This window comes from Lacihabitans sp. CS3-21, from assembly GCF_024343675.1.
Lineage (GTDB): Bacteria > Bacteroidota > Bacteroidia > Cytophagales > Spirosomataceae > Leadbetterella.
Genome location: NZ_RJUD01000097.1, coordinates 57,672 through 173,014 on the forward strand (window position 1 = coordinate 57,672; position 115,343 = coordinate 173,014).

At 36.7% G+C, this 115,343-nt stretch carries 89 protein-coding genes (2 of these 89 cut by a window edge); 43 read left to right on the forward strand and 46 right to left on the reverse strand.

Annotation, left to right across the window (positions count from 1 at the left end; translation table 11 throughout):
* On the forward strand, positions 1 to 441 hold the 3' portion of the coding sequence (locus EGI24_RS14845; RefSeq protein ID WP_255049255.1) for a DUF5694 domain-containing protein. 426 nt of this gene lie to the left of the window's left edge; 441 of the gene's 867 nt are visible here — the last part of the coding sequence; its start codon lies off the left edge, out of view; its stop codon occupies positions 439 to 441.
* Positions 442 to 522: 81 nt separating this feature from the next.
* Here the strand turns inward: EGI24_RS14845 and EGI24_RS14850 are convergent, their stop codons facing one another.
* Entirely contained in the window at positions 523 to 1,278 is a 756-nt protein-coding gene (locus EGI24_RS14850; protein WP_255049256.1) for an SDR family NAD(P)-dependent oxidoreductase, read from the reverse strand.
* 32 nt (positions 1,279 to 1,310) lie between these two features.
* Here EGI24_RS14850 and mtgA point away from each other — a divergent pair, with 32 nt between their 5' ends.
* Positions 1,311 to 2,081 carry a monofunctional biosynthetic peptidoglycan transglycosylase gene (gene mtgA, locus EGI24_RS14855; protein WP_255049257.1) on the forward strand — a complete coding sequence of 257 codons (771 nt, stop codon included), beginning with the start codon at positions 1,311 to 1,313 and terminating at the stop codon, positions 2,079 to 2,081.
* Here mtgA and EGI24_RS14860 read toward each other — a convergent pair.
* From EGI24_RS14860 to EGI24_RS14870, 3 genes are all read right to left on the reverse strand, one after another.
* Complete coding sequence (locus tag EGI24_RS14860) at positions 2,078 to 2,425, reverse strand: MmcQ/YjbR family DNA-binding protein (protein ID WP_255049258.1); 348 nt, start codon at positions 2,423 to 2,425, stop codon at positions 2,078 to 2,080. The two genes, mtgA and EGI24_RS14860, sit on opposite strands and share 4 nt — an antisense overlap.
* Before the next feature lie 49 nt (positions 2,426 to 2,474).
* Positions 2,475 to 2,981 carry a DUF4494 domain-containing protein gene (locus tag EGI24_RS14865; protein ID WP_255049259.1) on the reverse strand — a complete coding sequence of 169 codons (507 nt, stop codon included), beginning with the start codon at positions 2,979 to 2,981 and terminating at the stop codon, positions 2,475 to 2,477.
* 83 nt (positions 2,982 to 3,064) lie between these two features.
* Complete coding sequence (locus EGI24_RS14870) at positions 3,065 to 3,970, reverse strand: ROK family protein (protein ID WP_255049261.1); 906 nt, start codon at positions 3,968 to 3,970, stop codon at positions 3,065 to 3,067.
* A 203-nt stretch (positions 3,971 to 4,173) separates the two neighbouring features.
* On the opposite strand from EGI24_RS14870, the gene EGI24_RS14875 reads away from it, so the two are divergent.
* The 4 genes from EGI24_RS14875 to EGI24_RS14890 all read left to right on the forward strand — a co-directional run bounded on the left by EGI24_RS14875 (position 4,174) and on the right by EGI24_RS14890 (position 6,905).
* Complete coding sequence (locus EGI24_RS14875; protein WP_255049262.1) at positions 4,174 to 5,004, forward strand: ATP-binding cassette domain-containing protein; 831 nt, start codon at positions 4,174 to 4,176, stop codon at positions 5,002 to 5,004.
* A 359-nt stretch (positions 5,005 to 5,363) separates the two neighbouring features.
* A complete protein-coding gene (locus EGI24_RS14880; RefSeq protein WP_255049263.1) occupies positions 5,364 to 5,840 on the forward strand; it encodes a hypothetical protein in 477 nt (158 codons plus the stop codon).
* 5 nt (positions 5,841 to 5,845) lie between these two features.
* Positions 5,846 to 6,214 carry a GntR family transcriptional regulator gene (locus EGI24_RS14885; protein WP_255049264.1) on the forward strand — a complete coding sequence of 123 codons (369 nt, stop codon included), beginning with the start codon at positions 5,846 to 5,848 and terminating at the stop codon, positions 6,212 to 6,214.
* A 4-nt stretch (positions 6,215 to 6,218) separates the two neighbouring features.
* Positions 6,219 to 6,905 (forward strand): hypothetical protein, encoded by a 687-nt coding sequence (locus tag EGI24_RS14890; protein ID WP_255049265.1) that lies wholly within the window; start codon positions 6,219 to 6,221, stop codon positions 6,903 to 6,905.
* 3 nt (positions 6,906 to 6,908) lie between these two features.
* On the opposite strand, the gene EGI24_RS14895 is transcribed toward EGI24_RS14890, so the two are convergent.
* The 4 genes from EGI24_RS14895 to EGI24_RS14910 all read right to left on the reverse strand — a co-directional run bounded on the left by EGI24_RS14895 (position 6,909) and on the right by EGI24_RS14910 (position 10,548).
* Positions 6,909 to 8,021: a glycerate kinase gene (locus EGI24_RS14895; RefSeq protein ID WP_255049266.1), complete on the reverse strand. Its 1,113-nt coding sequence runs from the start codon at positions 8,019 to 8,021 to the stop codon at positions 6,909 to 6,911.
* Positions 8,021 to 8,767, reverse strand: a complete 747-nt coding sequence (locus tag EGI24_RS14900) for a LytTR family DNA-binding domain-containing protein (RefSeq protein WP_255049267.1) — start codon at positions 8,765 to 8,767, stop codon at positions 8,021 to 8,023. The genes EGI24_RS14895 and EGI24_RS14900 overlap by 1 nt, the downstream gene beginning before the upstream one ends.
* Positions 8,764 to 9,813, reverse strand: a complete 1,050-nt coding sequence (locus EGI24_RS14905; protein WP_255049268.1) for a sensor histidine kinase — start codon at positions 9,811 to 9,813, stop codon at positions 8,764 to 8,766. The genes EGI24_RS14900 and EGI24_RS14905 overlap by 4 nt, the downstream gene beginning before the upstream one ends.
* A gap of 114 nt (positions 9,814 to 9,927) precedes the next feature.
* Positions 9,928 to 10,548, reverse strand: coding sequence for a histidine phosphatase family protein (locus EGI24_RS14910; protein ID WP_255049269.1), 621 nt, complete (start codon positions 10,546 to 10,548; stop codon positions 9,928 to 9,930).
* A 52-nt stretch (positions 10,549 to 10,600) separates the two neighbouring features.
* Here EGI24_RS14910 and EGI24_RS14915 point away from each other — a divergent pair, with 52 nt between their 5' ends.
* The 3 genes from EGI24_RS14915 to EGI24_RS14925 are packed head-to-tail and all read left to right on the forward strand — an operon-like array spanning position 10,601 to position 12,840.
* On the forward strand, positions 10,601 to 11,014 hold the full coding sequence (locus EGI24_RS14915) for a hotdog fold thioesterase (protein WP_255049270.1): 414 nt from the start codon (positions 10,601 to 10,603) through the stop codon (positions 11,012 to 11,014).
* A 57-nt stretch (positions 11,015 to 11,071) separates the two neighbouring features.
* A complete protein-coding gene (locus EGI24_RS14920; RefSeq protein ID WP_255049271.1) occupies positions 11,072 to 11,875 on the forward strand; it encodes an outer membrane beta-barrel protein in 804 nt (267 codons plus the stop codon).
* A 53-nt stretch (positions 11,876 to 11,928) separates the two neighbouring features.
* Entirely contained in the window at positions 11,929 to 12,840 is a 912-nt protein-coding gene (locus tag EGI24_RS14925) for a patatin-like phospholipase family protein (protein ID WP_255049272.1), read from the forward strand.
* Here the strand turns inward: EGI24_RS14925 and EGI24_RS14930 are convergent.
* Positions 12,837 to 14,000: an MFS transporter gene (locus EGI24_RS14930; protein ID WP_255049273.1), complete on the reverse strand. Its 1,164-nt coding sequence runs from the start codon at positions 13,998 to 14,000 to the stop codon at positions 12,837 to 12,839. The genes EGI24_RS14925 and EGI24_RS14930 overlap by 4 nt on opposite strands.
* 128 nt (positions 14,001 to 14,128) lie before the next feature.
* Complete coding sequence (locus EGI24_RS14935) at positions 14,129 to 14,581, reverse strand: beta-carotene hydroxylase (RefSeq protein ID WP_255049274.1); 453 nt, start codon at positions 14,579 to 14,581, stop codon at positions 14,129 to 14,131.
* 90 nt (positions 14,582 to 14,671) lie between these two features.
* Here EGI24_RS14935 and pafA point away from each other — a divergent pair, with 90 nt between their 5' ends.
* Positions 14,672 to 16,276 carry an alkaline phosphatase PafA gene (gene pafA, locus EGI24_RS14940; protein WP_255049275.1) on the forward strand — a complete coding sequence of 535 codons (1,605 nt, stop codon included), beginning with the start codon at positions 14,672 to 14,674 and terminating at the stop codon, positions 16,274 to 16,276.
* Between the two features lie 77 nt (positions 16,277 to 16,353).
* Here the strand turns inward: pafA and EGI24_RS14945 are convergent, their stop codons facing one another.
* Positions 16,354 to 19,158 carry a pitrilysin family protein gene (locus EGI24_RS14945; RefSeq protein WP_255049276.1) on the reverse strand — a complete coding sequence of 935 codons (2,805 nt, stop codon included), beginning with the start codon at positions 19,156 to 19,158 and terminating at the stop codon, positions 16,354 to 16,356.
* Between the two features lie 303 nt (positions 19,159 to 19,461).
* Between EGI24_RS14945 and EGI24_RS14950 the strand changes: the two genes are divergently transcribed.
* The 3 genes from EGI24_RS14950 (at position 19,462) to EGI24_RS14960 (ending at position 22,992) form a co-directional block, all read left to right on the forward strand.
* Positions 19,462 to 20,217 carry a DUF4290 domain-containing protein gene (locus EGI24_RS14950; RefSeq protein WP_255049277.1) on the forward strand — a complete coding sequence of 252 codons (756 nt, stop codon included), beginning with the start codon at positions 19,462 to 19,464 and terminating at the stop codon, positions 20,215 to 20,217.
* 5 nt (positions 20,218 to 20,222) lie between these two features.
* The gene (murA, locus tag EGI24_RS14955) at positions 20,223 to 21,527 is read left to right on the forward strand and encodes a UDP-N-acetylglucosamine 1-carboxyvinyltransferase (protein WP_255049278.1); all 1,305 of its coding nucleotides are present in this window, start codon (positions 20,223 to 20,225) and stop codon (positions 21,525 to 21,527) included.
* A 169-nt stretch (positions 21,528 to 21,696) separates the two neighbouring features.
* Positions 21,697 to 22,992, forward strand: a complete 1,296-nt coding sequence (locus EGI24_RS14960) for a DEAD/DEAH box helicase (RefSeq protein ID WP_255049279.1) — start codon at positions 21,697 to 21,699, stop codon at positions 22,990 to 22,992.
* A 139-nt stretch (positions 22,993 to 23,131) separates the two neighbouring features.
* On the opposite strand, the gene EGI24_RS14965 is transcribed toward EGI24_RS14960, so the two are convergent.
* Positions 23,132 to 25,207: a tail fiber domain-containing protein gene (locus tag EGI24_RS14965; RefSeq protein WP_255049280.1), complete on the reverse strand. Its 2,076-nt coding sequence runs from the start codon at positions 25,205 to 25,207 to the stop codon at positions 23,132 to 23,134.
* A 307-nt stretch (positions 25,208 to 25,514) separates the two neighbouring features.
* On the opposite strand from EGI24_RS14965, the gene EGI24_RS14970 reads away from it, so the two are divergent.
* Both EGI24_RS14970 and EGI24_RS14975 read left to right on the forward strand, forming a co-directional pair.
* The gene (locus EGI24_RS14970; protein WP_255049281.1) at positions 25,515 to 27,296 is read left to right on the forward strand and encodes a 7TM-DISM domain-containing protein; all 1,782 of its coding nucleotides are present in this window, start codon (positions 25,515 to 25,517) and stop codon (positions 27,294 to 27,296) included.
* On the forward strand, positions 27,293 to 27,910 hold the full coding sequence (locus EGI24_RS14975; RefSeq protein WP_255049282.1) for a response regulator: 618 nt from the start codon (positions 27,293 to 27,295) through the stop codon (positions 27,908 to 27,910). Before EGI24_RS14970 ends, EGI24_RS14975 begins: the two co-directional genes overlap by 4 nt.
* A 58-nt stretch (positions 27,911 to 27,968) precedes the next feature.
* Here the strand turns inward: EGI24_RS14975 and lysS are convergent, their stop codons facing one another.
* Positions 27,969 to 29,684 carry a lysine--tRNA ligase gene (lysS, locus tag EGI24_RS14980; protein ID WP_255049283.1) on the reverse strand — a complete coding sequence of 572 codons (1,716 nt, stop codon included), beginning with the start codon at positions 29,682 to 29,684 and terminating at the stop codon, positions 27,969 to 27,971.
* Positions 29,685 to 29,881: 197 nt separating this feature from the next.
* Here lysS and EGI24_RS14985 point away from each other — a divergent pair, with 197 nt between their 5' ends.
* From EGI24_RS14985 to EGI24_RS15000, 4 genes are read left to right on the forward strand one after another with little or no spacing between them, the layout of a single operon-like run.
* Positions 29,882 to 32,527 (forward strand): carboxypeptidase-like regulatory domain-containing protein, encoded by a 2,646-nt coding sequence (locus EGI24_RS14985; RefSeq protein ID WP_255049284.1) that lies wholly within the window; start codon positions 29,882 to 29,884, stop codon positions 32,525 to 32,527.
* A gap of 41 nt (positions 32,528 to 32,568) precedes the next feature.
* A complete protein-coding gene (locus EGI24_RS14990) occupies positions 32,569 to 34,128 on the forward strand; it encodes a glycoside hydrolase family 10 protein (protein ID WP_255049285.1) in 1,560 nt (519 codons plus the stop codon).
* A 3-nt stretch (positions 34,129 to 34,131) separates the two neighbouring features.
* Complete coding sequence (locus EGI24_RS14995; RefSeq protein ID WP_255049286.1) at positions 34,132 to 34,662, forward strand: DinB family protein; 531 nt, start codon at positions 34,132 to 34,134, stop codon at positions 34,660 to 34,662.
* Positions 34,655 to 35,266, forward strand: a complete 612-nt coding sequence (locus EGI24_RS15000; RefSeq protein ID WP_255049287.1) for a hypothetical protein — start codon at positions 34,655 to 34,657, stop codon at positions 35,264 to 35,266. Before EGI24_RS14995 ends, EGI24_RS15000 begins: the two co-directional genes overlap by 8 nt.
* Positions 35,267 to 35,273: 7 nt before the next feature.
* Here the strand turns inward: EGI24_RS15000 and EGI24_RS15005 are convergent, their stop codons facing one another.
* Together EGI24_RS15005 and EGI24_RS15010 are read right to left on the reverse strand one after the other, a co-directional pair.
* Positions 35,274 to 37,919, reverse strand: coding sequence for an MGH1-like glycoside hydrolase domain-containing protein (locus EGI24_RS15005; RefSeq protein ID WP_255049288.1), 2,646 nt, complete (start codon positions 37,917 to 37,919; stop codon positions 35,274 to 35,276).
* A 102-nt stretch (positions 37,920 to 38,021) separates the two neighbouring features.
* Complete coding sequence (locus tag EGI24_RS15010; protein WP_255049289.1) at positions 38,022 to 38,789, reverse strand: biotin--[acetyl-CoA-carboxylase] ligase; 768 nt, start codon at positions 38,787 to 38,789, stop codon at positions 38,022 to 38,024.
* Between the two features lie 93 nt (positions 38,790 to 38,882).
* Here EGI24_RS15010 and rsfS point away from each other — a divergent pair, with 93 nt between their 5' ends.
* From rsfS to EGI24_RS15025, 3 genes are all read left to right on the forward strand, one after another.
* Positions 38,883 to 39,275: a ribosome silencing factor gene (gene rsfS, locus EGI24_RS15015; RefSeq protein WP_255036839.1), complete on the forward strand. Its 393-nt coding sequence runs from the start codon at positions 38,883 to 38,885 to the stop codon at positions 39,273 to 39,275.
* 29 nt (positions 39,276 to 39,304) lie between these two features.
* A complete protein-coding gene (gene ftsH, locus EGI24_RS15020) occupies positions 39,305 to 41,341 on the forward strand; it encodes an ATP-dependent zinc metalloprotease FtsH (protein WP_255049291.1) in 2,037 nt (678 codons plus the stop codon).
* Positions 41,342 to 41,556: 215 nt separating this feature from the next.
* Positions 41,557 to 43,839: a hypothetical protein gene (locus EGI24_RS15025; protein WP_255049292.1), complete on the forward strand. Its 2,283-nt coding sequence runs from the start codon at positions 41,557 to 41,559 to the stop codon at positions 43,837 to 43,839.
* A 127-nt stretch (positions 43,840 to 43,966) separates the two neighbouring features.
* Here the strand turns inward: EGI24_RS15025 and ggt are convergent, their stop codons facing one another.
* Positions 43,967 to 45,742: a gamma-glutamyltransferase gene (gene ggt / locus EGI24_RS15030; protein ID WP_255049293.1), complete on the reverse strand. Its 1,776-nt coding sequence runs from the start codon at positions 45,740 to 45,742 to the stop codon at positions 43,967 to 43,969.
* A 152-nt stretch (positions 45,743 to 45,894) separates the two neighbouring features.
* Here ggt and EGI24_RS15035 point away from each other — a divergent pair, with 152 nt between their 5' ends.
* Together EGI24_RS15035 and EGI24_RS15040 are read left to right on the forward strand one after the other, a co-directional pair.
* On the forward strand, positions 45,895 to 47,136 hold the full coding sequence (locus tag EGI24_RS15035) for an ABC transporter permease (RefSeq protein ID WP_255049294.1): 1,242 nt from the start codon (positions 45,895 to 45,897) through the stop codon (positions 47,134 to 47,136).
* Between the two features lie 111 nt (positions 47,137 to 47,247).
* The gene (locus EGI24_RS15040; protein WP_255049295.1) at positions 47,248 to 48,063 is read left to right on the forward strand and encodes a universal stress protein; all 816 of its coding nucleotides are present in this window, start codon (positions 47,248 to 47,250) and stop codon (positions 48,061 to 48,063) included.
* Positions 48,064 to 48,139: 76 nt separating this feature from the next.
* Here EGI24_RS15040 and argS read toward each other — a convergent pair whose 3' ends face one another.
* On the reverse strand, positions 48,140 to 49,915 hold the full coding sequence (argS, locus tag EGI24_RS15045) for an arginine--tRNA ligase (RefSeq protein ID WP_255049296.1): 1,776 nt from the start codon (positions 49,913 to 49,915) through the stop codon (positions 48,140 to 48,142).
* 100 nt (positions 49,916 to 50,015) lie between these two features.
* On the opposite strand from argS, the gene EGI24_RS15050 reads away from it, so the two are divergent.
* Together EGI24_RS15050 and EGI24_RS15055 are read left to right on the forward strand one after the other, a co-directional pair.
* Complete coding sequence (locus EGI24_RS15050) at positions 50,016 to 50,900, forward strand: YicC/YloC family endoribonuclease (RefSeq protein WP_255049297.1); 885 nt, start codon at positions 50,016 to 50,018, stop codon at positions 50,898 to 50,900.
* Between the two features lie 3 nt (positions 50,901 to 50,903).
* On the forward strand, positions 50,904 to 51,482 hold the full coding sequence (locus EGI24_RS15055; RefSeq protein ID WP_255049298.1) for a DUF4126 domain-containing protein: 579 nt from the start codon (positions 50,904 to 50,906) through the stop codon (positions 51,480 to 51,482).
* Here EGI24_RS15055 and EGI24_RS15060 read toward each other — a convergent pair.
* The gene (locus EGI24_RS15060) at positions 51,469 to 51,930 is read right to left on the reverse strand and encodes an Lrp/AsnC family transcriptional regulator (RefSeq protein WP_255049299.1); all 462 of its coding nucleotides are present in this window, start codon (positions 51,928 to 51,930) and stop codon (positions 51,469 to 51,471) included. The two genes, EGI24_RS15055 and EGI24_RS15060, sit on opposite strands and share 14 nt — an antisense overlap.
* 234 nt (positions 51,931 to 52,164) lie before the next feature.
* Between EGI24_RS15060 and EGI24_RS15065 the strand changes: the two genes are divergently transcribed.
* The 3 genes from EGI24_RS15065 to EGI24_RS15075 all read left to right on the forward strand — a co-directional run bounded on the left by EGI24_RS15065 (position 52,165) and on the right by EGI24_RS15075 (position 56,539).
* Positions 52,165 to 53,433, forward strand: a complete 1,269-nt coding sequence (locus EGI24_RS15065) for a helix-turn-helix domain-containing protein (protein WP_255049300.1) — start codon at positions 52,165 to 52,167, stop codon at positions 53,431 to 53,433.
* A 95-nt stretch (positions 53,434 to 53,528) separates the two neighbouring features.
* Positions 53,529 to 54,806 carry a tail fiber domain-containing protein gene (locus tag EGI24_RS15070; RefSeq protein WP_255049301.1) on the forward strand — a complete coding sequence of 426 codons (1,278 nt, stop codon included), beginning with the start codon at positions 53,529 to 53,531 and terminating at the stop codon, positions 54,804 to 54,806.
* A gap of 2 nt (positions 54,807 to 54,808) precedes the next feature.
* Positions 54,809 to 56,539 carry a T9SS type A sorting domain-containing protein gene (locus EGI24_RS15075; protein ID WP_255049302.1) on the forward strand — a complete coding sequence of 577 codons (1,731 nt, stop codon included), beginning with the start codon at positions 54,809 to 54,811 and terminating at the stop codon, positions 56,537 to 56,539.
* 367 nt (positions 56,540 to 56,906) lie between these two features.
* On the opposite strand, the gene bla is transcribed toward EGI24_RS15075, so the two are convergent.
* The 13 genes from bla to EGI24_RS15145 all read right to left on the reverse strand — a co-directional run bounded on the left by bla (position 56,907) and on the right by EGI24_RS15145 (position 72,204).
* Positions 56,907 to 57,635 (reverse strand): subclass B1 metallo-beta-lactamase, encoded by a 729-nt coding sequence (gene bla, locus EGI24_RS15080; RefSeq protein WP_255049303.1) that lies wholly within the window; start codon positions 57,633 to 57,635, stop codon positions 56,907 to 56,909.
* Positions 57,636 to 58,436: a pyrroline-5-carboxylate reductase gene (gene proC / locus EGI24_RS15085; RefSeq protein WP_255049304.1), complete on the reverse strand. Its 801-nt coding sequence runs from the start codon at positions 58,434 to 58,436 to the stop codon at positions 57,636 to 57,638.
* A gap of 68 nt (positions 58,437 to 58,504) precedes the next feature.
* On the reverse strand, positions 58,505 to 59,656 hold the full coding sequence (locus EGI24_RS21920) for a TlpA disulfide reductase family protein (RefSeq protein WP_310586095.1): 1,152 nt from the start codon (positions 59,654 to 59,656) through the stop codon (positions 58,505 to 58,507).
* A gap of 57 nt (positions 59,657 to 59,713) precedes the next feature.
* A complete protein-coding gene (gene gatB / locus EGI24_RS15100) occupies positions 59,714 to 61,156 on the reverse strand; it encodes an Asp-tRNA(Asn)/Glu-tRNA(Gln) amidotransferase subunit GatB (RefSeq protein WP_255049305.1) in 1,443 nt (480 codons plus the stop codon).
* A gap of 129 nt (positions 61,157 to 61,285) precedes the next feature.
* On the reverse strand, positions 61,286 to 63,829 hold the full coding sequence (locus EGI24_RS15105) for a TonB-dependent receptor (RefSeq protein WP_255049306.1): 2,544 nt from the start codon (positions 63,827 to 63,829) through the stop codon (positions 61,286 to 61,288).
* 107 nt (positions 63,830 to 63,936) lie between these two features.
* Positions 63,937 to 64,830, reverse strand: coding sequence for a gliding motility protein GldN (gldN, locus tag EGI24_RS15110; protein ID WP_255049307.1), 894 nt, complete (start codon positions 64,828 to 64,830; stop codon positions 63,937 to 63,939).
* Between the two features lie 19 nt (positions 64,831 to 64,849).
* On the reverse strand, positions 64,850 to 66,448 hold the full coding sequence (gldM, locus tag EGI24_RS15115) for a gliding motility protein GldM (protein WP_255049308.1): 1,599 nt from the start codon (positions 66,446 to 66,448) through the stop codon (positions 64,850 to 64,852).
* Between the two features lie 60 nt (positions 66,449 to 66,508).
* Positions 66,509 to 67,321 carry a gliding motility protein GldL gene (gldL, locus tag EGI24_RS15120; protein ID WP_255049309.1) on the reverse strand — a complete coding sequence of 271 codons (813 nt, stop codon included), beginning with the start codon at positions 67,319 to 67,321 and terminating at the stop codon, positions 66,509 to 66,511.
* Between the two features lie 49 nt (positions 67,322 to 67,370).
* Positions 67,371 to 68,459 carry an SUMF1/EgtB/PvdO family nonheme iron enzyme gene (locus EGI24_RS15125; RefSeq protein ID WP_255049310.1) on the reverse strand — a complete coding sequence of 363 codons (1,089 nt, stop codon included), beginning with the start codon at positions 68,457 to 68,459 and terminating at the stop codon, positions 67,371 to 67,373.
* A 215-nt stretch (positions 68,460 to 68,674) separates the two neighbouring features.
* Positions 68,675 to 69,625: a type IX secretion system membrane protein PorP/SprF gene (locus EGI24_RS15130; RefSeq protein WP_255049311.1), complete on the reverse strand. Its 951-nt coding sequence runs from the start codon at positions 69,623 to 69,625 to the stop codon at positions 68,675 to 68,677.
* Between the two features lie 78 nt (positions 69,626 to 69,703).
* Positions 69,704 to 70,489 (reverse strand): uroporphyrinogen-III synthase, encoded by a 786-nt coding sequence (locus EGI24_RS15135; protein WP_255049312.1) that lies wholly within the window; start codon positions 70,487 to 70,489, stop codon positions 69,704 to 69,706.
* A 64-nt stretch (positions 70,490 to 70,553) separates the two neighbouring features.
* Positions 70,554 to 71,714 (reverse strand): DUF4271 domain-containing protein, encoded by a 1,161-nt coding sequence (locus EGI24_RS15140; protein ID WP_255049313.1) that lies wholly within the window; start codon positions 71,712 to 71,714, stop codon positions 70,554 to 70,556.
* A gap of 40 nt (positions 71,715 to 71,754) precedes the next feature.
* Positions 71,755 to 72,204, reverse strand: coding sequence for a methylglyoxal synthase (locus tag EGI24_RS15145; RefSeq protein ID WP_255049314.1), 450 nt, complete (start codon positions 72,202 to 72,204; stop codon positions 71,755 to 71,757).
* 122 nt (positions 72,205 to 72,326) lie between these two features.
* Between EGI24_RS15145 and EGI24_RS15150 the strand changes: the two genes are divergently transcribed.
* Entirely contained in the window at positions 72,327 to 73,784 is a 1,458-nt protein-coding gene (locus EGI24_RS15150) for a magnesium chelatase (RefSeq protein ID WP_255049315.1), read from the forward strand.
* Between the two features lie 49 nt (positions 73,785 to 73,833).
* Here EGI24_RS15150 and EGI24_RS15155 read toward each other — a convergent pair whose 3' ends face one another.
* Positions 73,834 to 75,969: a gliding motility-associated C-terminal domain-containing protein gene (locus EGI24_RS15155; protein WP_255049316.1), complete on the reverse strand. Its 2,136-nt coding sequence runs from the start codon at positions 75,967 to 75,969 to the stop codon at positions 73,834 to 73,836.
* Positions 75,970 to 76,380: 411 nt separating this feature from the next.
* On the opposite strand from EGI24_RS15155, the gene EGI24_RS15160 reads away from it, so the two are divergent.
* From EGI24_RS15160 to EGI24_RS15210, 11 genes are all read left to right on the forward strand, one after another.
* Positions 76,381 to 78,045 (forward strand): lamin tail domain-containing protein, encoded by a 1,665-nt coding sequence (locus EGI24_RS15160; protein ID WP_255049317.1) that lies wholly within the window; start codon positions 76,381 to 76,383, stop codon positions 78,043 to 78,045.
* A 369-nt stretch (positions 78,046 to 78,414) separates the two neighbouring features.
* Positions 78,415 to 81,657 (forward strand): TonB-dependent receptor, encoded by a 3,243-nt coding sequence (locus tag EGI24_RS15165; RefSeq protein ID WP_255049319.1) that lies wholly within the window; start codon positions 78,415 to 78,417, stop codon positions 81,655 to 81,657.
* Positions 81,658 to 81,687: 30 nt separating this feature from the next.
* Positions 81,688 to 83,436 (forward strand): RagB/SusD family nutrient uptake outer membrane protein, encoded by a 1,749-nt coding sequence (locus tag EGI24_RS15170; protein ID WP_255049320.1) that lies wholly within the window; start codon positions 81,688 to 81,690, stop codon positions 83,434 to 83,436.
* An 88-nt stretch (positions 83,437 to 83,524) separates the two neighbouring features.
* The gene (locus EGI24_RS15175; RefSeq protein ID WP_255049321.1) at positions 83,525 to 87,013 is read left to right on the forward strand and encodes a VCBS repeat-containing protein; all 3,489 of its coding nucleotides are present in this window, start codon (positions 83,525 to 83,527) and stop codon (positions 87,011 to 87,013) included.
* A 2-nt stretch (positions 87,014 to 87,015) separates the two neighbouring features.
* Complete coding sequence (locus EGI24_RS15180) at positions 87,016 to 88,488, forward strand: VCBS repeat-containing protein (protein WP_255049322.1); 1,473 nt, start codon at positions 87,016 to 87,018, stop codon at positions 88,486 to 88,488.
* A gap of 23 nt (positions 88,489 to 88,511) precedes the next feature.
* Positions 88,512 to 90,854, forward strand: a complete 2,343-nt coding sequence (locus tag EGI24_RS15185; RefSeq protein WP_255049323.1) for a prolyl oligopeptidase family serine peptidase — start codon at positions 88,512 to 88,514, stop codon at positions 90,852 to 90,854.
* A gap of 58 nt (positions 90,855 to 90,912) precedes the next feature.
* Positions 90,913 to 92,469, forward strand: a complete 1,557-nt coding sequence (locus EGI24_RS15190; protein ID WP_255049324.1) for a putative maltokinase — start codon at positions 90,913 to 90,915, stop codon at positions 92,467 to 92,469.
* Entirely contained in the window at positions 92,466 to 93,293 is an 828-nt protein-coding gene (locus tag EGI24_RS15195; RefSeq protein ID WP_255049325.1) for a hypothetical protein, read from the forward strand. Before EGI24_RS15190 ends, EGI24_RS15195 begins: the two co-directional genes overlap by 4 nt.
* 78 nt (positions 93,294 to 93,371) lie before the next feature.
* The gene (locus EGI24_RS15200; RefSeq protein ID WP_255049326.1) at positions 93,372 to 94,055 is read left to right on the forward strand and encodes a response regulator transcription factor; all 684 of its coding nucleotides are present in this window, start codon (positions 93,372 to 93,374) and stop codon (positions 94,053 to 94,055) included.
* A gap of 57 nt (positions 94,056 to 94,112) precedes the next feature.
* The gene (locus EGI24_RS15205) at positions 94,113 to 95,159 is read left to right on the forward strand and encodes a cell wall metabolism sensor histidine kinase WalK (protein ID WP_255049327.1); all 1,047 of its coding nucleotides are present in this window, start codon (positions 94,113 to 94,115) and stop codon (positions 95,157 to 95,159) included.
* Between the two features lie 27 nt (positions 95,160 to 95,186).
* Positions 95,187 to 95,939: an RluA family pseudouridine synthase gene (locus tag EGI24_RS15210; RefSeq protein WP_255049328.1), complete on the forward strand. Its 753-nt coding sequence runs from the start codon at positions 95,187 to 95,189 to the stop codon at positions 95,937 to 95,939.
* Between the two features lie 2 nt (positions 95,940 to 95,941).
* Here EGI24_RS15210 and EGI24_RS15215 read toward each other — a convergent pair whose 3' ends face one another.
* The 9 genes from EGI24_RS15215 to glyA form a co-directional block, all read right to left on the reverse strand.
* Complete coding sequence (locus EGI24_RS15215) at positions 95,942 to 97,321, reverse strand: alkaline phosphatase family protein (RefSeq protein ID WP_255049329.1); 1,380 nt, start codon at positions 97,319 to 97,321, stop codon at positions 95,942 to 95,944.
* A gap of 85 nt (positions 97,322 to 97,406) precedes the next feature.
* Positions 97,407 to 98,606, reverse strand: coding sequence for a metabolite traffic protein EboE (gene eboE, locus EGI24_RS15220; protein ID WP_255049330.1), 1,200 nt, complete (start codon positions 98,604 to 98,606; stop codon positions 97,407 to 97,409).
* Positions 98,607 to 98,672: 66 nt separating this feature from the next.
* Positions 98,673 to 99,821 carry a 3-dehydroquinate synthase gene (locus tag EGI24_RS15225; RefSeq protein WP_255049331.1) on the reverse strand — a complete coding sequence of 383 codons (1,149 nt, stop codon included), beginning with the start codon at positions 99,819 to 99,821 and terminating at the stop codon, positions 98,673 to 98,675.
* Positions 99,822 to 99,862: 41 nt separating this feature from the next.
* Entirely contained in the window at positions 99,863 to 100,744 is an 882-nt protein-coding gene (gene eboC / locus EGI24_RS15230) for a UbiA-like protein EboC (protein ID WP_255049332.1), read from the reverse strand.
* A 7-nt stretch (positions 100,745 to 100,751) separates the two neighbouring features.
* On the reverse strand, positions 100,752 to 101,771 hold the full coding sequence (locus tag EGI24_RS15235) for a TatD family hydrolase (protein WP_255049333.1): 1,020 nt from the start codon (positions 101,769 to 101,771) through the stop codon (positions 100,752 to 100,754).
* A gap of 22 nt (positions 101,772 to 101,793) precedes the next feature.
* Positions 101,794 to 102,606 carry an EboA domain-containing protein gene (locus EGI24_RS15240; protein ID WP_255049334.1) on the reverse strand — a complete coding sequence of 271 codons (813 nt, stop codon included), beginning with the start codon at positions 102,604 to 102,606 and terminating at the stop codon, positions 101,794 to 101,796.
* A gap of 239 nt (positions 102,607 to 102,845) precedes the next feature.
* Positions 102,846 to 103,952 carry an AI-2E family transporter gene (locus EGI24_RS15245; RefSeq protein ID WP_255049335.1) on the reverse strand — a complete coding sequence of 369 codons (1,107 nt, stop codon included), beginning with the start codon at positions 103,950 to 103,952 and terminating at the stop codon, positions 102,846 to 102,848.
* On the reverse strand, positions 103,949 to 104,821 hold the full coding sequence (tatC, locus tag EGI24_RS15250) for a twin-arginine translocase subunit TatC (RefSeq protein WP_255049336.1): 873 nt from the start codon (positions 104,819 to 104,821) through the stop codon (positions 103,949 to 103,951). The genes EGI24_RS15245 and tatC overlap by 4 nt, the downstream gene beginning before the upstream one ends.
* A 101-nt stretch (positions 104,822 to 104,922) precedes the next feature.
* A complete protein-coding gene (gene glyA, locus EGI24_RS15255) occupies positions 104,923 to 106,215 on the reverse strand; it encodes a serine hydroxymethyltransferase (protein ID WP_255049337.1) in 1,293 nt (430 codons plus the stop codon).
* Between the two features lie 423 nt (positions 106,216 to 106,638).
* Here glyA and EGI24_RS15260 point away from each other — a divergent pair, with 423 nt between their 5' ends.
* On the forward strand, positions 106,639 to 107,310 hold the full coding sequence (locus EGI24_RS15260) for a DUF6962 family protein (RefSeq protein ID WP_255049338.1): 672 nt from the start codon (positions 106,639 to 106,641) through the stop codon (positions 107,308 to 107,310).
* On the opposite strand, the gene EGI24_RS15265 is transcribed toward EGI24_RS15260, so the two are convergent.
* The 4 genes from EGI24_RS15265 to EGI24_RS15280 form a co-directional block, all read right to left on the reverse strand.
* Complete coding sequence (locus tag EGI24_RS15265) at positions 107,300 to 108,205, reverse strand: TIGR01777 family oxidoreductase (RefSeq protein WP_255049339.1); 906 nt, start codon at positions 108,203 to 108,205, stop codon at positions 107,300 to 107,302. The genes EGI24_RS15260 and EGI24_RS15265 overlap by 11 nt on opposite strands.
* Before the next feature lie 128 nt (positions 108,206 to 108,333).
* Entirely contained in the window at positions 108,334 to 110,622 is a 2,289-nt protein-coding gene (locus EGI24_RS15270; protein WP_255049341.1) for a family 20 glycosylhydrolase, read from the reverse strand.
* 106 nt (positions 110,623 to 110,728) lie between these two features.
* Positions 110,729 to 111,940 (reverse strand): bifunctional 3,4-dihydroxy-2-butanone-4-phosphate synthase/GTP cyclohydrolase II, encoded by a 1,212-nt coding sequence (locus EGI24_RS15275; RefSeq protein ID WP_255049343.1) that lies wholly within the window; start codon positions 111,938 to 111,940, stop codon positions 110,729 to 110,731.
* Positions 111,941 to 111,995: 55 nt separating this feature from the next.
* The gene (locus tag EGI24_RS15280; RefSeq protein WP_255049345.1) at positions 111,996 to 112,865 is read right to left on the reverse strand and encodes a hydroxypyruvate isomerase family protein; all 870 of its coding nucleotides are present in this window, start codon (positions 112,863 to 112,865) and stop codon (positions 111,996 to 111,998) included.
* A gap of 126 nt (positions 112,866 to 112,991) precedes the next feature.
* Here EGI24_RS15280 and EGI24_RS15285 point away from each other — a divergent pair, with 126 nt between their 5' ends.
* Positions 112,992 to 113,543, forward strand: a complete 552-nt coding sequence (locus tag EGI24_RS15285) for an RNA methyltransferase (protein WP_255049346.1) — start codon at positions 112,992 to 112,994, stop codon at positions 113,541 to 113,543.
* Here EGI24_RS15285 and EGI24_RS15290 read toward each other — a convergent pair.
* A protein-coding gene (locus EGI24_RS15290; protein ID WP_255049347.1) for a sialate O-acetylesterase crosses the window boundary here: on the reverse strand, positions 113,501 to 115,343 show its 3' portion. Its footprint extends 500 nt past the window's final position; the window shows 1,843 of its 2,343 coding nt (coding positions 501-2,343); its start codon lies beyond the right edge, outside the window; the stop codon is at positions 113,501 to 113,503. The genes EGI24_RS15285 and EGI24_RS15290 overlap by 43 nt on opposite strands.

The window sequence follows — 115,343 nt, forward strand, 5'->3', positions numbered from 1 at the left end:
AAAACTGGTTTAGATACGATATACACCGTTTATTCAAATATGCTCCAAAATCGAAAACCAGAAATTGGTCGGTTTTTTCAAGAAAATCCATTGGCAGATAAAGAGTTTAAAAGCTATTTGAAGAAAAACGACGAATGGAGCAAGTTGAGTTTAGAAAAACATCTTTTGGCCATGAACGAAGCTTCTTCTATTAATTCTCTCCATTATTTGAATATAACTGCTTGGATGGATCAAAATCCGAATGGAATTGGAGCAGAACTGACAGCAAAAGAGTATTTAAGAAATGCCAAAATTCTTCAGAATGTCTTACATAAATTGAATCCATACGACAAACGGGTGTTAATCATCATTGGTGCTGCACATGTAAAACCCCTAAAAGATATGATTGAGGCACATCCCTTACTTGAATTCGTACCAATTCAGCAAATTTTAAAAGATTAGCCTAGTGCTACTTTCGATTTCAGTTCGTTTTCTTTTTTAGAAATAAAGCATTCGAAGTATGTTTTGCTATTTGTTTTTTGCTTAATGAATATAGCTTCCCGCATTGAAGTCAATTGTACTTCCAGTAGCATGATCCATTAGTCCTGCGGCTATAAGCACTACAATTGGGGATATATGCTCTGGTAGCGTTAGCTCTTTTATGGCGGCATCTTTCAAGATACTTTCCTCCCCATTTGTTTGAATATAATCTTCTGCCATCGGCGTTTTGGTGAATCCAGGGGCCAATATAAAAGACTTAATGTTGTATTGACCAAACGATCGAGCCACCGTTCTACCCAATGAAACTATGGCACCCTTCGAGGCTGCGTAAGCCAAGTGCTCTTCGGTTTCACCTCTAAAAGCCGCCCTGGAGGCGATATATACCATTCTGCCAGCTTTGTTGGCTTTGAAATGTTGCAGCCCTAAATGTGTCAATAAGCCCACAGAATGGAGGTTAGTGTTCATGGTTTTGTGCCATATACTCATCCATTCGTCCGGATTAGAATCAATACTGTGGTTTTCAAAAATCCCAACATTATTTACAATCATATCAATTTTGAGATAAGCCGAAAGAACGGCTTCAAAAAAAAGTTTGGTTTGGTTTTCATTGCTTAAATCGGCTTTGAAAATTCTCGAGGCATTTCCATCTTTTAGAAGTTTTTCTGCTCCTTTTTGATGGGTATTATAGTGAATAGCAACCGTTGCCCCAGCATCAATCAAGGCTCTTGCGATTTCAAATCCGATACCGCTTGAGGCACCCGTTACAATTATTTTTTTATCTCTTAAATCTATTTGCATATTTTTGTAAAAACTAATGGATTAAATTACCAATGGCTGGAAAAAACACGTATCGAAAACCAAAACCAAAATCTTCTCCAAAAATAACCAAAAAGGCTTCAGTTTTTTCTTATGCAAAAAAACTCTTTTACAAAATAGTATTTTATTTTTTGATTATTTCTGTCGGGAGTGTGGTAGTATTCAAGTTTATTCCAATTCCTTTTACTTTGACTATGATGGATCAAAAACTAGAATCACTTTTGGATGGGGATGATTCAGAGATTCATTACGCATGGAGATCTTATAATAATGTTTCGAGAGAAATGCATTTGGCGGTTATTGCTGCCGAAGATCAGCTTTTTCCTGACCATTTTGGGTTTGATTTTAAACATATGCAGATTGCTTACAAAAATAATCTGAGAGGGAAAAAAGTTAGAGGAGCAAGCACCATTAGCCAACAAGTAGCAAAAAACGTGTTTCTTTGGCAATCTAGAAGCTATATTAGAAAAGCTTTGGAGGTGTATTTTACTTTTTTGATTGAAATAATTTGGGGCAAACAACGCATATTGGAAGTGTATGTCAATGTAGCTGAAATGGGAAAAAATACATTTGGAGCTGAAGCGGCTGCACAAAAATATTTTGGTATATCTGCCAAAAATTTAACACGTGAGCAAGCGGCTAAACTTGCTGCGGTGTTGCCAAGTCCAAGAAAATGGTCTGTTACAAAACCTGGCCCTTATGTGAGTAGGAGAGTGCCTAAAATCACCCGACAAATGAGGGCTTTGGGTGGAACGGCTTATATCAAAGACTTGAGGAGATTTTAAAACTCTTCGAAATTAACTTTGTCTTTGAGGTTTTTAGGAGCAATGTTGAGATAAGCAACTTTAAGTAATTCCAAGACAATTTCTTCGCTCAGAACTTCATACTTTAAGTGCGTCCATCCCATTTTTCCCCATTTATTCGGCACTGAAAATATGGCATCTGGATTTATTTTACAAAACATTTCCTGTTCCTCTGGCGAAAATTTTAGCGTAGCCCAATTTTCCTTTTCATTTAGCGTGGCGAATATTTTCTTTTTTACTCTAAAAGAGGTTTTCTCGAAGTGTGGCTCAACGCTGACTTCGGGTAATGAAATAGCTAATGCGTTAAATTCTAATAAACTAGGCATTTTTATTCAGAAAAAAACTCCAAGCATTTAACTTGGAGTTTGAAATTTGTTATTCTTCGCTCAAGCCCGCCATAACCTCACTCAAGGGCTTAAGATTTGCTGGAATTGATTTTTCCTCAGTCTCCTCAGCTATTTCTTCATAAGGAATTACATCCAATATTTTGGTGACACTTATGTCAGAAATAATATAATCCTGCACAGAACCGAGTTTTTCGACCATCAAACCATACACTTCTTTGATGTCTTGGGCGTTGAGCAAAAACACAAAAGGTACTTTTTTTTCTTTTTGCGATTTTTCGTCAAAAACGATGTATTGGGCACGAGCTTTCCACCAGAGTTCTTGGTTATTTTCTATAAAAAACACCTCATTAAACTTCATTTTGGTTAATCCGACCAACTGAAACTCTTGCAGTTCTTCCGCACAATATGCATAAGCTCTAGCTTCTGCATCGGTGTAAGAAACCGCATCAAAAAGATAAACTTGGGTGATAGGTTTGGTCCCACCTTTTTCGTCTTGTTGTATAAATTTTATTTTTGCTTGATACCAAGTAGCCATTTTTCTATTTTTAAATAATTATTTTTTGCCCTAAAATTTAACTAATATTCCAGAACCAGTTACCAATAACCAGTTACCAATTACTAATTCCTCACCAATTCTGCAGCACCAAAAACCCCAGCACTATCGCCAAGCAATGGTTTTAGGAATACAGTTTCTACTTTTCTGTTATTGAAAATATAGTTTTCTATTTGTTTTACGCCTTCAGTGTAAAGCAAGTCAATGTTACTAACGCCACCTCCAAGAACTATCACATCTGGGTCCAGAACATTGATTATAGAACTAATGGCTCTTGCAAAAGAAGTCATCAAGTGATCTATGGTTGCTGTAGCGTGCGGGTCGGTATGATCTAGGTGTTTCTGGTAAATTTCCTTCAACCTAAGTTTTTGACCAGAAAGACCTTCGTAATATCTCTCTAAGGCAGGGCCAGCAAATACTTTTTCATTGCAGCCGCTTTTGCCGCAATAACAGGCTTCGCCGTCTACATCCAACACAATATGACCCCATTCACCACCAATTCCATGTTTCCCTCCTATAACTTTGCCATTTACAACCACACCACCACCAACACCAGTACCCATAATTACCCCAAAAACCACTTCAGCATCGAGGTCTTTGGCTGCACCCATGGTAGCCTCTGCCAATGCAAAACAGTTGGCATCATTGGCCATTTCTATTCTGATTTTCAGTAAATCCTCCAAGTCCTTTTTCATCGGCTGGCCATTCATACAAACTGTATTGCAGTTTTTCATGGTTTGTAAACCTGGATCCAAGGTCCCTGGTGTACTAAATCCAATGGCATTTGGCGTAAGGCCAGTTTCTTCTTTTACAAGATTTATCAAAAGGCCAATTTGAGAAATAATATGTTTGTAGCCTTTATCCGCTTCAGTATCAATTCGTTTTCTAATTAAGATTTCACCAGATTCTGCATTTATTACGATACATTCGATTTTGGTTCCACCTAAGTCAACACCCCAAAGGTATTTCATATATATTCTGTTGTAAAATTTTAGCTAAATAAGCAGATTTTGGGGAGATTAGAAAGAAAATTTTAATTGAAAAGCGTATTGAACTTTGGGGAATTTATTCATTTTGCATATTTAATATTTTTTTTTAGAAAATATTTTAAAAGTTTCTTGCAAAAGAAAAAAAAACATTTCACATTTGTAGTGTACTATTTAACTAATACACTATGATTTCAATTCACAATCTTTCATTTGGTTATAAAAAGAACAAACCTATTTTTGAAAATCTAAATCTCCATTTAGAGTCCGGAAGTATTTATGGTTTATTAGGCAAAAATGGTGCAGGAAAGTCAACATTGCTTTATAACATGATGGGTTTGGTTTTTCCAGATTCGGGCAGTATTGATATTTTGGGATATGAACCCAAAAGCCGAAAACCCAGCTTTTTGTCAGAAGTATTTTTTGTTCCTGATGAGTTTACCTTACCAGCTATTTCTGTCCAAAAGTATCTACAACTTTACACGCCTTTTTATCCCAATTTTAGCGAAACTGATTTTTACAACTATTTGATTGAGTTCGAAATTTCGGAGGAGGCAAAGCTCAACGGAATGTCTCATGGTGAACAGAAAAAGATGTTAATTGCTTTTGGTTTAGCTACAAATTCAAGGTTAATGTTAATGGATGAACCTACCAACGGCTTGGATATCCCTTCAAAAAGTAAGTTTAGAAAACTGGTAGCTTCCTATATTTCAGATGAGAAACTGGTAATTATTTCTACCCATCAAGTGAGAGACTTAGATAATCTGATAGATCAGGTGATCATTTTGAAAGACAACGAGGTAATTCTGAAGTCGAGCATAGAAGAAATTAGTCGGAAATTATCGTTTGGTGTTTTTGAGAATAAATCCTCAGATGTACTTTTTGGAGAAGAAACGATAGGTGGTAAACTGGGTGTAGTGAAAAATAAAACCAATGATGAAAGCAAGGTGAATATCGAACATTTGTTTGGTGCGGCTATGAACGAACCCAAAGTAATCAAAGAAATATTTAATAAATAATTATAAATCAATGTATTATGAATGATATTTTTAGTTTTAAGAGGTTTTGGTTTTTTGCCAAAAAAGAGATTTTTGAGAAGAGATTGCTTTTAATGGGTTTTTTATGTGTAACGAATATTATTTTTCTTTTAACTTACTCATCGGGATCTGAAAATTCAGAACCCATACAATATCAACATATTTGTATATTCTTAGGAATTATACTTTCTCCATCAATTTTAGTTAGTTTTTTACTTGGTAGTTTTTCGAAAAAAAATAGCTCTATCCAGTTTTTGACTCTTCCGGTTTCATTTTTTGAGAGATGGTTAGTAATACTTTTTATTACTTTCGTAATTTATATACCCACGGTTTTATTTTCTTTGTATTTTATTGATTTCTACTTTGTTTCTCATTTTAGAGAATTAGCATTAGAAAAAAAACAGATACCCTTACAAGTCATAGCTTCACGATTTGAATACATCGGATTTGTAATGAATCCAGCAAATAATATGTTTAAAGGTTATTTATTGGCATTAATTGTACTTACTGGTTTTTTCACTTTAGGGGCTTTACATTTCAAAAATCTGTCCTTTTACAAAACTGCATTAACTGTTTTTCTGTTGTTTGTTGTTGTTATTTTCTACAGAAATATTGTATCAAAGTTTATTATTGGCGAAAATATCAATACCAATATCAATGATTTTGCTAATGCAATTGTCATTTTGAAAGATAATAATAGAATTTTTATTGCATCCTCTGAAGGTGTTGCATTTGCAATAAACAATTTCTTTAAGATTATCTTGCCAGTTTGTCTTTGGCTGATTGCTCTAGTTGGATTTAAAGAAAAAGAAATTTAACTCCTATGAATTTTAAGGATAAACAAGCGATTTATTTGCAAATAGCAGGTTATGTTTTGGAGCAAATTCTGCTTGGTGAAATACCCATTGGAAGCAAGATGCCCTCAATAAGAGATCTGGCTGTTCAAATAGAAGTAAACCCAAATACTGTTCAAAGAACGTACGATTTTTTACAACAAAAAGAGATAATTTCTACTAAAAGAGGTATCGGATATTTTGTAAATGATGATGCTCGTGAAAAAATAATTGAGTTTAAAAAAGAGCAGTTTATCTCCGACGAATTACCTAACGTTTTCAGGAGTCTACATCTTCTGGATATTGATTTTGATGAATTGAAAAAAAGATATTTAACATACATTGAAAATAATTTTTGAAAAGATGAAATTAAGCACAAAACTTCTGTTGTTTCTATTGTTGACATTTATGGTTTTGGTAGTAATCAATGCGTTTTCGCTCAAAAGGAAATGGCAGAAAATAGATAAAACTAATCCATTTTTGAATTATGAAAAGTTATCAGAGCGGACATTTAAATTTTTGAAGGTCAATGCTGCTAATGGTGTAACTGGAAGAGTAAATATTTTGAACATGAAGAAACCCCAATTGTTTGTTTCACATAATTGGGCTGATATGGTGACTTTTAAGTTTAAGGATGACACACTTTTTGTTGATTTTCTAAAAGATTCAGAAGGTAAAACCTTTACTTACGATAAGTTTGAGAAGTTGGTGATAATTACCTGTCCGAATGTCCATAGTATTGAAACTAATAATGTTTCAGTGGAGATAGATAGTTTAGGGCAGGACCAAATAAAGCTTTTAGGAAAAGGCTATGGTTCCTATGAGTTCAGGAAAATGAAAATAAGAGATTTTGAAATAGCATTAAGTGGCAATTCATCTTGTAACTTTTATGTGCCAGAAGTTCAAAAAATAGCTTTTTTAAAGGCTAAATTATCAGATAAGTCCAATTTAAATATTCGAGCTATTCTTCCTGGAAAAATATTATTGGAAAATGGCCTTGAAACAGGCTTAGAAATGAATGGGGCAACCTTAAAGCTTCTTGGAAAATAATTTCTAAAGTGTGTTTTTGATAAGGATTCCAATCTCTTTCCCTGTTTCAAAAAGTAATTCCGCAGCATTTGCCTTTGCGAAATCCAAAGACATTTCAGGCGTTTTGATTTGAAAGGTTTTTATGATGTTTGGTTTATCAGTTAAGTCTGTTTCAACCGTTCCACCTATTAAAATCACTTTTCTCCGATTTGAGTTTTCAAGGAGTTTCGATATAAGTTTGCCATTCCAAGTTTGTGAATCAATTCTGCCTTCGCCAGAAATAATAATATCTGATTGGTCTATTTTGGTCTCTAAATCACATATTTTGAAGATTTCTTCTGCGGCTGAAACTACTTTTGCTCCAAGAAATGCATAGGCTCCACCAGCCAATCCACCAGCAGCTCCGCTTCCTGCAACAGTTTGCAAATCAATGTTTTTGGTTAGTTTCAGAACCGAATTTAGGTTTTGTAGTCCTTTGTCCAAAAAGTCTATTTGTTCAGGATTCGCACCTTTTTGTTTGGCATAAATATATGCCGCACCATTTTCTCCGAAAAAGGGATTGGTGACATCTGTGGCCACGATAAATTCGGTTTTTGAGAGGTCAAATACACTTTGGTAGGCTATGGTATGAATTTCATTCAAGCCCTCACCATTTGGGTTCAATGTATTTTCATTTGTATCCAAGAATATATAGCCCAAAGCAGCCGCCATGCCTATTCCACCATCATTGGTAGCAGAGCCGCCGACAAAAAGTATAACTTTTTTCGCTTGTCTTTTCAAGGCATGGGCTATCAATTCGCCTGTTCCTAAAGTGGTAGTTTTTAAAGGATTTCGCTCTTTATCAGTGACAAGTTCGAGCCCAGAGATTTGAGCCATTTCTACAAAAGCAGTTTTGGTTTTTTCATCCCAAAGATATTGGCTTTCTATTTTTCTAAAAAGGGGATCAGAAGCCATGCACTGAACATACTCCAAATCTCCTTTGATGGCCTCCAAAGTTCCTTCACCACCATCTGCCAAAGGCAAAAGTGTGATTTCAGCCGTCGGAAAAGTGTTTTTTATCCCTTTGGCTAGGCTTTCAGCTACTTTTTGGGCTGAAAGCGAATCTTTAAATGAATCTGGGGCAATGAGAATCCGCATTATAAACTCATTAAATCCTTGAACTTTATGGCTTGGCGACGAGATATTTCAATTTTTTCTAGTGGCGTACTTTTCTCGCCTCCTTTGAGTGTAACCAATAATCCTCCTGAAAACCAAGGCTCTATTTTTTCTACCCATTGTAAGTTGATGATGTGTTTGCGGTTGGCTCTAAAGAAGCTTTTAGGGTCAAGTTTTTCTTCCAAACTATTCAAAGACTTCAAAATCATTGGTTTTTGGTCTTCAAAGTGTAGCCTAACGTAATTTCCCATAGACTCAAAAAGTCTAACTTTCCCAAGTTTTACAAACCAACATTTCTCGCCGTCTTTTACGAAGACTTGGTCGTTTTCTGTTAGATATTGAACGTTAGGATCGGATGAAAGTTTCTCTGAACGCTTAATTTCGGCCTCAACTTTTGCGATGGCTTCAGCTAGTCGGCTGCTGTCAATGGGTTTCATTAGGTAGTCTAAAGCATTGTACTCGAATGCCTTAAGGGCATATTCGTCGTATGCCGTAGTAAAAATAACTTCTGGAACTCTGTCCTCAATGATTTCTAAAAGTTCAAATCCATTCTTGCCGGGCATCTGAATGTCTAGGAATAGCAAATCTGGTTGATGTTCATCAATGAGTTCAATGGCTTCATCGGCATTGGCTGCTTCGGCCACAACATTGATTTTTGGAAATTCTTCCAAAAGTCTCTTCAGTTCATTCCTTGCAAGTCTTTCGTCGTCGATAATGATGGTTTTCATATACTTAGAGGTATTTTTATGACAGCGGTAACTGTCTGGTGATCTTCTTGATAAATTTCGAAAGAGGCGTTTTTGCCGTACAACAATTGTAAACGTTTCTCGGTATTTTTAAGCCCGAATCCGCCATCAATATTTGCGTTTTCGGTATTTTTTAGAACGCCTGTATTCCTGATTTTGATTACTAAATTATTAAAAACTTTGCTAGTGTTGATTTCTACATAACCCCATCTTGCTGCTTTTTGCACGCCATGTTTTATCGCATTTTCTACTAAAGTTTGCAACATCATCGGTGGCACCTGGATATTGAGTGTATTCACGTCTACATCCCACATGATTTGTAAACGTTCCTCGTATCGTACTTTCTCGAGTTCCAGGTAGTCTTCAATGGTTTTCAGTTCTTCTTTGAGCGAAATAGTGGTTTTTCTGTCAGCCACCAGTGCACTCCGTAATATATTCGACAACTGTGTAATGCCCTTCTGCGACTTGGTGGGATCTTCCAATACCAAAGCCCTGATACTATTCAAGGCATTAAACATAAAATGCGGATTTATTTGTGCTCTTAATATTTTTGCTTCGGTGGCTTCTATGGAAGTTTGGAGTTTTATGCGTTCAATGGCATCAATGCGGCGTTCGTTGGTGTAGGCATAAAAAATATACACCAAAACCCAAATCAAAATCGGTTTGCTGAGATTGACCAAATATACAATATCTCTTAGCAACCAGTTGGATTTGGAGGTGTCTATAATGTCTTCATCTAAACTGATGTTGATGGCATAAAACAAAAACGTAATCAGCAAAATGCCAATAAAACTTCTGATAATAAGCTGAGGAATAGAGAGTTTTATCCAGTTGTATTTTTTGAAAACTACCCTAAATAAATGGGTGAGCGAAATGCCCACCAGAATGTTTATGATAGAATTAAAAACGAGGTTTTCGAGTTCTTCGTAGTTGAAATTCCAAAACAAAAAATAGTTGATGAAGTCGGAAAGGGTGTATAAAGTCCATCCCGAAATTTGAAAAAGCCAATACGACTGCTTAAAATTCATTCGTCAAATATTTTCTCAAAACTACAAATTATGAAAATTTAAATTGAATCTTCTTTACTGTCGGGGATTTTTATTGCCGAAAGGCGGAAATATGGTTTTATGTTTTTTTTGAAATTATTCCAAATGACTCACATCGTTTCTTGAAAGTATCTCAAAAGCATCCTTGGCATAGCAATATTCTAGTTTATACAAACAGGTATTTTGATGCGGAAAAGTATCCATGTCAGAAATCGGTAGATTGGAAATATGCGATAACAACACCCGCATGGCTCGTCCGTGCATGGCTACTAGGATGAGTTTTTCTTCAGAATTTTCAATGATTTTCTTAAGTCCAACTTTCAATCTATCAGCCACTTCTACAGGACTTTCTCCACCTGTTGGTTTTAGATTTATATTTCCTTCGCTCCAACTTTTGGTTAGATGGGCGTAATACGCATTGTCTTCCGTAGTAGGTTCTTGGCCTTCTTTTTCGCCCCAACTGATTTCGTTAAGTTCAGGTAAAATATCATGGGGAATTCCTTTTTTTATAAATTTTTCGACTGTTTGATGGGTGCGAACTAGGGCTGAGGTATATACTTTTTGGAATTGAATATCACCATATTTGGTATGAAATGCCTCTGCTTGATTTCTGCCTGTTTCATTCAGATCAGCATCAATGCCGCTTCCTTGCACTATTCCTCTTTTGTTATAATCCGTTTCTCCGTGTCTTATTAAATAGATTTCTTTTTTTGACATAAGTATAATTCCCCTCTTTTTAGATATTTTTGACAAATTTACATAGAATACCATGTTTAATAAAAATTTTGATTTAGAAAGCCTCAATGCTTTTGGTAAAAACACACTTCCAGGACTTATTGGAATTGAATTTACAGAGCTTGGCGACGATTTTATAATTGCCCGCATGCCAGTAGATAGTCGTACACATCAGCCATTTGGGATTTTGCATGGCGGTGCTTCTGTTGTTTTGGCTGAAACTATTGGAAGTATTGCATCCATGTTATGTTTAGAAAACCCCGAACTACAAAAGGCCGTAGGTTTAGAAATCAATGCGAATCACCTGAGAGCAGTAAAAACTGGTTGGGTTTATGGCAAAGTGACACCCATTCATGTGGGGGCAAAAACCCACGTGTGGGATATAAAGATTACCAACGAAGAAAATAAACCTGTTTGTATTTGCAGATTAACTACCATGATAATCTAGTATAAACCTATCCTTTGGCTCAGTTTTTGCTGTGATTTCTCCGTAATTTCACCCAATATGCATAAATTATTTCTTGTTTTTTTTGTTTTCATAAGCTCGTTTGGAATGGCTCAAATAACTAAGCCAGACACGGCAAATATGCCCATTGATACCAGTTTGAAGGTTAAACCCATCGTTTTTGACACCATGAGTTATTCTGAAGAATATCGACGTGACAAATGGAGGTTTTCTTGGGGAGCTAGAATAGGCGGGAGCCGAGGGAAATATACCATCAATGAGAATACCATTGATCAAGTTGGTCCAAGCGGTCTTCCTGTGTTAGATCAAAACGGCAAAATCGTCAAGAATCAGTTTGTTAATAATAAACTTTTTGGGACGGGTTACAGCGGTGGAGTTTTTGCAAGATTTGTTAGAGGTTCATTTTTTATTCAACCTGAATTGATGTATTCGTCCAAAGCAGGCAAATTTGATTTGCTAAAAAACGATGGGAGTTTATACAAGCGTGTGAACGGTTCATTCTCATCTTTGGATATGCCACTTTTGATTGGAATTCGATCTAATAAATCTCGTGTGTTTTTTGGACCAACTGTTAATTTTGCCTACAAACTCAATAATGAAATGAAAGGTGCTCTTTCAGAATTTATTGCCGAAGAAAAACTCAACCACCAGTTTTTTAATAGGCCTATCATGAATTTTAATGTGGGTTTAGGTTTCGAGTTTGGGTCGTTTTTCTTTGATGTACGTTACGAAAAAAGTATAAAATCTTACTCTTTGCAGAATATTGGGCCAAGTAATTCGCCTAAATTATTTAATCTAAAAGCTGACGGATTTCATGTTAGTATAGGTTTTATTCATAAATAATTCCGAATTTTTACTGTTTCTGTTCTATTTTTGGTAAAAATATATAATTTCACATGAAAGCATTGGTTTTGGGTGGAGGCTCATTGAAAGGTGCATGGCAGGTTGGGGCAATTCAAGCAGTTTTAGAAACTGGCTTTAAGCCAGACATGATTTATGGCATTTCTGCTGGGGCACTCAATGCCGCATTTATGGTGAACGAAGCCGGACTTCAATTCAAGGCCAATCAAGAAATCAATTGGGATTTGGTAAATAAAAAGCTGCTACAGTTTTGGTTAGAAAACATCACCCAACCATCTGATATTGGTATATTAAAATCAAAATGGACGCTTGGAATTGATACTTTAATGAGCAGATTTGATGGGCTTTTAGATACCAATCCACTTCATGAAAAACTCAAAAAATATTTAGACTTAACGGTTTTACGAAGAAGCCCGATTGCTTTGAAAGTTGGTGCAGTGAATATTCATACGGGCGAAATGCACTATGCAGATCCACTTGAGCAGCATTTTTTAGATTTTCTTAGGGCAAGCAGTTCATTGCCCATCATTATGCCGGGTATTCAGATTGGCAACGACAACAAAGAAGTGTATTTGGATGGCGGAATAAGAGAGGTGGTGCCTTTGAAAAAAGCGATTGCTGACGGAGCCACAGAGATTTATGCCATAGCCACACATCCAAAAAAGCGAGAAATGGAGCCTATTAATTACCGAAGTTTATTGACTTTGATTGAACGAATAAAGGATATTTCCGTAAATCAACTTGAAAACAATGACTTGGAATGGGCAGAGCATTATAACCAAAACTTGGTGTCGTTGGCAGGCTTTAGTTTCAATAAAAAAATAAAACTCACGGTCATTAGGCCAGATGTTTCTGTAAATATCAAACTTACGGATTTCGACATAGAAGTAATTAAAGCCATCATAAAAGAGGGTTATGAAAAGGCATATACGGTTTTGAATGCTTAGAATAGCTTAACCCTCTTACTTTGAATCACCCAAACAATGCCCAACGTAGCAATAAACCCAAAGGCAATAGAAAGAGTAGTGGCTTTTGAGATAAAACCTATTAAAACGGGACCAAATAGAAATCCTCCCATGGCAAATGTGTTCATGATGGCCAAACCCGATCCTTTGGCCATGTTTGGGACTCTCGACGCACTGGCGTAAAGTATGGGTGCTCCGCATGAAACTCCCGCTCCAACAAGTGCAAAACTTATTATTGCTGAAAAAGTATAGGGTAGTGTTACCACAACCAATATGCCTATTATACTCAATATTCCACCGTAGAAAAGAATTTTGTTGGCTCCGAATCTCGGTATTATTTTGTCACCAATTAATCTTCCCAAAGCCATAAAAAGGGAGTAACCAGCCATGCCCCAGCCCTCAAAATAAGTGGATGTTTTCACTACGTCTCTCATGAAAACTGCTGACCAGTCGGCCATGGTTCCTTCCGTGATGTTGACGCACAAACCGATGACGATCATCAATAAAAAACTTCCTTTGGGAAACGAAAATTTCGATTTTTCAATAATTGTCTCGTGTATTTCTTCTTTGATCAGGAAAATATTCTTTTGGGCAAAAAGCAGTACTAAAAACAATAATGCACACACAATACTCATGTAAATGCCTGGTAATAAGCCCATGCCGCCAAACAAGCTAGAGCAAATAGACCCAAACATCAGTCCCAGGCTAAACATGCCGTGGCACGTACTCATTATTTTTATATCGAAGTGGTGTTCAATGGCCCCTACACAAGTATTCATGCCCACGTTGGTGATAGAAATGCCGCAACCACACAGAAATAAGAAAAAAGATTGGAAATAAACCGTTGGTGCGTTTAACAAAAGACTAAAAGCCAACAACATAAAGCCAATGCCATAAACAGAGGTTTTTTGCATGCCGATTTTCCTCACCAAAGTGGCCGCAACAGGATTCATGGTTAAGGCACCAAATGGCAGACTGAGCAAAAGCAACCCGAGCTGGGCATCGTCAAGGTCAAACTTGGTTTTTACAAAAGGAATAAAAGTGGCCCAATTGCCAAATAGAAGTCCGACAGAAATAAAAATTAGACCAATGGAAAAACTCTGCTTGTTACCAAAAAAATCTTTGGTGATATGAGAAAACATAAACTGCTTTGAAGGTTCAAGATGCAATTTAACTATTTACACAACCGCTTTTTAAAATTCGTCTCAAAGAAGTCTAAACCAAGGATGAATTTATCAGAAATACCCAATAATTTTTCCAAAAATCACAATTAAGATTTCTTTTCGTATTTTTTTGGAGCATACAGAAAACCAAAAGCCTCTGCACCCTCTTTGGTGTGCGTTTTGTGGTGAACATAGTGGGCATACATGATGCGTTTCATGTATTTACTTTTAGTTGCAAACTTGAATTTTAGCCTTCGGTGTACTATTAAATCGTGGAAAATAAAATAGAAAAGCCCGTAAAGAGTAATGCCTAAACCGATGTGAAAGAGATACCAATATTCCACATTTAAATCTCCGAAAACTATACAAAAGATGGCTATTGGAGTGAAAACCAATGCGTAATAATCGTTTTTTTCAAAAAAACCTTTGTGCATATTGTGGTGGTCTTCGTGCCATGTCCAGCCAAAACCATGCATAATATATTTGTGAGCAAACCAAGCCACACCTTCCATCAAAAGAAAAACTCCTAGAACTATTCCTATTTTAATTGCTATCTCCATTATCTAATTTTATCTATTTTAAAACACACTTAATCTTAAATTGTTTTTGGGTCTAAAATAAAAACCTATTTTTGTTGAAAATTAATACAAATGAATACAAAATTATTAAGTTTTTTGCTTTTGTTTTCGGCAATGGCTTTTTCACAAAAACCTAAAGTAGAAAAACCCAAATTGGTGGTCGGTATAGTAGTGGATCAAATGCGTTACGATTACCTCTATCGTTTTTACTCAAAATACGCTGCTGGTGGTTTCAAACGAATGATGAATGATGGCTACAACTGTCGAAACAATCATTACCATTATGCCTCAACTGTTACTGGTCCAGGTCATGCACATATATTTAACGGTTCATCGCCTGCCATCAGCGGTATTGTGGGCAACGAATGGTTTGAGAAAAATACGGCTGCAAGCATGTATGTCGTTGCGGATTCTACTGTAAACGTAGTTGGAACAGGGAGTGCTTCGGCAGGTAAAATGTCACCTCGAAACATGAAAGTGACCTCGATAACTGACCAACTCCGAATAGCAACGCAGTTTAAATCAAAAGTAATCGGAATTGCTTTTAAAGACAGAGGAGCTATCTTACCCGCTGGACATACAGGTTTGGCCTATTGGTACGATGCTGGTAGCGGCAACTGGATCACCAGTGACTATTATCAGAAAACTTTACCAGACTGGGTAAAGACTTTCAACGATAAAAAACTGCCTCAACAATATATCACAAAAATGTGGGAGCCCTTGCAGCCCTTGACAAATTATACAGAAACCGAAGACGATGACCAACCGTATGAGGCCACCATATCAGGTGAACCGAAAGCAGTTTTCCCGCATAAAGTTACTATGGGCAGTTTAGCCCAATCGTATTTTGGCAACGAACTCACCAAAAACTTTGCTTTGGCTGCTATTGATTCTGAAAAAATGGGAATGGGTAATGAGACTGATTTCTTAACGGTAAGTTTTTCAACACCTGATTATACCGGCCACGCTTTTGGAGCCCAATCAAAAGAAATAGAGGATGTTTACTTGAGATTGGACAAAAACATGGAAGAGATATTACTTCATTTGGATAAAAAATTGGGAATAGGAAATTATACAGTTTTCCTTTCTGCAGACCATGGAGTGGCGGAAATTCCCGCTTTTTTAAAAAAACACAATGTGCCAGCAGGCCTTTTTCTAGGAGGAGAATTGGAGAAAAAAGCGGAGGCTGCTTTAGTTGCGAAGTTTGGAGAAGGTAAGTATGTTATCAATTCAGATAACTACCAGTTTTACCTAAATAAAGTTTTGTTGGGACAGAAAAACATCACGATTGACCAAGTTACAGCAGTTTTGAAAAATGAATTTGCTGCGATTGATGGCGTTTATAATGTGATAAATCTTTCCGAAGGGGATGTGAACGAGGTTCCTTCTTATTTTAGAGACAAACTCACCAATATTTATAATCCAAAAAGAAGTGGAGAAGTGATGATTTTGGTAGAACCAGCTTGGTTTCAAGGTTATACCAAAGGCACTACCCATGGTACGATGTATGCCTATGACACCCACGTGCCTTTGTTGTTTTACGGATGGGGTATAAATAAAGGAGAGAATTTAAACAGAACGTATATTTCTGATATAGCTCCAACCATTGCGATGTTACTCAAGATTTTAGAGCCAAACGGTACTATTGGTCAGCCTGTTACGAGTGCTTTGAAATAATAGGCGAAGTTTTTAAATCATAAAAAAGGCTGCTCAATAAACTGAGCAGCCTTTTCTTTACTATCTGAATCCTCTTTTTACTTATCTTCTGGCAAAAGAACAATTCTGATGAAATCTTCGCCGCTTAGATATTTGTTTGCCGTGGCTTTTGTACTTTCAACTGACAGCAAATCAAGTAGTTTGTCTTCTGTTGGAATCGTCACTACTCTGTCTCCATTCTGATATTTTGCGGCCAAAGAACCCAACCAAAAATCGTTATTTTTTAGATTAGTCTGAAAATCGAGTTTTTGTTTTGATACAAACTTTTCAATATCCACTGCATCTGCTCCGTTGGCCTTGATTTTTTCTATTTCTTTCAACGTAATGTCAATCAGCTTTTCAACATTGGCTGGCGAACAACCATAACCTATTCTGAACATATATCTTGGCATGGGCACTCTATTGGTACTTCCTCCGACATATGGTGAATAAACGCCACTTTCTTCTTCACGAAGTTTTTCGGTTAGTTTAATGTTCAGAATGTCTCCCAAGGCTCTTATTTGTAGTTCCTCAGCTTCATTTGGAGCATATTTTCCCGAATAAGTCAACAAAACTCTAGCCTTATCCTCTGTGCCTTTCTTCACAATTTTAGAGACTTTTCCAGTCGGAGGTACTATGTTGAGGTCGCGGAAAGTCTCTTTTTTCTGTGTTCCAGGTAATCCTCCCAAGTAGGTTGCCAACAAAGGTTTGATTTTTTCGATATCAAAATTGCCAACAAACGTAAACTCAAAATCTGAGGCGTTGTTGAATCTTTCACTGAAAATTTTCATGGCTTTTACTGGATCTACTTTGGTCATTCTTTCGGATGTCATGGGTTGAGCACGGTAAGCACCATTGCCCATTACCACTTGCACACTGTCATTGAAGACTTTTTCAGGTGTTGGCGTTTTTTCCATGTTCTGCATAAAGTCTTTCTGGTTGGCCAATGCTCCTTTGGCAGCTTCTGGGTCTAATTTATTGTTGGTAAATCTGTTATAAACCATCTGAAGGGCAGTTTCAAAGTCTTTTACTGAAGACGACCCCGAAATGGCTTCTGAAGTACCACCCACAGAGGCGTTTACTTGAGCCACTTTTCCTGACATAAACTTAGACAAAGCCGAGGCTTTTAAGTTGCCATTTCCACTGGTTGAAGCTATCATAGAACTAAACGCCGCATTCATAAAGTCGGCATCTTCGTAAAGTGAGTTTCCACCCCAACTGTTTCCTCTGAATTTTATCTCGTCGTTTTTGAAGTCAGTAGGTTTTAAATTTACTTTTAAACCATTTTCAAATACAATTTCAGTTACCCCAATTTCTTCAATTTTATTTTCAGAAACTATTTTTCCTGGATTTGGCTTTTTCTCTACCAAGGATGTGGCCACAGCTTCGTCTACATAAGCAGTAATTTTTGAACCTGTATTGTCTAGCCAGCCTTTCAATTGTGCTTCTGTGGGTAAACTGGCTTTGTCTTTCTCAGAACCAATCAATGCCAAAACACGGTTTTCTTTGGTGATGAGCTTTTTGACAAGTGCATTTATTTCTGCTAGCTTTATGCCTTCCAAATGCTGATTGATGAATTGGTTGTCATATTCAATGTCGGTCATGACCACATCGTTTAAGAAACAACCCACCAATTCTTCTACGAAATTCTCCGAATCCGTTTTGTCTTTTTCTTTGTATTGTTTTTCAACACCGCTTTTGTATTGCATTTTGGCTCTTTGTAGTTCACTTTCCGTAAAACCAAATTTGGAAACTCTCTCGTTTTCATCTAAAACAGTTTTCAAAGCTTTTTCTACATCCGCACCTTTGGCTACAGCAAAAACAGTAAGTGCATCTAAATTACCCAAAAACGACGAGTAGTTGCTCGAGCCAAACTGATAAGGTGGGTCGGCTTTCTGCATTAATTCCTGTAAACGTTGGCTAATCATGCTGTTAAAAAGCGAGGTCATTATGTTTTCTCTTCTATTTTCAGCCGTTATTTGTTTTTTCTCGGGTTGCAAATAATACAATTGAACCATATTGTAGGGTTGCTCTTTGTCCGTAATTACGATAGCCTCTGTGCCTCCTTTAAGTGGAACTTCGTATTTTACTCTTTCTTTTGGTTTAGCAGGGTTTTGGATTCCTCCAAAATACTTGGTAATCATTTCTTCCATTTGGGCAGGGTCAAAATCTCCAACGGCCACCACTGCTTGCAGGTTAGGTCTATACCAATCTTTATGGAATCTCTTTACTGCATCATATGGAGCATTTTGGATAATATCATCTAAGCCAATTGGTAATCTTTGTGCATATCTTGATCCCCTAAATATCACAGGCAAAAGCTTCTCTTGAATTCTTGACTGTGCACCTTTTCTGAGTCTTGACTCTTCCAAAACTACGCCACGCTCTTTGTCAATTTCGGCGTGGTCTAAGGTGGCATATGCTGCCCATTCTGACAATACCATCATAAATTTATCGAGCTTGGCTAAGGTGTCTGTTGGAACAGGAAGCATGTAAACGGTCTCATCAAAACTGGTGTATGCGTTAAGGTCAGCACCAAACTGAATACCGTTTTTCTCCAAAAAATTCACCATTTCATTTTTTGGGAAATTCTTTGTGCCATTGAAATCCATGTGTTCCATAAAGTGAGCCAAACCTCTTTGATCATCGTCTTCGAGAATAGAACCAGCTTTAATAACGAGTCTCAGTTGAGCACGATTTTTAGGTTCTACGTTTTTTCGGATATAATAAGTAAGCCCATTTTTGAGTTTACCTACTTTCACCGAAGGGTCCATCGGAAGTTTTTCTTTGAGATTGAGCTGTTGAGCGAATGTCACCTGGCACACCAACAACAGCAGGCCAAGATGGTAGATTAGTCTTTTCATAAAGGATTTTTAAATTGATTAATAGAAAAAAATATGTATTGATTAATAGTAAAAATACAAATGCAATTAAATAGATATTCGACAAAAAGCTAAATAAAATTGTAGGAACGGCTGAAAATACCATTTCAAACTAAAACGTTAGTAATTTAATAAAATTTAATGGGGATTCTAATTTTTATTAGATTTAACAATTTTTGATTAAATTTGTAATTGAAAAACCTATTCTACAGTTTGAAATTTTAGATTCTTCCTGTTTTAGTTTAATATTAAAGAAAATTCCAAATCCTCTCGCGGGATATTTATATGAAAGAATACGGAAGTAATGTTCAGAAACTGGTCGAGCAAATCGTATCTATTCCTGAAAAAGAAAAAAGAACTAAGCACGCCCACATTTTGGTAGAGCTCATGCGTCAGATTCATCCGCAGATGAGAGATGGAGCAGACTACAGCAAAAAACTTTGGGACGACTTGTACATCATGGCCAACTTTGATCTAGATGTCGATAGCCCATTTCCACCACCACCCAAAGAGATTTTGGGTAAAAAACCCATGCAAATACCTTATAGTCAGTCTAAACTGAAGCATAAGTTTTATGGTAGAAATCTTGAATTGTTGATAATGAAGGCCATAGTGGCTGAAACTTTCGATGAAAGAAAAGCTTTTGTGTCGTATTTGGTTAGATTGATGAAGTCGTTTTTTCTCAACTGGAACAAAGACTCAGTGGAAACCCAAGTTTGTTTAAATCAAATCATGGAACTTTCGGGAGGGAAGCTCAAACCGGAGATAGATTTCTTGGTTGCAAATGGTATGATAGACGACGCCAATCCAAAGGACGGTAGCGGAAATAGACCAAGACCTTCTTATCAGAATTTCTCTAATCGTCCAGAAAGAGGAAATGAAAGAAGAGACCCACGTGCAGCTGGTGAAGGTAACAAAATGGGTGGATTTAATAGAAATCCCAATCAAAGGCCGAATAACCCGAATGGAGGAAATGGCAATAATAACGGCAACAACAAAAACCGTTTTAACAATAATAACAATAGAAGAAGACCTCAATAATAGATATGTCGTCATTTAAAATAACAGGAGGAAGAAAATTAAAAGGGGAGCTTGTTCCCCAAGGTGCAAAAAATGAAGCATTGCAGATATTGTGTGCTGTTTTGTTGACCAAAGAGCCCGTAATTATACATAATATCCCAAACATCAGAGACGTAAATAAACTCATGGAACTCCTAGAAGACATGGGCGTTAAGCGTAGCAAAATGGGAGAGGGTGTGTATAAATTCGAAGCTGACGATGTCAAGTTTGAATACTTCGAAACGCAAGAATATAAAAATAAGGCCGCAGAACTTAGAGGCTCTGTGATGCTACTTGGACCTATGTTGGGTCGATTTGGAAGAGGAAAAGCTCCAAAACCAGGCGGTGACAAAATAGGTAGAAGGCCATTGGATACGCATTTTATCGGTTTTCAGAAACTAGGGGCTGAATTTTCGTACGATCCAGGCGATTCTTTCTATTCTATTGATGGTTCAAAAATGAAAGGCTCCTACATTTGGATGGAAGAGATTTCTGTAACAGGTACTGCGAATGTTTTGATGGCTGCTGTACTTACCGAAGGTACTACCACCATATATAATGCAGCTTGTGAGCCGTATTTGCAGCAATTATGCAAAATGCTCAACAGTATGGGTGCTAAAATATCCGGTGTGGGTTCTAATCTTTTGACCATCAAAGGCGTAAAAGAACTTCATGGATGTGAACACACGATGTTGCCAGACATGATTGAGATTGGAAGTTTTATTGGTTTAGCAGCCATGACCGGTTCAGAGATAACCATTAAAAACTGTAGAATCCCTGAGCTTGGAATCATACCGGATACCTTCAGGAAGTTAGGTATTGAAATGGAATTCAGAGGAGATGATATTCATATTCCAGCTCAAAGCAATTATAAAATAAGTACGCTGATAGATGGCTCAATATTAACGGTTTATGATGCTCCTTGGCCAGGTTTTACACCTGACTTGATTTCAATTATTTTGGTAACGGCCATTCAAGCAAAAGGTACTGTATTGATTCACCAAAAAATGTTTGAATCCAGATTGTTCTTTACGGATAAATTGATAGATATGGGTGCTCAGATTATACTTTGTGACCCACACAGAGCCACAGTTATTGGCTTGGATAGACAATATAATCTCAGAGGGATCAGAATGACCTCTCCAGATATTCGTGCCGGAGTTGCCTTGTTGATTGCTGCTCTTTCTGCTGATGGAACGAGTATTATTGATAACATTGAACAGATTGATAGAGGTTACCAAAATATCGACGCCCGCCTAAATGCCATTGGTGCTGAGATAGTTAGGGTATAGTTTTTGACTTGAAGAAATTTGATTTTATAGCCATCTTTTGATGGCTTTTTTTGATTTACTGGGGTGGTAAAGAAACCGTAAAAGCTTCACATGACCACAATCTGAATATTTAGCCGTACCTTTGCGTTTTAATCGAAGTACCGAAACTGGTATTTCAAAATACCAATTTATGTCATTCGAAAATTTAGGACTCTCCAGTCCGATACTGCAAGCAGTAAAAGAAAAAGGTTATATCACCCCTTCACCAATTCAAGAAAAAGCCATCCCACTTGTTTTAGATAGAAAAGATATTTTGGCTTCTGCCCAAACAGGTACTGGTAAAACAGCAGGTTTTACTTTACCAATTTTACAGATTTTGTCTGCTACGCCTAACCAAGGACGAAGAAAAATTAGGTCATTAATTCTTACCCCAACAAGAGAATTAGCGGCTCAGATATATGATAACATCAGAGAATACAGTGTTTATTTAGATATAAAATCTACGGTGGTTTTTGGAGGTGTAAATATCAATCCGCAGATTTCAACCTTGAAAAACGGAGTAGATATATTGGTAGCCACACCTGGCCGATTATTGGATTTGCATGGACAAAGAGCTCTTTCACTGGCCAATGTTGAGATTTTGGTTTTAGACGAAGCCGATAGAATGCTCGATATGGGTTTTGCAAAAGACATCAAACGAGTTTTGGCTTTGGTTCCTGAGCGTCGTCAGAATCTTTTGTTTTCTGCCACATTTTCATTGGAAATCAAGCAATTGGCTGCCGGTATTTTACATGATCCAGAAATGGTGGAGGCCTCTCCAGAAAATACGACGGTAGAAAAAATAGATCAAAGAGTTATTTTAGCTGACAAGGGTAGAAAGCCTTCTATGTTGGTTAAAATGATCAAAGAGGGCAATTGGGAGCAGGTTTTGGTTTTTACTAGAACCAAACATGGAGCCAATAAGCTCACAGAAAAACTCCAAAAATCAGATATAACTTCGGCCGCAATCCATGGTAATAAGTCGCAAGGTGCTAGAACAAAGGCATTGGACGATTTCAAGAAAGGAGAAATTCAGGTTTTGGTGGCTACAGATATTGCTGCAAGAGGTTTGGATATTCCGCTTTTGCCACATGTGGTCAACTATGAACTGCCGAATGTTCCTGAGGATTATGTACACCGTATAGGCCGTACAGGTAGGGCAGGGGCTACTGGCGAGGCAGTTTCTTTGGTTTGTAATGAGGAATATGATTTTCTAAGAGGAATAGAAAAATTGCTAGGTCAAAAGTTTGTTAGAGAAACCATGACGGGCTACGAACCTACTGAAGAGGAAGAATTAGCACCTTCAAAGTCAGAGCACAGAAGACCTCAGAACAATAATTTCAGAAAGCCCAACGTACAAGGTGGCGGAGGTCGATCGCCGCATAGTGGCGGTGGAAGTTCAACATCAGAAAATAAAAAGCCTAAGAAGTTTTTTGGAAAGAGATAAAAAAAATCAATTTTGCAGTATAAAAAAATCAGCGACCCCAATGGAATCGCTGATTTTTTTGTTTAGGCAGTTTTGCTTTTAATGTTTTGCAGATAAATCTTCAAATTGTAATGATAAAAATTTCATGGCTATAAATGTCTTAATTTCTTGCACTTACTTTGTTTTTTTCAATCAGCAAATCAGCTATTTGTTCTAGTTTGGCCTCCAGTTGCTCGTTCTTTTTCTGGAGTGTTTTATTCTCCAGGATAAGTTCTTTAATGGCGGCCATCATAACTCCATCTATGTCTGCAGAGGCAATGGTTGTGTCGTTTCCAATTACTCCTAATCTGTCGTTTCCAAAGTTGGAATAAAACTCTTGAGCCATTGGCCCCCAGTGCCTTATGCTTTTGTCTTGTGTTTTATAATTCCATGTCCCTATTTTCATGTTCGCTATTTTTTCGAGAATATCTTTTGGTGCCGATATGAAATTTTCTTTTTTGGTGCTGTCTGAAATCGTCGCCCAACTGTTGCCACCGCTGGCCAAGCTAACACCTATGGTATTATTTGCGTTTGTAAATAATTGGTATCCGCCCCTAAAGCGAGCAGAGAATTGATTGATTGCTGAGGAAGTCAAAGTACTAGCCGATAAAACATCATCACCAAACCCAAAGGAACCTTCGTGCTGCATGTTCACCGCACTGCCTAAAGCAAAAGATTTGTTGGCACCAGCAGTAACAAAAGACCCCATTGCAAATGCCACGATTCCATTTGAAAACGCATTGTTTCCGATCGCAACGGCTTCATTACCAATGGCATGGCTTTTATATCCCGATGAAAGGGAATTTGGACCTTGGGCAATTGTTCTGTTTCCTATGGCTAGGGAATTCGCTGCAATTGCTCTTGTAGAATCTCCCAATGCCACAGCAGCCCGACCAGAGGCCGTAGTGGAGTCACCATAACTTAATGATGCAAATCCCGATGCCCTAGAATAGTAGCCGCCACTCAATGCATAGGAATTCTCCGCAATTGTTTTCCGTCCTAAACTGAAACTTCCGAAACCATTTGCGGTGGTTTCGCTTCCCGTTGCGATTGACACAATGCCATTTGCTCTAGTTTTAAATCCTTGTGTGAACGTGACATTTCCTTGAGCAACAGTAGAATCACCAGTTGCCAAAGCCGCAATTCCAACGGCTCTAGATCTATAGCCTTGTGTAAACGAAATATTACCAATTGCAAATGTGGAGTCGCCTGTAGAAAATGAGCCATTACCAATGGCTTTGGTCTCAAAGTTAAGTGCTGCTGAGCCATTTCCTGAAGCCTCTCCAAAATTACCTAAGGCAACACTGCCTTGACCCGTAGCTCTAGTTTTAAGGCCGATGCTTAAGGAATTATTTCCGATAGAAATACTTTCATTTCCAAATGCAAGAGATTCAATACCAGTTGCTCTACTTCGAAATCCGGCTGCAAAGGAGTTTTCACCTTCAGCCCTAGTTCTGTGTCCCAAAGCGGTTGAGTTAATACCTGAAGCACTTGTAGAATCACCCATAGCAACAGATGCACGACCCGAAGCCAATGTAGAGTCTCCAAAACTCAATGATGCAAAACCAGATGCTCTTGAAAAATAACCTCCACTTAGTGCCCAAGAGTTTTCTGTAATGGACCTTCTACCTAAAGCAATGCTACCTATACCATTTGAAATGCTTTCACTTCCTGTAGCTATAGAGGCTATACCATTTGCTCGAGTTTTAAACCCTTGAGTCAAAGTAACATTTGCCTGAGCTACAGTAGAATCACCCATGGCAAAAGCAGCAGCTCCCACTGCCCGGGTTCGATAACCTTGGGTAAAGGAAATATTTCCTATCGCAAAAGTAGAGTCTCCAGAGGCAAAAGCTCCATTGCCGATTGCTTTGGTTTCAAAATTGACAGCTGCAGAGGCATTTCCAGAGGCTTCGTTTCGGTTGCCTAGAGCAACGGAGCCAATTCCAGTAGATTTCGAATCGGTACCACTACTGAATGAAGTTTGGCCAGAAGATAAACTACCATTACCTAGGGCTGTAGCATAATTGCCAGTTGCTCTGGTATTTAATCCAAAGGATATTGATTTTAAGCCGTTTCCCTTCGCATTGTTACCGTAATGGATAGAATCAGGTAATAGCGTTATTTGTGAATATGTTGGGGTGTATCCCATTATAAATGAGATATTTAAGAAAAAAATAATTTGTAATTTTCTTTTCATAGATCGGTTTTTATAGATGTTTTGAAGTTTTAACTTTTATTTAAATTGTACTATTAAAATTTGATTAGAATTTGATTATTGAATAGGTATTCAATAAATATTGAAGTATTTTTCTTTTGGTTAAATAGGTACTTTTCATGGGTTTCATTTGCCACAAATTTAAAGACTTCAAAAGTGAGGAAAATACCCCACTAGGGGTATTTTTACTAGATTAAGTAATTAATTAGAACTTTACAGAATTGTGTATTTTATAAAATTTTCAAATCGTTTTTTTTTTATTGTATTGTGTTTTGTTTTTGGGACAATAATGGCTTTAAAAGCCCAAAATGTTGTTAAAATTAATGGTGGATTTAAAATGTCTACGCTCGAAGGGGGCTTAATGGTTTTTGTGGATAGTTCAAAAGTCTTAACTTCCTCCAATATTGTCAGCAATGAATTGTTTAAAGAATTGAAAAGCCCAACACTCAACATGGGGTTTAATGAATTTCCTATTTGGGGAAAATTTGAAGTTAAAAACAATACAAATAAACCAAAGAGCTTGATTCTACAGTTTAGGAAATCGTTTACAGATACTGTTAATTTCTATAAAGTAATATCAGACTCTTTAGTTTTTTTAGACCGTTTCAAATGGACTCAGAATTTTAATGAAAGACCTTACCCTGACATAAACCCGACATTTGAATTTATTTTAAAACCACGTTCGAAAGAAATATTTTATTTCAAGGTGGTGAAAAACTGGGGTTCTTGGCATTTGGTCCCCACTTTATATGATTCAGCATATTATGAGGCTATATATTCTAAAAAACTGATGCTTCAAACAGGGATTTTACTTGGGATTTTCGTTTTAGGTTTCTTCTTTGTGACAAGCTTTTATTTTCTTTCTAAGCAAAGGCTTTTTCTATATTACGCACTTTATCAATTATTTTTCGTTCTTTTTTATTTCTCTGCCACCGAAGTTTTACATTATTTTTTTAATGAAGATGTTCCCAATTATTTGATTGATCAGTATGCTGCCTCTTTGTACCAATTGTTAATATTCTTGATTTATGGAAGTTTTACAATTCGTTTTTTCAATATCCAACAAAAAGGTAATTCACTAATAATTGGGTTTTATAGGCTTTATTCATTGATAATTGTTATCACTATTGTTATTGCTTTGATTTTTTATAAAAATTTGTCAAACAATAATGAATTTCAAATCCATCTTAATATCTCAGGTTTAACTTTATTTGTCCTGGTGTGTTTATGTATTTATTTCGGTAAAAAACATCGGATTAGAGGTACTAATTCATACGCACTGGCACAGTCACCTATTTTCTTTGCATTGATATTCTGGAGTTTATCTAGTTTGGGAGTTTTACCCAAAAACCAAAACTATACTCTTATTTTTGGATTGGCTTTTCTTGCTGAGAATATTCTTATGCTATTCGCTTTAGCTATTCAGCTTCGTTTTTATTTTAAAGCAAAAGAGAAAAAGTTTACTTCAGAAATCGTTGAAGCTCTTGAAAATGAACGTAATCAGATTGCTATGAACCTACACGACGAACTTGGGGGAAGTTTATCAACTGTTAAGCGTAAACTTGAAGATGTTATTTCTGGGATAAATAATCAAGCCCGCTATTTTAATGAATTGCTTAAGGTTTTTGAAATTGTAAAGGATACAAATCAAACTTTAAGAAGAGTATCACATAACCTTGCCCCAGCCGAATTACAGCGTTTAGGCTTGGTCAATTCTTTGGAACAATTGTGTAATTCTTTTACTTACTCAAATTTGAGGGTTGATTTCTATCATTCCGGAAAATCTTCAAAACTTTCTCATCAAATAGAAGTTAATCTATACCGAATTGCCTCAGAGGCACTTCAGAACATCGTGAAACATTCAGGGGCATCCAATGCCGAAGTTTCTATTAATTTCTTTGAGAAGGAATTAAACTTAATTGTTTCAGACAATGGTAGGTGGAAGGTTTCAGATAAAGATGGAATGGGTTTAAAAAATATTAGGTTGAGAGTTGAATATCTTAATGGTATTTTAAATATTGATAAAGGGTCAAATGGTTCTCAATTGACCGTTGAATTGTCTGGTTTATGAAATTAAAGATAATGGTCATTGATGATCATCAGTTATTTTTGGAAGGTTTAATTGGCATTCTTCAAGGTTTCGATTTTGTTGAAAAAGTTTTTTTTGAAAATGATGTCAATAGTATATATGAAAGTGTGATGCTGAAAGACCCTCATCTAATCCTGCTTGATATAAACCTTAATGGCTCTAACGGCCTAGAAATAGGTAAGATGTTGAAAGAAAAAAAGCCTCTTTTAAAAATAATTATTATAAGTATGCATAATCATCCAGCATTTATTCAACAAGCACAATCGTTAGGTTTTGATGCATATTTATCAAAGGATATTGGTACGCAGTCGCTCAAGTCTGCCATTAAGTTGATCATGGAAGATAAAATTTGGAATTGGGGATTGATTTTAGAGCAAAATTCAGAAAATAAGTTTATAAGGAACAACTTCAATCTGAGCTCAAGAGAACTTCAAGTTATTGGCTTATTGGCCAAAGGATTTGATAATGAGCAAATTTCTAAAGAATTGGTCTTGAGTTATCACACTATCAAAACACACAGAAAAAACATTTATTTGAAATTGGGAATTTCCAGCCTATCAGAGTTATTTCTCTTTGCAAAAAAGCACGGTATTTAATAGGTCTAAATTTATTTTTTTATAAAAAAAGCCCGATGCTTATCGGGCTTTTTTGATTTTATGCTATCCAAGCTTCTACTTCTTCTTTGCTTGGCATTTTTTCATCTATTTTTAGTTTTTTACGCATACCGCCAAGGTCATTGAAAACTTTGTTTGGATTGGCTTCTTTCAAAGCCGGAATGGTATAAAAGCCCATTTTTTGTAAAGCAGGTACCCAAACCGCAGGCACACCAGCTGCTACATAATCTTCAGTGGTAGCTATTTCAACTTTTTTCTCAGGTCGCATTTGTGGGAAGAATAATACCTCTTGTATGCTGGCATTATTGGTCAACATCATCGTTAATCGGTCAATACCGATGCCAATACCTGCCGTTGGTGGCATACCATATTCCAAAGCTCTAATAAAGTCCTCGTCTAAAGCCATGGCTTCTTCATCTCCTCGCTCGGCTAATTTCAATTGTTCTTCAAAACGCTCTCTTTGATCAATAGGGTCATTTAACTCAGAGTAGGCATTGGCTACTTCTTTGCCGTTTATAAACAATTCAAAACGCTCTACTAAGCCGGCTTTACTTCTGTGTTTTTTGGTAAGGGGCGACATTTCTACTGGGTAGTCGATGATAAAAGTTGGCTGAATAAGATGTTCTTCTACTTTTTCGCCAAAAATCTCATCAATCAATTTTGCTTTGCCCATAGTGTCGTCAATTTCCATGCCCCACTCTTTGCATTTTTGGCGAAGTTCTTCTTCTGTTGAAGCATCAACATTCACGCCAGTATGTTTCTCTATGGCTTCTATGATTGAAAGACGTTGGAAAGGTCCTTGGAAATCTATGATATTATCTCCAAAAGGGAATTTGGTGTCTTCATGTACCGCAAAAGCTACTTTTTCGAAAAGCTGCTCTGTGAATTCCATCATCCAGTGGTAATCCTTATACGCTACATAGAATTCTAAGGCTGTAAACTCAGGGTTGTGCGTGCGGTCCATACCTTCGTTTCTAAACATCTTGCCAAACTCATAGACACCATCAAAACCTCCAACAATCAATCTTTTGAGATACAATTCGTTGGCGATACGCATAAATAAGGGCATATCTAGCGTATTGTGGTGTGTTTTAAATGGCCTTGCCGCAGCACCTCCATGAATGGGCTGTAAAATAGGAGTTTCAACCTCTAACCATCCCTTGTCGTCAAATACTTGACGCATAGTGCTGATTATTTTGGCTCTTTTTATGAAAATGTCGCGGTTTTCTGGATTTACGATAAGGTCAACATAACGCTGACGAAATCTCTGTTCAGGGTCTGTAAAACCATCATGTATTTTACCATCCTCATCACGTTTTACCACTGGAAGTGGCTTAAGTGATTTAGAGAGTAGTTTGAATGATTTCACATGGATAGAAATCTCCCCAGTTTGTGTTTCAAAAACAAATCCGTTGATGCCAACTATATCACCAATGTCTAGCAGTTTTTTGAAAACTGTATTGTACATCGTTTTATCTTCGGTAGGGCATATTTCGTCTCTGTTGAGATACAGTTGTATTCTGGCAGTTTCGTCTTGGATTTCAGCAAAAGAAGCCGAACCCATGATACGAAAACTCATCAAGCGACCAGCTACACTCACGTCTTTAAAGTCGAACTTGTTGTGTTTCCAATGCTTGAGGATATCTCTCAAACTTGTGTTGGTAAGGAAGCCATCCGCAGGATAGGGCTCTATGCCCAACTTCATCAATTCTTCTCTTTTTTGCCTTCTGAGTATTTCTTGTTCGCTTAAAAGCATCTTTTTATAAAATGGTTTTCTTAAAAAATCACGCAAAATTAACAATTTTTACCCAAAGAATGTTTGAAAAGCTCAATTAATCCACCATTTTAGCCTTTTGATTCAGAAAAGGCTAAAATTTAAAATAAATATAAAGAAAATGTCATTTTTGACGTTTGATAAATAAAATTAACTATTCACTATAAAAAATCCCCAGAATGAAATTTGAGAAAACACTACTCCTTTTTCTTTTCCCTTTTTTAACTTTTGCACAAAACATCACCCTAAAAGGCAAAGTCACAGATGCTGAATCAAAGGAAGGCCTTCCATCCTGCAATATTTTTGTCAATGGAACCACCATCGGGGCAAACTCTGACCTGGAGGGAAATTTCCAATTGAACAATCTTACTATTAAGGAGTTTGATTTGGTTTTTAGTTATGTGGGTTATAAGTCTGTTTCCAAGAAAATAGTAGCCAAAGATGGAGAAACCATTACATTGGACATTGAATTGGCTCCCTCTGATAATTTGTTGACGGAAGTTCAAGTAAAGTCTAAAAGAGACAAAAAATGGGAAAAGCAGTTGAAGAAATTCAAGTCATATTTCTTGGGAGATAGCGATTTTGCAGATAAATGTGAAATAGAAAACGCTTGGGTTTTGGATTTTGATGAGAAAGAAGATGGATTTTATGCCAAAGCATTAGAACCACTCAAAATCAAGAATTCTGCTTTGGGCTACCAGATTTCGTTTGAATTATATAGTTTTTATGTAGGCAAAGATCTCCATAAAGTGGGTGGTAATGTGTATTTTACGGAAATGGTGCCCTCCAATAAAGCCAAATTGGAAGAATGGTATGCAAATAGGGCATTTGCTTATAGGAAATCTCCAGCTTTTCTTTTTAAGTCATTGATAGATAAGAAGCTAGATGTGAATGGTTTTCAGTTATATGCACCCAAGCCAGGGTCAAATGCCATAAGGACAGATAATTTTGAGGCCGAATTGGGCAAGTCTGTACTGGCTTATGATGCCAAAGATATGGTAGGTTTGGGTAGAAGTCCTGAAATCAAGAAAATTTATATACGAGACAATCTAGAAGTTCACAATCAGTCTGTTAAGTCCGATCTAAAAACTTATCAAGGTATAGATTATGGTATAAGTTGGATGCAAGTAAAAGGCAACAATGTTTATGTGAATGAAAACGGTATGCCTTATAATTATCAAGACATTGTGGTGGCAGGTGATATGGACTTCTTGAAAGTGTCTGGGATTTTGCCGACTGACTACAACATGAATGATTCGGCCAATGAGGCGTATTTCCTAAAGTTCGAGAAAGCTCCGTTTGCTGAGACTGTTCATTTGCATACCGACAGAACCATGTATTTTCAAGGAGATAAACTTTGGTTTAAAGCTTATTTGAATTACTCATCTTTTGCCAAAAATGACACGGCCAGCAAAGTACTGTATGTGCAATTAATAGATGAATCTAAGAAAGTAGTTGAAACCCAAAAAATTGAAGTTTCGAATGGTTTTGGATACGGAGCGGTGGTTTTGCCGATTGATTTACCTAAAGGAATCTATCAAATAAGGGCTTTTACAAACTACATGCGAAACTTCGATAATTTGATTTTCAGAAAATCAATACCAGTTCTAACTAGAAACGAAAAAATCAATACCCAAGATGAGCAAATATTAGACATTGAGGAATATAAAATAAAGGCAAATATTGAAAAGTTTGATTCCAAAACTGGTGAAATCCACTTTTCATTTAAAGACTTGGGAGATAGTCCTATTGGTGCAAATTTCTCTGTTTCGGTAAATAATCCACAATATTCTCCAGATTTGAATCTGGACACTGACATCAGAAATGATTTGAATCTGAAAGAGTTAAAGAAACCCAAATCAATGCCTTTTTTGATGGAAAAAGGTTTGGAAATTAATGGCATTTTTCTAGATAAAAAGCGGGTACCGGTGCAAAGCGAACTGAATGTTTTTGTAAATGATCTTCAAAACTTTAGTCAAACTTCTTCAGATGTAAATGGCAATTTTGTGTTCAAAGGACTGACTTTTTATGGACAATCTGACATTTATCTTCAGCCAGTTTCTAAAAAAATGAAAGAGAATATTTTTATCATTAAGAATGATGTTAATTACCCTACAATTAATGCTGTTCCAATAGACTTGAAAGATAAAATTGTAACCCAACCGGAACCTGTTTTCAAAGAAATTGCAGCTGAAAGTGCCGAAATCAAAGAAAAAGGCAAGGATAAAAGACAAAAGATGCTCTACGGCAGACCTGATTATATAATAGAAGAAAATGAAATAAATGCAACCAATGGAGTGACGGGTTTAATCAATAGTATTCTTAAAAAAGTGCCGAGTTTGCAAATGCGAGGTACTAATTTCGTTTTAAGAGGAGGGGCAACTTCTGTTTATAATTCTAATGCGGCATTAATTTTGATAGATGGTGTTCCGATGGGGAGTATAAATTCTGTAAACCCTAACAATGTTTTGAGAGTTGAAGTGGTAGCAAGGATGTCAAACATGTATGGCGACTTAGGTAAAAATGGTATTGTATCCATTTTTCAAAAAGATAAACAAAGTGCTTATGATGACATTGCAGATAAGAATTTTACCAAAGTGGCTGTGGAAGGCTATAAAATAGCGGAGGTTTATTCACCAGAAAGCATAAAAATGGTTTTGCCAGAAAGTTTGCCAACATCCTATTGGAATCCAGAAATTTTGACTGATGAAAAGGGAAATGCTACTGCAATTATTGGGGAAAATCCAATTTTGCCTCTGAAAGTAACTATAGAAGGGCTTAGTCAAAGTAACATTCCGTTTAGAAAAGTGTTTTTTTTGAAGTAAAATCTTTATAATTTTGAATGTTAAAGTGTTTTTTTTATTGAATGAAGTATAAATTATTGCTCTTAATTGTAGTAGTTATTCTAGGGCAATGTACACCTAAGAACACACCAAAACGTCCAGTTATATCCAACAAGGAGGATATATTGTTTCCGAAAAGACAATTCAGAGCTGCTTGGATAGCCACCATCGACAATATTGATTGGCCTTCAAAAAAATCGCTGAGTTCGGATCAACAACAGAATGAGTTCGTGCATATTCTCGATGTTCATAAAAAAATTGGAATTAATGCAGTTTTCGTTCAAGTTCGTGCTGCTTCTGATGCTTTTTATGCCAATAGCAATGAGCCTTGGTCAGAATGGCTCACTGGTACCCAAGGCAAAGAACCAGATCCTTTTTATGATCCCTTAAAATTTATGATAGACGAAACCCATGACAGAAACATGGAGTTTCACGCCTGGCTCAATCTCAATCGAGGTACTCAAAAGAATGCAAAATCAGTTTCCAAAGAACACATTACCAAGATCCATCCAGAATGGTTTATAAGTTACGGAGGCTACAAACTATATAACTTCGGACTACCAGAAGTGCGAGAATACATTGAAAAAGTAGCAGTCAATTTGGTAAAAAACTACGATATAGATGGTCTTCATTTTGACGATTATTTTTATCCTTATGCCATAGACGGCGAGACTTTTGATGATTCAGAAACTTTTAAGGAATATGGTTCAGAATTCTCAAACATCGGTGATTGGAGGAGAAATAACATTAATACACTAATTAAGGATATATCCAGGGCTATTAGTGCGGAGAAAAAATGGGTGAAATTTGGTATAAGCCCCGCTGGAGTTTGGAGAAATGAATCCCCAAAAAATGAAGGGTCAGCAACTCGAGGATTGTCATCTTACGACGATTTGTTTGCCGATACCCGCAAATGGGTAAATTCTGGATGGATTGATTATATCGCCCCGCAGGTATATTTTGCTTTTGATCACGTGCGAGTGCCTTACAAGTCTTTGGTAGATTGGTGGACAGAAAACCATGGAAATAGGCATTTGTATATTGGACACAGTGTGTATAAAGTCGACAAGAACTCAACAGAAAAATCATGGAAAACTGCTGGCCAAATAGGAAAACAAGTAAGAAGTAATCTTAAGTCTGAAGAGATTTCGGGAAGTATTTTTTTTAGTTCTAAGTATTTAGTAACTAATAATTTGGGTATATCGGATACGCTCAAAAATATTTACAAATATCCTGCCTTGCTGCCTTCAATGCCCTGGAAAGACGGTATGGCTCCGAATAGCCCTACAGCTTTGCACGTAAAAAGGACAGAAAACTATGGTTCAGAAGTTACCTGGAAGTTGCCTTCTAAACTTACTTTGAACAGAGAAAATATACAAAGTTTTGTATTGTATCGATTTGAAGAATTTGAAGAAATAAATCTCGAAAATCCAAAGAAAATTGTTTCGATTATCAGGAATGTTGGGATTTATAAATTCTCAGACAGAAACGCCTCAAAAAGGAAAAGCTATTACTACGTAATTACCGCATTAGACAGGCTTCACAATGAAAGTGGCCCAAGTAATCAGTTTTATTTAAAATAGACGATGAACAAAAACGACACCCTAATAGGAATAGAAAAATCATTTACTGTGCTTATTGATGGCATTCATAGGCTCACAGAAGAGCAATTTGCTTATATTTCAAATCCTGAAAAATGGTCTCTGGCTCAAATGTATGAACACATTTGTGAATCTTCTAAAAAGTTTTTTCTGGCCAATATCAAAAGATGCCTCGACCAAAGAAGCGGACAAATAGGAGGAGAAAAGACCTTGGCAGGCGAATGGGTAATGAATAACAATGGCTTTCCGAACAAAAAAGTAAAGATGCCCGAGGAATTTGGGGTGGTAATATATAAGGGTAAACCCAAAAATGAATATCTTTTAGAAATAGAAGAGATTTTAGCAGCTGCCAAAGATTTGGTGGAGCTGATACATCAAGACGCCGGAGATTATAAATCTAAACATCCGGTCTTTGGTTTTTTAAACGCTCAAGAATGGTTTAGAAACCTTGAAATGCACACCAGACACCATCTAATACAAATGGCTGAGCTTGAGGCCTTGGCTGCTCATGTCTGATATTAAGTATCGTCTTTATCCTACCTTGCTCAACGAGTTTGGGAAATACCTGGGTTCGCCCACTTTGGAAATGCGAACTCAACTACTCAACAGGATAAATCGCATCAGAGATTTTGATGATGCCACACTCAAAAGGATGAAAAAAGGATCAAATTTTGAGGATGCTGTTCTTAAAAACAAGCCACATGCATTTGAAAATCAAATAGTTGAAAAAGTAAGATACCTGTTGCCAACTTCAAGAGTAGAGCAAATGCCCATAAAATTCATCCACCAAAATATTCAGTTTTACGGTTTTGCTGATGTGGTTGGCGAAGGCAAAGTGATAGACATCAAAACAACTTCGAGTTACAAACCCAACAAGTTTCAGTACAATTTTCAGAATCTCTACATGTATGCCCTCAAAGACAAGGGTTGCACAGAGATGGAATATATCATCTACGATTTCAAGGAAATCCATATTGAAAGTTACTCCATAGCTACTTACGACTTTAGTCCAATGCTCCACCACATGGAACTCTTCCCCGAATTCCTCGAAGAAAACCGCCCGTTTATCACCGACAAAAAGATTTTTGTGGAGGAGGTTAGTGGGGGATTGTTTGGGTGAGATTTACTCACTTCTTCTCATTCACTTCCTGAATCAAATCCGCTACGAGGCCAGTCCAGCCGGTTTGGTGAGCTGCTCCTAAGCCTTTGCCGTTGTCGCCGTGGAAATACTCATAGAAATGATAGTAGTCTTTAAAGTCCTTGTCTTTGTTAAACTTTTCTACACTGCCCATAAACGGTTTGTTGCCATCTTCACCCTTTTTAAAGATGTTGATTAAACGCTCCGATATTTGCAGTGCGGCCTCTCTTATCGTAACAATCTCCCCTGAATTTGTTGGATATTCTACTTCATAATCTTCGCCGTAATAGTTGGAGTATTTGTGTAAAGAGTCTATTATCAGGTAGTTAAGCGGAAACCAAACCGGCCCACGCCAATTGGAGTTTCCTCCCATGATAGTCAGGTCAGACTCGCCTGGGGTATATTTTACATTCAGGTGTTCGCCATGAAGATTAAAATGATAAGGATTCTCCAAATGGAATTTCGACATGGATCTTATGCCATAGTCTGACAAGAACTCGCTTTCATCAAAAAGGCGTTTGAATACCATTTTCATCCTGTGGCCTCTGAGCAACGAAAGCAAGTGTGTTTCGCCCTTCCCCGGCTCGTGCCACCTCGATATCAAACCCGCAAGGTCAGGTCTATTTTTAAGAATCCACTCCAATCGACGTTTAAAGTCAGGTAATTTTTGTAATAAATCCTCGCTGATTACCTCTACAGCACACAGAGGTATCAAACCTACCAATGATCTGATTTTCAGGAATAAAGTATTGGCATTGGGCGTATATATTTTGTCGTAATAAAATTGGTCGTCTTCATCCCAAAGGCCATTACCTTCCTCGTCCATAGGTTTATTTATGGCGGCGGCTATGTATAGAAAATGCTCAAAAAACTTAGAGGCCATGTCTTGGTACGCAGGTCGCTCTAAAGATATTTCGCAAGCGATTTTGAGCATGTTAAGTGTATAAATGGCCATCCACCCAGTGGCGTCTGCTTGCTGAAGTTTTACACCAGGTATCTGTGCATTTCTGTCAAAAACACCGATATTATCCAATCCTAAAAATCCACCACCAAAAATATTATTTCCGTCTTCGTCTTTTTGGTTTACCCACCACGTAAAGTTCAGCAGTAGTTTATGGAAAATTCTTTCTAAAAAGCCAACGTCACCTTTGCCGCCATTCATTTCTTTGTCGGTTTCGTACACTTTCCAAGTGGCCCATGCATGCACTGGAGGGTTTACGTCAGAGAAATTCCATTCATACGCAGGTATCTGTCCGTTGGGATGCATGTAATATTCTCGAAGAACAACCGCTAGCTGCCTTTTGGCAAAGTCAGGGTCGATGCGTGCCAGTGTAGCAGTATGAAAGGCCAAATCCCAGGCCGCAAACCATGGATATTCCCATTTGTCGGGCATTGAAAGTATGTTGGCCATGTAGGCATGTTTCCAGGGAGAATTTCTTTCAAATGCCCTTCCTCTAAATTCAAATGGCATTTTTGGGTCGCCATTCATCCACTGGTCGATGTTATAATAGTAAAATTGCTTACTCCACATCATTCCAGCAAAAGCTTGTCTTTGAATGGCTTTTTCTTCCTCGCTTTGGATGTCTTTTTGAACAATCTCATAAAAATCATCTGCAACTTTTAGACTTTCTTCAAAAATGGCTTCAAAATCTTGAAAAGGTTCTTTGAGATTTGTTTGATCTGTAAATCTGAGGCAAAAAGTTTCGGAACCTCCAGCTTTGATTTTTCTGGAATATTTTGCGGAGGCCTTGGTTCCAATATTATTGGGATTTATGGCCTTTTCTTTTCCATGAATAATATAATTGTTGATGCCGTCTTTGGTATATAAACTGGTATTTTCTTTGCCAAAAACCCGCTCCATGTTGGTTTCGTTTTCGCAAAAAAGCAATTGGTCGGCATCCAAACAGTATAATTTCATTCTTTCGAATAGCCTGTGATTTACTTCTATTTGGCTGTTTGCTATACCCGAAAGAATAGGTTTTTTTTCAAACTCATCGTATCCCCATGACCAGGTGTTTCTAAACCAGACTGTAGGAAGTAAAGTTAGCGGAGCGTCTTTTTTACTTCTATTAGTGGCTGTAATTTTTATGCAAACATCATTGATGTCTTTTTTTGCATACTCTATAAAAATATCAAAATAGTTATCGTCATCAAATACTCCTGTATCAATTATTTCGAATTCATCTTCCTTGATACTTCTGTGGTTATTTGTGCTTGTTATTTTTTCATAAGGGAATGACTCAATAGGGTATTTATACAGCATTTTCATGTAAGAATGCGTTGGTGTACTATCGAGATAGTAATACAGCTCTTTCACATCTTCTCCATGATTTCCTTCATTGTTGGTTAAGCCAAACAGCCTTTCTTTTAAAATTGAATCTTTGTGATTCCATAGAGCCAATGCAAAGCAAATGTGCTGCTTATTGTCAGAAATACCTCCGATACCATCTTCTCCCCATCTGTAAGCACGCGAGCGTGCCATGTCATGGGTTAAATAATTCCAAGCGTCGCCATATACACTGTAATCTTCACGCACTGTACCCCACTGACGTTCTGAAAGATACGGCCCCCATTTTTTCCAGCCCTTGTTATCTTTTCTTTCTAAAAGCCTTTTTCTTTCTGTATTTGATTCCATAGGTTAAAAATATACTGTCCAGCTTTTTTTATTATAGGTTGATTTATTTTTTGCTTATTTGCAAAAATATTATTTAGTACGACTTACCCAAATTTCTCCTTGCTAATCATTAAAAAGATATTCTATTTCCTTGATATTGTAATATTTTTCTTTGTTTTGACTTATTAATTTCAGAAGCCCATTTTCTGTCACGCCAGTTATTTTGCCTTCCAATATTCCTTCAGAAGTCTTAAATAATCTATGTTCATTTATTGCAAAGAGGTTGTCGTTATACTTTTTCTTAAGAAGATTGGTTTTTTGTTCTTTCAATGCTTCAAGGTTTTGTTCTAAAAATTCCAATATTTTTTCAACAAGCGTATCCCTGATAAAATTGATTTGAGGTGATTCCAAAATCAAAGAGCTTGCTCTTGGGTTTTCAAATTTAGTTTGGTGAATATTTAAGCCAATTCCTATGATAGAATTCCCCATTTTTTGCCCTGAAATGCTGTTTTCTATCAGTATTCCACCTATTTTTTTATTATTCAGATAAATGTCGTTAGGCCATTTTATGGATAAATTAGAAACGGCGTAAGCATTTAAAGCCTCAAATACGGATATTGCCACGGCAATACTGAGGTCAAATTGGCGTTCAATTTTTACAAAAGAAGTTTTAATAATAACACTCATCAAAAGATTTTCTCCTAGGGCACTTTCCCAGACATTTCCCCTCTGCCCTTTCCCAGCAGTTTGGTGGTCGGTAAGGATGACAGTTCCGTCAATAAATTCTTTATTTTGAATTATTTCGCTTGCAATGTCGTTGGTAGAATGACAAGATGGCAGAAATATTAGATTTTTGCCGACAAATAAAGTTTTGGGCTGAATTTTGACCAAAATAAATTAATTTAGCGTTTTATAGAAAATCTGCGATGTGAGCTTATTTAGAGTTTTACTTACCGCTCGCAAATTTAACCAATTTACAGTTTAATGAAGAAAAAGATTTCGAGTGAGGTATTGTGCGATTCCATTATTAACGGAATGCAAGAAAAAAAAGGTTTTGATATCATAAAGATGGATTTAAGAAAGATTCAGGGTGCTATTACAGACTTTTTCGTTATTTGCTCCGGAAGTTCCGACACACAAATTGACGCCATTGCTGGCTCGGTAGACGAAGAGGTGTTCAAGTCTACCAAAGAATCTCCTTGGCACAAGGAGGGAATTCAAAATAAAGAGTGGATATTATTAGATTATGTAGACGTGGTCGTTCACGTTTTCAAAAAGGATCGTCGTGAATTCTATGACATTGAGTCGCTTTGGGGCGATGCTGATTGTACTTATTATGGCGATACATTGAAACCTTCTCTAACTCCACTTAGTTAAATAACCAAAGATTTTATTTAAAATTCAATATGTCTGAAAGCAACAACAACAATTCTTCGGATAAACCGAAGAAGAAGCTGACTCCAAATCCTGGTGGGCTTCAAGGATGGGTAGTGGCGGCTTTAATATTAGCCATCATGGGCCTTGTATTTTTTAGCAGTACAAACAAATTAGGATCTGTACCATATAAGTCGTTTGAAAAAATGGTACTAGATGGCGACGTACAGAAGGTTTTCTTGGTTAAAGGTACTAATTCATTGGAGATAAACCTTTCTCCAACGGCCCTTACAAAACCTGAATACAAGGCAAAACTGGCCAATAATAAATTTTCAACAGGACCACATCTTCGTGTGGACATTGTTTCAGAAGACTCATTTATGTATGAGTACAATAACTTCTTGAAAACAGCCGCTATTCCTGAAGATATTAAAGGTACACTGTATCCAGAAACAGTCACTAGAAGTGACTATATGAATATTTTTTGGCAATGGTTCCCTATATTGTTCTTCTTCGGATTGATGTATTTTATCATGACACGTATGTCTGGTGGTGGTCCAGGAGGTGCATTATTTAACATCGGAAAATCGAAAGCCGCACTTTTTGATGCAGATAATAAAGTAAAAATTACTTTTCAAGATGTAGCAGGATTGGATGAAGCCAAAGAGGAACTTACAGAGATTGTAGAGTTTTTGAAAAAACCAGGTAAATATACTGAGCTTGGTGGTAAAATACCGAAAGGAGCCTTGTTAGTAGGCCCTCCAGGAACAGGTAAAACTTTGATGGCCAAGGCTGTAGCTGGAGAGGCAAGTGTGCCGTTTTTCTCTTTGTCAGGTTCAGACTTTGTGGAGATGTTTGTTGGAGTTGGAGCTGCTCGTGTGAGAGATTTGTTCAAACAAGCCAAAGAAAAAGCACCTTGTATCATATTTATTGATGAAATTGATGCAGTTGGTCGCTCCCGCGGAAAAGGCTCTATGCCAGGAGGAAATGACGAAAGAGAGAATACATTGAACTCACTTTTAGTAGAAATGGATGGTTTTGGATCTGATTCTGGAATCATAATTTTGGCTGCAACCAACCGTCCTGATGTTTTAGATCCTGCTTTGTTAAGACCAGGTAGATTTGATCGCCAAATAAGTGTGGATGTGCCAGATATTAATGGTCGTGAGGCGATATTCAAGGTACACTTGAAGCCTATAAAATTTGCTGAAGAAGTTGATCCTAAGAAATTGGCCGCTCAAACTCCAGGGTTTGCTGGTGCTGAAATTGCCAATGTTTGTAACGAAGCGGCCCTTTTGGCAGCACGTAGAGGCAAAAAGCAAGTTGAAATGAAGGATTTTCAAGACGCTATTGACAGAGAAATTGGTGGTTTGGAAAAACGAAATAAATTGATTTCACCAGAGGAGAAAGAAATTGTAGCTTATCACGAAGCTGGTCATGCCATAGCTGGTTGGTTTTTAGAACATGCCAATCCATTGGTTAAGGTAAGTATAGTTCCAAGAGGAATTGCGGCCTTAGGTTACGCTCAATATTTACCAAAAGAGCAGTATTTATATCGTACAGAACAACTTTTTGATGAAATGTGCATGACGCTCGGCGGTAGAGCAGCTGAGGAAGTGATTTTTGGAAAAATATCAACTGGTGCTCTGAGCGATTTGGAGAAAATTACCAAGTTGGCCTATAGCATGGTGACTGTGTATGGTATGAACGAGAAAATAGGAAACGTAAGTTATTATGATTCTAAAGGTCAAAGTGAGTATTCTTTCACCAAACCTTACTCTGAGCTAACAGCACAAGTTATTGACGAAGAAGTTAAGAAAATGATTGATTTGGCATATTCTGCCACCAAAGATTTACTCTTAGAACACCGTGACAAACTCGAAATTCTGGCTAAAGCTTTATTGGAAAGAGAAATCATTTATCAGCATGATTTGGTTGGGCTAATAGGGGAGAGGCCTTTTGATAAGCCAACAGTTTATCAGGAGTTTTTAGATAAAAAAGATGAAATAGCTGTGGTGGAGGGAGCCGACAAGGATCCAGAGGTAACGGATACTGCAGAAACGGAATAAAAAAAAAGACCCGAGTAATCGGGTTTTTTTTATGCCCTTTTTTTGGAGGAATTAATTCATAGAAATTCGTGAAAATTATTTTCGGCATAAATATTGATTATCTCCATAAAGTAATAGGTTAAAATTTTAATTAAATACGATTATATTTAAAGGCTGTTTTACATAGGCACAGTATTTGTATTTAATAGTCTAAACCCAAAATGTGGCCTCCTAATATGCAAAAGTTTAAGTTTTTAGTTTTATCGTTACTACTTTGTGGGCGACTTTTCGCTCAGTCATCAAATTATCAATCCGAAAAGATTTTTGTTCATACAGACAAAGACAACTACGTGTCTGGCGATACCATTTGGCTTAAAGCCTATGTTTTTGAAGCTACTTCTCATCATCTTTCGCAAAAAAGTCAAGTAGTATATCTATTGCTTCAGAATAAGCTTAATAAAATTATTAAAGAAGCAAAAGTAGTTGTGCAAAATGGACATGCCAATTCTCAGTTTATCTTGCCTAAAAATTTGGTGTCTGGACAATATGAATTAACTGCCTACACCAATTTGATGAGAAATTACAGTGAAAAAGCCTTTTATACCAGAAATATTAAAATCGTGGGTACGATACCGGCACCTATCGGCCTATTAAGTTCTAAAAATCTGGCCAAACCTGAAGTTGTTTTTTATCCTGAAGGCGGTCAATTGGTGGACGGAATATCAAGTAAGGTGGCTATAAAATTCAATAACTTTCCTAGTTTACCTAAGTCATTCGAAGGTAAGATAGAAGATAGCACCGGAAAATTGGTGACCACTTTCTATCCTGATTTACAGAAAATAGGAACATTCATACTCAAGCCTACCTCTGGTATGAAGTATTTTGCTGTTTTTACCCATGCAGGTAAGGTATATAAAGAAATGCTGCCAGCGGCACAAACCATAGGCTATGTTTTGGCTACTGACAATGTTGTTTTTTCAGATGGTGTACTTATAAATGTATTTACAAATAGCAATGAACCCGCAAGGTTTAATATCGTAGCCCGTCAAAGGGGTGAGATTATTTTGAAACTTCCATTCGAAACCACAAGTTCAAATTTTAAGTTTGTTCTCAAAAATGATTTAGTACCGAATGCAGGAGTTGTAGAAATTGCCGTTGAAGATTTGGAAGGAAAAGCAGTTTGCAAGCGATTGGTTTATTTCTTGACCAATGCAAAAAATAGTTTGTCAGTAAAAAACTATAAGCCCAATTTGCTTCCAAAAGGCAAAGTAAATTTTGATTTGATGGTGTTGGATGATAACCAAAAACCCATTCCGAATCTCGACTTATCTATTTCAATAGTTGACGTTACTCCACCGGCAGTGTTTAGTCCGAAAGTTGAAATTATGCAGAATAGTTTAGTTTTTGATGCAGATTTTGAGTCAGAAATTCAAAAACTGGACTCGTTGTTTGAGTTTCAACCTACAGTTTCAAAGTTCTATTTGGATAATCTTATGATGACGCAAGATTGGAAGAAAGAAGCAAAAGCCTCAAATTATATAGCCGAAAACAATCTGTTGATGAAGGCATCTGTTTCTCAAGGTCAAATTTTGAAAAAGAATGAGAAACTGAAATTGTATTTTTGGGATAAAATTGGAATGAAATATCAAGAGACCGTTACAGATTCAAGTGGGAATTTTGAAATAAGAGATCACTGGACAGATACAGTTAAAGTTTTGGCAGCCAACGAAATAGGAGAGTTCTTAGAGCTAAAATTTGATGAAATTTACAGTCCTAAAGTTGAAACTGTTGTAGACAAACCTGTCGTAACAATGAAGCCTTTGGCACCTTCAAATGCTGCAAATAAGCCTGTAGTTCAGAAACCAAATACAGCTTTGCCAGCTAAATCTATGGCTTTGAAAGAGGTAGTAATAACCGGTCAAAAGAACAAAGATTTTAAAAATGATTTCAGACGTCGTGCATATAATTGGGAGCCTGATTTTGCGACAAGCATAACTGTAGATTCGAGTTCTGGTATTCCTACTTTAGTAAATTTAATAGAGAGTAAAATACCCGAATTGACAGGAAAACTCATGAATAAAAATGAGAATTGGGTGATGTTAGATGGAACAAGAGTTCCTCTTGAATTCTTGGATCTGATTAAGCCTTCAGATATAGTTTGGTTAGATTTTATTCAAAAAAAGGAGAAAACTACAAAACTTGGCCAAGCATCTGGTAGCATTGTTAACCTTCTCACCTCAAAAGGAAATGATCTTTTTAGTGTTTATAAAAACAATAGATTTCAGACATTTATGGGCTATTCGTATGCTAGAAATATATACGCTCCCAAATATACTAAGGCAGTTGCCAAACCTGACAAACGGAAGACCTTATATTGGAACCCGCTTCAAAAGACTGATATTTATGGAAAAACAAGTATTAGTTTTAACAATTCGGATTTGAGTAAAAAATACCTCATAACCGTATTTGGAACAGATGGGAAAGGAAAAACCATTAGCCAGAGGACCTTACTTAAATGATTTGGATAGGAAAAGGGATAATTAAATTACAAAAGAGAATTTCTATTGAGTGATAAAAAGAATGGTCGAGGATGTGAATCTTCGGCCATTCGCCATTTTTGGGTATCAAGTAATAGGTTATTGTACTTTAAAATCCAATGCTGGTATTGTCGGCTCGGGGGTCAGAAGCACCTTCTAGCGTTCCATCAGGATATACCAAGATACAGTCCATTCTGCCCAAAGTTCCCTTTTGTTGATCCAAGATATAACCCTTATTTCTTAAAGTCTCTAAAGTTTTATCACTGAATGCATTGGCTTCAAAAACAGTACGATCAGGCAACCATTGGTGATGAAACTTTAAGGCATTTACAGCTTGCTGCATGGTCATTTTGTGCTCAATCACATTCAGAATAGTTTGATATACTGAAGTTATAATGGTGCTTCCACCAGGCGTACCTACCACCATCAATAATTTTCCGTCTTTTTCTACAATGGTCGGTGTCATGGAGCTGAGCATTCTTTTTTCAGGTTGGATTTCGTTGGCTTTTGAACCTAACAATCCAAACATGTTCGGAACGCCAGATTTTATGCTAAAATCATCCATTTCGTTGTTCATTAAAAAACCTCCACCTGCTACAATAACCTTGCTTCCATAAGCTCCATTTAAGGTGGTAGTGATAGATACAGCATTTCCATCCGCATCAACTACTGAGTAATGAGTGGTTTCTAATGATTCATAACCTGGTAGCATGCCTCCTTTAATGTTTTTGCTATCGGTTGCTTTTGTACTATCAAAATCAGCCCATCTTGTTTTTAAATATTCGTGGCTGATAAGTTTGTCAATAGGTACATCTATAAAGTCGGTATCTCCCATCCATTTTGCTCTATCTGCATAAACTCTTCTTTCTGCTTCAATCATTACTTGTGTGGTGTTGGAGGAGTTCCAACCCCATTTTTGAAGCGGGTATTGCTCCACTAGTCTCAATAATTGAAGCAATGCTACTCCGCCGCTAGAGGATGGAGGCATAGTAATGATTTTATACTTTTTATAACCGGCAACAATAGGCTTTCTCCATGCTGAGTGATACTTTTTAAGATCTTCATGGCTTATGATTCCGCCTCCCTTCGTCATTTCATCCACTAGAAGAGCGGCGGTTTTGCCTTCATAAAAACCAGCACGTTTTTGTAATTGTATCAATTTTAATGTTTCTGCCAGGTCTTTCTGGATGAGAATATCTCCCTTTACCCATTTTGAGCCATCGGGCTTTACAAAATAATTTAGATTTTCGCCGTTAACTTTCTTGAAAACCGCCAGATTGTTATTCAGACCCAAGGCTTCTCTTTCGGTTAATATAACACCACCTTCTGCAAGTCTTATGGCAGGTTCTAAAAGTTTATTCCAAGAAAGTTTTCCGAATTTTTGGTGCATTTCTACCATACCGTCAACAGACCCAGGTACTCCGCTGGCTAAATGTCCCTGCAAACTCAATCCTTGAATTACATTTCCTTCTTTGTCCAAATACATATCTCGATGTGCTTTTAATGGAGCTTTTTCTCTAAAATCTAAGGTGTGAGCTTGGCCATTTTTGGTTCGAATAACGGCAAATCCACCACCTCCTAAGTTTCCTGCGAAGGGGAAAACCACAGCAAGTGCAAAATGCGTCGCTACTGCAGCGTCTATGGCATTTCCACCCATTTTGAGTATTTCTATTCCCGCATTTGATGCCTCAGCATGTGCTGCGGCCACCATTCCATTTTTAGCAAATACGCCTTTTTTCTCAGAATAAAATGGTTTGGTATCGGGGTCTTCTACAAACAGCGAAAACAAGTCTTTATCGTTTTCTTTGGAAGTGGTTTTGGGGTTAGTTTTGCATCCAAAAACAATCAAAATTAAAAGCAAAAATGAGCCGAAGAGGTTTTTCATTGGTTAGTTTTAGTTGATAAGTTTATAACAGGGTTTCCATCAATCATGGATATTTACCGTTAAGTTAAGTGTTTTGTATCATTTATAAAATTACTTAATTCAAATTCCTTTTTTTTTGCAATTTTTACTTCAATAATAATAAATTCTCAAGGATGTTGTTTTTCAAACTCACGTTCGAAAGTTTAAGGTTTGCATGGCAAGCTCTTCGCTCTAATTTGCTTAGGACAGTGCTGTCTCTTTTAGGTGTTACGATTGGCATTTTCTCTATAATTGGCGTTTATACGATGGTAGACTCCTTGGAGTCCAATATCAAAACGAGTTTGAGCTCGATTGGAGATAAAACCATATATGTTGATAAATTCCCATGGCAGTTTGGAGATGGCGAGTATCCTTGGTGGAAGTATTTCAATAGACCTAGACCAAAATATTCAGAGTATAAATATCTCAAAGACAACCTCGAAAATGCAGCAGCGGTGACCATAATGGACTGGTCGCTTGCTCAAGCTAAATATCAAAGCAATAGCTATAATGCTCTCGTTCAGGGAATTACTTATGACTTTAATTTGATTTCGGATGTGCCTGTAATCAATGGCAGATATTTTTCGCCTACCGAAATAGAATCAGGAAGAAATGTGGCGGTAATTGGTGCCGAAATAGGCGAAACCCTGTTTGGAGAAGAAGATCCTATTGGAAAACAGATGAAAATCAAAGGAGAGAATTTTGTGGTGATAGGCATGCAAGAGAAAAAAGGTAAGCAGTTGGTGGATGTTGGAGGGAATCCTGATCAGAAAGTTTATGTGCCGTTTGTCAAACACAAGAGAATGTTCAGCTCGGGTAATTTATATGGAATGATACAAGTTCAGGCATTTGAAACAGACCTGAAAATGGTGAAGTTAGAAAGTGAGATTAAAGGTAAGATGCGTACAATTAGAGGCTTAAGGCCACTTGAAGAAGATAATTTTGCCCTAAATAGGCCTGATGCTGCTGCGAATTTTCTTACTACCATTTTTGGCTCACTCAGAGCTGGTGGCTTTGTTATTGGTTTGTTTTCTTTATTAATTGGCGGTTTTGGTATAGCCAATATAATGTTTGTTTCAGTAAAAGAGCGTACAAATATTATCGGAATTCAGAAATCATTGGGTGCCAAAAACTACTTTATATTGTTCCAATTCCTTTTCGAAGCCATATTCCTTTGTTTGATTGGAGGATTGTTTGGTTTGATTTTGGTTTATTTAGCTAGCTTTATTGATTTAGGAAGTTTGGATATTGTACTTTCATCTGGAAACATAATTTTTGGTTTGACCATCTCCAGTATCATTGGTATAGTGGCAGGACTGATTCCAGCTTCACAAGCATCTAAAATGGATCCTGTGATTGCCATCAGAGCCAAATAGTTTTTTTATGTTTTGCGTAAAAACTGTCGTTAATCATCTCCTAATTGGGATTTCGTCATTATTTTGGATAGGCTACTGACATACATTTGTGGTATAAATAATGTTCAGATAATGAAAACCATTTTAGTACCTACCGATTTTCATGTGGCCGCTGAAAACGCAATGGCAGCAGCTGTGAAATTAGCCAAAAACATGGATGCAAAAATAAATTTGATGACCATGTTTAAATTTCCTAAATTTAAATATCAGCTGGTAGAGTCTGTTGTCCATACAGAAGATGAATACTACAATATGTTGAAAGACGATGCTGCCAGAGAAATAGAAAGATGGAAGGAGTGGTATCCGGATGTTGAAATAGAAGGAATTGTCAAGGAGAATTTTGATGAGTTAATACCTGCTATTTTAAGTGAGGAGGCCGATTTGATTGTTATGGGCTCTGAGGGTGCCAATGGTTGGAAAGACTATTTTCAAGGAACTAACTCACAAAACGTTGTAAGAAAAGCTGATTGCCCTGTGATGGTCATGAAGGAAAATACTGCTTTTGAAAAAATAGAAAATGTTCTGTTTGTAACAGATTTTGAAAAAACTGGCTTCATTGAAAAAGCGATGGATTTGTTTGACCTAAAACAAACCAAAAACAAGTTCGTATTTATTGATACGGGTGAAAGCACAGATGACAGAAGTGATATTTATGACACAGCTCGTGATGTAGAAAAACTTTATGATATTCAGAATTTTGATTTTGAGATATACCGTCACGATTCTGTGGCCAAAGGAACAGTAGAATATGCCGATTCCCACGATATCGACCTCATTATAATGTTTACGCACGGACGGAAAGGCTTTGAGCGTTTTCTTTTTGGAAGTATAGCAGAGGAGGTCGTAAATATTTCGGATATACCTGTCCTAAGTATCGTGGAAAATTAATTGGACTGCTATCATACAAAAACGGCAAGGAATATCTCTTGCCGTTTTTGTTTGTAATATTTATATCTACTCCAAATTACATTCTTTCGGGAACATCAATCCCAAGCAAGCCCATGGCATGTTTGATGGTTTCTGCCACTTTTTTGATCAATCCCAAACGTAAGTATTTGATGTTTTCGTTTTCCTCGTTCATCACCGAATGCTGCGTATAAAAACCATTGAATGTTTTGGCTAATTCATAGGTGTAATTGGCAATTAAGGCTGGAGAATATTCAGCAGCAGCATTTTTGATGACTGAGCTGTAATCTTTTACTAGAAACACCAATTCGAGTTCCTCTCTGTTTAAGATATGAGTACCTTCCAGATTAAATATTTGCTTATCATCTACATTTGCTTTTCTTAGTATTGACTTGATACGAGCATGCGTATATTGAATAAAAGGCCCTGTATTTCCTTGGAAATCAATAGATTCCTCAGGGTTGAACAGCATTCTTTTCTTGGGTTCTACTTTCAATAAATAGTACTTCAAAGCTCCCAAAGCCAGCATTCTAAACAGTGCTGCACTTTCTTCAGATTCCAAATCTTCAATTTTACCTTTTTCTGCACTCATTATTTTGGCAGTGGCTATCATTTCGTCTACCAATTCATCTGCATCCACTACGGTACCTTCTCTCGATTTCATTTTGCCTGAAGGTAAATCCACCATACCATACGACAAATGATAACAGCCATCTGCATAACTTCTACCCAGTTTTTTCATGATTGCAAAAAGTACCTTAAAATGGTAATCTTGCTCATTACCCACTACCCAAATGGACTTTTCAGATTTAAAATCATCAAATTTTAGATCGGTAGTTCCTAAATCCTGGGTGATATATACTGATGTTCCGTCTCCACGTAGTACCAACTTATTGTCTAAGCCTTCGTCTGTTAGGTCAATCCAAACACTGTTATCATCTTTTTTATAGAAAATGCCTCTTTTAAGGCCATCTTCTACCAGGTCTTTTCCGAGAAGGTAAGTGTTTGATTCATAGTAGGTTTTGTCGAAATCTACGCCTATTTTCTTGTAAGTTTTCTCAAAACCATCATAAACCCAAGTGTTCAGTTTTTTCCAAAGTTCAATAACGTCAGTATCGTTTTGCTCCCATTTCAAGAGCATTTCTTGGGCTTCTATCATGATAGGGGCTGACTTCTTTGCCTCATCCTCAGTTGCTCCACTGGTCATCAGTTCTTGCATCTGGCTTTTATAGGCTTTGTCAAATTCGACATAATATTTTCCAACCAAATGATCCCCTTTGATTCCTGCTGATTCCGGGGTTTCGCCCTTTCCGAAATGTTTGTAGGCTACCATCGACTTACAAATATGGATGCCTCTGTCGTTTACAAGACAGGCTTTGGTGACGTCAGAGCCTGCTGCATCAAGAATATTGGCTACGGAATAACCCAAGAAGTTATTTCTTAAATGACCCAAGTGCAGGGGTTTGTTGGTGTTGGGTGATGAATATTCCACCATTACCGAGGCTGAATTACGGTTTATTTCCGAGCCAACAGGTATTTGTAAAAGGTCATTTAAAACCTTTATCCAAATACTTGGTTTGAGTTTCAAATTTAGAAAGCCTTGAACAACGTTGAAAGATTCAAAAATGTCATTATGAACTAACAATGCCGTTCCGATGGCGTTGCCAATTTCTGGTGGGGATTTTTTTAAACTTTTCACCAAACCAAAAAAAACATAGGTATAATCTCCTTCAAATTCTTTGCGAGTGGGTTGCAAAACCACTTTGTCGGAGGTTCCATAAAGCGACTCAATGGTGGCTTCGATTTTGTTAGTTAATATATCAATAATGTCCATGTATGCTGTCAATTTGGCTGCAAAATTACACTTTTTTGCCTTAGATTGACCAATTTCAGCGATTAATTCCTTAGTTTTACACAAAAGAAAATCACTATTTATGTTACAATCAATGACGGGTTTCGGTTCTGCCTCTATCGAAACTGATAAGATGGCCGTTTCCGTAGAAATAAAGACACTCAACTCAAAGTTCTCTGATATTTATTGCAGGCTTCCAAGAAGTTTCTCTAATCGCGAAATCGAAGTGAGGAATTTGCTTTCAAAAGAATTAGAAAGGGGTAAAATAGAGATGATGTTGAATGTAACACCAAAAGATGAGGAATCGGCTGGGACTACAGTTAACCGACCATTGGTAAAAGCATATTTTAAGGATTTAATACAAACAGCAAAGGAATTGGGTTTTGAGGCTTCCCAGACTGAGGTACTCAGGATGGCCACAATGATGCCAAATGCCTACAATACCAATGCCTTAAATACGGAGGAAGTAGAGGAAGAATGGAAGTTAATCATGAAATTGATTGGGCAAGCCATTACCAATTGTAAGGAGTTTAGGCAGCAAGAAGGCCAAATTACTAAGCTGAAGTTTGTGGAATATATTGATATAATAGAGGGCCTGTTAAAATTGGTCATTGAGCAAGATCCTAAAAGGATACCAGCTATTAGAGAGCGTTTGGAGAAATCTGTAGCTGATTTTATGAACAGTGAGAATTTTGACAAGAACAGGTTTGAGCAAGAATTAATCTACTATGTTGAAAAATATGATATTTCTGAAGAGAAAGTAAGATTGACCAATCATTTAGATTATTTCAAAAAGGAGTTGGAAATTGCGTCAAATGGTAAAAAACTCAATTTTATAGCTCAAGAAATTGGGCGTGAAATAAACACAATAGGCTCAAAAGCAAATGATGCAGTTATACAGCGTTTGGTGGTTCAAATGAAAGATGAGCTCGAAAAAATCAAAGAGCAAACCATGAATATTTTGTAAAAAATGGAAGAATGGTTAAGCTGGTTGCCAGGATTGCTCCTCGGAGTAGCCTTGAGTGCTGGAAGTGGTTTTAGGGTATTTATTCCACTTTTGGTTTCAAATTTGGCAGCTAGGTTTGGTTTAGTAAGTGTTTCAGATAATTTTGGCTGGATGCTGAGCAATACCGCCACTTTTGTTCTGCTAGTTGCATCAGTAGTCGAAATTGCCTCTTATTACATTGCATTTATAGATAACCTATTAGATGGTATAGCTTTGCCTGCGTCCGTTGTGGCAGGTACCTTATTAACAACACAATTTTTAAAAATTGATGATCCAACGCTGCAATGGGGGCTGGGTATATTGGCGGGAGGTGGCGTTGCGGGCACTATTCAGGCCGGTACTTCTTTGATACGACTGGGTTCTACAAAATTTACTGGAGGCTTCGGAAATGGCTTTTTTAGCTCATTTGAAAATTTCCTTTCGGTGGCTATATCCCTGATTTCACTTTGGATTCCCTTAATCATGGGTGTTTTAGCAATTTTGCTAGTTTTTTGGATACTGAAAAAACTGTTTTCAAAAAAGAAAAGAGCTACTCTCCTATAATAGAAGAATGTTTAGCTTCTGTAATTACAAAGTGCGACTGAGCACTGCCAATATTTGATATTGCAGCTAATTTGTTGAGAATAAAGTCTTTATATTCTTCCATGTCAGATACAATAACTTTAAGAAGGAAATCCGAACCACCAGAAACACAGTAACATTCTACCACTTCAGGTACGGTTTGAACGTCTCTTTCAAACTGCGTCAAAAACTGTTGGGCATGTTCTTTTAACGAAACATTGCAGAAAACGATGAGGTTTTTGTTGAGCTTTTTGCGATTTAATTCTATGGTATATTTTTCGATAAATCCATCTCTGCGAAGTCTTTTTATCCTTTCGTGAATGGGAGTTGTGGTGAGATTGAGTTCAACGGCAATTTGCCTATTGGTCATCATTCCGTCTTTTTTTAGAAGTTTTAAAATCTTCAAATCCACAGGATCTATATCAATCATAGAATATTATTCTTTTTAAACTCAAAAATAAGGGAAATGTGTGAATAATTTAAGTTTTGGTAGCATTGTTTTCTTTTTCATCAATATTGGTTCTGTTTCTGAAACAATTTAATAGTGTTTTGTGATTTAGCATTTTACTTCAGTGAGTTTATTTGAACATTATTAAAGCCTTTTTAAGTATTTTTAACGCTTTTTTACTAAAAAAATGTAGATTTGGCGAGCATAATTATTTTCATGAAAAAGTTAATATTCTTTTTGTTGCTACTAACTGTTATTTCTGTAAGAGCACAAATCCATATTTCCTATAAAGACAATCCCCCTATTATTGACGGTGATATAAGTGACTGGAAAATAATTAGTTATGCTTTTCAACAAACTTCTCCTCCTGTAATATCACCCAATAAGCTTCGATATGATTTTGGTTTTGATGAAAACCATCTCTATGGGGTGTTTCAGGTGAAAGACCAGCAACTCACCGACCTTGCCAAAGACAAAAACGGTAGCCCAAGACTCATTTTTAATGATGGAATAGAATTATATATAGATACCCAAAATAATAGTAAAAACCTAATGGATGATGATGATTATCAATTGATTATGGATTTTATGGGGAATCTTACCGTTTTTAGAGGGGGTGATAAATATCTCTTAAAGATAAAAGATTATAAAGTGCCAAAGGATACGGTTACCAATCATTTTATTATGGATTTGGCCACAAAGTTTGATGGCACCATTAATAAGGAAAGAGATATTGATTTAGGATATGTAATCGAATTTCAAATTGCTTGGGCAGCTTTAGGTATCCGCCCCCATAAAGGACAAAATTTTAAAATAGATGTGTGTATCAATGATGCCGATGAATATGTCGACATCAAACCTCTTACTGAAAAAGACACGATTCCGTCATATTCCTTTCAGAATATCAATAGAAAAACTGATTTTGGCTTTCCGGATAATTGGACAAATGCCACGCTCAAAGGACAACCTTCTTATTGGAAGATATTCAATCGATATCTTGCTTTGTATGGGTGGTTATTGGGCTTGATAATTGTTGCCTTATTTTTACCTTTTTTGATCATTTTGGTTCGGCAAAATTATAAACTTAGGAATATGCAACCTAAAAGACGCTCTGAAGATTCGAAGTTAACTACATTTCTGGAAATGGATAAAAATGCTCTTTCGCAAGAGGATGCATTTATTAATCAAGCAAAGTTGTTTGTTCTCAAAAGACTTGATCAAAATATGAGCTCTGCAGAATTGGCTGATGACTTGGCTATTAGTGTAAGACAACTTCAGCGGATTTTTAAAGAAAAACTGGATACCACCCCAACTAATTTTATTACCACACTCAAAATGGAATCCGCAGCAGAAATGTTGTTGAACACCGATAACAATATTTCTGAAATTGCATACGCAATGGGTTTTTCTGATCCGGCCTATTTTACTCGTCTTTTCAAGAGATATTTTGGTAAAAGTCCATCTGATTTCGCCAAAAATGGCTAAAAGACGCTTTTGTCCATGTTCTTGGCGTGCTTGTGCAAGTGTTAATTTGGGTTTAATAATAGTTTTGGAGCAAATATTTTAAATCTAAAATGACCATGAGGAAATTACTTTTTTACTTTATTAGTTTGCTGTTTAGTCTCAGTTCATTTGCTCAAAATTCGATTACCTCAGACCCTAGAGGAACAGATGCTATTCAAAAAATAGTTGGTATGCCGACATCTCCGAATTCGGCATTATATTCTGGGGGTACGTTCAGTACTCAATTTGTGTCAACTGGAAATTCACCAACCACACGACAATTGGTTGGAATAGGATCTTTGGCCAATAACTCCTTAGTTATGAACATCGGAATATTAGGACAGTCATCTGGGATAGGTAGCAATTATGGTGTTGTGGGATTGGCAAAAGGGGAGGCGAGTTTTGAAAATGTTGGTGGTTATTTTTCAGTTGAAACTAACGCACGTGGCTTGCAAATTGGGATAATGAGTTCAGTTTATTCTCACTATGAGTTATCATCAAATTCCCGTTATGCATTTATGGGAGAAACCAAAACTCGTACTAGCAATACGGCATACGGGACATATGCAAGTGCTGATAATTTAGGTCCTGGTTCGGTAGTTGGCGGGCATTTCGCAGCTTTAAATTATGAGAATAGTCCTGGTGATAGAACTGGCCTCTATTCGGAGGCGTCAGGCATAAGTGGTTTAAATATTGGAATAAAGACTATTTCAATGGGAAGTGGAGATACTTTTGGTATTGTCTCTGAAGTATTTGGGGCGGTCAACAGTGTCGCAGGTAAATTTATAGCTAATTCAAATGCCACCAATAAATTTCAATTACTGCTTGAAGAAAAAGAAAATGATTTTGCCCGCATAAGCTTCCGAAATATCAACGGAGATGGATGGCATCAGGCAGCTAACAAAGGTGCAGATGCTGCCAGCTCGCTATTTAATTTCTATTATGTACCCAATGCTTCTGATGTATTGTCGTTGAGTGGAGATGGTAATGCTATTCTCGCTGGAACGCTTACCCAGTCTTCTGATGGGCGTTTGAAGAAAAATATTCAACCAATAAACAATGCCTCTCAAAAGATTGATCAGATTCGAGGCGTTTATTTTAACTGGAAAGATGAGCATCATAGTCAAACTAAGCAAATCGGGTTCGTTGCTCAAGAAATAGAAAAAGTATTACCTGAATTGGTAAATACTGATTCAAAAGGTTTTAAATCAGTGGCTTATGCGAACATGTCGGCGGTTTTGCTTGAAGCCATAAAAGAACAAAATTTAAGAATCAATACATTAGAAAGAGAATTGTCAGAAATAAAATCATTGTTAAAAAACAGCTTAAGTAACGAATCCAAAAACTCAAAATAGCCATGAAAAAACTTGTTTTTTTGTCACTCATTATTTTTCAGATAAGTTGTTACGGTCAAACCATCCCGGCTTTCCCTGGAGCCGAAGGTTTCGGGGCAAATGCTTCTGGAGGGCGTGGAGGTAGTGTGTATTATGTAACTAATTTAAATTGCTCGGGTGTGGGATCATTACAATATGGGCTCAATCAGTCGGGGGCAAAGTATATTTTGTTTAAAGTAAGCGGGGTGATACCTTGTGCAGCGGAGGTTTTTAAAGGGGATGTTACGATTGCTGGTCAAACATCGCCCGGTGGAATTATCGTGCGAGGTATCATCCTTGACGAAATATACGAGCAAAATACAGTTTCCCGAAATGTCATTATACGGCACATACGTTCGAGACCAAAGCCTACACAGACCTTAGCCAATCAAGGTTATGTACTCGACGATGGTCTTCGGCTTGATGGTGCAAGTAATGTAATTGTTGATCATTGTTCATTTGCAAATGCGATAGACGAAAGTGTGCAGATATCCCATTCTCGTAATATCACCGTTCAAAACTGTATGCTTTCTGAAACATTGGGTGAGCATTTTAATTTAGGCGGAATGTTGCTCAATTATTCAGTGGCAGGTCATCAGCAAGATAATATCAGCATACATCACAATGTTTGGAATAGGATTGGGGGGCGTTTTCCCGAAATTTCTTGCGAATCGCCTTATTGTAGTTCAAATCCGCTCAATATCGAAATCACATCTAATTTATTTTGGGACCAGCAGATTCAGACGTGGTATAATTCCTGCATCACGGGTGGAAGCGAATGTCAAAATTTTAGATTGAATATGAATTTTATGAATAATTTCTCGGTTGTTCGTAATACTTTCAATGGCCCCTTGGCATCAATCGATTTTTTGACTAATGCCAATAATAAACTATATGTTTCGGGAAATAAGATGAGCCGTTATAGTCAATATGCTGATTATCAGTTATTTTATTGCTGCAATGATTTCAATCAGAATGCCCCAAATACTAACTTAGGTTCGGCACAAAAGCTGAGTACGCGTAATGTTTTTCCTTTGATTTCGCCAACATCGGCTACTGAATTAAGAGAATATGCCACTAAAAATGTTGGAGCGTTTCCCCGTGACCCGATGGATAGAAGATTATTTTCGCCAATCGTGCAGAATGTAATTAATACGCAACCAATCAACGGTACAGATTATTTTAATGATGCGTTTCAGTTAGATTTTACGACCCAACCAGTTGCTCCAACCGATACTGACAATGACGGAATGCCCAACGCTTGGGAAACCGCTAATGGGCTGAATCCAAACGCACAAGACCATAATGGTACGCAACTTTCAAAGAAATTTACTGGCGTGGAAGGCTACACAAATTTGGAGTGTTATCTTAATGAGCTTTCTGATAAATTGGTGGGTAGTACGAGTATTGTAATTTCACCCCCATCTACAACTACTATCACGAGTCTTAAATTGAACTCAACTGAAAAATTTTCAGCTAGCATTAGCCCCAATCCAACAAATGAGAGCATTAAAATTAATGTTATTGGCGATTTTGGTAATAATTGGCGATTTGAATTAGTAGATCCAATGGGCAGAGTAATTATAGCAGAAAACGATGTTTCAGTCGCTGAAAAAGACTTTTTGTTGCCTCCATTGATTCTGAGTGGCACTTATTTTATTCGTATTTATATATCTGAGACTGTTATCAATCAAAAACTATTGGTTATAAAATGAGAATAGTGTAGGTCTTTGGAAATAAATCTTTCTTATTTTGTTCGTAGCTTATTGGTTAAAAACATTGAATTTTCTTGGTTGAATTTCTCTTGATACTAATTTAGAATAGGTCATCTATATGCTTTTTGAATAAGTAGAGTTCTTTGAAGTTCTAGAAAATTTTGGAGTATTCTTATAAAAAGTATACATATGCAAATTAAAATTGTAAGAATTAGAAAAATGTGGGCATGATTTAGAAATTCTAAACAGAAGTAGAATGGAGATTCTAAACTGGTGCATAAACAAAGTAATATCAAAACAGCCCAACAATTGGATGTTGACCATTTAAAGGGCCATTGGCTTAGTAAAGAGAAATTAGATAAATATTTTACTTCACCTCAAACAATCCAATCGTATAATCCAGTAATTCTTGTCCGCCCGGTTTCCCATGGCCCGGAACTATGAATTGTGCAGTTGGAAAGGCTTTTTTTACGTTTCGGATGGTATTTGACCACTCTTTTTCATTTGCATCGCTCAGAAATCCTTTACCCGCATTCAGTTCTTTTACCATACAGCCCCCAAACATTAAATTTTCGGAAGGAATAAAACTGATAATGTTGTCTTTGGTATGTGCCTCTCCCAAATAATGATTCACAATGTCCTTTTTGCCAATGCGTAAAGTCAAATGTTCTTTGAAACCGATTTGCGGAACAGTCACACTGTCCTTTTTTGCCAATTCTATGGTTTTTTCTGAGGCATAGCTTTTTATTCCCTTTTTGTGAAATGCCTCTAAACCGCCAAGGCAGTCGTTATGGAAATGATTCACTACGACACCTTTTATTTTAATATTTTGATCCTCCAAGGTTTTAATGAGTACCTCGGAAGTTTCATTGTCGGTTGGCGTATCAAATACATAGGCTTGGTTTTTATGAATGTAAATCATGCCGTTACAACCCACTTTTCCCCAAGTTTGGGTTTGCAAAAACGAAATGTGCACAAAAGTATTTTTCTTTATTTTATAAAAGGCCAATTGCTTTTCGTTTTTACTCACCAGCAATTTGCTTGGATTACAACCAAAAAGAATAGGTATTAGAAGAAAATAGATAAGTTTTTTCATTTATTTCGAAAGCTCCTTCGCTCGTTTTTCAGCATTCAGTATTCCTTGTTCTAGTCCAGTTCCGATATTTGCTTCAGCAAATGTACTCAAAGCAGCTTCAGTGGTTCCTCCTTTTGAGGCAACCGCCTTTATGAGATCATCGAGACTGAGTTCAGCGTTGTTGATAAGGTGATAAGCTCCTAGCATGGTTTGCTTGACCAATAATCTTGAAAGTCCTTCATCGAAGCCCATTTTCATGCCTGCTTCCACCATGTGTTTTACAACATAATAAAAATAAGCAGGTCCACTTCCACTAAGAGCAGTTACGGCATCTAACATGCTTTCTTCTTCAATATATACAGATCTACCTGTGGCATTGATAAGGTTTTCTATTTTCAATAGCTTAGAGAAACCGATGCCCTCCGATGCACAAAAACCAGTAATCCCCTGGCCAAGCATTGCTGGCGTATTCGGCATAGCTCTTACCACCAATTTGTGGGCAAGTTCGTTTTGAATACGAGACATCGTGATACCTGCCATAATAGATAAAACTACTTGCTCAGGGTTTAAAAAAGCCTTTAGTTCTACTGCCACAACGCTAAAATCTTGTGGTTTTACAGATAAAATAACTAAGTCGTAGCCCGAAAGACTATCGTTTATTGTGTCCACCACTACGCCTTCCTTAGATTTTTTTAGGATTTCCGAACGCTCAGGACTTTTTTCTATTAGGAGGAGATTCTCTTTTTTTACTAAATCATATTGAATAAAAGACCTCGCAAAGGCCATTCCCATGTTTCCACATCCTACAATCGCAATCTTCATTTACTAAGGGTTATATTTTTTTGTCAAAAAAAATAGCCTCAAATTTCTTATGGGCTATTTAAATTTAATTATTTTTCAATCCATTCCACCATCTCGTTGAAGACAGCCTCTGTGCTCCCGAGATATCCAGAACCTTTGTGTTTTACTTTTCCATCTTTGTCTATACAGAATTTTGCTGGAATGCCCTCAACTCCGTAGGTCATAGCTGTTTGATTTCCAATATCAAGCACAGGGTTCAAAAATGTAAACCCACGGTTAGTGATAAATTTTGACACATGGTCTTTCCATTGTCCTTCGCCCACTCTTTCAAATGTATTCACGAATAGAAATACCACATCTGGATTGTCTTTGTACTTTTCGGTCGCTTTTTTCATGCCTGGGAAAGCCATAATGCACGGGCCACACCAAGTAGCCCAAAAATCAATAACGACGGTTTTGCCTCTATAGTCTGATAGTTTAACTTTTTTGCCTTCTAGAGTAGTTAGTTCAAAATCTGGAGCAACCGAACCTACAGTTCCTACCAAGGCCTGATTGACGGTTTGAATAAACATCTTGGCAAAGAAATGATTTTTGCCTTCTTTTTCAAGTTTTTCTTTCAACTCAAATTGATATTCTCCACCAAAGTCGGGCTTTAAAAAATTATTGGTTGCTATGATACCGGCCAAAGAAGTACCCATAGCTTTTATTTTCGGCATTATGAGGTTTTTTTGTCCCTCTAACATCGCTAAATACTGGTTTCTTAGTACCGCTTTGTCTTTCTCGTTTTTTGCTGCTTGGAATTTTCCATCCAAAGTATTTACGTTTTTCGAAAAGTTCTGCATATCGCTCATCACTTCATTGAACATTCGCATGTTTTCAGAACCCTCAACCTTTGCAGTGGCGGCCTTGTCTGGTGTTGCAGATCCATCGGCTACGATGGTTAGTTGCTCTCCGCCGTCCAATATCAAGCCAATAACTTGCTCATTGGCAATATTTAACTGATAGATTCCTGGCTCTGCTATCTTGGTTTCAAATGCGAAACTTTTTCCCGTAATTTTCGAACTATCTACTCTTGCCCCGATATTTCTCTCGTTCATCCTTTCAAAATAAACCATTCCGGATACATCGTTGTTGAGCGTTCCCTTTATTTTGAGAGGGAGTTCGGCTCCAACGTCTTTGGTTTGTGAATTGCATGAAATGAATATTCCAACAAAAAACAACAACATTAATTTTTTCTTCATGTTTATTTTTTTCTTCATTTGTTAGATTTTACAAATGAACGTATGTAAATATTTTTTTTACTTCAATTTATCTGCCAAAAGTGCGTTGAGTATTTTTGGATCTGCTGAACCTCTAGATTTTTTCATGACCTCACCGACAAAAAATCCCATTAACCCTTTTTTCCCTTTTTTGTATTCATCCACCTTAGCCAAATTTTGACTCAATACCTCTTCTATCCAAAGGTTCATGGAGTCTGAGTCTTGACTCTGAATCAAATTGTTAGACTTAGCCAATTCTAAAATATCACTTTCAGGTTGGGCAATTAACATATTCATTAACACTTGGGCGGCCGAATTGCTAATATTTCCTTGGTCAATGTTTTTAATCAATTCTGCCAGTTTATTCGGCTTTACAGCAAATTGGTCAATATCAATTCCATTTTCATTCAAATATCCTTTTATGTTTGACAATATCCAGTTTGAGACACTTTTATAGTTTTTTGTGTGTTCACAAGTTTCTGTAAAATAGTCACTTATCGATTTTTCCTCCGTTAATAAATAGGCATGTTCTTCTGAAATACCCATTTCTTTGCTGAAAGTTTCAAACAATTCAAACGGCAACTTCGGCATCTTTGATTTTGCTTCAGAAAGCTCAATGTCGCTTATAATTATCGGTGCTAAATCGGGCTCAGGGAAATAACGATAATCGTTCATGGTTTCTTTCACTCTCATACCAAAAGTTTTTCCTTGTTCGGGGTCAAAACTCCTAGTTTCCTGTATTATTGTGCCATTGGCATCCAATATGGCAGCCTGACGCTCTATTTCATATTCTGCTGCTTTTTGCAGAAACCTTATAGAGTTCATATTTTTGATTTCTACTTTTGTTCCTAGTGTTGGGCTGCCTTTAGGTTTTAATGACACATTTAAGTCGGCTCTCAATGAACCTTCTTCCATATTTCCATCGCTGATACCCAAGAATCTTACCATTTTGCGAATCTCCGCCAAATAGGTTGCTGCTTCTAGTGGCGAAGACATACATGGTTCTGAGACGATTTCGAGTAGGGGAGTGCCCGCTCTGTTGTAATCCAAGCAAGTATTGTTTGGTTCAATATCGTGAATAGATTTTCCTGCATCCTCTTCCATGTGAATGTGATGGATTTTTACAGAATGGTCGCTAAATTCTTTGCCTTTTTTTATTTTAAATTTCACTTCGCCACCCAAACATATGGGCGATTTGTCTTGAGAAATCTGGTATCCTTTTGGTAGGTCAGGATAGAAATAGTTTTTTCTATCAAAAAAATTAAATTGGTTAATCTCACAATTGAAGGCCAAACCTAGTTTAATGGCAAATTCTACTGCTTTTTGATTAAGTTTAGGCAATACACCCGGATGTGCTAAAGTAATAACTCCAATATGCGTGTTGGGTTCTCCACCAAATTTGTTTGAGTCTGAGGCAAAAATCTTACTTTCAGTGTCGAGTTGGCAATGAACCTCCAAGCCAATTACAATATCGTATTCCATACTTTAAATTTTCACAAAAATAATCTAAAAATGCTAAAAATGCCCTTGAAAAGGTAATAAATCAAAAAAAAACGGGCAATATAATTTTGAAATTATACTGCCCGTTTTAGCGAAATTTTTCTCGAACAATTAAAGCTTGAGGTTTATTTTTGCATAATAAAAAGCACCATTACTTCCCATCTGAACAGGATCCCAAGCACCACCAGATTCTGTATAGTAGCCAGACGACATATCAGGGTAAACGTTGAACAAATTGTTCGACCCTATTGAAAGTCCAAGTTTTTGAGAAATTTTATAATTGATTGATAAATCTGTAGTAGTTTTTGGATTATAGATATCGTTTTCAGCCACATCATAATTCCAATCGGCCAATTCAATTTTACCGAATCGTACAAACCTTACCATCGTACTGAATTTCTTAATCTGATAGTCTAAAGTCAAGTTAATTTTTGAAGGTGGGGCGGAAGCTTTCAGAAAATACTGCTCTCTTAGGTCAAAATAAGTGTCTTCTTTTCCAGCAAGTTTTGCATTGGTGTTGATTTGGTCTATGGTCAAATCATTGAAATTCATCGCCAAACTTGTCGTTAAATATCCTTGACCAACCTTATCCTTGTTGCTTAAAATTATATCAAGTCCTTTGGTAGTGGTATTTACGGCATTGGTAAAAAACTGAGCTTTGGCCACATTTACATTTTTCAACAACTGACCTATTTGCTCATCTTCGTCGGTAAACTGGCCCGTCAATACTATTCTGTCTTTTATTTGAACCCAATATCCATCAACTGTCAAAGAGAAAGTATTATTTGGTCTAACTGTAAAACCAAGGCTAGCGTTTTTAGAGAGTTCTTGCTTTAAGGGAGGAATTCCCAATGCTTTTGTAACTTCACTATTATTTCTAGCTATTAATACTTCCACTGGATTACCATTGATAAAGTTGGTAACTGTAGAGTTGAAATTAATTTGAGGCAAAGATGGGGCTCTGAAACCTGTACTTGCCGTGGCTCTTAAAGTTAAAACGTCGTTTATTTTTAGTCTAGATGAAAGTTTACCATTGATAGTATTTCCAAAATCAGAATAATTCTCAAATCTTACAGCAGCACCAACCATAAATTTCTTGGTAAAATCAGCTTCGGTGTCGAAATACAAACCAAAGTTTGATCTTGATGCTTCAATCTCATCGCTGGGCTGAAATCCTGGAAAACCTTGAGAGCCACCTGGTACACCCGTAATATAGCTTTTGTAGGATTTTTCTTCTCCTGCAAAAATCGCATAGTTTTCTATTCTGTATTCAGCTCCATAGGCTATGTTTAGGCCAGCCATTTTGTCTTTCAAAAATTTAGAAAAACCAAGGTTAATGGTGTTTTGATTTAAACTAAAACCTCCCGCTTCAAATGCTGTAGGTGAGGTCGCTCCAAGTGAGGAGTTTAAGGTATTTTCCAAAGAATAATCAAACCTATTTGAACCAAATGTATTGCTCAAATCAATATCCCAGCCTTTTAGTTTAGACTTGATACCTGCTGCTATGGAGTTGTCCTTGATATCTGCTTTAATCAATGGATCGAATCCATCAGGATAGATTGAAGGAATGTTACGGTCATCATCAGAAAATCTTGTCCAAGCATAAGATTCTCCCTTTCTAATGTTTGAACCGCCAAATACGTAGATTGCAGTGTTCGAATTTATGGGAAAATTGGAGTTCAAATAAAGTGAAGTATTTTGAGCTCTTGGGTCACCAAATTCTCTTCTGGCCAATTCATCTGCTGCTGCATTTGCACGGTTGGTGTGATCTCTAAAATTGAAATCACCCGTCAAATTCACAAAGCCGCCATTTCCGACTTTCAAGCCATAGTTGGCGTTTACGTTATAATTTAAGCCATCAAATTTCTTTTCATCAAATCTATATCCAGCTTTATAAATACCAGAATTCGCATTTATCTCCAGCTGGTCAGTAGTTTTCTTCAAAACAATATTGATTACTCCTGCTATAGCGTCTGAACCATACTGTGCTGCTGCTCCATCACGTAATATTTCTATTCTTTCGATGGCTGCAGCGGGTATGGTATTTAAGTCAGTTCCTGTATTTCCTCTTCCTCTTGTACCATATATGTTTACCAATGAACTTTGATGTCTCCTTTTGCCATTTATTAAAACCAATGTTTGATCTGGTCCTAATCCTCTAAGTGAAGCCGGATCAACGTGGTCAGTACCGTCAGAACCAGACTGTCTGTTGGAGTTGAAAGAAGGTGCTGCGAATTGTAAAAGTTGATTCAAATCCAATTGACCTGTCTTGGTGGTAATGTCTTTGATATCAATGACATCAATAGGAGCGGGCGTGTCAGTTGCAGAGCGATTAAGGCTTCGAGAGCCTACTACAACTATTTGGTCCAATAAGTTGCCTTCTTCTAATACAATTGTGGTTGATAAATCAGAACCTTTTACTTCTTTTGACTTGTAGCCTATGTAGCTAATTTGAAAAATGGCTGATAGGTCGCTTACTTTTATCTGAAATTTCCCTTCAGTATTGGTAGTTGTGCCATTGTTTGTGCCTTTTTCCACAATAGTAGCACCTATGAGTGCTTCTCCACTTTGGTCAGTTACCTTTCCTGTGATGTTCTGTGCGAATAGTTGTGTAACTGCAAAAAGTAGTGTTACGAATAATGTGATTTTTTTCATAGATTATTATTTAGTTAATACAACAAAACTAAGTTTTTCTGGATAATCTCAAAAAAAAGAGGGGTAAAACTTTAGTTTTACCCCTCCAAAATATTTTTTTATTTATATTAAAACTCCCAAAGGTTATTTTCCCATTCTAACAACTCATATTCAAGTTGTTGAGATTTTTGAAGACCTTCCTTAGGTGTTTTGAATATTTGATCCAAGTATTTATTCCCAGGATTTGATTTTTTGATGATTCTGCCATTGAACAATCTCAATTCAAATGCATCTGCCAAATTTTTGTGTTGAGCAGTGTTAGCAGAATTATACCAAATACAATTAGGGTTTAATCTAAAGTAAGATTCTAGCTCTTTGTATTTAAACGAAGCTAACTCTTTCTCTAAACCATCGCTCGATAATTCAGAAGGTATTTTGATGGTAACACTCTGTATGTCAAAATATTGACGAGAACGTTGTTTGTCAAAAATCCAATCTTCTTTTATCTCAATTATGTATAAGTCTTTGGCAAATAGCTCATAACCTTCAGCATCAGCAGCTGCAGTTGTTGGTTTGGTACCTGAGTTTTGAGAAGTAGTTTCAGTGGCTGCACCACCGCCTCCCCAGCCGTCATCTTCTGAAGCAGCACCTTCAGTTCCAAAACCAGCTTCAATTTCTTCTTTGGACAATCCACCACCTTCAAATTTCTTCGTAAGTCTTCTAGTGAATTCTTCCAAAGTAATTTTGGTAGATACGGAGTCATTGTCATACGGTTCCAAAACACCAGCTTTTACACCATCTATCAAATGTTTGGTGATTTCGGCCCCGTTGGCAAATAATGGCTGATTGGCCTTTTCATTTAAATCTAACCTTCTCCAAAGCGTTAGTTTATACATCACGTTTGACTCGTGAACCGGACGCAACGACAGTGGATTAATACCATTGTCAGACTTCTCCTGAGCAACAACTGCACTCGTAGCCGCTAGGCCTAGTAGGCAAGTTAAAACTGTGATTTTTTTCATTTATAAATTATTTAAAATTTTATCTTAAAGGTATCGTAAAGCTCATTTCACCTACAGACACTTCTTCAATTTCTCCTTTAAAGTTCTTTCTTTGTACTTTGTTTACTGTAATAAGATATCTATCACCCGGTTCTGCTTGTTGAGCTAATGCACCGATGTTTACATTACCAGATTGGTTTTCCAACTTTCCTTTTGGTCTAGTACCTGATGCTAAGTAGATATTAAAGCTAGAAACTCTAAACGTGGCATCCTCTGGATTTGTTGCCTTAAAATCTTCATCTGCAATTGCATTTACGGAAATTGTTCTAACTGATGAAGCCGCTAATCCTCTTTTCGAAGTTTCGTCAGAAACCCTTTGTCCATTAGCAATAGCAGAAATAGTTGGCTTAGGAACTTTTCTTACAGAGAAACCAAATGAACCTAATGCAATACCATCATTATTTACTTGCAAATTCACTTTAGCAAGATTAGGAACAATAGTAACTTTACCACCACCTCCAGGAATAAATTCTGCTCCAGTTCCTGAGAAAGTTGGTTTAAATAAATCTCTCAAACCTGGTGAAGATGTTTGAATTCTATTGGCACATTTAAAATACAATGCAGGCATAGATTGCGACATTATTTCTACCGAAGGTTTCAAAACTGTATATTCTTCTTGTTGCGTTACGGTTTCTCTTGTTCCGTCTGGTTTTGGATAGGAAACAGTAGCGGTATAGCTTCTTTTCATCTCGCCATTGGCATCAAAAGTACCTCCAGAAGTTCTTACTTCGTAAGTTCCTTTTCCTTCCTTTACTGGCAAACCTGATCCGTTGATACTTATCGAGGGAGTTATAGCACTCGAATAGGCACCAATTGCAATTTCTGCTTTGTAAGTTTGACCTGCAACAACCGTTCTTGAATCTGGTATAACCACAGCAAATATTTTGTCAAACTTAATTTCTTTGGCCCCTACTTGAGAAGCCAAATAATCTAAAATTTCAGATTCGTATCTTCTAATATCTGACTGTTTCTGACTTAAACTTGCCAATGCAGCTGGTACAGGCGTTTGGGCAAACATCAACTCTGCAAAATCTTTGCTTCTTGTGATAGCATCTGTACTTTGCATTGCTGGGTCATTTTTGGCGTCTAAAGCCAATGAACCCAATTTAATGCTTGGTGCAAATTTTTGTATTTCGGCTACATAAGCTTCAAGCTTTGCCTTCAATTCGTAACCTTTTTTGTTTTTTACAAAAATATTAGCAACTTTTTCTTCTTCTGCTAAATTTTTAATTCCTCCTGTTTCAGCATCTACACCACCACCGGCATCTTGAACTATGATGGATTTTAATCCTTCGATATAAGTGATGAGTTCGGCTGTTTTTTTTCTAACAACAGTACCATTGTTGTAAAGTTGTCTATACTCTGGTTTTCCACCTGCTTTTTCTACTGCGTCATTCATGGCAGCCAAAGTTCGGTTGTTTGAATCATCAGCTGCTTTATTGGCTTGCTGAAGGGAGTTGTTGAGTAAAACAAACTTTTGTAATATCGCATTACTGACTTGAAGGGCTAGCATCGCAGTCAGAACGAGATACATCATATTGATCATCTTCTGACGTGGACTTTCTTTACCACCTGCCATATTCTTTATATTTGAATTTTAATATTTCGATTTTAGGGAATAAATGATATGTAAGTTTTATTATTGCTTCATTGCAGAAAGCATACTTCCATAAACATTGTTCAAAGAGGCTAAGTTATTGGTTAGCTTGTTCAATTCCGATTTAAACTGTTGCGTGTCTTTTGAAGCCTCTTGCATGTCAGACATGGCACTAGAAAGATTTCCATAGAATGAATTCATTGATTTCAAATGTCTGTTGGTATCTTGAAGTTCAATTTCATACACTGCATTCAATGCTCCCATATTCTGAGATATTTTTTGGAATTGCGTTCTGTATTCCTGAGCGTCTTTTGTTGCATCACTCATACTCATCATCGAATTTGTTGCATTGCTCAAAGATGCATTCATGTCACCGATTTTTCCAGAAGCTTCTTTTACTTTAGAAGAAAACTCATTGGTGGCCACTGTAGCTGATGCAATCTCACCCATGTTGGAAACTGAACTAGATAAATTTTGAAAGCTACTTTTTAGACCATCAAAAATATCTGGAGTGATTTTAGCATTGGCCAACATATCGTCCATTTTAGCAGTTAGTCCTAAACCTGCGGGTGCTGCAGCCATTGATCGATTAGGTAATTCACCTTTAAATTCAGTAGATAACTCAGGGTAAACTTTTTCCCACTGATATTCAACATTTGGTCTCAAAAAAGATTGTAGTGCATAGATTACAAATATTACAACTTCAGTTCCTAAACCTACAGGTAACATCCAGTTTGCCCAATCATAGTGCATGATTTTACCCATTGCACCCAGGATTACTACTGCTGCACCAATACTATAAAAGAAAGGAATATATTTGTCCCAAAACGCACTTGGACCATTACTTGCTGCCATGATTTATACTTTAATTTTTATTTATTATTTTAATATAGTTTAATTAATATTATTCTCTTCCAGGTACAGATCCTAATCTGTCCATTACACATCTGAAGCCAATGTAAGATCTCGTGGCCGTACGATATTCGAAAGTGGTTGTACCTGTTTCTAGGAAATAGGCCACATCTTTCCATGAACCGCCTTTAACTACTTTTCTAGGCTCATCGTCTTTGTCATAAGAAGGGTTTAAGTCCCAGGTGACTGGCATGTAAGAATCTGAGAATGCATCTTGTGTCCATTCTGCTACATTTCCAGCCATGTTGTATAAGCCATAATCATTTACATTGAAGGCATTTACAGGGGCTGTATATTGGTATCCATCTTTTTGATAATTTCCTCTATAAGGTTTGAAGTTGGCTAAATAACAACCTTTGCCATTGGCTACATATGGGTTACCCCAAGGATATTTCGCTCCGTCTTTGCCACCTTTGGCTGCCCATTCCCACTCGGCTTCTGAAGGAAGTCTAAATCGGGGAGATTTGAATTGCTCGTTTTCCGCTCTAAAATTGTTGTATAATTGTGTTCTCCATTTCGCAAAATATTGAGCAGCATCCCAGCTAATACCCACTACTGGATACATGTCAAATGCAGGATTGCCATAATAGTTTTCGGTTAATTGGTCACCATTGTGATAAGTAAAATCTTTTTTCCAGACTGTGGTATCTGGATATAGTTTCGTCATAATAAATTCTTCTCCAAGAACTGAAATTGAGTCAGCCATGATAGAGTTGACAAACATTCTATATTCGTGATTAGATATTTCTGTATCATCCATATAAAATGGAGAAATCGTAATTCTCTTGTTTAGCGTTATACGAGCAGACATGATATCTTCATCAGTTTGGCCCATGGTAAATGAACCAGATGGAATCAATACCATTCCGTTTGGTGCAGTTTGTTTGTAGCCTTTTCTGGCAGTAGCAATTATTTCCCCATTTCGAATTCCGTCTAATGGATCAGCCGCATCGCCTCCTTTCTTTTTGCCCAATCCTACTTTGTCCATTGTTTTGTTAAGAAAGCCGCAGCTTTGCATAAAAACAACAGGAGCCATTATTAAAAAGGCTTTTACTAAAATGTTTGAAAATTGCTTGTTCATAATCGAAAACAAGATGGTTAATTTAATTCTTAAATTATAACTGCCTAAACGTAATATTTTTATCTAATATTGTACTTGCCCAAAAAAAACCTATTTGCATTAGATGTATTTACAAAAATAGTATTCGCATAAATCATGCCAATAAACCAATAGTTTTTTTTGAATTGTAGCCAATTATTTATTATTGGTTTTATAACAAAAACTATGCCGTTTAATCATATACTGTACCTCGGAGTTTTTATAATTGATTTTCTGCCAATCTTAGGTGCTCCAAACGAATACCTTAGGAAAACTTCATGTGAGGTATTGGATTTTGCTACAGTTCCAAAATTTATAATGTCTATTGCATAGCCGAGTTTTACAGTGTTTTTCATAAAATTGCCACCAATTAATACTGAAGCCGCATCTTGCCATCGATAATTAACACCAGCCCAATATTGTTGATTATAAGTAGCAATCGCCCCAATTTCTGTTGAAACAGTCTGTAAATCAGACTTCAATATAAATGTTGGACTGAGGTCGAGCGTATAAGTGATGCCGAAATCATATTTTCCTGTTAGATAATAAGATCTTTTATCTTTAAATACGCCTTCCACATCATTTATTTTATAACCTGGTTCTAAAAGGTTTTTTACAGATAATCCAAGTTGATAACTTGGATTAAACAAATAAACTCCCGTATTTATATTCGGAGAAAATGAGTTAATGGTTGTATTGGGGATTAATGGATCTTCTTCGTCTCGAGGGCGATAGTATTCGCCTTGTAACTTTAAATTGTTGGCTCCAACACTTATACCAACTCCAAGTATGTTACTGTTTATCCTTTTGTGATAAGAATAAGCCACTTGAAACTCCGATTTAGACTGGATATTTGTAAAATTATTATTGGAAAAGTATATTCCAAGTCCACCTTTTGCTTTTGCAAATGGCAAATCTGCAGAAAAAACAGAAGAAAGATTGTTTCCTCCTTGGTCAAAATCGGCTAGGTAGCCTGTGTATTGTGACCTTACTGTAGCTTGAACTTGGGTTCGATTTGAACTCCCAGCAGCTGCGGGGTTAATATAAAATTGGTTGAATACATATTGCGTAAATTGAGGAATGTTTTGAGCAACACTCAACTTGCAATATGACATAAAAAGCAATATGTAGAAATACTTTTTAATCATTCTTTATATTAGGAAAAAACTATTCCCTGATTATTAACATTCAATAACATGAATTATTTTCTAATCAGGTTCTTTTTATTACAAATTGTTGGCTTTTTTGATATAAAGTTCCAAAGCTCCCACCATAGAAGGGGCATTGGGCAACGGTGCCTCTATATCAAGAATCAAACCAAGGTCTCTGATTGCTTTGGCGGTTGTTGGGCCAAAAGCTGCCAATCGGGTATTATTTTGTTTCCAATCTGGAAAATTATGAACCAACGAATGAACACCAGAAGGACTAAAAAAACAAATTATATCGTAAAATACTTCTGTTAAATCTGACAAATCAGCAGGAACTGTCTCATACATGATGGCTTCAGTTAATGCTATTCCGTGCTTTTTTAACATATCTGGCACAGAATTGTTTCGAATATTTGAGCAAGGGAAAAGATATTTTTCATTTTTGTGTTTAATGAAAAAAGGTTCTAAATCGGCTGCAGTTTTATTGCCAGCAAATATTTTTCTTTTACGTATCGTGATGTATTTCTGAAGATAATTGGCCGTTTGCTCCGTAACACAGAAGTATTTCATGTCAATAGGAACTTCTATTCGCATTTCTTCACATATTTTGAAAAAATGATCTACCGCATGTCTACTAGTAAAAACAATAGCCGTATGAGCTAAAATATCAATCTTCTGTTTTCTGAATTCTCTATGATCTGACTTCTTAACGTCGATAAAATTTCTAAAATCGACTTTTAAGTTATAGACTTTGGTCAGGTCAGTGTAAGTTAGAGATTTTTCACCTGGATTTTCTAGAGTAATTAATATGCTATCAACTTTTTTTAGCCTACTTTCTTTTTGAATATCTGTCATTTCACTCATGCAGAAAAAATTTGAATTAATCTTTGGTCTTATCACCTAGGCCATTCTAGGTTAGTTTGTATTGTTAGAGTAGAATTCTTATTCCTAATACAATTGGAAACACTTCTACAATGCAAAGATAGGAAATTAAGTAAAGAGTTTTGATATTTCCGACTCTATTTATAGTAAAATAGATTAGTAAAGTCCTTAGTAAGTAGAAAATTATTAATACTAAAGTGAATAAATATTTGAATTCAAGGCCGATTTTGATGTGGGTGTTAAACCCAATCAGTAGTAATATCAATACTATTGAAAAATAGTAAATAGTCGTTTGGATTATCTTGAAATAATGAATATCAACTATTTTTTTTATGTTAAAAAGCTTACCCATAAGATTTATGTAGAAGTATTTTAGCACAAATGATACAAAAATCAATAAACAGATTTTGAAGAAATTTGTAGTCAAAATTCCAAATGTGTTACCGTTCTGGAAAAAGAAGTTTTCTTTGAAGAAACTGAGTCCATTAGACTGCGATAACATAATTATGAATCCAGAAATTAAACTTAATAAGATAATGAACATCATGTTTGGCCTGTCCATGGGTTTATTTACAAGAAAGGAATTTTCCTTTGGTATAAATGCTGAAAGGTCCTTGAAGCTGTAATATTTCTTGAAAGCTTTGGTGTAGTTAGAGGCCACAAAACTTAACATAATGATATTGATAAAAAACACAAACACCAAGCTGCTGTTTAGGTGTGAATTCCCTCTTGGGATAAGATTCAAGAAACTGTTTTTTGTTTTTTCAACAACTGAAATGGCTTGTGATGTTGGATAACCTATAAAAACAGTGTTTTTATCTGGCGAGTTAGAGCCGAATATACTGAGAATTGTTTCACTCTTTTTTAATTCTTTAATGATCTCTTTGATGCTATATACAACCCATTTATCTGTAGAAAGACTTTTTTTTAGACGGTTATCAAAAAAAAGGTAGTTGTCTTTTTGATTTGTTTTAATTACTAAAAATGCTCCTGGATAATCATTCAGGTTTATCTTAACTGAAAATACTTTATTGGTGTTATTGTTTTCTGATATGTAGGGTGTGTAAGCCTCTAAATCCTTGTCATATTCAGTCCAATCATTTTCGAAATTATGAATTATGTTGTATCGGTTTTCTGGACCACTTGGGTTAGTGGCAAACGCTATCCTGAAAAAAAATATTGTGACAACTAGAAATATGTACTTCAAACCCTTATTTTTTTTGCAAAAATACCAATTTTGATTGATTTTAAAAATCTTTTCTTTTGATATAGGTGGTGTAGTCTGGTATTTTAACTTCATATTTTTCGTGAAAAAGTGGCGAAGTGAGCATGAAGTCAGCTGTGGAGCGATCGCAGGCTATGGGGATGTTCCAAACCACGCCTAGCCTAAGCAAAGCTTTGATATCAGGATCGTGAGGTTGGGCAGACATGGGGTCCCAAAAAAAAATCAGAATATCAATTTTCCCCTCTGAAATTAAAGCTCCAATTTGTTGGTCACCTCCTAAAGGTCCACTAAGGAGCTTCACAATCGGAACCTCTAATTCTGACTCAATAAGCATTCCTGTGGTGCCTGTTGCAAAAAGTTGATGCTTTTTTAAGGTGTTTTTATTGTACTTGACCCATTCTACGAGTTCAGGTTTTTTGTTGTCGTGAGCTATTAGGGCCACTCTTTTACGTATATCTAAAGTTCTATTCATCAGCTTAGAAAATTTGTCAAATATAATTTCTTAAATGCAGATTTTGCAATTATTCTTAAATTCGTTTATGCCAAACCTTTTGTTTTAATTTTGAGTTAGTAGTTTAAACATCTTTCGAAACAATGGAGCTTTTAGAAATAAATACATTAGGCCAATTAAAGAAGCACGGCTACAAATCAAAAAGTATAAAGGAAGAACTCAGAGACAATCTGATTAAAAAACTTCAGAATAAAGAGAATATTTTTGAAGGTATCTGGGGTTATGAAAACACGGTAATTCCTGAAATAGAAAAAGCCATTTTGTCGATGCACAACATCAACCTTTTAGGGCTTAGAGGTCAGGCTAAGACACGAATAGCAAGGCTTTTCACCCATTTGTTGGACGAACATGTGCCCATAATACTTGGAAGTGAATTGAATGATGACCCACTAAAACCCATTTCGCGATATGGAAGAGATTTGGTAAAAGAATTGGGTGACGAAACCCCAGTAGCTTGGTTACACAGAAATGAAAGATATTCTGAAAAGCTTGCCACGCCTGATGTGTCCGTTGCAGATTTGATTGGCGATGTGGATCCTATCAAAGCCGCCACACTGAAATTACCGTATTCAGACGAACGCGTAATCCATTTCGGCTTAATTCCCAGATCAAATCGTTGTGTTTTTGTAATCAATGAACTTCCAGACTTGCAGGCAAGAATACAAGTAGCTTTGTTTAATATTTTACAAGAAGGAGACGTTCAGATTCGTGGATTTAAGCTTTGGTTGCCCCTGGATATCCAGTTTGTCTTTACGGCAAATCCAGAAGATTACACCAATCGTGGAAGTATTGTAACACCTCTTAAGGATAGAATTGATTCACAAATTATTACGCATTATCCCAAAAGCATTGAGATTGGGAAGAAGATTACCCAGCAAGAAGCCAAAAGAAAAGATGGTCAAAAAGGTATTTTTGTGAATGAAATTCTTCAAAATTTGATTGAAAAAGTAGCCATTGAAGCAAGGAATAGTGAATTTGTGGATGCTAAATCTGGTGTTTCAGCCAGAATGACCATTTCAGCCTTTGAGAATCTTCTAAGTTCGGCAGAGTTAAGGGCTTTAAAAAACGGCGATAAGAAGCCAAATTTAAGGCTTTCAGATATTTATGGAGCTATATCGGCCATCAACGGAAAGATCGAATTGGTGTATGAAGGAGAATTGGAAGGGCCGGTTTTTGTGGCCCATAATCTTATAGGAAAAGCCATCAGGTCCGAGTTTATTGCTTACTTTCCCAATCCTGAGAAACGAAAGAGCCCTGATTATAAGAAAATAGTAGAGTGGTTTGGCAACGGAAATTCTCTGACTTTTTTGTCAGATGAAAATCAAAAAGCTTACAAACAAGGTTTGCGAAAAGTGGATGGCTTGCTTGATTTGGTAGAAAGATTTTTCCCTGAAGAAACCGCAGAACAAAAGGATTTTTTGATGGAGTTTGTGTTGCATGGCATGGCTGAATACTCATTGATTTCAAAACAACCATTGGATGAAGGAGTGAAGTTCAATGATTTATTAGATAGTATGTTAAGCAAAGAAGATTTTGAATAAAAAAGGGGCATAAGCCCCTTTTTTTTGATCTAATTATTCATAAACAAATTTAGCGAAGCAAAAGAACAGATCCTGTTTTTCTAAATGATACTCCATTGTCACTCACGGCCTGAATTGTATAGGCATAGGTTCCAGGAGGAGCGGGTTTTACACCATTTTTTTCGGTTCCATTCCAAGATTCTGCAAGATTGTCTGCTTCAAAAATCGTTGCCCCCCATCTATCAAAAATCTTAAAACTTCCTGAGGCAACAAATTTGCCCATTATTTTAAATGATTCTGAATCATCAGGGCCTTTTCCGTCTGGTGTAAACGCAGAAGGAGCAAATAGTCCTGGTGGAACTTGTAAAACAAATGGATTAGAGTAAGAATTTATAAACTGGTTTGTAAATAAATCAGTATCTACATATTGTCTCCCCATTACTCTAAATTTTATCTGTGATTGTACAGATCCATCCAGCAGGTCTTGAACAGATTGCTCTAGTTTTTCGGTAGTTTTCAAAGGAATAAAGGAATTAAAACCTTCATCAAAGTATTCCAAACTGTAATCGACAGGAGAGGCACTGGTGTAAATATCTGGTGGAATCAAATAAGGTGACCAATTGAGCGTACCTTGACTTTTAGAATTTAGCATAATTGTGCAAAATGGATCCGAAAGTTCAGAAACTACTCCACATTTGTCCTCTATCTGATATTTATAGCAATAAGATTTGATTTCAGCTGAAATGGCCACATCGTCAAATACGTTGGCATTTCTTTCTCCCAATTTCTCAAAAACTTGGCTTTCGTTTTCTGCTCTAAAAAAAGTATATTTGTTTTGGATACTGGTGTTGGCATCGGTTACAATATTTACCCTGACACGTGTATCATCATTTGGGTCAAATCCTACAGATACCAAATATTCTGGTTTAACAGGCGTAAGATTTGATTTTAGGTCAACAGTTATTTGTGCTGAACGGATGTTGATTGGCCAAGCAGTGCCTTCAAAAGTAACATTTGCATATCGGTATAAAACTCGATACAGGTATTTTTTTGAGCAGTCTAAAGATGCATCAGTATATACGGTGGTAATTGGGCTAGGAAAAGGAATGTTGTTAAGGCAATTGGTACAACCTTCTACATCTTTTACCAAATTCAATCTGGTTGGAATTGAATTAGGTTCTGTGGGTAAATTCCATTTCATGTCTACACTACTGCTAGATTTTACTGAAGCTTGCAAGTTTACTGTACAAAGTGTATTTAATGAGAAGACATCTAAACCACATGAGTTTTTACTTCTAAGTTTGAAACAATATTTATTGTTTGGGTCTAAGCCTGTTATATTTGCCACGCCATTAATTCCATCAGCGAGTTTAGTCCAATTGGACAAGGCTGAACCATTATCAACGGCTGCCATTACATCATATATGGCACCTGTAACGCCACCTGCAAACTGTAATTTAACTTCTTTTCCATTGTTTTCTCCTTCAAGCGTATGCAAAAGCGTATTTCTGTCTGAATCAGGGGATATTTGAACGAAGTTTGAAGGGCATATTGGAGAATTGTTTCTTATATAACTACCTTGGATTTTTATGGCATTTGGAGTTCCCGAATAAGTTTTTTTTCTCTCTTGAGGAAGTACTGTTGATGATGTATTTATAATATCTGTGGTACCATTTCCCCAGTCAATCGTGTATCTATTGTATTGATTTTCAGTAGCATTGGGTATGGTTACCGTAACAGTATTCCCTCCACAAGATGTTGCGGTAACAGTAGGTATGCTTGTTAATAAGTTTTCTTGCAAAATACAACTAAGATATTTATTCCCATTTTTTTCACCTTTCATTAATATCCAATGATATCCAATGTTGAGCTGTTTCGAAACGGTATTTGCTACTCCAGCAACACCATTGGTGGCTGTGGCAATGTTGAAATTGTTGTCGATATCAAAATAGAATATGGGATTATCTACAAAAACGTTGCGATTGGGGTCGTTTTTATTGGTGATGGTTACATTGGTTAATGTACTTCCCCCTAAAGCAACGCACGAAATGGGAGGTGCTACAGACATGGCCCCGCCAGGTAGATATCCTGCCGGTGGTGTTGTACAAATAGTAGGCGTTGCTGGTGGAGTTGACTGGCTCCAGCCAGCGGTGGCCATTACCATGAAACTAATAAAACACAGCGTTTTATTTTTTAGTAACGACATAATGGTAAACTTTTTAATATTATACTCAATAGCTTTAAAGTTTGAAATCAACCAAAAATCGTGCCGACTTGATTCTTTCATACGCTAAATACTTTCTATTATCCATGGTCCTATTCAATAGGGTTTTAGCAGCTAAATGTTCTCTTTGGATAATTTGGCCTGTAATTTGTCTGAAGCAAAAAATTGATATTTAACAAAAAATCTACTATTGTATGTAAGATTCAATCAAATTTTCAAATAGTTGACTTTGATAATTCACTATCTTTTTTAATACTTTTTTGATGATGGTCTAGTTATGTTTCAATCTAATTGGCATCTGCAAAATGATTTTGATAAAATGAAAGAGGAGTATTTTTTTTGAGATAAATTAGAAAATCATTTACTTTGTCAAATACTAAATCACCTATAAAAATGAATATCAATCTACTACTATTCGCTGTTTTTCTTGGTTTGCATAGTTTCGGGCAAACGCATCAACTTATAATTACAGAAATTATGGCAGATCCAACGCCATCCAAAGGATTGCCAGAAAGGGAGTATTTAGAGATATATAATCCAAGCCCTGAGGCTATCAATCTTAAAAATTTCAAACTTTATTATGGGAATTTTTCAGTTTCTTTTCCTGATTCAATACTAAAGTCAAATGCTTATGCCATAGTTTTTAGAAAAGGCTACGAGGCAGAATTTAAAAATTTCGGTTCGATTATTCCTTTGCCAAATTTCTCACTTAGCAATGAAGGAGCACTTTTGGTTTTGCAAAATCAAGGTGGTCATGATGTTTTCCACATCAATTACAGTTCAAGTTGGCACAATTTAAAAAACGAAGGAGGTATAAGTTTAGAGATGATTGACACAAGTTTTCCATGCGTAAAAAATCAAAATTGGGCCTCTTCTACGGACGCAATTGGAGGTACGCCAGGCAAAGCTAATTCAGTTATAAAAGCAAATCCCGACATTTCAGGTCCTAAATTATTGAATTTCAATTTAGATATTAATGTATTGACCCTGAATTTTGATGAGGATGTATCTATCGATTTTATAAAAGAAAAAAACAACTTCAAAATAAAAGATGGATTAAATGAAGTTATTGACTTAAGCTACGAACTCTACCAGACCAACAAGGTAATTATTAAACTCAAGCATCCGGTGGAAGAAGGCGAAAGTATTGAACTCATTGTGGATAATTTGGAAGATTGTTCTGGAAATATATCTGAAAGACACCTTATTGCCTTGGCCAACTTAGTTCCAGCCCAATTAGGAGAAATTTTGCTTTCCGAAATTCTATTTAATCCCAAAACTGGAGGAGAAGATTTTGTAGAACTTTTTAATTCTTCTGATAAAATATTAAATCTAAGAGGATGGAAATTTGCCAAACTGAATTCAAAAGGGGAGATATCCGAAATAAGTGAAATCGCCAACTACGATCTCTTGATAAAGCCCAGAAACTATATAGCATTTTCAAAGGACAAGAACTATCTGCAACAAAATTATCCCAAAAATGGGCACATAATTGAAGTTTTGAAAATGCCTTCATTTAATAATGATGATGGGACTGTCATAGTTTTAGACAAAAACGATGTAGAATTTGATAGGTTTTCCTATTCAGAAAAGATGCACAATCAATTAATAGTAAACCCAGAGGGTATTTCTCTTGAAAGAACCAATTTTGATTTAACCAAAAAATCAATTTGGACATCTGCCGCTTCTGATTTTGGATTTGCTACGCCAGGTTCACCTAACTCTCAAAGCTTTACGGAAAATATCAAGAACGTATTTTATGCCGAACCTATAATTTTTAATCCCTATCAACTGAGTGGAAACTCAACTACCTTTCTAAAGTACAATTTGAACGGGCAGGGTTTTGCAGCCAAAATAGACATAATGGATAAAAATGGAAAACTCGTTAGGAATTTGAGCAACAATGCCATTCTTGGTTCGAGTGGAGAAATTGAATGGGATGGATTGTCAAATGAAGGTGAGTTGTTGCCAGTGGGCTATTATGTTTACAAAGTAAAATTATATTCACCTAAAATTAATCAAGATTTTCTGGTAAAATGTGTAATTGGTTCTAACTGAAAAAACTCAAGAGTTTGTTTAAAAAAAAAAGCTAATTTTTTAGAAACTCATCACCAAGCACATAAATTTTTACCTGTAATTTGACTTTTAGGCTTTTAGTTACATTTGTATATTTCCAATTTTTCAATTTTGTAAAAAAATGAAAGTTTCAAATATTTTTTGTGAAATTTTTATGATAATTGGTGATTTACTAACACTTTTTTACTAAAAAATTGAATTTTCATCGACCAAAAGGATTTTTTTTCATGATTAAGTGCAATTTTTTTATCTGTACTATTGACATTTCATATTTTATGCCTAATATTGCACTATTCAAACAATTTGTTTGAATTAATCAATCTATTTAATCATTTTTAACCATCAAGTTCTATGAAAGTAAAACTTTATTTGAGGTCTTTCTTGATGCTTATGTTCGGTGTGGCTTTAACGTCACAGTTTGCATTTGCTCAAGGGAGAAAGGTAAGCGGTAAGGTCACGGACGCGGGTGACAATTCGGGGGTGCCAGGTGCATCGGTAGTAATTAAAGGTACTACAAAAGGTGTGGCTACAGACGGAGATGGAAACTATTCTATCGATGTAAGAGGAGGAAGTGACGTATTGGTAATCAGCTTTGTTGGTTACAAATCAAAAGAGGTTACCGTAGGTAATCAATCTTCAATCAATGTAAGTTTAGAAACTGACGCAGCTTCATTAGATGAGGTAATCGTTACAGGTTACTCTATTACTAACAAAAAAGAATCAACAGCTGCTGCTTCAATTGTAAAAGCTAAAGACTTGGCTCAAATTCCTTCAGGTAACGTTGAACAACAACTTCAAGGTAGAGTATCAGGTCTTACAGTAATCACCAACGGTCAACCAGGAACTTCTTCTATCATTAGAGTTAGAGGTTTTGGTGCATTTGGTGGTAATGAGCCTCTTTATGTAGTTGATGGTGTGCCTGTAAGTTCTATTGACTTTGTTTCTCCTGATGATATCGAAACCACAACAGTATTGAAAGATGCTGCTGCTGCTTCTATCTATGGTGCAAGAGCTGCCAATGGTGTAATTGTAATGACCACTAAGAAAGGAACAAAAGGTAACAAAGGTCTTCAAATATCTTATAATGGATTGTTTGGAGCTACAGATCCTAATGTTGACGGGGTGCCTAAAATGTTAACTCCACAAGAGCAAGCAGATTGGACGCACGTGGCTTATAGAAACAACGCTGCTGCCAACGGTACAGCTGTTGCTTATACCCACCCACAGTATGGAAATTCAGCTCAGGCTACTTTGCCTGATTATTTGCACGCTAATGGTCAAAACGGTGTAAGAGGAACTATTGACAGAGCCGCTATTGACGCTGCAAAAGCTGCGAGTCCTTTGACTACTTTCTTGATCAAGCCAAATCGTGCTGGTACAAACTGGTATGATGAAATTACTCGTACAGGTCTTATGTCTCGTCAGAGCTTAGGATTCTCGGGTGGTACTGACAGAAGCAGATTCTATTTGGGTCTTTCTGCTCAAGATCAACAAGGTATTTTATTGTACAACGACTTCCATAGATATGCTGCAAGGATCAACACGGAGTTTGACTTACATAAGAAAGTTAGAATCGGTCAAAACTTGCAAATTACTTATCGTCAGGTTGACGGACAATTAGGTGGTACTGGTGGTAGAGGTGTTTCTGATGACGAAAACACTATCTTATCTGCTTATCGTATGCCTTCAGTAATTCCTGTATTTGATGAGTATGGTCAGTTTGCTTCTACTAAGGCTGCTGGTTTCAACAACCCAAGAAACCCAGTTCGTGAAAGAGAGTACAACAACCAATATGACAGAGGATTTGGTATCGGTGGAATGGGTAACATCTACCTAGAAATTGACCCTATCAAAAACTTAACTTTAAGAAGTTCAGTTGGTTCTAACTTTGGAAATAACTATTTCGTAAACTATGATAACAGATATTTGGGAGATTCAGAGCCACAAGCTTCTGATTCATTCAGTGAAGGTGGTGGTTATGGATTTGACTGGGTTATCACAAACACAGCAAACTATCGTTTCAAATTAGGAGATAAAAACAATTTCCAAGTTTTAGCTGGACAAGAAGCCTTGAACAGTGGATCAGGTAGAAGCGTGAATGCTGGTGGTATCAACCCATTCTCAATGGACCCTAACTTTGTGACATTGGCTGCGGTTCAAAGCCCTACAGCAAACAGTGGTTTGAGCAAAGGAGTTAACTTCTACTCTCTTTTCTCTAAATTAGATTATAACTTCAACGAGAAGTATTATTTCACTGGAGTAGTTAGACGTGATGGTTCTTCAAGATTTGGACCAAACGCTAGATATGGTACATTCCCTGCGTTCTCAGCAGCTTGGAGAATTACGAGCGAAGACTTCATGAAAGATCTTCCTTTCTTCTCTGACTTGAAATTGAGAGTAGGTTATGGTGAAATGGGTAACTCAAACAACGTAAACCCAGCTAACCAGTTCTCATTGTTTGCTGGTAGCAGAGGATTTTCATTCTATCCAATTGCTGGTCAAAGCAGTGGTGCTGATGAAGGTTACTACCGTTCACGTATCGGAAACCCTGATGCTAAATGGGAGACTTCAGTTACTTCAAACATAGGTGTTGATGCAACTATGGCTAACGGTAAGTGGGAAGTTGCTTTGGACGTTTGGAGAAAAGATACACGTGACTTGTTATTTACTGCTCCGATTCCTGCTGTTGCTGGTCCTGGTGCTTCTGCTCCATTGATCAACATCGGTTCAATGAGAAACCAAGGTATCGACTTCCAAATTATCAATAGAGGAAATATCACTAGCGATTTGAAATATGAATTGACATTGAACAATTCATTCCTACAAAACGAAATCACAGCTCTTAACCCAGGTGTGGATTTTGTGAACGGTTTTGGTTATAGAGGTATTAACCCTATCAGAAACGCAGTTGGACAATCACTTTCATCATATTTTGGATACAAGGTTCTTGGATATTTCAGCAGTGCTGAAGACGTTAAAAACAGCCCTGCTCAATCAGGTGCAGGTGTGGGTCGTTTCAAATACCAAGATGTTAACGGTGATGGCAAAATCACTCCGGATGATAGAACTTTCTTGGGAAGCCCAGTGGCTCCTTACAATGGTGGTTTGAATATCTCGTTGACATACAAAAACTGGGATTTTGCTACATATACTAACTTCTTCCTAGGAAACGAAATCTTTAACATGTCTAAGTGGTTCACAGATTTCCACGGAACATTTGAAGGTGCTGGTAAAGGTGAAAGAGCGAAACAATCATGGACACCAGCATTGGGTGACAATGCTTTAGCTCCAATCTGGGAGTCGGCTTCAAACATCTCTACTTCAGGTGCTGAAAACTCATGGTATGTGGAAGACGGTTCTTATTTGAGATTACAAAACATTGCGGTTGGTTATACTGTTCCAACTTCAGTAGCTAAGAAATTAGGTTTCTCAAGAGCTAGAATTGCAGCTTCAACTAACAACTTATTGACGTTGTCTAAATACTCTGGATTAGATCCTGCAGTAGGTGGTGACGCTGACCAACAGTTTGGTATTGACGTAGGTAACTACCCTGTTACTCGTAGCTTTAACGTTTCAATCAACCTAGGTTTCTAAAAAACAAATTTTTTTAAATTTTTTACAATTATGACAAAATTTTTAAATACAAAAAAAGCAGTAATCGTAACGGTATCGTTATTGACTGTAGCTTTCTCTTGTAAAGATAGTTTTCTCGATATTCCTGCTACTGCATCATTGAGTGAAGCTCAATTGACCAGTAAGGCGGGTGTTGAAGGTGCTCTGATTGGAGCATATTCATCATTGAACGCCAGAGGATATTCTCGTTTGGGTGCTCCAAACAACTGGGTATATGGAAGTATAATGGGTGGTGAGGCTAACAAGGGTACTGACCCAGGTGACTACACAGCCATCAACCCTATGCAACGTTATGAAGTAGATGCTACAAACGGTGATGTTAACGATACTTGGAGACCTAAGTACGAGGGTATCTCACGTTGTAACGCAACTATTCGTTTGGCCAACGTTTCTACTGCTCTTTCAGATGCAGACAAAAAGAGAATCATCGGTGAGGCGAGATTCTTACGTGGACACTATTATTTTGAATTGAAAAAATTATTCAATAGTGTTCCTTACATCGACGAAACAGTTGATTATGGTAAAGGAATAGAGGCTGTTAAAAACTCGCCGAACTTCTGGGATAAAATTGAAGCTGATTTTAAATTTGCTATGGACAACCTACCTGAGACTCAATCTCAAGCAGGTAGAGTAAACAAATGGGCTGCTGCTACTTATTTAGCTAAAGCTAATTTATTCCAAGGGAAATTTGCTCAAGCTAAAACATTGTTTGATCAAGTAATTTCTAGCGGTAAAACAACCAACGGTAAGAAATATGCTTTGGTTTCAAACTTCTCTGAGGTTTTCAATGCTGAAAATGATAACCACGAAGAATCAGTATTTGCGTTACAGTCTTCTATGAACACGCAAAACGTAAACAACTCTAACTGGTTTGATGATTTGAACTATCCATACAACACAGGTACTAACGGTCCTGGTAACTGTTGTGGATTTTTCCAACCAAGTTTCTCATTGGCTAATGCATACCGTACAAAAGATGGTCTTCCTTTATTGGATGGATCTTACAATTCAGGTGCAAATCAATTGAAGCATGATTATGGTGTAGAATCTTCTGCTCCATTCACTGAAGATGCAGGTCCTGTTGACCCACGTTTGGATTTCACTGTAGGTCGTAGAGGTATTCCTTATTTAGACTGGACAGAGCATCCTGGTAAAGACTGGATTCGTTCTCAAGTATATGCAGGTCCTTATTCTCCTAAGAAATTTGTTTACTACAAACGTCAAGAGAATACTTTGACTGACGGTTCTTCTTGGACACGAGGTTATGCAACTATGAACTTCAACATCATCCGTTTTGCTGACGTTTTATTGATGGCAGCTGAAGCTGAAATTGAGGCTGGTTCATTGGAGAAAGCTCGTGAATATACCAACATGGTAAGAGGAAGAGCTGCTAACAAAGCTAGCTGGGTTACTGAAAACAGTGACAAGTCTAAGTTTGCGGCTAATTATAACATAGCTACTTACAGTGCACCTTGGACTGACAAAGCAGTAGCAAGATCAGCGGTAAGAATGGAAAGAATGCTTGAGCTAGCTCAAGAAGGACACAGATTCTTTGACCTAGTAAGATGGGGAATTGCTGAAACTGAATTGAACAATTACTTGGCTTACGAAAGTAAAATATTGGTGGCTAAATTTGGTGGAGCGAAATTCACCAAAGGTAAAAACGAATATTTACCAATTCCTCAGCCTCAAATTGACGTTCAAGGAAAAGATATCTTAACTCAAAATCCTGGATATTAATTCTAAGATTCGAGATATTTTAAAAAGGGTAGAAGCAAAGCTTCTGCCCTTTTTTTGTTATTTTTGGGCTAGATTAATTTGACCCAATATGACGTTTAGAATTTTAACTACTCTCCTTATCATTAGTACTTTCTTCTCTTGCAAAGACGATACCCTTTTTACCAAAATAGATGCGGAAGACTCTGGTATTCAGTTTTCAAATAGAATAATCGAAAACGATTCTATGAATATTTTGGATTTTGAATATGTCTATAATGGCTCTGGTGTTGGGATTGCAGATTTTAACAAAGACGGATTGCAAGATGTGTTTTTTAGTGGAAATCAAGTTGCGAATAAATTATATCTAAACAAAGGTGATTTTAAGTTCGATGACATTTCAGTAAAAGCTGGTATTGAAGCTGCCAACAGGTGGTGTGCCGGAGTAGTTATTGTAGACATCAACAGTGATGGCTGGATGGATGTCTACGTGGCAGCTACTGTAAAAGAACCGGCTTCTGAAAGACAGAATTTATTGTTTGTCAATCAGGGATTGAAAGACGGAACGCCCGTATTCAAAGAAATGGGTGCCGAATATGGTGTAAACGATTCAGGCCATTCTGAGAATGCAGCTTTTTTTGATTATGACAACGATGGAGATTTAGATTTATATGTACTTACAAACGAAATCGACCAATACCCCAATACTTTTAGACCAAAAGTTAAAGACGGTACTTATCCAAATACCGATAGATTATATAGATGTGATTTTGATGAGAAATTGGGTCATTCCTACTATACCAATGTTTCGAAAGAGGCTGGTATTATCATTGAAGGTTATGGTCTCGGCCTAAATATTTGCGACATCAACAAAGATGGTTGGAAAGATATTTATGTAACCAACGACTATGCAGCCGATGATTTACTTTATATAAACAATGGAAATGGTACTTTTACTGACCAAGCCAATCAATATTTTAAACATACCAGTAGTTCGGCCATGGGCAACGATGTGGCTGATATAAATAACGATGGTTTATTGGATGTTTTTGCAGTGGATATGTTGGCCAAAAATAATTTGAGAAAGAAAGTTTTGGCTCCACCAAATAATTATCAATTGTTCAAATTAAGCGATGAGTTTGGTTACACCTACCAATACATGCGGAATACACTTCAAATAAACAATGGAAAATTAGCCAACAACAAGCAAGCGATGTTTAGTGAGGTAAGTTTGCTTTCTGGAATAGCAGAAACGGATTGGAGTTGGACACCATCATTAGCAGATTTTGACAACGATGGTTTTAGAGATATAATCATCACCAATGGTTTTCCAAAAGATGTGACCGACCGTGATTTTATGGCATTTAGATCTGAGGCTGAAAATTTGGCTGAGAAGACCTTTATTTTGGGGCAAATACCTGAAGTTAAGATTAGTAATTATGCCTACAGAAATAAAGGAAATTTGGAGTTTGAAGACGTAACTGAAAAATGGGGGATGGACATTCCTTCTTTCTCCAATGGGGCAGTTTATGCCGACTTGGATAATGATGGAGATTTGGACTATTTGGTAAACAACATAAACGACTCTGCATTTGTATTTAAAAACAATCAAATTGAATTTGACAAAAACAAAGAAAGTCATTTCTTGAGAATTAAGACTATTGGCGACAAAAATAATATAAATGGATTAGGTGCAGTGGTCCTATTGGAGTTTGAGAATGGCGAAAAAATGATTCATGAAAACAACCCTTTTAGAGGCTATTTGTCGAGTGTTGAGCCATTTATTCATTTTGGATTGGGAAATAAAAAAGTAAAAAAACTAGAAGTTCAGTGGTACAATGGTATGTCTCAAATCATTTTGAATCCGAAAATAGATCAGATTCTAGAGGTTAATATCAAAAATGCTTTGTCTAAAACAAATTACGACACTAACTTGGGAAAGCTGGTTTTTGAAGATATTACAGATATTTCAAAGCTTGATTTTGTACATAAGGAATTAGATTTCATTGATTTTAATGTCCAGAACTTGATGCCCTCCAAGCTTTCAGAGTTAGGACCTGGCATGTCTGTTGGTGACATCAATGGGGACAATTTAGAAGATGTTTTCCTTGGTGGAGGCCGAAGTTATAGCGGCGTGTTTTTTACTCAAAATGCCGATGGAACATTTAATAGAAAGACGCTTTTGGCCCAATATGAATTGCCAAATAAGTTAGAAGAGGACTTAGGTTCGCTGCTTTTTGATGCTGATGGGGACAAGGATTTAGATTTGTACCTATGCAGAGGTGGTAGTGAAGGTCGGAAAGAAGATAAACATTTCCGTGATATGCTTTATACCAACGACGGTAAAGGCAATTTTGTGGAAAACCCCAATGCTATTCCGGCTTTTGGTACCAGTACCTCGTGCGTAAGAGCGTCAGATTACGACAACGACGGAGATTTGGATTTATTTGTGGCCGGAAGAAATGTACCAGGAGAATATCCTAAATTCACCGATTCTTATCTTTTTAGAAATGATTCTAAAAACGGTGATGCCAAGTTTACCAATGTAAGTCTTCCAGAACTCAAAAATTTGGGATTGATCTGTGATGTCCTTTGGACAGACTTTGACAACGACGGCTGGATGGACCTTCTGGTTGCTGGTGAATGGTCGGCACCAAGGTTTTTCAAAAACCAAAAAGGAAAACTTTCAGAAGTTAAAGATACAGGATTGGGAAATTTGAAAGGACTGTGGACTTCGACCAATGCAGGTGATTTTGACAATGACGGTGATATGGATTATGTTCTAGGAAATATAGGCCTCAATGCTTTGTTTAAGGGTAATGAAAAAGAACCAGCAAGGGTTTTGGCCAAAGACTTTGATAACAATGGAAATTATGATATTATACCTTTTGTGTATTTTATTAATGAAAAAAAAGAGAAGTTTTTGGTGCCTTTCAACGGAAAAGACGATGTAAATAAGCAGCTCAACGTTACGCGTTCAAGGTTTGTGTCTTACAAGGATTTTGCAAATGCAAATATTGATAATTTATTGACAAAGGACGAAAAGAAGGATGCCCAAGATTTAGAGTTAAGTTTTATGAAATCTGTAATCATTTTAAATCAAGGTGGTGGTAAATTCTTGGTCAAAGATTTGCCGATAGAGGTTCAGTTTAGCTCAGCAAATGGTATTATTGTTGAGGATTTTGATAGTGATGGTATTCAAGATATTGTAGTTTCTGGGAATAATTTTGGTAATGAAATCTCAGTTGGACGTTATGATGCATCTAACGGTGTATATTTGAAAGGTTCAGGTGGTGGTGAGTTTAAGGTTATTAAAAACTCCGGATTCTATGTTCCGAGTGATGCCAAGGCCTTAGTAAGTATAGCTAACATCAAAGGAGAAATTAGCCTTTTGGCTTCGCAAAATAGAGGACCTTTGAAAATGTTTAAAACTCCTCTCAAAAAGCAAATTTCTATCTTAGATCCTTCGGCTAAGTCATATGCCTATGAGTTGAATGGTAAGAAAACAAAAAAAGAAATTTATTATGGATCTGGATATCTAGGTCAGTCGGCCAGATATATTATTTTACCTATTGGGGCTAAAGGTTTAAAAATAAACTAATTATGAGGTATTCGTTAATTGGTTTGTTGTTTATCTGGGTCATTGGATATTCTTGTAAAAAAGGAAGTTCTTCTGAAATAACTACACCGGAAGAATCGAATCTTTCAGGAGAAGAATTGGCTAAGATTCATTGTTCAGGATGTCATATTTTTCCAGACCCCAATTCTTTGCCCAAAGCTATTTGGCTAAATGGTGTATTACCCAAAATGGCTCTAAGACTAGGTCAGGGAGAGTTTATGTTGGAAATGATGAACTTCTCCAACGACGAAATGATGGCCATCATAAATTCGGGCGTTTATCCTCAAAATCCTGTAATGGCCAAAGCGGATTGGGAAAAGATTTTGAAGTATTATGGAGAAAATGCTCCAGATTCATTAATCCAAAACGAGATTTTAAATACAAAAGAGCTTTTGGAATTTTCTTTAAAAGAGCAGGAAATTGATGCAAATGAAATCGTATTAACTCATTTTGATTCGACAAAAAATCAAACTTTTATAGGGACGTCCATAAAAAGTACTGTTTATTCACTTTCCTCAAATGGCAATTTAATTGATTCCATAAAAACAAAAAGTCCTGTGGTGGATATAAAGTATCACAAAAACCTAGGTAAAGTAAACTTAGAAGTTGGTATCCTTAATCCATCAGATTTGTCAGAGGGAAGACTCCTTGCAGGAAATAAAGTGTTGATTGATAAACTGCACAGACCAGTACACATGGTTTTGGCCGATTTAAATGGTGACAATTACGAGGACTTTATCATTTCAAATTTCGGTAATCTGACGGGGAATTTGACTTGGTATGATGGCAAAACCTTTAAGGGGAATATTTTAAATAATGAGCCAGGAGCGAGGGTAGTCTATCAAGTAGATTTTGACAAAGACGGCAAGAAAGATATTTTGGCATTGATGACGCAAGGAAGGGAGGCCATTGTTTTATTTAGAAATACAGGAAATGGCGAGTTCGAAATGAAAACTTTGATGAGTTTTCCATCCTATTTTGGCTCGAGTTATTTTGAGGCCAAGGATTTAGACTTTGATGGCGACTTGGATTTTGTCTATACAAACGGCGATAATGCCGATTTGAGTATCACCAAGAAACCTTTTCACGGTGTTCGTATTTATCTTAATGAAAGGAATGCGGAGTTCAAAGAAAAATACTTTTACCCGATTAACGGAGCATCCAAAGTAATTGCTGAAGATTTTGACAATGACAAAGATTTCGATTTGGCGGTTATTTCATTTTTTCCGGACAAAAAGCGAAACGAAGCATTTTTGTATTTTGAAGGCCAAGCAAATTTAAAATTCGAAGTAAGTTCAAAAAAGAAAGTATCTAGTCATAAGTGGCTCACAATGGATGCAGGAGATTTTGACAAAGATGGAGATAAAGATATCATTTTGGGTGCTTTTAACAGGGAACTCCGGAAAAAAGCAGGCGTCAAATCTGTGGTAATATTAGAAAATTTATTAATGAAATAATTTCATCAAACCTCTATAAATCAATGAAAATCAAACTAATGGCTCTGTTGAGCTTCTGCTTTTTAGGTGTATTTGCACAGTCTAAACTCTCGGTAGACAAAATCATGCAAGATCCAAAATGGATTGGGACATCGCCTTCTAATATTTCTTGGTCAGAAGATAGTAAAAACATTTATTTCAACTGGAATCCAGAGAAAAACTTAGGTGATTCGCTTTATGCATATAATTTACAAATTCAAAAAACGGAGAAACTTTCTGTAAAGCAAAGAGAAAAGCTTTCTCCAACTGGTGCATATTCAAATGACCAAACTAAGAAAGTTTTTGTAAAAGAAGGCGATTTGTATTTGCAATTTTTGCGTACTAACCTTGTAAAAAGATTAACGAAAACGGTTGATATAGAGTCTTTACCAGAGTTTTCTCTTGACGATGAAACTATAATTTTCAGAAGAGGCCAAAATTTATATGCCCAAAATATCAATGATGGATTTGTAAAACAATTGACTGATTTTCAATCCGGTTCAAAAGCTTCTGAAAAGAAAAAAACAGAAGAAGAGCTTTGGTTAGAAAAAGATCAGGTAGAATTATTTGATGTGCTTGAAGAAAGAAAAAATAAAGAAACACAAGCCAAAAAGAACAATCCACCCAAAAAAGGACTAAAAAAGATATATCTGGACGACAAAAGACTAGGAGGTTTGCAAGTGAGTCCAAATCTAAATATGTTGATTTATAGTGTTTTGGAAACACCAAAGACACAAAAGAACACCATAGTGCCAAATTATGTAAATGCATCGGGATACACCGAGGATATTCCAGGTAGAAACAAAGTAGGCTCTCCACAAATGACTTCAGAATCTTATTTGTTCAATGCTTTGGCCGATACCGTTTTCAAGATTTCGTCAAAAGGTTTGCCTGGTTTGGAAAAATTTCCAGAATATTTCAAAGATTATCCGAAAATTGATAGTGTTACAAAAGCGAAAGGTCGTGTGGTGCAGTTCTCCAATTTTACCTGGTCGCCGATGGGAACAAACTTGGTGGCAGAAGCAAGAACGGTGGATCATAAAGACCGTTGGATCGTAAAAGTTGACATGTCAACTGGACGAGTTCAAAGTTTAGATCATCAAAGAGATGAGGCTTGGATTGGCGGACCAGGCATTTCTAACTTTGCAAGCACCTTGGGTTTTTTAGATGAAAACACCATTTTTTTTCAATCAGAAGAAACAGGATATGCTCACCTTTATAGATTCGATTTGACGGCTAAAACTAAAGTAGCCCTAACATCTGGTAAATTTGAGGTGCAAAAGGTAGCTTTATCTCAAGACAAAACCAAGTTTTTTATTACCACCAATCAGGTTCATCCAGGCGAACAACATTTTTATCATTTATCAGTAGATGGCACTAAGCTTACGAAAATAACCGAATTGACAGGTGCTCATGAGGTGACAATTTCACCCGATGAGAAACAACTGGCCATTAGATATTCGTATTCAAACAAGCCATGGGAGTTGTATTTACAAAAAAACGAAGCTGGAGCAGTTTCTGAAAAAATTACAAACTCACTTACAGCTGATTTTCAGGCTTATCCATGGAGAGATCCGAAAATTATTACTTTTAAAGCGTCTGATGGACAGGAAATATATGGTAGAATTTATGAGCCAACCGCCAAAGGCAAAAAAGCAGGAACAAAGCCTGCTGTAATATTTGTACATGGTGCTGGCTATCTACAAAATGCCCACAAATGGTGGAGTAGCTATTTTAGAGAATATATGTTTCATAACCTTTTGACTGATTTGGGTTATACAGTTTTGGATATAGACTACAGAGCATCAGCAGGTTATGGTCGAGATGTAAGAACTGGTATATACAGACACATGGGCGGCAAAGATTTGTCAGATCATGTTGATGCGGCTCAATATTTGGTTAAAAATTATGGCGTTGATTCCAAAAAAATTGGAATTTATGGTGGTTCTTATGGTGGTTTTATTACACTTATGGGGCTTTTTACAGCACCAGATGTATTCAAGGCTGGAGCTGCACTTAGACCTGTTACAGATTGGGCCGCCTACAACCATGGATACACATCGAATATCCTCAATACACCCCAAACTGACAGTATTGCATATCACAAAAGCTCGCCCATATATTTTGCCAGTGGACTAAAGAATAACCTATTGATTTGTCATGGTGTCGTAGATGTTAATGTCCATTATCAAGATGTTGTTCGTTTGAGTCAGCGTTTGATAGAATTGAAGAAAGATAATTGGGAGCTTGCATCTTATCCTGTTGAAGACCATGGCTTTGTGGAGCCGAGTTCGTGGACAGATGAGTACAAAAGGATATTGAAACTTTTCGAGGAGAAATTGAGATAAATGCTTTTTTATTCTCAAATCTCCTATTAATTTGTTGAAAAATACTTGACCGAAAATTATGTCAAAATTTGTTTTACAGCTCGACTGGGAAGGTTTTGAAAAGGACAAATATGTTCACACCGTTTTAGAGGATAATTTATTGCCCGACTATTTTGTCAAATGCCGATGGTTTGCTGGGAAAGCACGCAAGAATTGGCGTCTAAAAATTACCAAGGTAGTAAGAATGACCGATGAAGAAAAGCAGTTTTTCTTCAGCATCATATCTGTGAAATATCCGGAGGGCGACAATGAGACCTATATGTTTCCTTTGTCTTTTGTTGAAAAAACGTTTGCAGACTTGCCAGAAAAGGCGATTATTAGTCCGGCCACACTCGAAGATAAAGAGGGCTATTTGGTTGAGGCTGTTTTTGATATTGCTTTTAGAGAGGCTATTTTTCATAATATAGTGGCTAACAACGGTATCCTTCAGATAGACAATGACTTACTGAAATTTGAAAAGGGGAAAGGCTTGGAAGATGAGACGGCTGCTGAAAGTGTGATTCCTGAAATAGATTCTAGCAATACAGCCTTTGTTTTTGGCGAAAAATATTTTTTTAAATTATACCGTAAGCTCTTCAGCGAAACCAATCCTGAGGTGGAAATGGTGCAGTTTATCACACAAAACTCAGATTTTAAGAACATTCCTAGGTTTTGTGGAAGCGTTACATTAGAAAGAAAATTGGAAAGCGACATCACTTTCGGTTTACTGGTGGAGGTCATTTCTAACGAAAAAGACAATTGGTCAAAAACCGGCGATTATCTCAACGAATTCATGTTTGCTTTTGTTGACGGTAATTTCCAAGTTAAAGAAAATGTTTTTGAAAAAGTGGCCCTTTTGGGGGTAAGAACAGCTCAAATGCACGATGCCCTTTTCAGTATTCATGGCGATGAGGGTTTTAGAGCAGATAATTTCGACAGACCTTACCGTAGATTTATTCACCAAAAAGTAGAAGATTTGCTCGAACATCGCTACAATCTTTTGACAGATAATTATTTGTCACTTGACGAAGCTTCGCAGATTTTGGCTTGGAAATTTATGGAGGCCAAAGACTTGATTTTGGATTTTGTGGATCAAATTCTTACAAGGCCAATTGAATCATTCCGAACGAGAATCCATGGTGATTACCACCTCGGGCAGGTCTTAGTTTGTGAAGAAGACTTGGTTATTATCGATTTTGAAGGTGAGCCTGAAAGCACCATTTCAAGCAGAAAAGTGAAGCATTCACCTCTGAAAGACGTCGCTGGGATGATTCGTTCTTACCATTATGCTGTTTCGGCCAAATTGTTTAACAGTCCTGAAACCATGGAATTAGACGAAAAAGTACTTCAAAGAGCAACCGATAGGTGGTATAAACTCATGAGAGATACCTATTTGGAAGAATACCTTGGGTATTTTGGGCCTTTGCATCCGCTTTTGAAGAACAACAACGAGATCAATTATTTATTGCAATTTCATTTATTAGAAAAAGCGGTTTATGAGTTGGGTTATGAGTTAAATTATCGTCCAGGTTGGGTGAAAATTCCCTTGAAAGGTATTTTAGACGTGATTTTAGAAATCGAAAAATTGAAAAGATGATTATATATAAACTATATCTTTTTCTTTTTGCTCTCAAAACAGCCACTTGCTCCTGCAATTACGAGGTTAAGAATGCCTTTTTTGTGAAAAGTAAACCTAAAATCGAGAAAACGGGTAAGTTTCCGGTTTGTATTGGTGAAAACTCGGGTTTAAGCAAAGCGTGGCAAGACGGCTATTATTGGACACATAACGATTCTGGTGGTAGCCCAGAACTGTATATGGTGAATGCAGAGGGTTTGATGTTTGATACTTTAGATGTGCCAAATGCTGTTAATATTGATTGGGAAGATCTTGCCAAAGATGACAAAGGCAACCTATATATGGGTGATTTTGGTAATAATTCGAACCGTAGAGATGATTTAACTATTTATAAAAGAGGGTATTATGGTGTGGAAAAAATAAACTTCAAATATGCCGACCAAACTCCTGCAGATACTTCTAATCGAATTTTTGATTGTGAAGCGTTCTTTTGGAAAAACGACTCACTTTATCTATTTACTAAAAGTTGGAACAAGGGCAAAAAACTCACTAAACTATATGTTTTGCCAGATAAATCTGGTGAATATTCGGTTTCTCCAAAAGACCAGGTTTACTTTAAGGCTCAGGTAACTGGGGCAGATATTAGTCCGGATGGAACAAAGTATGCTCTTATAACCTATGGAAAATTAATGATTTATGGCATAGAAAACAATCAAATAAACTTTAAGAAGCCTTTGAAATGTATCAAACTTGGTAAGAATCAAACGGAAGCCGTAGTCTTTGAAAACAACTCGAAAATTGTCTTTACCAACGAACAGCGTAAGATTTATTCCATAGAAATTTAACACTGGCTTAACACACCTCAGGTTTAGTTAGTCTACTTTTGTACCAGAATTTTAACGTTCATTTAACAAATAATAAATATGGCTAAAAAAGTACTTGTCATTGACGACGACGCAGACATACTTGAGCTATTGATTTATAATCTAGAAAAAGAAGGTTATGAGGTAAAATCTGCAGCAAATGGCCTTGAGGGCATAGAAGCAGCCAAACAATTTATGCCAGATTTGATATTGATGGATATTATGATGCCCATTATGGATGGCATTGAAGCCGGAAAAATCATCAAAAGCACAGAAAAACTAAAACACATACATTTACTTTACCTTACAGCCAGAGCTGAAGAATATTCTGAAGTGGCCGCATTCGAAGTAGGGGCAGACGATTATCTTACCAAGCCTATAAAACCACGTGCACTTTTAAGTAGAATAAATGCTTTTTTTAGAAAGGAAACCCAAAAAAGTTCAGACGAAGGAGTTTTGCATATTGCAGGATTGACGATAAACAAGGAGACTTATTCTGTCACCAAAGAAGATGGTTCGGTCGTTGTTTTACCTAAAAAAGAATTTGAAATTCTACATTATCTAGCCACAGTTCCTAATAAAGTTCAGTCAAGAGAAAGCTTACTTCAGAAGATTTGGGGTTCAGATGTTTTTGTTGTTGAACGTACCATTGACGTTCACATTCGTAAAGTCAGAGAAAAAATTGGCGACCAATATATTGGCACGCTCAAGGGCGTAGGATATATGTTTAAGACAGATAATTAGCATAAAATTTGCTTTATAGCCTATAAAACCCCAATTTCGTTGTGCTAAAGATTACGTATGTTCTTATCGCCTAGGTGGATTTCTCTTTTTGCATCGCTACTTGTTTCTAGTATTACTACTGGCTTCCTGAGTTTTGTACCTGAGGTAAACTTGGCTATGTTATTTATTGCAGCCATTGGTAGTTTCTTTTCTACCTTCTTTTTTATGTTTTATATCATTGACTTACTGGTATTTAAAGAAGTAAATGAGATTTATGCTAGCATCCAAAAACTCAAAATTCGCGACTTCGATATTTCAAGAAAATCACTACTGAAAAGCGTAAACCCACTCAAAAAACTCAATAGGGAAATTTCTAATTATGTCAGCAAAAAACAAGAGGAGATTGATGAGCTAAAACGGATGGAGATTTTCCGAAGGGAGTTTTTGGCTGACGTTTCTCATGAACTAAAAACCCCCATTTTTGCAGCTCAGGGCTTTGTACATACGCTTATTGATGGTGCATTAGAAGATCCAGTTATAGCCGAAAGATTCTTGAAAAAAGCCGCCAAAAGCCTAGATGGTTTGGATATTCTGGTAAGAGACCTTGTGGTGCTTTCCCAGGTAGAAACCGGCGACATAAAAATGATATTTGGAGCTTTTGATATTTTAGAATTGGTCAAAGAGATATTCGAACAGCTTGAAAATAAGGCCAATAAAAGAAACACAACGTTGGTATATAAACCCAAAGACCTGAGAGAATGTTGGGTGTATGGAGATAAGCAACGCCTGTCTCAAGTGCTGATAAACTTGATAGATAACGCGATAAAATATGGCCGTGATAACGGTAAAGTATTGGTTGAACTCAATGCAGAAAACAAGAAAGTAGAAATAGTTATAGAAGATAATGGTCCGGGCATTCCACAAGATCAACTCCCTAGGATATTTGAACGTTTTTATAAAGTTGACAAAAGTCGATCACGAGAAGTAGGTGGTACAGGATTGGGCTTGGCCATCGTAAAACATATCTTAAACGCCCACGATTCTACCATAAACGTAACCTCAAAAATAGACAAAGGCACAAGATTTACGTTCCATTTGGCCAAACCACCCAAGGAAATTGCGTAGCTTTGTACTGTAATAACAAACGGCAGGATGGATTTAAGTAGGTTTAAAAAAGCACCAAAGAATTTAGATTTTAAAGAGTTAGTGATTTTTGAGAATGATAACTATATGGTTATCAATAAACCGCCATTTGTACCTTCGTTAGACGAACGCACCGCCGATCGCTCTATAAGCATTCTGAAACTTGCCCGCGAAACTTACGGAGATGTGCAGCTTTGCCATAGATTAGACAAAGAAACTTCTGGAGCGTTGGTCATTGCAAAAAATCCTGAGGCATACCGAAACCTCGCCATGCAGTTTGAGCACCGTGAAGTGCAAAAAGAATATCACGCCGTGGTAAATGGTTTGCATGATTTTGATTCTATCTCTGTCTTTTTGCCCATAGCACCACTAAAAGACGGCACCGCAGTAAGAATAGACAAGGCAAAAGGCAAAATGGCCGAAACGATATTCTTTACCATCAGAAAATATACGAGACACACTTTGGTGAAGTGTATTCCTATCACAGGTCGTATGCACCAGATACGTGTTCACTTGCAATGTCTCAAAGCCCCAATTGTTTGTGACCCTACTTATGGCGGCGAAATGGTTTTCCTTTCAGACATCAAACGAAAGTTTAACCTTAAAAATGACACCGAAGAACTACCCTTGATGAAAAGAGTGGCCCTACACGCCCACACCATCAAGTTTCATGACTTGGACGGTCAAGTAATAGAAGCCACTGCCCCATACCCCAACGATTTCGAAGTTTTGGTAAATCAGCTGGAGAAGTTTGCTAGGTGAATTTATTCTTTTATTTTTCCAAAAACACTCTTCCAAATAACAGAATAAACATCCGTGGCGGCTATCTCTTTTTGGTTAATAACTTGATTAGTAATGAGTACGGGGTAGTATTCTTTGTCAATGTCTAAAGAGCCGTGTGAGCCTTTAATGAGCGTAGCGTCTAATGGAATTACGTCCATTCGGTATCTAAATCCGAGGAGTTTTCTGGCCAATTTATAGGCTGCTCGTAGTTTTATAAAAGGATTTGCGGGATTCATGAACATCTCCACAGGATCGTAGCCAGGTTTGTTGTGTATGTCCACACTTCTTGCAAAGTCAGGAGCGAGTTTGTCATCGTTCCAATAATAATAGGTAAACCAGCTATCGGCTTTGGCCATCAATATGAAATCTCCAGCCCTCTCGTGGTTGATATGATGCTCTTGCTTTTCGTTTTCATCCATTACCAACTTTACACCTTCTATTTTTTTCAAAATACTTTTTACACGGGACTTTTCTTTCGGGTCGTTTACATAAATGTGGGCTATTTGGTGGTCTGCCACTGCAAAAGCTTTTGAAGCTCCAGCATCTAATAGTTCATGTCCGGCTTCCACACGTATGGCCAATAAACCGTTTTCTCGTAAAATTCTGTTGATATGAATTGGTCGTGAAACGTTGTTAATGCCATATTCAGAAAGCAAAATGATGTTGGCATTTTGCTGCTCATAGTAAGTTACCAATTCTTCAACAAGAGCATCTATTTCATTTAATTCTTTGGCTATTTTAGAGAAATCAGTCCCGAATTTCTGCATACAGTAATCCAAATGCGGCAAATAAATAAGTGTGAGCGTGGGGTCATTTTCTCTATCTACCTCCATAGAAGCATTTGCTATCCATTTGGAGCACTCAATATTGGCTCCTGGTCCCCAAAATTTAAACAACGGAAATGTTCCAAACTTCTTTTGGAGTTTATCTCTCAAGTCAGCCGGGTAAGAATAACAATCAGGCATTTTTACACCATCCGAATGGTATTGTGGGCGAGGAGTCACTGAAAAATCGGCTGAGGAGTACATGTTGTACCACCAGAACATTTTCGAACTTGTAAAATTGGGATTTTTGCGTTTGGCGGCATCCCAAATTTTTTCGCCATGTACCAATTTGTTGGATTGCTTCCAGAATTTTATTTCAGAAGCCTCGTGGTCATACCATCCATTGCCCACAATGCCATGTTCTGCGGGTGTCTTTCCAGTCACGTAACAACTTTGTGCGGTAGTTGTAACTGCTGGAAATGCTGGTTTTATGTGCGTAAGGTTATTTTTGGAAATATATTTTTGCAAAAAAGGCGTATGCTCACCAATCACACTTGTACTCAATCCTACAATATCAATTACTACTGTTTTTTGCATTTATTTCTATATTTTACCAAAAAATACCTCTATTTATTCAATCACTGAATCATTCAAAATAATAATCATTCATTCCTTAATTCATTCAATCATTGAGAAGCCCCTTTACCCAATTGATTTCTCTTATAATCGATTCATTAAGAGGAGCTTGGAACTCAGTTGGCAAAACTCCCCAAGTGTAAGTTTCGATTTCAAGATGATGTGTAAATGGCATGTTTTTATGCACTCTGATTGTTTCTACAATGTCTGATTGTGTTGATCCCAGCAAACCATAATTCTCCAAGAATAGTGGAACATGAAAATGCACCCGCCATTCACTGATGTTTTCATGAAAACCAGCGATAGCCTCGGATAGATCAGGAAATTTCAAGAAACTTCCGTCTTTTTGTAGTGCCACCACTTGGTGCAAATATGTGGGTTCGTTATATTGGGCTATCGTTTTAAGTTTTTCGTCTGCATTTTCAGAAAAATCGACTTTTACCGCTGAACTTATTTGGATTTTTCCCACTTTAAGTCCTTCATTATCAAGTTTATTGATAACATCTTGCGGATTTTCAAAACCAACTGCGAAATGACAAACATCATAGCAAAGCGTTATGTGTTTTTTGATTAAAGAAATAGCATCCTCGGCTGAATATCCCTTGTTGGCTAGATGTTTAATTCCCATTGGAAGCAAATATGCCTTGTACCAATTGATGAATTCATCCGAATTTTCTAAAATACCATCGGGTTCTGGCTCAATGTCTAAATGCAGTATTTTCCCAGTTTTTTCGAAAATATCTATCAAAACTTCAACGACCAATAAAATATTTTTTGTAGCTGTTTGGGTTGCATTCTCTAAACTTTCGAGCGTATTCCACCAAAAACGATAGGAGAGAGGTGAGGTTGAGATTCCACCTTCTTCTAGGTTTTCGGGCAATAATTTGGCTAAAAGCTCAAAAATTCTGATGGTATAATCAGTCCGATCTTTGGTGGTCCAGTCGGGTGCGTGTACTTGGTCTTTTACTACCACGTTGTGGAAATTTCCGTACGGAAATCCGTTCATCGTAAAAACATAAACTTCGTTTGCTTCAAGCCAATTTTTAAAATCCTCAAAATTCTCATTTTCGGATAAATCTATGCTGGCTTGGTTGGCCAGTCTAAGTCCGAGTCCCATGGGTTCTATCGGACAAACCGCAGCTTTTATTTCTGGAATGCTGGTTTTAAGTACCGAAAAATGCTCTTTCCAGTCTTCTCCTGGGTGAATATTGCTGCAATAGCTGAGTTGGCCAAATGCTGTTTTCATAGTTTTAAGATTTACCGCATGATTGCTATTACGCAAGGTCTTTAATCTGTTTTTTTTACAAAAGTTTTAGTAATTCAATTTTTCAAGTTCATCTACCGCTTGTTTCATCGCCTCAAAATCGACTTCGTGAATTTCTTTCCCTTTGCCCAATTTCTCCAAAATCGTAATAGTCAATTCGCCTCCCAAATGCTCTCTGAATTCATTTAAACCTTCCCAAAGATTCAATTTGTCATTTTCTCCAAGTGCAGTGTGAAACAATGTAAAGCCCAGTTTTTTAAGTAAAATAAGGATTCTATCTACCTCTTGCTGAGTAATAAGACCGAGTATTTTGGAATAAACAGAATCTAAAGCAATTCCAATAGCAACTGCCTCACCATGTCGGATTTCGAAATTGGTCAAATATTCCAATTTGTGAGCGGCCCAGTGTCCAAAATCAAGCGGTCTAGCAGAACCCAGTTCAAACGGATCACCACTAGAAATGTGATTGGTATGTAGAGCAGCTGAGCGGAAAATCTGCTCGCTCATTACCTCCATATTTCGGTTTGCCATGGCTTCGGCATTGGCTTCTAACCATTCAAAAAAAGGCAAATCTTTAATTAAAGCAACTTTTACGGCTTCCGAAATTCCCGATCGCCAATCTCTATCCGAAAGGCTCTTTAGGAAATTTGAATCATTAAACACAGCAACAGGTGGAGCAAAGGTGCCTAAGAAATTCTTTTTTCCAAGAAAATTAACGCCATTTTTTACTCCAACTCCAGAATCATTTTGAGAAAGAACTGTTGTAGGAATTCTGATATGTTTTACCCCGCGATGAGCAATACAAGAAGCATAGCCCACCATGTCCAAAAACGCCCCTCCACCAATGGCTGCCACAAACGAATGCCTATCTATACCATGCTCATTGATGGCCAAAAGAGCTTTTTCGAGATATTGTGGGTCGTTTTTTACGAACTCACCGCCAGGCAGAACTATTATTTCTTCAACCAGTGTAATATTTTGGATGGTCTGAAAATAAGTAGCGATATTTTCTTGAAGATATTTATGATTTTCAGAGACACCTGCGTCTATTAAAAATAATATTTTTTTATGGAAACTACTGTCCCCAAAGTTTTCAAGAAAGTTTTTAAATTCTTGATTATCAGTAGAAAAAAGGTGTTCAGTGAAAACAATATTAAAACTGAACGGAACCTCAAAGGCCTGTCTTATAAACTTCATTTAGGATTGAATAAAAATAAAATACTCCTCATATCAGCAACTTATGTTACAGCAAAAACTTTTGCTAGTTTTATCGATATCGGAAGTAAAATTAGTACAAAAAGAGCAATAACAAAATTGCCCGAAACAGACACCCAAGCTGCATCCATCACTATTAAAGCCAACACGCCAGCCTTTACAGCCTTGCCTATATTTGGCCCTATTGGGTTTGATATGGCTTTTACTAAGGGTTTAAAAATCAAATAAATATGAAGTCCAACAAAAATAAGCGTTAGCCATAAATTGTCTAACCTGTAAGAAATTACTAACTGCGAAATACTCACAGTGACATACAAAAACGCCGCAAAATATAAAGTGCTTTTATTTCCCCCATGTACTTCGCCTCTGCTAATCATCGTAATAGCCGCAATATAACAGACTGGTAAAATGCCAAGCCACCACCATTCTGTAACGGTATTGGGAACGATGGACATGCCCAAAATGAGATTTCCCCCTCGACAAAGCCCCATGTTAATCGGCCCCAAAAATGAATGATGTTTGCCATATTTATCATAAATAAGTGCCGAAAAGGCTACTAATAAGGCTATTACCCCACTCAATGAATTATTCAAAAATCCTGCAATAATTCCTATCAAAAGAAGCATGCTTCCGAAAATCCAGGCGTTTTTTAAACTTATCTTTCCACTAGGAATAGCTCTTTCAGGACGTTCGATCTTGTCTAATTCCAAATCAAAAATATCATTGAAAACTATCCCTCCTCCGTATAATCCAATTGTAGAAATACATAGAAGTATTGTTCCAATAGGATTTAGCATTGCAATTGGAGTGGCAAAACTCGCAATGGCAACACCTGCCAAAATATCAGCGATTGCTGTAACTATGTTGGCAGGACGAGATAGTTGTAAATATGCTTTTATTTTCAAAATAAACTTAGCTAATGAAAATAGAATTTTTGTCAACCCTTGGAATCTGTCCTCCTCTTAAAACGGTGTTTCCATTAAACTTCAAACTTTGGTCAATTTCTTGAGGTGTTTCGAAGTCAGAAACGTTGATTTGTCCACTTTGTGCGAAGGCATCAATAGCGTTTTGGTAGCAAACCAACTTTATGGCTTCGTCTGAAATGCCCATGATTTTCATCAATGCGGCTGTTTTGGGCACAGCTAAAGGATCACTGATTCCCCAGTCTGCCGCCGAATTTATCATGATACGTTCAGGACCATATTTTTTTACCAATTCTACCATGCGTTCATTGCCCATTTTTGTAAAAGGATAAATGGTAAATGCAGCCCAGAAACCTTTGTCCAAAACACTTTCGACTGTTTCTTCATTGTTGTGGTCAATGATGACCATTCTCGGATCAATACCATGTTCTAAAGCGATTGACATGCTCAATTCTGTTCCTTTCTTTTTGTCTCGGTGTGGTGTATGTACTTGCACTGGTAAACTAGCCTCTTTTGACATTTCTAGTTGCTGACGATAATATTTTTCTTCGGCCGCAGTTTGGTCATCAAAGCCAATTTCTCCAACTCCTACTACGCCTTCTTTGTAAAGAAACAAGGGTAGTATTTCCATAACTTCCTCAGCTAGAGCTTCGTTATTTGCCTCTCTAGAATTCAAACCGATGGTGCAATAGTGCTTAATGCCAAATTGTGATGAACGAAAACGCTCCCATCCTACTAAACTGCTGTAATAATCTTTAAAAGATGCCAAACCTGTTCGGGGTTGTCCAAGCCAAAATGCGGGCTCTATGATGGCCACCACACCAGCATCTACGAGGGCAGTATAGTCATCGGTCGTTCTTGAGGACATATGAATATGTGGGTCAAAGAATTTCATCCCTTTAACATAGTCCATGTAGTTGGCCTGAATGGTTTTAGACATTTCATGCTCTTCGGCGGTACCTTCAAAGTGTGAAGGGTTTTGTTTTATTTCTGATTCTTTTTGGCACATTTCAATAAGGGATTTTCTTAAATTAACATTCTAAAGAACTCCAAGTAAGATTCTTAGTTTTATCTTTTAAATCAGCATGTATTTCTAGCTTACTTTTGGCAGTTTCAAATTCACTGTATTTACAAACCAATGCTGCAGCAATTTGATCGTTCTGACTTTCTGAATCAAACAACCTTTTTATATCTTCAAAAATTGTTTCATCTAAATATTTAACTACTAATCTCCACGCTTGAGGAGGGATTGACCTACCTGCCGCCCAACGCTCATGTGCTAGGTTTGAAATTGAAGTAGCCAATTCTTTATTGGCTCTTTCATCTAATCCCAAAATTCTTTGAATTGGTTTGTCGTTGAAAATACATTTTAAAACTAACTGGTTCCAAGCCAATTCAGAGAAATATTCTTGCGGATAAGGATTTTTGAAGGCGATAGCATCAAATACCACTCCTATGTTGGTTCTTACTGCATCGGTGGCTCGTAAAAGCCATGTTTCAGGGTTTTCAAGAAAAACCAAGGATGATATCAAAGCTACTGCTTCGTTATTTTCAGCCGTTTCAAAAAGCGTATGGAGTGTTTTGGTGTAAACTTCTTTGTGTAAATCACTTAAACTTGCTAAAAAATAAGCCCTCACCAATTTATCCAATGTCCAAGTTTTGAAGTCAACTCCATTCAGTGTCTCAAATGTATTTATAGGGGTTTTGCTGATAAATCGAGGTGTTGCAACAAATGCTGTTTGTAAAGATTGCAAACTACCACTGGCTTTTGTTTCAATCCAATTGAGCTCTTTTTGAGAGGCATTGGCCTTTATAATCTCAAAAAGATTATCCTTTGCGTTCATTTTTTTGTTGTACTATTAGCGTTCTTTTTCCTATGATTTTATTGTTCAAATATACTCATAAATTGATTTTATTATCCTTAATAATAGACAAAATTCGAGTCTTTGTAGAAGTATTTTTTAGATAATATTTTGAATTATTTTTTTTGAAATAATAATATCAAAAATGGCAGAATAGTATGAGATTCTGGTCTTAAAATCTCTAGAATTTCAATTGACGAAATCAAAAAATCAGCTCGATATTATTTCCAAAACCCTTTGAAGTCAAAGTTCTTTTTAGTTGCTTGGACGTCTATGTGGTCTGAGTCTCCCAAAAGAAATCCCCAGGCTTTGAGCGACTCTGAAGAATCAAATATGACTTTTATTATGGCGGTAAGAGGCAAAGCCAGAACCAATCCGCTTATACCCCAAAGGTTTCCAAAAAGTAGTAATGACATGATGGCAGCCAAGGAGTTGATGCTGACTTTATTACCCACAATCATAGGCGTGATGAAGTTGCCTTCTAAAAACTGAATAACAAAAAAAGAAGCCGCTACGCCAGCCGGATACCAATAAGAATCTTTGGTAATCAAAGCCACCATAATGGGTAAAGCTGATCCTATGGCAATACCGATGTAAGGTATTAAAACCAAAAAAGAAGCAAAAAAACCAAAAAATAAGGCATGTTCAATTTCTAGAAAGTATAGAGCTCCTGTATTTAAAATACCCACTATTAAAATCACCAGGAGTAATCCAACAATATAGTTTCTTACTACGCCATTTATTTTATTGATAGTGTTAGATATGGTATGTTTGCTACTTGTTCGCATTAATTTATATACGAACGTCTTTAGAAAGTCTCTATAGAGTAAAAATAAAAAAATATAAAGTGGTAATAAAGAGATGTTTAGAAGAAATCCTGATGTTGTACTCAATGTCTGGCCAATAAATTGTGTGCTATTTTTTAGCACTTCAGTCATGTATTTTTGGCTTTCTTTTATCAACTGGTTTTGGTTGATATGGAGATTACGTCTTAGGAGTTTTTCAATGGAAGTTATCCATACTGTACCTTTTTTTTCTACCAAAGGAATTAAGCTTTCCAATTGAATTATTTGAGTATATGAAAAATACACAATTGAGCCCAATATACTTAAAGCAATTATTATAGCTATTAAAATAGCCATGGGCCTAGGTATATGATACTTTTCTAGAAATCTACAGATAGGGTACAATAAGAAAGAGAGAAGTCCCGCAAAAATAAACGGTATAAAAATGTCTTTCAAAATATACAAGGCATAAACCACAATTACCAAAATAATCAATGCGAAAGCAGCATTTTGAACAGGGAATAGGCCTTGTCTTTTTGTCATGATTCCGTTTCTTTTAGTTTCTTATTATAAATTCTTTGAGATACCAATATGCTAATTTCAAATAAGATATAAAGCGGAATAGCCACTAAAACTTGGCTGATCATATCTGGAGAAGGTGTAATGATCGCTGCCACAATAAGAATTATTACGAAAGCATGCTTTCTGTATTCTTTCAAAAATGCCGGAGTAACTATTCCAATACGCGTCAAAACCAAAATTGCCATAGGTAGCTGAAAGGTAACACCACAAGCCAATGTAAGTGTTGCCAATACCGAAATGTAAGACTGTATATCGAATTGATTCTCAATACTTGGGTCGATTTGGAAGTTTACCAAAAAGTTTATGGCAAAAGGAGCAACCACATAATAGCCGAACATAATACCTAAGAAAAACAGTGCAGTCACAAAGAAAACAGATCCTGTTGCGGCTTTTTTCTCTGTAATTTTCAGACCAGGCTTTATAAATCTCCAAATTTCCCAAAAAACATACGGAAACGCTACCAAAAGCCCAACTATCGCCGAAGCAGTAAGTTGCATCATAAACTGACCAGAAACCTCACGACTCATCAATGAGAAGTTGAGTTTTTCTACACAAAGGCTCGGGATACCTACTTTATTGCCCAATTCGCATAGTTTTCTGTAAGTCCAAAAGTCGGGCCTTGAAGGAGCTAAAATGATGAGATTAAAAATCTTACCCATCATCACCCAAGCTGCTATCATAAAGATAAGTATGGCTGCCACAGATCGGATAATGTGCCATCTGAGTTCCTCCAAATGCTCTATAAAAGTCATTTCCTTTTCGACGTGTTCACCAGTATTTTCGTCTTCGTTGTCGTTATAATGTATGTAAGGAGATTGATCTAATGGCATTTGTTTGATTTCTTTATGCAAATGTAATAATTTAATACGCTTCTATAAAACAAAATACCCCATCTAAACATTCAGATGGGGTATTTTTTTGGTTTATGATATTATTTAAATAGTGGAAATCCTGTCATCCACTCATTTACTTCGTTTCTAACACTGGTAATAATTGACTCATTGTCATGATTCATCAAAACTTTGTCTACCAAATCTACCACTCTTACAAAGTCACTTTCTACCAATCCACGGGTGGTCATGGCAGCAGTTCCTACTCTCATTCCCGAAGTAGTCATGGCTGTGGCATCGTCAAAAGGTACCATGTTTTTGTTCACCGTGATATCCGCTTTTATCAACGTATTCTCTGCCAACTTTCCAGTCAATCCTTTCGGACGAAGGTCAATTAGAGCCAAATGGTTGTCTGTTCCGCCAGATATTACACTGTAGCCTTTGTCAACAAATGCTTGTGCCATTACTTTGGCGTTTTTCTGCACTTGTACAGCATAAGCTCCGAAGTCTTCTGTAAGGGCTTCTCCAAACGCAACTGCCTTAGCAGCAATGATATGCTCCAATGGGCCACCTTGTGTACCAGGGAAAACGCCTGAATCTAAAAGTGATGCCATAGATCTCATTTTTCCTTTGGCAGTAATGATTCCAAACGGATTTTCGAAGTCGTTTCTCATCATGATTACACCACCTCTTGTTCCTCTAAGGGTTTTGTGTGTAGTGGTAGTTACAATATGGCAATGATCAAATGGGTCAGCCAATAGTCCTTTTGCAATTAATCCTGCCGGATGAGATATATCGGCTAAAAGCACAGCCCCAACTTTGTCAGCTATGGCTCTTAATCTAGCATAATCCCAATCTCTTGAGTAAGCTGAAGCCCCACAAATAATTAATTTTGGCTTTTCTTTGTTGGCAGTTTCTTCTACGCTGTCCCAATTTATGAGGCCGGTTTCCTTTTCTACACCATAGAAAAACGGTTGAAAGTATTTTCCCGAAATATTTACAGGAGAACCATGAGATAAATGACCTCCATGTGATAAGTCAAATCCTAATATTTTGTCGCCAGGTTGTAAACAAGCCAAAAATACGGCCATGTTTGCTTGAGCACCTGAGTGCGGTTGCACATTTGCCCAAGTTAATTTAAAAAGTTCTTTAAGTCTATCGATTGCAATCTGCTCCACTTCGTCTACCACTTCACAACCGCCATAATATCTTTTTCCTGGCAATCCCTCAGCGTATTTGTTGGTTAGCACACTTCCTGCGGCTTCCATTACTTGTGGTGAAACAAAGTTTTCAGAGGCAATCAGCTCAATCCCATGCAGCTGTCTGTTATGTTCTTTCTGAATTAAATCAAAAATTTGATTGTCTCTTGTCGAAGTAGAATTCAATACTGACATTGATTAATTTTATAATTTAGATTACTCGATTTTTCTAAGCCGCAAAATTAAAACTTCTTTTTCTAGAATAATCTTACATCTAAAAGTTTTTTGGGTTTTTGGCCAAAAAAAAATTAGAATATGCCAACTTCATAGTTAGTCTTCCATTAAATGTGTTAAAATACTGACGGTCTAGTTTTTGTGCATTTTATTAATAAATTCAATTTTACCAATCATCGGACTAGTTTTTTTCTATATTAAAGTTCAGATTTTGCTGCAGACTGCTTTTAGAATTTAGTTTTTTTTAGAAATAAACTACTTAAATTGGCTATTGTAAAATAGTTTTATTAGTTTTATTTATAAACCCTATAATCTATAGTAATTGCTTATTTTCAAAATGAAAACTTTCAATTTGGAGTCAGTGATGAGTGAAACTTAAAAACTATGAATATAATATTGACCCTTTTTGAGAGCCTTTCCTCTATGTTATCAGAGCCGATGACCTCTTTGACAGATTTGCTTCTTTCTATCAGTTGTTTCTATTTTTTCTTCGGTCTTCAAAAGTTCAACGAAGCCAGCATAGGTCAGCAACATTGGCAAAAGTTCTTTCTTTTTCTCGGATTTTCGACCCTTTTAGGGGCTTTGGCACATGGTATTTTTGAAAGACAAAACAATCTTTTTTACAATTCTGTGTGGTTAATTATGCAGATTTCAGCTGGAATTTCCATTTTCTATGCTCAGGCTGCGGCTTTTGGACAGCTGAGCAACCTTAAAGTAAGCAAACTAATGATTTCTTTATCCGTCCTTCAGTTTGTTATTTTTCTGCCGTCAGTATTTTATTTTTTTGATTTCAGGGTGGTTGCTTTTAATTCACTCATAGCCATGACGCAAATGATTGTGGTATTTTTTCCGTCCAAAATCGAGAATTGGGTTTACAAAACATATATAAGTTTCGGTTTTTTTATATCTTTTTTAACGATTTACGTGCACAGTCAAAAGCTTTCATTTTCAAAATGGTTTAATCACAACGACATTTCCCATTTAATAATGTATGTAAGTATTTTATTGATTTTTAGAGGGATAAAGTATCAATGCAAAACCCAAACTACTGACTAATGTTTTTTTTAATCAATAAATCTTTAAGTGCATCTTCGAGATATTCATATTTGATACTAAAGGGAAGCGTTTTTTTATTATGAACTCTGCTGCTTCCTAAAACTACAACAGACATTTCTCCTAGAATCATTTGTAGAACAATAGCTGGGACATTGGGTAAAAATATTTTTCTGTTTAAGATTTCAGCCGCCAATTTTGTAAAGTCTTTGTTACGAACTGGGTTTGGAGCCACGCCGTTTATTATCCCACTGATATTTTCATTTATAATTGATTGGTAGAATATTTCAACTATATCATCTATATGTATCCATGACATCCACTGCTTGCCTGAACCTATTGGCGACCCAGCATAATATTTTATCGGGCGTGTAATTTTAGGCAAAGCACCATCTTCAGGGTCTAAAACGACTCCAGTTCGGATTTTCACAAGCCTTAAATTTAGCTTTTGGGCAAAATCTTCTTCTTCTTTTTCCCATTTTATGCAGCAATGTGCCATAAAATCGCTTCCATTTTCTGATTTTTCATCGTTTTCAGTTTCGCCTGAGTCTCCGCCATAATAACCAATTGCCGAACCTCCCACAATAGCTTTCAAAGTTGATCCTGTTAGTTTTTCAGAGATAAGTTCAAGTGATTTTACTCTACTATCGATGATTTCTTTTTTTCTTTCAGGAGTCCATTTTTTGTCAGCAATGCCTGCACCTGCTAAATGAACAAGTACTTCCACGCCTTCAAAAGCATGAATATCTATAGTTTTGTTGTCCCAAAGAAATTCTTTTGCAGCAGTTTTGTGTGTGATTTTTCGTGTAAGAATATTCACTTGATGTCCTTCTAAAATGAGTCTTTTTGTTAAAGCTTTTCCGATTAGTCCACTACCACCAGTTATTAAAACTTTCATGTTTTTATTTTTACAAACAACCCACTTTAAATGATTGTTTTGAGATTTCTTTTTAAAACCAAACGAGTATGCATAAAAAAAGGGCATTTTTGAATTAAAAATGCCCTCAGTTTTAGTATTGAAATATATTACCTTACCGAAATTTCATCCACAAATAACCATGCTGGAGTTCCTTGTCCTGGATGTCCAGCCGGAAGTTTCCCGTAGTTTTCTGCTATTATTTTTATATATCTAGCGTTATTATTTCCTATAGAAATGTTGAGTTGTTGAACAAAGTTTTCAGTTTTAACTGCGTTGCCCAATTCCATTTTTTTAATAGATTTATAACTTATATTGTCATTCGAAATCAATATTTCGATGTTTTTTGGTGGCATGATCCATGATGAATAAGCTCCTTGAAAGCCTACCGAGACGTTTGAAAAGAAAGTTTTTTGACCTAAATCTAAAGTAAAGTCAAAGTTTGTACCGCTAAAACCAACCCAGGGTTCGTTGCTATTGATATCACCCCTTATGCCATTTGTCAAAGCATATTTTTCTCCTCCTGTATATCTTCTGGGTTCGGTTGCCAATGAATATGATTTACCTGTCGATTTAGAAATTACATAAGATTTTGAAGTAACTGATCCAAGCATTTTGCCTGCTTTTGTAAAATAAGCCGCAGCTATAGTTCTATCGCCAGTTACCGCTATTTTTTTTGAATCTGTGTAAACCAATGATTTTGTATTTGGTTTTGTGCCATCCAGCGTATACCTGATAATACCAGACGGGTCATTTGATTTTAATGAAACCAGCGGTTGATTAAGTTTATTTTTTTCTGTGGCGAATGATACGTTATAGTAAGCCGTTGAATAGTTTACAGCCATTTGGTTCAGCCTTTCAAAATGTTTGGTCATTCTTGTGCCAAAATCCGAGAAGTCTTTTTCTTTGGAGGACCAACCAATTTCAGCTGTGGCAAGTGTTCTCGGAAAAAGCATATATTCAGCTAGTTCTGGCTTTGATATATATTCTGTCCATAAATTTGCTTGTACACCTTTAATGTATTTTGATTCTTCTTCCGTTAGTTCGGGAGAGAAAGGCTCAAATGAATATGTTTTTTCAACGGGAAGAAATCCTCCAATGGCCAAAGGTTCTGTAGCGGGATTGCCTTGGTAGTAATCAAGGTACATGTGGCTATTTGGTGTCATTATCACATCATGTTTTTGTTTGGCAGCGGTAATTCCACCTTCTACACCTCTCCATGACATTACCGTTGCATTTGGTGACAAGCCGCCTTCTAAAATTTCATCCCACCCAATAATTTTTCGACCTTTAGAAGTTACAAATTTGTCAATTCTCCTGATAAAATAGCTTTGGAGTTCATGCTCATCTTTTAAACCCTCTTTTCTCATCAAATCTTGACAAAACTTTGAGTTCTTCCAAGCAGTTTTGGGGCATTCATCACCACCTATATGTATATATTGACTTGGAAATATATCTATTACCTCAGTTAGTACATTTTCAAGAAACTCAAAAGTTTTCTCGTTTGGACAATATACCCTTTCTTCTACACCCCATTTTGTACCCACTTCATACTGTTCTCCAGTACAACCCAGCTCGGGATAGGCAGCAATGGCAGCTAAGGCATGGCCTGGCATTTCTATTTCAGGAACAATGGTCACAAATTTTCTTTGGGCATAGGCCACCAAGTCACGGATTTCATCTTGGGTATAAAAGCCTCCATGTGGTTTTCCATCATATTTTTGATCACGGTAATGACCCAACATAGATTCTTTTCTTATGGAGCCAACTTCGGTCAGTCTAGGGTATTTTTTAATTTCTATCCTCCAACCTTGATCTTCAGTAAGATGCAAATGTAAAACATTGAGTTTGTGAGCGGCTATCACATCAACAAGCTTTTTTATAAAAGATACTGGAAAAAAATACCTTCCTACATCCATCATAACTCCTCGATATTCGAACCTTGGTTGATCTTTAATGGTGCATTCTGGCAAGGAAAGGATTAATTTGGATTGATAGGAGCTGCTTAATACTTCCGTTGGAAAAAGTTGGAGAAGCGTCTGCAAACCATAAAAGTGTCCAATCGGATTAGAAGCTTCAATGTTTACGCCTGATGATGTAACTTTCAAGACATATCCTTCTTTTTCTATTTGGTTATTTTTTGAAAACAAAATCCTGTTTGAACCTTTCCCAGTAACCACGTTCTGCTGTTTGTTAGTCACTATTTTTATGCGAAGGGCTAGCTGCTCAGCCACTTCTTTCGCCTCAAGGTTATCATCAGACACTGCTATCTGAGTATTTTCATTCCAAACAAACTTGCCTTTGCCTTGAACAATACTTTGCGGTTTTGGTATAACGGAAATGGTACTTTGTGCAAAAGCTCCAAAAGAAATTAAAAAAGCCAAAAAGATTTTTTTCATTAATGTATTTATTAGGATATTCTGCAAGTAACGAAATTTATATTATTAAATTATTTTAATAATATAAAAATTTTAAGCTTTTAATTAAATAAGGACTTTAGAATTATTATTTCATAATAGAATGCCCCATTTTGTCTCGTTTGGTCATCAAATAAGATTCATTGTGGGGATTTGATTCAATCTCAATAGGTACACAATGGACTATTTCTAAACCATAGCCCATTAAGCCAACACGTTTTTTCGGGTTATTAGAAATAAGTTTAATTTTAGAAACACCTAGATTTCTCAGAATTTGTGCTCCCACGCCATAATCTCTTTCGTCTGCACCAAACCCTAATTCTAAGTTGGCTTCCACCGTGTCTCTGCCTTGTTCTTGTAGTTTATATGCTTTCAATTTATTTAATAAACCAATTCCTCGGCCTTCCTGATTCATATAAACTATGACTCCTTTTCCATTTTTTTCTACCATTTCCATGGCTGCGTGAAGCTGAGGGCCACAATCACAACGACAAGAACCAAATATATCACCAGTTACGCAAGAAGAATGCACTCTAACCAGAATAGGTTCATCTGCTTCCCAAGTGCCTTTTACCAAAGCCAAATGTAGCTGATCATTGTTGATTTGTCTGAATGCTATCAATTCGAAATTTCCCCAATTGGTAGGCATATTTACACCAATTTCTCTTTTAATTAAGCTCTCTTTTTCTAGTCGGTAAGCTATTAAGTCTTTGATAGATACCAGCTTGAGATTAAACTTATCAGCCATAACTCTGCATTCAGGGAGGCGGGCCATCGTACCATCTTCATTGAGAATTTCTATCAAAACTCCTGCTGGTTTAAGCCCAGCTAAACGTGCAAAATCTATCGACGCTTCAGTATGTCCAGTTCTTCTTAGTACACCACCATCAGCAGCAATTAATGGGAAAATATGCCCCGGACGACCCAAATCTTCTGGTTTGGTATTGGGATTTACCAATGCTTGAATAGTTTTTGAGCGGTCAGATGCGGAAATTCCAGTGGTGCAACCTTGGCCCAATAAATCTACGGATACAGTGAAGGCGGTTTCGTGTTCCGCTGTGTTTTTTCTGACCATAGGGTCAAGGCCTAACGCTTTACATCTTTCAGAAGTCAGTGGTGCACACATGAGCCCACGTCCTTCTTTTACCATAAAGTTGACAAGCTCTGGAGTGATTTTTTCAGCAGCACAAATAAAATCACCTTCATTTTCTCTATCTTCGTCATCCACTACTATAATAACCTTTCCATTTTTTATTTCCTCTATCGCTTCCTCTATGGAATCCAACCTTATTTGCTGCATATCGTATTTTTTTGCAAAGTTACCGATAAAGATTTAGGAATGAAAACTAAGCTGATTATAGGTCGCACAATTCTACAGCACTTTTAAGAGAGGTCAATTTATCAGCGTTTTTGGGTATGAATTCTTGACCTAAATAGCCTTTATAACCGGTTGCTATGATAGCTTTTATTATGGCAGGGTAATTTAATTCTTGCGTCTGATCTATTTCAGCCCTTCCTGGTACGCCGCCTGTGTGATAATGACCTATGAAATCTTTGTTTTCAGTAATAGTGCGAATAACATCTCCTTCCATTATTTGCATGTGGTAAATGTCGTATAGTAATTTGAAATTCTCAGAATCTAGCATCCTTACAAGTTCTACCCCCCAATCGGTGGTGTCACACATGTAATTTTTGTGGTCTATTTTGCTATTGAGGAGTTCCATTACCAACGTAACTTTCTTTTGTTCAGCATACGGAATTATTTTTGATAAACCCTCCACACAATTATCCAAGCCTTCTTCGTCATTTATTTCTTCATCGCGATTTCCAGAGAAACAAATGATGTTTTTAAAACCTGCCTTTGCCGTTTCATCAATCAGGTATTTATACCATTTGATCAATCCCTCATGGTTTTCAGTTTTATTCCAACCCTTGGTGATACTCCAAATACTGCTGGATATGGAGACCATTGAGCAGTGGATATCATGTTTTTTTAGAATAGGAAACTGTTCAATTGAAATTAAATCAATGGCATTTATACCCATTTTTTTTATGGCAATTGCGAATTCTTCTAAAGGAATAGAACCATAGCACCATTTGCAAACTGAATGTTTAATGTTGCCCTTCAGTGGTACGGGTAACTGGAATTTGTCCATTAAAGGCATTACAAAACTGCCACCTATTATTTTTTTTACAGTTTCTCTCCTTCCCAAGGAATTTTCCATGTTTTAATATTTAGTTTTGTTCCTAAATTTAAGCAAAACCTTTTTATAAAATCAATATTCGATTTATTGATTTTTCATTTAAATGAATAGGTTTGTTGCTATAAACAAACTTTGAAACATTAAATCATGAGTAAACTATCAATGGAAGAGCTGAATAGGCTTACAGTTGATCAATATAAAGAATCTGGAAAGCGTAATTTTTGTTTGGTATTAGACGATATCAGGAGCATGGCCAATGTGGGTTCGATTTTCAGAACTGCAGATTGTTTTCTTGCCTCCAAAATATATTTGTGTGGTATTACTGCACAACCACCTCACCGTGAAATTGAAAAGACTGCTTTAGGTGCCACAGAATCAGTAGATTGGGAATATAGAAATGATGTCTTAGAACTAATAGTTTCTTTAAAAAATGAAGGCTGGAAGATTATTCCTTTAGAACAAGTCCAAAATAGCGTTTTTTTAGATGAATTTGTTCCTCATGAAAATGAAAAATACGCATTTGTTTTAGGCAACGAAGTTTTCGGGGTAAAGCAAGAGGTTATTAATATGGCTGATACTACCATTGAAATACCTCAGTTTGGCACAAAACACTCTTTTAATGTGAGTGTTTCCACAGGAATTTTGCTATGGGATTATTATTCAAAAATCAAAGGGAAAGACCTGGTTAAACCAGAATAATCCAATTTAAGAATACGTTTACCTGATATTCTTTTATAGGATAGATCTATTTCTGTGGGCAACTTTAATGTTTCAAGAATGGTTTCAAATTCCTTTTGTCCTGCATCATTAAATATCGTCACTTTTACATTTTTAAGTTCTTTATTGGAAGCAATTTTTACCTTTCCATCTATTACAGGGTTGGCATAAACACTCAATCCGTAAAGATTATTATCTATTGTCATTGCTTGCTGTGTAGAAATTCCTGATTTGCACTCAAGCACTCTGTTGGTCGAAGTTAAGATGGACCTTACTGCTTTTGTGGCATAAAATCCATTTTTCTCAATAAAAAGGACTGGGTCTACTTGACTTAATAAAAAGTTATTATCAAGAAACCATTCAAACTTTTGAACGGGTTCGAGTTCTATGGCTTTAACCGAAAAAGGCCCATTCTTTTCAATATTTGGCGTTTTGGGATTGGCCAGGAATCTGTATTTTAAGGTATCTGACTCTACCGAAGGACAGTCATAGTTACTAAAAAGGGTAACCTTGATTGGAATAGATTGGTTATTTGCGATACTTAATTCATTCGTTTTTTGTCCAGTACTCCATACTACATCAAAATTTTGTGGGTTGCTTACTTTGAGCGAAATTGTTTTTCCAATACATTCAAATCCATCACTATTTAGCAGTTCTATTCCTGGTTTAGGCGGTGGATTTACAAAAATCGGGTAAAGTTCATTTGACCTTGGTGAAAGGCAACCTTGGCTGCTTCGGTAAGAAGCAAAGTAGGAACTCACTTGGTTAGCTGAAATTTTATTAGAGATAGTTCCATTGTTCCAATTGACCTCATATTTTGAAGGATTTGCTTGGAGCTCAACCGTTTTACCTACGCAACCGACAATGCTAATTACTGGACTGATGATTGGAGCAATTTTAGGAAATACGTTTGGAACATTAATACGATTGGTATAATATAAATTACTAAATCCGTCCCTTAATACAGCACTTATTTCCCCATTATTTGCCTGGATTTGACTTGATGTAGCTCCAGTACTCCATTGATAAGATTGGTAGATTTTGTCAAATTTGAGAGAAATATCACTCTGATTGATACAAGAATATTTTATTTCCGCAATTCCTTTGGGTAAAATAGGATTAATTTGGTTAAAAAACTGGTTTGATAAGGATGCATTCCAAGCATCTGCCAATTGGGATAATCCGTTTACCGAATTGTTGTTTTCGAAATGTGCACCATCTGGTCGGAAAGGCTGAATTTCGTCAGTAGATGGTCCAGCCCAAACATTTTCAATGGTACTTATAACTCTATTTTGTCCGCTAATAATGCTGGGATAATTGCTCCCCTCATACCTTGAAACTCTTGCAACTACCCAAGGTATTTTTTCGCCTGTGTTATTTCTAGATTCCTGAATTAAGTCTCTCAAATTATTAAAATAGGTCAATTCTGAAACTCTAGATATTGCGTCAGATTCACCTTGATGCCAAAGAATTGACCTCACGCCATAAATACTAATAAGTGAGTGTAAGGTTCTTCTAAGGGCATGGTAAGGCATAAATTTCTCAAATTTAACGCCAGTAACAACATGGTAGGTGTCTTTTCCTGAAATTGATGCCAACCAATTCTCCGTAGATGTGCCAGATAATGCAGCATTGTAAAACAAAACTGGGACATTTAATTTTTTTACCAATTGGTCTCCAAGCTCTCCCCAACACCAAGCCGTAAAACCTAATGGTCCGATATTGGTGTTGCTAGAAATATTTGTAAATTTTTCGATACTAAGAAAGTTAGGGAAATTTTGT

What these genes read in the sequence shown, in the direction of transcription:
- EGI24_RS15160 (WP_255049317.1), top strand. Translation starts at nt 76,381, where the DNA reads ATGAATATCAATCTACTACTATTCGCTGTTTTTCTTGGTTTGCATAGT.
- EGI24_RS15155 (WP_255049316.1), bottom strand. Translation starts at nt 75,969, where the DNA reads ATGTCGTTACTAAAAAATAAAACGCTGTGTTTTATTAGTTTCATGGTA.
- EGI24_RS15245 (WP_255049335.1), bottom strand. Translation starts at nt 103,952, where the DNA reads ATGACAAAAAGACAAGGCCTATTCCCTGTTCAAAATGCTGCTTTCGCA.
- pafA (WP_255049275.1), top strand. Translation starts at nt 14,672, where the DNA reads ATGAATACAAAATTATTAAGTTTTTTGCTTTTGTTTTCGGCAATGGCT.
- EGI24_RS15200 (WP_255049326.1), top strand. Translation starts at nt 93,372, where the DNA reads ATGGCTAAAAAAGTACTTGTCATTGACGACGACGCAGACATACTTGAG.
- mtgA (WP_255049257.1), top strand. Translation starts at nt 1,311, where the DNA reads ATGGCTGGAAAAAACACGTATCGAAAACCAAAACCAAAATCTTCTCCA.
- EGI24_RS15135 (WP_255049312.1), bottom strand. Translation starts at nt 70,489, where the DNA reads ATGAGTGAAATGACAGATATTCAAAAAGAAAGTAGGCTAAAAAAAGTT.
- EGI24_RS15240 (WP_255049334.1), bottom strand. Translation starts at nt 102,606, where the DNA reads ATGAACGCAAAGGATAATCTTTTTGAGATTATAAAGGCCAATGCCTCT.
- eboE (WP_255049330.1), bottom strand. Translation starts at nt 98,606, where the DNA reads ATGAAAACAGCATTTGGCCAACTCAGCTATTGCAGCAATATTCACCCA.
- EGI24_RS15225 (WP_255049331.1), bottom strand. Translation starts at nt 99,821, where the DNA reads ATGAAGTTTATAAGACAGGCCTTTGAGGTTCCGTTCAGTTTTAATATT.
- EGI24_RS15130 (WP_255049311.1), bottom strand. Translation starts at nt 69,625, where the DNA reads ATGATTAAAAAGTATTTCTACATATTGCTTTTTATGTCATATTGCAAG.
- EGI24_RS15175 (WP_255049321.1), top strand. Translation starts at nt 83,525, where the DNA reads ATGACGTTTAGAATTTTAACTACTCTCCTTATCATTAGTACTTTCTTC.
- EGI24_RS14975 (WP_255049282.1), top strand. Translation starts at nt 27,293, where the DNA reads ATGAAATTAAAGATAATGGTCATTGATGATCATCAGTTATTTTTGGAA.
- EGI24_RS14915 (WP_255049270.1), top strand. Translation starts at nt 10,601, where the DNA reads ATGTTTAATAAAAATTTTGATTTAGAAAGCCTCAATGCTTTTGGTAAA.
- EGI24_RS15040 (WP_255049295.1), top strand. Translation starts at nt 47,248, where the DNA reads ATGAAAACCATTTTAGTACCTACCGATTTTCATGTGGCCGCTGAAAAC.
- EGI24_RS15235 (WP_255049333.1), bottom strand. Translation starts at nt 101,771, where the DNA reads ATGTGCCAAAAAGAATCAGAAATAAAACAAAACCCTTCACACTTTGAA.
- lysS (WP_255049283.1), bottom strand. Translation starts at nt 29,684, where the DNA reads ATGCTTTTAAGCGAACAAGAAATACTCAGAAGGCAAAAAAGAGAAGAA.
- EGI24_RS14910 (WP_255049269.1), bottom strand. Translation starts at nt 10,548, where the DNA reads ATGTCAAAAAAAGAAATCTATTTAATAAGACACGGAGAAACGGATTAT.
- EGI24_RS14875 (WP_255049262.1), top strand. Translation starts at nt 4,174, where the DNA reads ATGATTTCAATTCACAATCTTTCATTTGGTTATAAAAAGAACAAACCT.
- EGI24_RS14925 (WP_255049272.1), top strand. Translation starts at nt 11,929, where the DNA reads ATGAAAGCATTGGTTTTGGGTGGAGGCTCATTGAAAGGTGCATGGCAG.
- EGI24_RS14850 (WP_255049256.1), bottom strand. Translation starts at nt 1,278, where the DNA reads ATGCAAATAGATTTAAGAGATAAAAAAATAATTGTAACGGGTGCCTCA.
- EGI24_RS15050 (WP_255049297.1), top strand. Translation starts at nt 50,016, where the DNA reads ATGTTACAATCAATGACGGGTTTCGGTTCTGCCTCTATCGAAACTGAT.
- EGI24_RS14895 (WP_255049266.1), bottom strand. Translation starts at nt 8,021, where the DNA reads ATGCGGATTCTCATTGCCCCAGATTCATTTAAAGATTCGCTTTCAGCC.
- rsfS (WP_255036839.1), top strand. Translation starts at nt 38,883, where the DNA reads ATGAAGAAAAAGATTTCGAGTGAGGTATTGTGCGATTCCATTATTAAC.
- EGI24_RS14885 (WP_255049264.1), top strand. Translation starts at nt 5,846, where the DNA reads ATGAATTTTAAGGATAAACAAGCGATTTATTTGCAAATAGCAGGTTAT.
- EGI24_RS15210 (WP_255049328.1), top strand. Translation starts at nt 95,187, where the DNA reads ATGGATTTAAGTAGGTTTAAAAAAGCACCAAAGAATTTAGATTTTAAA.
- EGI24_RS14920 (WP_255049271.1), top strand. Translation starts at nt 11,072, where the DNA reads ATGCATAAATTATTTCTTGTTTTTTTTGTTTTCATAAGCTCGTTTGGA.
- EGI24_RS14995 (WP_255049286.1), top strand. Translation starts at nt 34,132, where the DNA reads ATGAACAAAAACGACACCCTAATAGGAATAGAAAAATCATTTACTGTG.
- EGI24_RS15025 (WP_255049292.1), top strand. Translation starts at nt 41,557, where the DNA reads ATGCAAAAGTTTAAGTTTTTAGTTTTATCGTTACTACTTTGTGGGCGA.
- EGI24_RS14950 (WP_255049277.1), top strand. Translation starts at nt 19,462, where the DNA reads ATGAAAGAATACGGAAGTAATGTTCAGAAACTGGTCGAGCAAATCGTA.
- EGI24_RS15205 (WP_255049327.1), top strand. Translation starts at nt 94,113, where the DNA reads ATGTTCTTATCGCCTAGGTGGATTTCTCTTTTTGCATCGCTACTTGTT.
- EGI24_RS15065 (WP_255049300.1), top strand. Translation starts at nt 52,165, where the DNA reads ATGAAAAAGTTAATATTCTTTTTGTTGCTACTAACTGTTATTTCTGTA.
- EGI24_RS14865 (WP_255049259.1), bottom strand. Translation starts at nt 2,981, where the DNA reads ATGGCTACTTGGTATCAAGCAAAAATAAAATTTATACAACAAGACGAA.
- ftsH (WP_255049291.1), top strand. Translation starts at nt 39,305, where the DNA reads ATGTCTGAAAGCAACAACAACAATTCTTCGGATAAACCGAAGAAGAAG.
- EGI24_RS14945 (WP_255049276.1), bottom strand. Translation starts at nt 19,158, where the DNA reads ATGAAAAGACTAATCTACCATCTTGGCCTGCTGTTGTTGGTGTGCCAG.
- argS (WP_255049296.1), bottom strand. Translation starts at nt 49,915, where the DNA reads ATGGACATTATTGATATATTAACTAACAAAATCGAAGCCACCATTGAG.
- EGI24_RS15075 (WP_255049302.1), top strand. Translation starts at nt 54,809, where the DNA reads ATGAAAAAACTTGTTTTTTTGTCACTCATTATTTTTCAGATAAGTTGT.
- EGI24_RS15170 (WP_255049320.1), top strand. Translation starts at nt 81,688, where the DNA reads ATGACAAAATTTTTAAATACAAAAAAAGCAGTAATCGTAACGGTATCG.
- EGI24_RS14900 (WP_255049267.1), bottom strand. Translation starts at nt 8,767, where the DNA reads ATGAAAACCATCATTATCGACGACGAAAGACTTGCAAGGAATGAACTG.
- EGI24_RS15275 (WP_255049343.1), bottom strand. Translation starts at nt 111,940, where the DNA reads ATGCAGCAAATAAGGTTGGATTCCATAGAGGAAGCGATAGAGGAAATA.
- proC (WP_255049304.1), bottom strand. Translation starts at nt 58,436, where the DNA reads ATGAAGATTGCGATTGTAGGATGTGGAAACATGGGAATGGCCTTTGCG.
- tatC (WP_255049336.1), bottom strand. Translation starts at nt 104,821, where the DNA reads ATGCCATTAGATCAATCTCCTTACATACATTATAACGACAACGAAGAC.
- EGI24_RS15060 (WP_255049299.1), bottom strand. Translation starts at nt 51,930, where the DNA reads ATGATTGATATAGATCCTGTGGATTTGAAGATTTTAAAACTTCTAAAA.
- murA (WP_255049278.1), top strand. Translation starts at nt 20,223, where the DNA reads ATGTCGTCATTTAAAATAACAGGAGGAAGAAAATTAAAAGGGGAGCTT.
- EGI24_RS14985 (WP_255049284.1), top strand. Translation starts at nt 29,882, where the DNA reads ATGAAATTTGAGAAAACACTACTCCTTTTTCTTTTCCCTTTTTTAACT.
- EGI24_RS15055 (WP_255049298.1), top strand. Translation starts at nt 50,904, where the DNA reads ATGGAAGAATGGTTAAGCTGGTTGCCAGGATTGCTCCTCGGAGTAGCC.
- EGI24_RS15150 (WP_255049315.1), top strand. Translation starts at nt 72,327, where the DNA reads ATGGAGCTTTTAGAAATAAATACATTAGGCCAATTAAAGAAGCACGGC.
- EGI24_RS15125 (WP_255049310.1), bottom strand. Translation starts at nt 68,459, where the DNA reads ATGAACAAGCAATTTTCAAACATTTTAGTAAAAGCCTTTTTAATAATG.
- EGI24_RS14870 (WP_255049261.1), bottom strand. Translation starts at nt 3,970, where the DNA reads ATGAAATACCTTTGGGGTGTTGACTTAGGTGGAACCAAAATCGAATGT.
- EGI24_RS15280 (WP_255049345.1), bottom strand. Translation starts at nt 112,865, where the DNA reads ATGGAAAATTCCTTGGGAAGGAGAGAAACTGTAAAAAAAATAATAGGT.
- EGI24_RS14905 (WP_255049268.1), bottom strand. Translation starts at nt 9,813, where the DNA reads ATGAATTTTAAGCAGTCGTATTGGCTTTTTCAAATTTCGGGATGGACT.
- EGI24_RS15105 (WP_255049306.1), bottom strand. Translation starts at nt 63,829, where the DNA reads ATGAAAAAAATCACATTATTCGTAACACTACTTTTTGCAGTTACACAA.
- gldL (WP_255049309.1), bottom strand. Translation starts at nt 67,321, where the DNA reads ATGGCAGCAAGTAATGGTCCAAGTGCGTTTTGGGACAAATATATTCCT.
- EGI24_RS15180 (WP_255049322.1), top strand. Translation starts at nt 87,016, where the DNA reads ATGAGGTATTCGTTAATTGGTTTGTTGTTTATCTGGGTCATTGGATAT.
- gatB (WP_255049305.1), bottom strand. Translation starts at nt 61,156, where the DNA reads ATGGAATACGATATTGTAATTGGCTTGGAGGTTCATTGCCAACTCGAC.
- ggt (WP_255049293.1), bottom strand. Translation starts at nt 45,742, where the DNA reads ATGAAAAACCTCTTCGGCTCATTTTTGCTTTTAATTTTGATTGTTTTT.
- EGI24_RS15165 (WP_255049319.1), top strand. Translation starts at nt 78,415, where the DNA reads ATGAAAGTAAAACTTTATTTGAGGTCTTTCTTGATGCTTATGTTCGGT.
- EGI24_RS14970 (WP_255049281.1), top strand. Translation starts at nt 25,515, where the DNA reads ATGGCTTTAAAAGCCCAAAATGTTGTTAAAATTAATGGTGGATTTAAA.
- EGI24_RS15035 (WP_255049294.1), top strand. Translation starts at nt 45,895, where the DNA reads ATGTTGTTTTTCAAACTCACGTTCGAAAGTTTAAGGTTTGCATGGCAA.
- EGI24_RS15000 (WP_255049287.1), top strand. Translation starts at nt 34,655, where the DNA reads ATGTCTGATATTAAGTATCGTCTTTATCCTACCTTGCTCAACGAGTTT.
- EGI24_RS15070 (WP_255049301.1), top strand. Translation starts at nt 53,529, where the DNA reads ATGAGGAAATTACTTTTTTACTTTATTAGTTTGCTGTTTAGTCTCAGT.
- EGI24_RS15260 (WP_255049338.1), top strand. Translation starts at nt 106,639, where the DNA reads ATGAATATAATATTGACCCTTTTTGAGAGCCTTTCCTCTATGTTATCA.
- EGI24_RS15190 (WP_255049324.1), top strand. Translation starts at nt 90,913, where the DNA reads ATGTCAAAATTTGTTTTACAGCTCGACTGGGAAGGTTTTGAAAAGGAC.
- EGI24_RS14990 (WP_255049285.1), top strand. Translation starts at nt 32,569, where the DNA reads ATGAAGTATAAATTATTGCTCTTAATTGTAGTAGTTATTCTAGGGCAA.
- EGI24_RS14890 (WP_255049265.1), top strand. Translation starts at nt 6,219, where the DNA reads ATGAAATTAAGCACAAAACTTCTGTTGTTTCTATTGTTGACATTTATG.
- gldN (WP_255049307.1), bottom strand. Translation starts at nt 64,830, where the DNA reads ATGAAAAAAATCACAGTTTTAACTTGCCTACTAGGCCTAGCGGCTACG.
- EGI24_RS15265 (WP_255049339.1), bottom strand. Translation starts at nt 108,205, where the DNA reads ATGAAAGTTTTAATAACTGGTGGTAGTGGACTAATCGGAAAAGCTTTA.
- EGI24_RS15005 (WP_255049288.1), bottom strand. Translation starts at nt 37,919, where the DNA reads ATGGAATCAAATACAGAAAGAAAAAGGCTTTTAGAAAGAAAAGATAAC.
- EGI24_RS15215 (WP_255049329.1), bottom strand. Translation starts at nt 97,321, where the DNA reads ATGCAAAAAACAGTAGTAATTGATATTGTAGGATTGAGTACAAGTGTG.
- EGI24_RS14930 (WP_255049273.1), bottom strand. Translation starts at nt 14,000, where the DNA reads ATGTTTTCTCATATCACCAAAGATTTTTTTGGTAACAAGCAGAGTTTT.
- bla (WP_255049303.1), bottom strand. Translation starts at nt 57,635, where the DNA reads ATGAAAAAACTTATCTATTTTCTTCTAATACCTATTCTTTTTGGTTGT.
- EGI24_RS15285 (WP_255049346.1), top strand. Translation starts at nt 112,992, where the DNA reads ATGAGTAAACTATCAATGGAAGAGCTGAATAGGCTTACAGTTGATCAA.
- EGI24_RS14860 (WP_255049258.1), bottom strand. Translation starts at nt 2,425, where the DNA reads ATGCCTAGTTTATTAGAATTTAACGCATTAGCTATTTCATTACCCGAA.
- EGI24_RS14960 (WP_255049279.1), top strand. Translation starts at nt 21,697, where the DNA reads ATGTCATTCGAAAATTTAGGACTCTCCAGTCCGATACTGCAAGCAGTA.
- EGI24_RS14965 (WP_255049280.1), bottom strand. Translation starts at nt 25,207, where the DNA reads ATGAAAAGAAAATTACAAATTATTTTTTTCTTAAATATCTCATTTATA.
- EGI24_RS15270 (WP_255049341.1), bottom strand. Translation starts at nt 110,622, where the DNA reads ATGAAAAAAATCTTTTTGGCTTTTTTAATTTCTTTTGGAGCTTTTGCA.
- glyA (WP_255049337.1), bottom strand. Translation starts at nt 106,215, where the DNA reads ATGTCAGTATTGAATTCTACTTCGACAAGAGACAATCAAATTTTTGAT.
- EGI24_RS21920 (WP_310586095.1), bottom strand. Translation starts at nt 59,656, where the DNA reads ATGAAGAAAAAATTAATGTTGTTGTTTTTTGTTGGAATATTCATTTCA.
- EGI24_RS15195 (WP_255049325.1), top strand. Translation starts at nt 92,466, where the DNA reads ATGATTATATATAAACTATATCTTTTTCTTTTTGCTCTCAAAACAGCC.
- gldM (WP_255049308.1), bottom strand. Translation starts at nt 66,448, where the DNA reads ATGGCAGGTGGTAAAGAAAGTCCACGTCAGAAGATGATCAATATGATG.
- EGI24_RS15185 (WP_255049323.1), top strand. Translation starts at nt 88,512, where the DNA reads ATGAAAATCAAACTAATGGCTCTGTTGAGCTTCTGCTTTTTAGGTGTA.
- EGI24_RS14935 (WP_255049274.1), bottom strand. Translation starts at nt 14,581, where the DNA reads ATGGAGATAGCAATTAAAATAGGAATAGTTCTAGGAGTTTTTCTTTTG.
- EGI24_RS15145 (WP_255049314.1), bottom strand. Translation starts at nt 72,204, where the DNA reads ATGAATAGAACTTTAGATATACGTAAAAGAGTGGCCCTAATAGCTCAC.